The sequence below is a fragment of the Pseudomonas syringae pv. cilantro genome, from assembly GCF_001293775.1.
GTDB lineage: Bacteria > Pseudomonadota > Gammaproteobacteria > Pseudomonadales > Pseudomonadaceae > Aquipseudomonas > Aquipseudomonas syringae_P.
The window spans coordinates 2,410-117,752 of the sequence record NZ_LGLN01000029.1 but is presented as its reverse complement, the minus strand read 5'-3'; the positions used below and the strand labels follow the sequence as shown (position 1 = coordinate 117,752).

The window sequence follows — 115,343 nt, the reverse complement described above, 5'->3', positions numbered from 1 at the left end:
GAGCGGGCGATCAGTGAGCTTTGCCGCTAGCGCGTCGCAGCGATCAGTTGATCGAACCGCGCCAGATGCTGTTGCAGCAGACGCGTTTCACTCAAGCGACCGGCATAGACCATCTCGGCCATTTCCACGATGCCGGACGCATTGGGCAGTGGCAGGTCGTGCTCGAGGATGACCTTCATGCGCGGCAGAAAGATCCATTGCAGCCATTGCGCGAACTCCAGCGTATCGACACTGAACGGCTCCTGGCTGGACAACGCCGCTTCGCTGGGCTGTGTGATATCCCACCAGCCCAGCGCGCGCAACTCGCGCTCTATCAGCAACAACTGCTCGGCAATTTCAGGCAGGCGCTGGTCCATTAGCGAGCCTTCTGACGAGCCAGCGCAGCACCGGCCGCATCACCTTGTTTCTCGCGGGACTGCGCGATCAAACCCCAGAGGCTGGCTTGCAGACTGGCCCGGCCATTGGCGTAAGTCAGACCGCGACGGGCCAATTGCTCGGCCTGGGCTGCATCGCCTTGGGCCAGACGCACTTGTGCCAGACGATAAAGCACCTGCGGCTCGCGCGGGGCAACACGCTGCGCGCGCTCGAGACTGGAAGAGGCGCCATTCAGATCACCGCTGCTCTGCTGTTGCTGTGCGGTGGTCAGCAAGGCCAGAACCGGGCCATCCAGTTGCTCATCCTCGGACAGACCGCCACCGCTGGAAGGAATCCCGCTCGGTGCCGAGGTGGCCGGAATGCTGTAGCTGTTATTGCCAGCCGGAGCCGGACTGATCGGCGCCTGAGTGGCTGGAGCCGCATCGACAGGCGGCGTGTTGACGCTGAACGGGGCCTGGCTGGCCGGAGCAGAAAAACTCTGACCCGCGTCGCCACTACCGCCGCCGGGCACCATCACGACCACGCCCGAGTCTTGCGGTACGGCTTGCGGCTGCTGAGCCGGCGCAGTGCCAGGGCGATAAGCGCCCTTGTTCGTAGCTGCCACGCGCTCGCCATTGGACACTCTGGAGCTTGAGTCCTCAACCGGAATCGAGCCGCGCTCCACACTGGCGCAGCCATTCAGCAAAGCCAGAGCCGTTAAAGCTGGAATCCACCATTTATTCACGTCAAAACCTCGATTGCCTAGTTCAACCAACCCTTGACCCAGTCCATCACCTCAGTCGCAGGTGCTGGAGCGCCGCCGCATGTCGCGCCGGGCTGGGGCTCACTGCCGCGAATATACGGCATCTGCACTGCATTCGGGCAGTTGGCGTCCGAGCCCTGACCGGTCTGCGCATCGACCCACACCTGAACGACGTTGTCCGGCATCGCCATGTCCAGCGGCAGCGGATCGGCCTTGCGCATGAAGCTGGTCCAGACCTGCAAGGCCCCGGTTGCGCCGGTGAACGGAGTCTTGCCGTTATCGTCGCGGCCCATCCAGACCACCGCCAGCAGGTCCTGACTGAAACCGGCAAACCAGCTGTCGCGAGAGTCGTTACTGGTGCCGGTCTTGCCTGCCAGATTCAGCGAACTCGGCAACACGTTGTAAACAGATTTGCCCGTCCCTTCGCGCATGACACGCTGCATCGCATTCTGCACCAGATAAATCGCACCCGGATCGAAGCGCTGCTCGATCTTGAACGGATAGCGCTTGAGCGGTTCACCTTCAGCCGTCAGTACGCTGCGAATACCGCGCATCGGCGTATTGAACCCGCCGCTGGCGATCGTCTGATACAGGGTGGCGACTTCCATCGGACTCAAGCCGCCCGCCCCCAGCAACATCGATGGATACGCGGGCCACTCGCGAGTCACGCCCAGCCTGGCCAGGGTTTTGAACACGTTCGGAATACCCAGCTCAAGGCCCAGCTTGGCAGTCGACAAGTTGTAGGAATGCGCCAGCCCCTGATACAGAAAGATATTGCCGTGGGACTTGTGATCGTAGTTCTGCGGTTTCCAGATCTGACCGTCGGCACCCTTGACCTGGAACAGCTCGTCGGCGATCCAGCTGGTCAGCGTGTACTGGCTTGGGCGCTCCAGCGCGGTCAGATAAATGGCCGGTTTGACCAGCGAGCCAATCGGCCGCACCGCGTCGATCGCCCGATTGAAGCCCGAGAACCCGGCCTCGCGTCCGCCAATCAGCGCTTGCACCTCGCCGGTCTCCGGATTGGTGACGACCATCCCCACCTCCACTTCATCCACACCCTTGCGCCCGGCAAGCTTCTTGAACGTGTCGTCTATGGCCGCCTGGGACTTCATCTGCAGGATCGGGTCGAAGCTGGTGAAGATCCGCAGCCCCTCTTCGGTCAAATCTTCGTCACGATAGTCTTCGCGCAACTGACGTTTGACCAGATCGAGGAAAGCCGGAAAAGAACTGTCGGCGAGCGTGCCGGTTTTGGTCACGCCCAGTGGCATTTTCTTCGCAGCGGCAACCACTTCAGGTGTGGCCACGCCTTGCTGCTCGAACAGGTCGAGCACCAGATTACGACGCTCCAGCGCACGCTCGGGATTGCGACGCGGGTTATAGAAGGACGGCCCCTTGACCAGCCCGACCAGCATCGCCACTTGATGGATTTTCAGTTCGGACAACGGCTGACTGAAGAAATACTGACTGGCCAGACCGAAACCGTGGACGGCGCGCTGGCCATCCTGGCCGACAAAGACCTCGTTGAGATAAGCCTCAAGGATCTCCTGCTTGCTGTAATGAATCTCCAGCAAGACGGCCATCATGGCTTCGGTCAGTTTGCGAGTCAGGCTGCGCTCGTTGGTCAGGTAGAAGTTCTTGACCAGCTGCTGGGTCAGCGTGCTGCCGCCCTGGCGCATCTGCCCCTGGGACGTGTTGACCCACATGGCCCGGGCAATGGATTTGGGTGACACCCCGAAGTGATGGTAGAAATCCCGGTCTTCAACCGCGACCAGCCCATCGAGCAGGTACGGCGGAGCCTGATCGAGCTTGATCAGGATCCGGTCTTCGAGATTCTTCGGGTACAGGCCGCCGATCAGCAAGGGCTCGAGCCGTGCGACCGCGAGCTTGGCGCCATTGCCCGACGACAGGTCGGCGACATAATCACCGGAGAAGCGCACCCGCACCTGCTGTGCGGCATCGGTGCCTTCGTAAAACTGGAAGCCACGGGTATTGAGAGCGACCGTGTTGCCGTTCACGGCCGCAGCGCCCGGCCCGTTGGCCACGCTTTCACGGCGATAGCCCAGTGCATCGAGCTCGATGAGGAAGTCATCACGGCTGAGCTTCTGCCCGACGAACAGCTCCAGCGGCCGTGCATAGACCTTGGCCGGGATGGTCCAGCGCTTGCCGGAGAATTTCTCCTGAACAATCGCATCGAGATAAATCGCCAGGCCGCCCAGCAGAACCAGGCCGACGATACCAAGCTTCAACGCCCAGCCCAGCCACTTGTGCAGGCTGCGGGGAGGTTGCTTTTTAGGGGAACGAGAGGTGCGGGATCGAGTCATGGGCGCGGATTATACGCACTTTGCCAAGGATCGACAGACGCCTGAGCCAGCGGTTTGCAGCCTCGTGCCAAGCGGCCATAATGGCTGCATCGCACACTTATATTTCGAATACATTCCTGAAGGATCGTCCGTGAGCCAGTCTTTGATCGCAGCCCTGCAGAACCCTGCCCTTTTCCCTCATCCGGTGGAGCATTTCCAGGTCATCGAAACGCACATTTCGTGGGTTCTGCTGACCGGCCCTTATGCTTACAAAATCAAGAAACCGATGAATTTCGGCTTTCTGGATTTCACCACACTGGCCTTGCGCGAGCATTTCTGTCACGAAGAGCTGCGCCTGAACCAGCGCACCACTGACGATCTGTACCTTGAAGTGTTGCCGATCACCGGCTCGGCCGACGCGCCGCAACTGGGAGGCGACGGTGAAGTGATCGAATACGCACTCAAAATGCGCCAGTTTTCACAGGACGGTCTGTTGAGCACGCTGCAAGCCAATGGCGAGCTGACCACTGCCCACATCGACGCGCTGGCGCAGCAGATCGCCGGTTTCCATCTTGACTCGCCGCGTGTTACCAGCGAGAGCGAATGGGGGTCGCCTGACAGCGTCATGTCGCCGGTTGTACAGAATTTCGAGCAGATTCGCCCGCTGATCAGCGAAAAATCCGATCTGGCGCAACTCGATGCCCTACAGGCCTGGGCTGAATCGAGCTTTGCGCGACTCAAGCCTTTGCTGACGCAGCGCAAGGCCGACGGTTTCATCCGTGAATGCCATGGCGATATCCATCTGGGTAACGCCACCTTGATCGATGGCAAGGTCGTGCTGTTTGACTGCATCGAGTTCAACGAGCCGTTCCGCAAGACCGATGTCTATGCCGACATCGGCTTTCTGGCGATGGACCTCGAGGACCGTGGCCTGAAATCGCTTTCACGTCGGCTGGTCAGTCAGTACCTGGAAGTGACCGGCGATTATGCAGGCCTTGAGTTGCTGAACTTCTACAAAGCCTATCGCGCCATGGTTCGTGCCAAGGTAGCGTTGTTCAGCCAGGCCCCCGACGCTGATGGGTTACAGCGTGCGGCCACCCTGCGCCAGTACCGCAACTATGCCAATCTGGCCGAAAGTTACAGCGCCATCCCGTCACCGTTCCTGGCCATCACTCACGGTGTTTCAGCAGTAGGCAAAAGCCACGTGGCCATGCGTCTGGTCGAGTCGCTGGGCGCTGTGCGCCTGCGCTCCGATATCGAGCGCAAACGTCTGTTTCCCGGCCAGGGTGCAGCGCTGTACGGCGAACAGGCCAGTGTCGCAACGTATGCGCGCTTGCATGAACTGGCTGAAAAGTCCCTGCGTGCAGGCTTCTCGGTTGTGATCGACGCGACTTATCTCAAGCATGAACAGCGCGACGCGGCGGCACAAATAGCCGAAATCACGGGTGTGCCGTTCCTGATCATCGATTGCGAAGCGCCGCAGGCTGTCATCGCTGGCTGGCTCGCACAACGTCAGGCGCAGAACAACGACCCGTCCGACGCCACGCTGGAGGTGATCGAGGCCCAGCAAGCCAATCGCGAGCCGCTGAGCGCAGAAGAAATTCTGCGCAGCAAGAAGGTTGCGACCAACGTCAGCCGTGACATGGACAGTCTCATCGGCAACCTGCGCCAGCGCCTGCCAGGCCTGTAAAACCCACGCATGGCCGTTGAGCGGTTAACGCTTCACGGCCTCATAATGATGGCGATATACTGGCGCCATAATTCCAACGCAACGATGAGGCCGCCATGAGCCAGCCCAAACAGATCGACTCGCCACTTTATATGCTGCTGCGCAAAGATAATGTCGAAGGTTTCAATCAGGAAAAACCGCGAACCGGCACCATCGACATGGTCGGGGGCGATTTCCGCGGTCTGGACCTGCGCTTGCTGGACACCACCGGCATCGACTTCACTGACGCTTACTTCCGCTCCGCCGACCTGCGCGGGCTGGATCTGCGCAACACGCCAATGGAAGGTGCGAGCATCGCGCACGCACAGATCTCAGGTGTGTTCTTTCCGCCGGAGCTTTCCGCCGATGAGATCCTGATGTCCGTCAACTTCGGTACGCGACTGCGCTATCGCATTCGTTGAATCACTGAATACTTCGGCCCGCCTGCGCCCTGCATGTGGGGCCGGTTAAGTATTGCCTGTCGCCGTTTCGCTCATGACGCCGAAATCTGCGCGGCACTGCCGACTCCTGGCCTTGAGACGCCCGCCCTGAATCGCCAGCAAGCCACAAAAAGACAGGTTGACTTACAAATGAGAATCGTTATGATTATCACATCCAGTCGCGAGACTGGACGGTAACTGAAAGACCTTGGTTCGGACTTTCAGATTATCTCCTCATCAGGCTAATCACGGTTTTTGACCCGGCTTTTTGCCGGGTCTTTTTTTTTGCCCGGATAAACCCGGTCAACACCTCAGAACCCTTCACCCTCGCCCGCCACGTCTTGCAGGCCCAGGCGCCCCAGCAGGTCATCCAGCAGGCTTGAGCCGCCCAGGCGAACGCGTCCGGCATTGACCCACTGCGCGCCAAACCGTCCGCGAGCCAGCGCCAGGTAAAAACGCGCCTCATCAAACGTGCGAATGCCTCCGGCCACTTTGAAACCGACCTGCCCGCCGACATCGGCAATCGACGCCAGCATGATCCGCGCGGCCTGCGGCGTCACGTGGGTAGCAGCCTTGCCGGTACTGCTCTTGATAAAGCTGACCCCGGAAGCGATCGCATCGCAACACGCAGCGTGAATGGTCTGCGAGTCTCGCAGATCACCGGTTTCCAGGGTCACCGTAAGGGGCACTTGCCCGCCACATAACGCACTGCACGCTGATATCAGGTCGATACCGGTCTGCCGATCTCCGCCCAGCAGCGCTCGAAACGGGTAGACCACGTCGATTTCGTCAGCGCCGGCGATCAGCGAAGCGCGCACTTCAGAAGCCACCGAGCCGACATTGCTGCTGCCGTGAGGAAAGTTGACGACCGCGACCACCTTGATATCGCGCGCCAGCATCCGGTCAAGCGTGGTGCGTGCCAGGCATACGAAGCGCGGCTGAACACAGACCGCCGCAACAGGCCCGACGGGCGTCCAGGCACGCTGGCAGATACCGACAACGCGCTGCTCGGTGTCGTCGGTGTTAAGGGCGAAAAGCTCCAGTAACCTGATGGCCTGGCGCGCCTGCGCCTCGTCATCCGCAGTCATGGGTTTCATGATGTTCCCGGTTTGAAAGACATGGCAGGACGATATACGGCCTGAGAGACCAGCAGGCGCGGGCAAAGCGCTCTGAGACATGGACTACGTTGATATCGGAAAAGTATTACTTCACGCGTTCCGGGATGACGCCGTGGCGCACTTCAATGCGAGGGCCTGTGGAAGCTGTCAGACTGTGCGCAATGCAGCTCCTGTTCATTGCACGTCGCCTTTGGAGGCCCCTTGAGATTCCTTTGCACCTCCAGTCAACTGCCCGAGGCACATAGTCGAGGGTTTGCAGTCGGTGAACACGCATTGCTGGCAGTACGCTGTCAGGGAGAGGTGTTCGTCTACCGGAATCGCTGCCCGCATCGGGGCATTCGCCTGGAATGGCAGGCAGATCAATTCCTCGACAGCAGCGCCAGCCTGATCCAGTGCGCCACACATGGCGCACTGTTTCTGATCGAGAACGGCGAATGTGTCGCGGGACCGTGCGAAGGTCAGTCCTTGACCGCGATCAGTTGCCGCGAAGACGACCAAGGCATCTGGGTCGAACTGCCGCCTGATGAAGGCCATGGCTGAATCACGATCAGACAGCTGCGTCCAGCCATTGCACCCGCAAAGGTCGGTCGATGAAGATCTGCTCCGGCGTCAGTTGCACGCCATACGCCAGAACCTGCACCCCGGCATCGACCGCCTCGCGCAACGCAGACGCGTAAGCCGGGTCGATTTCCTTTGCCGGACGCACGGCGTCGATGCCGGTCAGATTGACGCAATACAACAACACCGCGCGCACGCCTTCACGCGCCAGCGTCGCCAGTTCCCGCAGGTGCCGCGCACCGCGCTGGGTGACGGCATCGGGAAACGCAGCCACTGCGGAGTCATCGAACCCCAGTGTGACGCTCTTCACTTCCAGGTAGAGATAGCCATCCGGGTACTCCAGACGAAAATCCACCCGGCTTTTTTCCTGTCCGTAGGCCACCTCGCGCTTGAGCACCGTAAAGCCATCGAGCTCACTGATGACCCCGGCGCGCAATGCCTCTTCCACCAGCGTATTCGCCCGCCCGGTGTTGATACAGGCAAGGCGGCCCTGCGGCGTTTCGCTGATTTCCCACGTGCCCGGCAGCTTGCGCTTGGGGTCATTCGAGCGACTGAACCACACTCGACCGCCCGGCATCATGCAATTGAGCATCGAACCGGTGTTGGGGCAATGAAGGGTCAGCAACTCGCCGCTGTCGGTTTCAATATCCGCCAGAAAGCGCTTGTAGCGCGTCAGCAGGCGGCCCTGCTCAAGCTCTGGAGTAAAGCGCATCAGGAGTTCCAGCTCCGCAGACCGCGAGCGATACGTTCGACTGCCTGTTCCAGACGCGGCAGGCTCTGCGTGTAGGCGAAGCGCACGTGATGCCCGGCTTGATGACGACCGAAATCCAGCCCGGGGGTGATGGCTACATGTTCGGTTTCCAGAAAGTGCCGGCAAAACGCGAAGGCGTCGCCGCCAAAGGCCGAGATGTCGGCGTACAGATAAAAAGCACCCTCCGGCTCGACAGCAATGCCAAAACCCAATTCCCGCAAGGCTGGCAGCAGAAAGTCTCGACGGCGACCGAATTCGGCACGACGCTGCTCGAGGATTGCCAGCGTCTGCGGCTCGAAACAGGCCAACGCGGCGTATTGCGCCATGCTCGGTGCGCTGATGTAGAGATTCTGGGCGAGCTTTTCCAGATCCGCCACTGCCTCGGGCGGCGCAACCAGCCAGCCCAGCCGCCATCCGGTCATGCCGAAATATTTTGAAAAACTATTCAGGACGAAAGCGTCGTCGTCCACCTCCAGAACACTGCTGGCCTCAACGCCATAGGTCAGGCCGTGGTAGATCTCGTCCACCACAAGATGCCCGTTGCGGGCTTTCAGCGCCAGGGACAAGGCTGCCAGCTCATCGCGATTCAGCAGCGTGCCGGTCGGATTGGCTGGCGATGCGACCAGAGCCCCGACGCTGTTCGGGTTCCAGTGTGCCGCCACCCGCTCGGGCGTCAGTTGATAACGCTCCTGCGGCCCGACCGGGACCAGTTGCGCTTCGCCTTCGACCAGGCGTAGAAAGTGCCGATTGCACGGATACCCCGGATCGGCCAGCAGCCAGTGTTTGCCTGGGTCGACCAGCAGGCTGCTGGCGAGCAACAACGCCCCCGAACCACCCGGCGTGACCAGAATCCGCTGCGGATCGATGTCGAGCTGATAGCGCGTGGCGTAGAACCCGGCAATCGCTTCGCGCAGTTGCGGCAGCCCGCGCGCGGCGGTATAGCGGGTTTTGCCGTCGGCCAGCGCTGCCTGCCCCGCCTTGATGATCGGCTCTGCGGTGGTGAAGTCGGGCTCGCCGATTTCGAGGTGGATGACATCATGCCCCGCTGCCTGCAATTCATTGGCCCGCGCCAGCAGCGCCATGACGTGAAAAGGTTCAATGGCGCGACTGCGTGCGCTGTAAGGCTGGGCCATGGGTCTTCCTTATAGTGAAGCGGGGAGCAAAAACATATTGGTCATGACAACGAGGCATGATTCTAACCGACCGCTCGGCCAGCGTGCTTTCAAAGGCCTGCAGATGCCGGTCGGCAGGCATCGGACAAAAGGTAATTATGACGGTGCCAGGCAGCTAGAGTTCATTTAAGCAAGGAGCTGTTTAGCAATGGCCATTTTTGTAGGGCCAATGCGCCATCATGCTCGACAACCGGGAGTAGCGCACTCCGATTTGATCTGGTAAGTTCGCCCGCTTGCAGTTGCAGGGCCGACCGGTGTCGGTGATGGAACAATCCTGCACAACGGATTAGAAGAGTGAGAGGCGGTCCATACATGCCCACCCAAGAGAATAAACAGAGCAAGCCCATCAGCGGCGTCGAACCCTACGTGGAAACGAAGGGCGAAGAGTACATGGGCAAGCCTATGCGCGAGCATTTCACCAAGATCCTGAACAAATGGAAGCAGGACTTGATGCAAGAGGTCGACCGTACGGTAGGCCACATGAAGGACGAAGCTGCCAACTTCCCTGATCCGGCCGACCGTGCCAGCCAGGAAGAAGAGTTCAGCCTTGAACTCCGTGCCCGTGATCGCGAGCGCAAGCTGATCAAGAAAATCGACAAGACGTTGCAGTTGATCAAGGATGAAGAGTATGGCTGGTGCGAGTCCTGCGGTATAGAGATCGGCCTCCGCCGTCTGGAAGCGCGCCCTACCGCAGACATGTGCATCGACTGCAAGAGCCTTGCAGAAATCAAGGAAAAACAGGTCGGTAAATGACTTGGGCTTGCCTTGAACTGAAAAAAGACGCTTCGGCGTCTTTTTTTGTGGCGGTCTGAATCGCGACTCTTGCTCCGGGTTACACACACGCCAAAGATGCCCTTAAGGCGGGAAGCGCCTTTGACTATCGTGCCGGCGCTCCGCGTCAGCATGCGGTTCGCGACGCTCTGCGTCACACAGTTCTGCGATTCAGTGAGATTTCGGTTCGACTTGAGGCACCTTTTCGCCCCTCGGCGAGTGACTCTGAAGGATCAAAGTAACCAAAATCCTGGCTCCGTTTCCGGCCCTCCTTCGTCGGGTTCCTTCGTCGTCAGTGCCATCGGGGTAGAAAAGCGCTTTCTTTTATGGGCAGTGACGGCGCACAAGGCATGACGTTGTGTTGCAGCATAACGTGGCGACCGGCCGCGTTTCGCTTGCCCGCCCAAGCCCGCCGCCCGTACCATCCCAGCCATGAAAAAACCGGCTTATATCGGGCGCTTTGCGCCGACTCCCAGTGGTTATCTGCATTTTGGCTCGCTGGTCGCAGCACTCGCGTCCTGTCTGGATGCCCGTGCGGTGGGCGGACAGTGGCTGTTGCGCATGGAGGATCTCGATCCGCCTCGGGAAATGGCGGGTGCGCAAAGCGCGATTCTCGAAACGCTGGAGCGTTACGGTTTCGAATGGGATGGCGCGATAGTCCGGCAGAGCGAGCGTCATGATGCGTACGCTGAAATCATCCAGCGTTGGTTCCAGCATGGTCTGGCCTACGCATGCACGTGCTCGCGCAAACAGCTCGAGCCGTTTCAGGGCATTTATCCGGGGTTGTGCCGCGATGCGGGACATGAGCCCGACAACGCGGCGATCCGCATTCGTGTGCCGGAACTGGAATACCGCTTCGAAGACCGGGTGCAGGGCACTTTTTGCATGCATCTGGGCCGTGAGAGCGGCGATTTCGTGATTCGCAGGCGTGACGGGCTTTACGCGTATCAGCTCGCGGTGGTCATCGATGACGCCTGGCAAGGCATCACCGACATCGTGCGCGGTGCGGACTTGCTGGACTCGACACCCCGCCATTTGTATCTGCAAGAGCTGCTCGGCCTCCCGCAGCCGCGCTACCTGCACGTACCGTTGATCACCCAGCCGGACGGCCACAAGCTCGGCAAATCCTATCGCTCCCCGCCGCTGCCGGCCGATCAGGCGACTCCGTTGTTGCTGCGTGCCCTGCGCGCGCTGGGCCAGCCGGTTGACGCGCACATGGCCGACGGCACCGCGCAGGAAGTGCTCGCCTGGGGCATCAGGCACTGGAACGCCGACTTGATCCCCAGGCTGCGCACGATTGAAGAAGCCCGGATAGACTGATCCAGAGCGGTCGCGGAAAACTGCGGTTCAAGGATACTTGCAGGTTGCCCGGCATCCGTTAACATGCCGCTCCTCATCTACCAGCGCAGGGAGACCAGATGTACATATACCGGTTGGTTTTGCTTCTGGTAGTAGGTATCTACCTGTTCTCCCCGGCCATCATGGACTGGTGGATTGATGCGACCGGCGCCTGGTACCGGCCGTACATGCTGTGGCTGATCCTGATCGTGGTGACGTTCATTCTTCAAAGCCAGCGAGATGCCGATGAGCTTTAGCCTGACGCAGATGCTGCTGGTCAGCGCCGCGTACCTGTTGCTGCTGTTCGCGGTAGCCTGGGTCAGCGAGCGCGGCCTGATTCCGCGCTGGATCATTCGTCATCCGCTGACCTACACGCTATCGCTCGGTGTCTACGCCAGTGCCTGGGCGTTCTACGGTACTGTGGGGCTGGCCTACAAATACGGCTATGGCTTTCTGTCCAGCTACCTCGGCGTTTCCGGGGCCTTCCTGTTGGCGCCGGTGCTGCTTTACCCGATCCTCAAGATCACCCGCACTTACCAGCTTTCATCGCTGGCCGACCTGTTCGCCTTTCGCTTTCGCAGCACCTGGGCGGGCGCGCTGACCACTATCTTCATGCTGATCGGCGTACTGCCATTACTGGCGTTGCAGATTCAGGCAGTGGCCGACTCGATCAGCATTCTGACCCGTGAACCGGTGCAGGACAGGGTCGCCGTTGCCTTTTGCGCGCTGATCACCCTGTTCACGATCTTCTTCGGCTCACGGCACATCGCGACCCGCGAGAAGCATGAAGGGCTGGTGTTCGCCATCGCGTTCGAGTCGCTGATCAAGCTGATCGCGCTGGGCGGCGTCGGGCTGTATGCCTTGTATGGCGTGTTCGACGGTCCGCAACAGCTGGAATTGTGGCTGCTGCAGAACCAGACCGCCCTCGCCTCACTGCACACCCCGTTGCAGGAAGGCCCTTGGCGTACGCTGCTGCTGGTGTTCTTCGCGTCGGCCATCGTCATGCCGCACATGTATCACATGACGTTCACGGAAAACCTCAACCCACGTTCGCTGGTCAGTGCCAGTTGGGGTCTGCCGCTGTTTCTGCTGTTGATCAGCCTCGCCGTGCCGCTGATTCTGTGGGCCGGGCTCAAGCTCGGCGCTACCACCAACCCGGAATATTTCACCCTCGGCATCGGCATCGCCGCCAACAGCAAATCGCTGGCCATGCTTGCCTATGTCGGCGGGCTGTCAGCCGCCAGCGGGCTGATTATCGTCACCACTCTGGCGCTGTCCGGCATGGCGCTCAACCATCTGGTGCTGCCGCTTTATCAGCCACCGGCCGAAGGCAATATCTATCGCTGGCTGAAGTGGACCCGGCGCGGGCTGATCGTGGCGATCATCGCGCTGGGCTACGCCTTCTACTTGATGCTGGGTGCCCAGCAGGATCTGGCCAACCTCGGCATTGTCGCCTTCGTTGCGACCCTGCAATTTCTGCCCGGCGTGCTGTCAGTGCTGTACTGGCCGACCGCCAACCGGCGCGGTTTCATCGCCGGTTTGCTGGCGGGCATCGCGGTCTGGGTGATCAGCATGCTGCTGCCGCTGATCGGCAACTTGCAGGGCTTCTACATTCCCTGGCTGAACATGATCTACGTGCTGGACGACACCAGCTGGCACATGGCGGCGATTGCCTCACTGGCCGCCAACGTGTTGCTGTTCACCCTGATTTCGCTGTTTACCAACGCCAGCCCGGAAGAAGTCAGTGCAGCCGAAGCCTGCGCCGTCGATAACGTGAGTCGCCCGCAACGCCGCGAACTGCATGCCGTGTCGCCTCAGGAGTTCGCCACGCAACTGGCCAAACCCCTGGGAGCGAAAGCCGCGCAGAAGGAAGTCGAACAGGCCCTGCGCGATCTTTATCTGCCCTTCGACGAGCGCCGCCCTTATGCACTGCGTCGTCTGCGCGACCGGATCGAAGCCAACCTGTCGGGGCTGATGGGCCCCAGCGTTGCGCAGGACATGGTGGAAACTTTCCTGCCCTATAAATCAGGCAGCGAGAAATACGTCACCGAAGATATCCACTTCATCGAAAGCCGGCTTGAGGATTACCACTCGCGCCTGACCGGGCTCGCCGCCGAACTCGACGCCCTGCGCCGCTACCACCGCCAGACGCTGCAGGAACTGCCGATGGGTGTGTGCTCTCTGGCCGAAGACCACGAGATTCTGATGTGGAACCGGGCCATGGAAGAGCTGACTGGAATCGTCGCGCAACGGGTCGTAGGCTCGCGTCTGGACACCATCGCCGAACCCTGGAAAAGCCTGTTGACCGGCTTCACCAGTGTGCCGGACGAGCATTTGCACAAGCAGAAACTCGGCCTTGACGGGCAGACCCGCTGGCTCAACCTGCACAAGGCGGCGATCAACGAACCACTGGCACCCGGCAACAGCGGCCTGGTGTTGCTGGTCGAAGACCTGACCGACACCCAGATGCTCGAAGACAAGCTGGTGCATTCCGAGCGTCTGGCCAGCATCGGCCGGCTGGCGGCAGGCGTGGCGCATGAGATCGGCAATCCGATCACCGGCATTGCCTGCCTTGCGCAGAACCTGCGTGAAGAGCGCGAAGAAGACAGCGAACTGAAGGAAATCAGCAGCCAGATCCTTGAGCAGACCAAGCGCGTGTCGCGGATCGTCCAGTCACTGATGAGTTTTGCCCATGCCGGCGCGCATCAGCATAGCGACGAAGCCGTCTGTCTGGCCGAAGTGGCTCAGGATGCTATCGGTCTGCTGGCGCTGAACCGGCGTAATTTCGAAGTACACTTCTACAACCTGTGCAACCCCGAACACTGGGCCATCGGTGATCCGCAACGTCTGGCGCAGGTCTTGATCAATCTGCTGTCCAACGCCCGTGACGCATCCCCGGCGGGCAGCGCAGTGCGGGTCAAAAGCGAAGTATTCGAGCACACCGTCGACCTCATCGTCGAAGACGAAGGCAGTGGAATTCCAAAGGCCATCATGGACCGTTTGTTCGAACCCTTCTTTACCACCAAAGATCCTGGCGAAGGAACCGGACTTGGCCTTGCGCTGGTCTATTCCATCGTTGAAGAGCATTATGGACAGATCACTATCGACAGCCCGGCCGATCCCGAGCAACAGCGTGGTACTCGTATTCGGGTGACCTTGCCACGCCATGTCGACGCGACGTCCACCGCGAACTGAGACCGTCGAGAGAACTGAATCAATGCCGCATATTTTGATCGTCGAAGACGAAACGATTATCCGCTCAGCCCTGCGTCGTCTGCTCGAACGCAATCAGTATGAGGTCAGTGAAGCGGGCTCCGTTCAGGAAGCTCAGGAACGTTTCAGCATCCCGTCATTTGATCTGATTGTCAGCGACTTGCGCCTGCCCGGCGCACCCGGCACCGAACTGATCAAACTGGGCGAAGGCAAACCGGTGCTGATCATGACCAGTTACGCCAGTCTGCGCTCGGCTGTCGATTCGATGAAGATGGGCGCGGTGGATTACATCGCCAAACCGTTCGATCACGACGAAATGCTTCAGGCCGTTTCGCGCATCCTGCGCGATCGTCAGACCGTGAAGAGCCTGCAGGCCGAACGCAGTGCCATCAGCAAGGTGAACGGTACCGAAAAAGCCACCTCGCAGAACGCCAGTGGCGAAATCGGCATCATTGGCTCCTGCCCGCCGATGCTCGATCTGTACAGCAAGATCCGCAAAGTCGCGCCGACCGATTCCAACGTACTGGTTCAGGGTGAGTCGGGTACCGGCAAGGAACTGGTCGCTCGCGCACTGCACAATCTTTCACGCCGGGCCAAGGCGCCGATGATTTCGGTCAACTGCGCGGCGATCCCTGAATCGCTGATCGAGTCCGAGCTGTTCGGCCATGAGAAAGGCGCATTCACTGGCGCCAGCGCCGGTCGTGCCGGTCTGGTCGAAGCGGCGGACGGCGGCACGTTATTTCTCGACGAGATCGGCGAGTTGCCGCTGGAAGCCCAGGCGCGACTGCTGCGCGTATTGCAGGAAGGCGAGATTCGTCGGGTCGGCTCGGTGCAATCCCAAAAGGTCGATGTGCGCCTGATTGCGGCGACCCACCGCGACCTCAAGACCCTGGCCAAGAACGGCGAATTCCGCGAAGACCTGTTCTACCGTCTGCACGTTATCGCCCTCAAACTGCCCGCGTTGCGCGAGCGCGGCAGCGACGTACTGGAAATTGCACAAGCGTTTCTGGTGCGCCAGAGCGCCAAGGCCGGTCGCGACGACTTGAAGTTTGCACCCGATGCCGAACAGGCCATCCGTCATTACAGCTGGCCGGGCAACGTGCGCGAGCTGGAAAACGCCGTGGAGCGCTCGGTGATTCTTTGCGAAAACCCGGACATCACCGCCGACCTGCTGGGTATCGACATTGAACTGGACGGTCTCGATGACGACGAGTACATGGGCATGGCGCCGCTGCCCGGCTCCTCGAACACCACCGGCAGCGAACCGAGCGAAGACCTCTCGCTGGAAGATTACTTTCAGCACTTCGTTCTGGAGCACCAGGACCACATGACCGAAACCGAACTGGCGCGCAAACTGGGCGTCAGTCGCAAGTGTCTGTGGGAGCGTCGCCAGCGCCTGGGCATTCCGCGTCGCAAAGGCGTAGCCAACGAAACCTGAAAACCTGTGCGAGGCTCTGGCACGCGGTGCACAGGGCTGAGCACAAACTGTTACCGCAAACACTCCACGTAACATAAGCCGGGTCTTACGGTAACGCAGGCCCGGCTTTTTTACGCCCAAGGAAAACCGCTGAACACCTCAAGGCCCCGATTTCCGGGGCTTCGCCAAAGTTGGCACAGCTTCTGCTATATGTTTGGTACAAGAAGAACAACAAGCCGTACGACACCCACAATAAAAACAATACGAATCGACTCACGCATAACAAGAACAACACGGCGGAGGCGCAGCTAACTGATTCTTTTGGAGAGGAGTTGTATTTGGGGCTTGCCCCGCAACCAGGCCGAGAACAACAAAAACTACCCTTAGGTAGCGCCTGAACTGGTTGGATCGAATGATCATTGCAACGCAGCGACCAAAGCAATCCGTTTGCTCTTGACTCCCGATTGGGAGGTTTCACAGACGAAAGTCTCGTGAATGGGCACTCAATAAAAACAAGAAGCCCGAACAGAAAACAACAATAAAGAGCACACACTTTGGGGGAGCTTCGGCTCCCCCGGTAGCTTCTCCGGCTGCAACCGAAACCGGCTCTTGAAACATGGCTCCGCGCCATAGTTTGTCCCTTCCGCGACAGCTTCCTACACCATCCCTCGACTAAATGCTAGAATCCCGACCCATCATGCGGTCATTCCCCGTTTTTGGCCGAATATTCCTTCAAACAGTGCATCCCATGCTGAAGAAGTTGTTCCAGTCATTTCGTTCCCCACTGCGCAAACCGCAGCAACATACGCGTACAACGCCTGAAGTGCTCAACAGCAGCCAGCACTCGCTGCAGCGCAGCCAATTCAGCCGCTATGCCGTCAATATCGTCGAGCGTTTGCAGAACGCCGGCTACCAGGCCTATCTGGTCGGTGGTTGCGTTCGCGACATGATGCTCAATATCACGCCCAAGGATTTCGACGTTGCCACCAGCGCCACGCCAGAACAGGTACGGGCCGAATTCCGCAATGCGCGGATCATCGGCCGCCGGTTCAAGCTGGTGCACATCCACTTCGGTCGCGAAATCATCGAAGTCGCGACGTTCCGCGCCAATCATCCTCAGGATGACGAAGAAGAGGACAGCAATCAGTCCTCGCGCAACGAAAGCGGGCGCATCCTGCGTGACAACGTTTACGGCACACTTGAAGAAGACGCCCAGCGTCGCGACTTCACGATCAACGCGCTGTATTACGATCCGGTCAGCGAGCGGGTTCTGGATTACGCCAACGGCGTGCACGACATCCGCAATCGCCTGATCCGTCTGATCGGCGATCCGGAACAGCGCTATAAAGAAGACCCGGTGCGCATGCTGCGCGCGGTGCGTTTCGCCGCCAAGCTGGATTTCGGCATCGAGAAACACAGCGCTCAGCCGATCCGCGCCCTGGCGCCGATGCTGCGTGATATTCCTTCGGCGCGACTGTTCGAAGAAGTGCTCAAACTGTTCCTCTCCGGCTACGCTGCGCCGACCTTTGAGATGCTGGTCGACCTGGAGCTGTTCGAACCGTTGTTTCCGGCCAGTTCCAAAGCGCTGGAATACAACCCGACGTACACCCACACCCTGATCAGCAACGCCTTGCTCAACACTGACCTGCGCATCAAGCAGAACAAACCGGTCACCCCGGCGTTTCTGTTTGCCGCCCTGCTCTGGCCTGCGCTGCCGGCCAAGGTGCTGCGTGCGCAGGAACGTGGCATGCCGCCGATTGCGGCCATGCAGGACGCTGCTCATGAGCTGATCATCGAGCAGTGCCAGCGCATCGCGATTCCCAAGCGCTTCACCCTGCCGATCCGCGAAATATGGGACATGCAGGAGCGTCTGCCGCGTCGATCAGGCAAACGTGCCGACCTGCTGCTGGACAACTCGCGCTTCCGTGCCGGTTACGACTTCCTGCTGCTGCGTGAAAGCGCCGGCGAGCAGACTGACGGTCTCGGCCAATGGTGGACCGATTATCAGGACTGCAACGACAGCGAGCGTCGCGACATGATCCGGGACCTGAGCAACAAGCCCGAGGCCGCAGGTGCTGCGCCGCGCAAACGGCGTCGCAACACCGGTGCCAAGCGCAAGCGCACCAGCGGCGAAGCGCAAAGCGGTGAGTAAACCGCTGGTGGCCCGCGAACGTGTGTACATCGGCCTGGGCAGCAACCTCGCTGACCCGGCCGAGCAGTTGCGCCAGGCGCTCAAGGCGCTGGCGCAATTGCCCGGCAGTGAGATGGCTGGCGTGTCGTCCTTTTTTGTCAGTGACTCGTTGCTGCCCGGTCAGCCGCGCTTCACCAACGCCGTAGCAGCGCTCGACACCTCTCTGTCGCCCTTGGCGCTGCTCGACGCGCTGCAAGCCATCGAACTGGATCAGGGCCGTGAACGTCACGAACGTTGGGGGCCACGCACGCTGGACCTCGATATTCTGCTCTTCGGCGATCGCGTCATCGACGAGCCGCGCCTCAAAGTGCCGCATTACCACATTCAGGCTCGAGCGTTCGTGCTGTACCCGCTGGCAGAGCTGGCTCCCGGACTGATTCTGGCGGATGGCCGCGAGCTGAATCAGTTGCTCGGCGAATGCCCGTTCGCCGGGCTGGAGCGCCTGCCTGGCGCCGCATAGCGTCAGTCTGTTACCTCAGTTGTGTAACCGATCCGGCACACAGGTAACACCTTCAATTGACTTCACGCCCCCTCCTCACGAAGATAGGCCTCCCGCCGCCAGACCACTGGCGAACGGGTGCGAAACAGGCCTTTGCAAAACACCGCGACACGACGGTGTGCCTGCTTTTCCAGAATGACTCTCACGCGCTGCATACCTGTCTTCACAGCGCCTGATGGAGGACTTTACATGCCGAACATAACCGTTACGTCGTTGCTGGCCATGAAGCAGAAAGGTGAAAAAATCACCATGCTGACCTGCTACGACGCAACTTTCGCGCACACAGCCTGCCAGGCTGGTGTCGAAGTGCTGCTGATAGGCGACTCGCTGGGCATGGTCCTGCAAGGTCATGACAGCACGCTGCCTGTCACCACGGCCGAAACGGCCTACCACGTTGCTTGTGTCAAACGCGGCAATGCAGGCGCGCTGATACTTGCCGACCTGCCGTTCATGGCCAACGCCACGCTGGAACAGACCTTCCTCAACAGCACCACACTGATGCAGGCCGGTGCGCACATGATCAAGGTCGAAGGCGCTGCCTGGCTCGGTGAATCCATTCGCCTGCTGGCCGAACGCGGGATTCCGGTCTGCGCCCACATGGGCCTGACGCCGCAGTCGGTCAACGTGCTGGGCGGCTACAAGGTTCAGGGCCGTCTGGAAGCTCAGGCACGGCAGATGCGCGCCGATGCCATCGCGCTGGAACAGGCTGGCGCAGCGATGATTCTGTTGGAATGCGTGCCCAGCGAACTGGCCGAGGAAATCACCCAGGCCGTGAGCGTCCCGGTGATCGGCATCGGCGCAGGCAGCGCCACGGACGGCCAGGTCCTGGTGCTGCACGACATGCTGGGCCTGTCCATCAGCGGACGTGTGCCCAAGTTCGTGAAGAACTTCATGATCGGCCAGCCAGACATCCAGTCCGCCATTCAGGCCTACGTGGCCGCCGTCAAAGACGTCAGCTTTCCGGCCATCGAACACGGATTCTCGGCATGAACACAGTTAAAACCGTCCAGGAACTGCGTGCAGTTATTGCGCGCGCCCGCGGCGAAGGCAAGCGCATCGCGTTGACGCCGACCATGGGCAACCTGCATAGCGGGCATGCCGCGCTGGTCGCCAAGGCCGCTCAGCGCGCCGATTTCGTGGTTGCGACCATTTTCGTTAATCCGTTGCAGTTCGGCCCCAAGGAAGACCTCGCGACCTACCCTCGCACCCTGGCGGCCGATCAGGAAAAACTGCTGCAGGCTGGCTGCAATCTGCTGTTCACGCCCAGCGTCGAAGAAATGTACCCGCATGGCACAGCCAGCCAGACCATCGTCAGCGTGCCACACCTGTCGCAAGGCTTGTGCGGTGCCAGCCGCCCCGGTCATTTCGAAGGCGTCGCCACCGTGGTCAGCAAGCTATTCAATATGGTGCAACCCGATCTGGCGATTTTCGGTGAGAAAGATTTCCAGCAACTGGCGGTCATCCGCGCCATGGTTCGTGATCTGAACATGCCGATCCAGATCATCGGCGAACCGACCGTGCGCGCCGACGACGGCCTGGCGCTGTCATCACGCAATGGATACCTGAGCGAAGCTCAACGCGCGACGGCTCCTGCGCTGTATCAGGCCATCCGCCAGACCGCCGACGCCCTGCGCGCCGGCGAGCAGGATCTGGCGACGTTGCTGAGCGGCAAAAAGCAGCAACTGGAAGCGGCCGGTTTCCGCATCGATTACCTGGAAATCTGCGAAGCCGGCAGCCTGCGTCCGGCAACGGCACAGGATCGTGATGTGGTGATTCTGGCCGCTGCGTTTCTGGGCACGACCCGACTGATCGACAATCTGCACCTGACCAGAAGCTGAAGGGATTCACCGGCCAATGAACTAAGCCGCACCTGAAATGCCATACCGGTACAGGTTGCCTGAACCACAATCGACCATATTCGAGTGAAACCCCCGGTTTCTTGCGTGCGAAAAAGTACCGGGGTCAAGTAGGACGAGGCGCAGACAAACAGGAACGTGAAGGGTAGTCTGCGACGTATAGCCAGTGAGAAAGCTTGCAACCTCGCTCTAAAAATATCCAGGACCGAACCCGTTAAAGGAAACCCGCAGCGATGGCGTACTACCGCAATCCTTCCGATGTGACCGCTCTGCCCGCCTGGCAAGCGTTGACCAGACACCGTCAGTCCATGCAGGACTTCAGCATGCGTGAGGCGTTCAAAGCCGATCCGCAGCGCTTCAGCCAGTTCACGCTCAGCAGCGCCGGTCTGTTTCTCGACTACTCCAAGAACCTGATCACCGCCGAGACTCGCGACCTGCTGGTCAGTCTGGCCGGTGAGGTGGGCCTCAAAGAAGCGATCAAAGCGCAGTACGACGGCGAACTGGTCAACTCATCCGAAGGTCGCCCGGCACTGCACACCGCACTGCGTCGTCCGGTAGGCGACAAACTGAAAGTCAACGGTGTCGACGTGATGCCGGACGTGCACCGCGTGCTCAACCAGATGACCGAGCTGGTCGGCCGCATCCACGACGGCCTGTGGCGCGGTTACACCGAGAAGCCGATCACCGACGTGGTGAACATCGGCATCGGCGGCTCGTTCCTCGGCCCGGAACTGGTTTCCGAAGCCCTGGTGGCCTACGCGCACAAAGGCGTGCGTTGTCACTACCTGGCGAACATCGATGGCAGCGAGTTCCATGAGCTGTCGATGAAGATTCGCGCCGAGACCACTTTGTTCATCGTCTCGTCGAAGTCTTTCAATACACTGGAAACGCTGAAAAACGCTCAGGCTGCCCGTGCCTGGTACCTGGCTCAAGGCGGTTCGGAGCAGGAACTGCATCGCCACTTCATCGCGGTTTCCAGCAACAATGCCGCCGCTGTGGCCTTCGGTATCCGCGAAGAAAACATCTTCCCGATGTGGGATTGGGTCGGCGGTCGCTACTCGCTGTGGTCGGCGATCGGTCTGCCTATCGCACTGGCCATCGGCATGTCCAACTTCAAGGAACTGCTGTCCGGTGCCTACACCATGGACCAGCATTTCCAGAGCGCGCCGTTCGAGCAGAACATGCCGGTATTGCTGGCGCTGCTGGGTGTCTGGTACGGCAACTTCTGGGGCGCGCAAAGCCACGCGATCCTGCCGTACGACCATTACCTGCGCAACATCACCAAACATTTGCAACAGCTGGACATGGAATCCAATGGCAAGAGCGTGCGCCAGGACGGCAGCCCTGCACTGACCGACACCGGGCCCGTGATATGGGGCGGCGTGGGTGCCAACGGTCAGCACGCTTACCATCAGCTGCTGCACCAGGGTACGCAGATGATTCCGGCCGACTTCATTGTGCCGATTGTCAGCTTCAACCCGGTTGCCGACCACCACCAGTGGCTGTACGCCAACTGCCTGTCGCAGAGCCAGGCCTTGATGATGGGCAAGAACCGCGCCGAAGCCGAAGCCGAGCTGCGTGACAAAGGCATGGACGAAAAAGAGGTGCAGAAACTGGCACCGCACAAGGTCATTCCCGGCAACCGCCCGAGCAACACGCTGGTAGTCGAGCGCATCAGCCCGCGCCGTCTTGGCGCGCTGGTGGCAATGTATGAACACAAGGTGTTCGTGCAGAGCGTGATCTGGGGCACCAACGCGTTTGACCAGTGGGGCGTCGAGCTGGGCAAGGAAATGGGCAAGGCGGTGTACCAGCGTCTGACTGGCGGAACCGAAGAGCCGGCTGACGATGCGTCGACTCAAGGGCTGATCAACTACTTCCGCGGCCGTCACCGCGGCTAAGCGCAATCGCCCCACACGCTCCGTGCTACAAACGTTCGCTCTTGATTCTGGCCGAAGGCCGTGAGGGCGGACCGGGCGACGCTTCGCTTGTCCGCGAAAGCTTTATTTCAGACGGTACATCTTTAGCGGAGGTAAGCTCTCCTTGTGGGAGCGGACTTGTCCGCGAAAGCTTTATTTCAGAAGGTACACCTTTAGCGGATGTATCGACCCTTTCGCGAACAAGTTCGCTCCCACAGGAGCGCGCGTACCTTCTCCTTGTGGGAGCGAAGCATCGCCCGATCCGTTACCGCAAAAGCTTCTCTGCCGTACTTCCCTTCCCGATGCACGAGCCCGACATGGAATTCATTCGTACCCGCATCGAAACTCAGGTCATCAGCCTCACCGGCCTCGCCCTCGGCCAGCTGGATCTGGAAAACCCCAAGGGCGATCCCGGTCTTTTTGGTCCGCAGGCGGTGTGCTGGGAGGTGCATAGTGATTTCTCCAGCATGCTGGTCGGTGGCATCAGCGCCTTGATGCTGCAAGCGCTGCATCCGCTGGCGCTGGCAGGTATCTGGGATCACTCCAGTTTTCGGCAGGACATGCTCGGTCGTCTGCGGCGTACCGGGCAGTTTCTGTCCGGCACCACCTACGGCTCCACACAGGACGCCAACTGGCTGATCGACAAGGTGCGCGCCATCCACCTGCAAGTCACCGGCACGGCGCTTGACGGTCGCCCTTACGCCGCCAGCGACCCGGACCTGCTGACCTGGGTGCACGTCGCCGAAGTCAGCAGTTTTCTCGCGGCGCATGTGCGTTATCACAACCCGGCGATGTCGCCGGTAGACCAGGATCGGTATTACGCCGAGACCGCTCTGGTCGCCGAACGGCTGGGCGCTCGTCACGTGCCGCGCTGCCGACAGGCTATCGCCGATTATCTGGCGAACATTCGCGGGCAACTGGTCTGCGATGACCGCAGTCGTGAGGTAGTGCGCCTGCTGCTGGATGCTCCGGCACCCAACTGGCTCGCAAAGCCCTTCGGCGTGCTGATGATGCGTGCCGGGATCGAGCTGCTGCCGGTTTGGGCCAGCGAGATGCTCGATGTCACGCAGAGCCCGTTGAAACGCGGCTTGATCCGCCTCGGCGTCAACACCACCGCGCCGATACTGCGCTGGGCGGTAAGGGACGGATCGGCACAACGCGCAAAGCGGCGCATGGGCCTTTGAAACCCGTTTGCAGGCCAGCTGCAAAACGTGACTGACCGGTTCGCAGTTGGAACCTGCCGAGCTATCTGTGCCACCATGCGCCCTCAATAACAATGAGGATCAGCACCATGCAAGACGTCGTTATCGTTGCCGCGACCCGCACCGCCGTGGGCAGTTTCCAGGGTTCACTGGCGGCCGTTCCAGCGGTCGACCTGGGCGCGGCGGTCATCCGCGAGCTGCTGGCCAGAACCGGCGTGGACGGCGCGCATGTCGACGAAGTCATCATGGGCCAGGTGCTCACCGCAGGTGCCGGGCAGAACCCTGCGCGACAGGCCGCCATCAAGGCCGGCCTGCCCTTTTCGGTCCCGGCCATGACCCTCAACAAAGTCTGCGGCTCAGGCCTCAAGGCGCTGCATCTGGCCGCTCAGGCGATTCGCTGCGGTGACGCCGAGATCATCATCGCTGGCGGACAGGAAAACATGAGCCTGTCCAATTACGTCATGCCCGGCGCACGAACCGGCCTGCGCATGGGCCACGCGACAATGGTCGACACGATGATCAGTGACGGCCTGTGGGATGCCTTCAACGATTACCACATGGGCATCACTGCAGAAAATCTGGCGCAAAAATACGACATCAGCCGCGAAGCACAGGATGCCTTCGCCGCGCTGTCGCAGCAAAAGGCGATTGCCGCCATCGAAGCCGGGCGCTTTGCCGACGAAATCACCCCGATCCTGATCCCGCAGCGCAAGGGTGACCCGCTGTCTTTCGCGGTCGACGAGCAGCCCCGCGCCGGCACTACCGCCGAGACACTGAGTAAACTCAAACCTGCGTTCAAAAAAGACGGCACCGTCACCGCCGGTAACGCCTCGTCGCTCAATGACGGCGCTGCCGCCGTGATGCTGATGAGCGCAGCCAGGGCCGAGCAGTTGGGCCTGCCGGTGCTGGCACGTGTCGCCGCGTATGCCAACGCAGGCGTAGACCCGGCAATCATGGGCATCGGCCCGGTCAGCGCCACCCGCCGCTGCCTGGACAAGGCCGGCTGGTCGCTGGACGAACTGGACCTGATCGAAGCCAACGAAGCGTTCGCCGCGCAGTCATTGTCGGTGGGCAAGGAATTAGGGCTGGACCCGCAGAAACTCAACGTCAATGGCGGAGCCATCGCCATCGGTCACCCGATTGGCGCGTCAGGCTGCCGCGTGTTGGTCACCCTGCTGCACGAAATGATCAGGCGTGATGCGAAAAAAGGCCTGGCCACGCTGTGCATCGGCGGTGGCCAGGGGGTTGCCCTCGCGCTGGCACGCTGAGGGCTTGCGTCAGAGACCGGGAGCGGATCAGGCGCTGGCGGGCGCCACTTCCATCTCGGCAGGCTCCGGGCGCTTGATCAGCGCGTACACCACGCCGGTCAGCAGACTACCGGCGACAATCGCCAACAGATAAAGCAGCGCATGGTTGATGGCGTTCGGGATCAGCATCACGAACAGGCCACCGTGGGGCGCCATCAGTTTGCAACCGAAGTACATCGACAAGGCGCCGGTCAGCGCGCCACCGACGACACTGGCCGGAATCACCCGCAACGGGTCCTTGGCAGCGAATGGAATCGCGCCTTCCGAAATGAAGCACAGCCCCAGCACGAAGGCAGCCTTGCCGGCCTCACGCTCGCTCTGGGCGAATTTGCGACGGGCCAGAATGGTGGCGATGCCCATACCGATGGGCGGCACCATGCCGGCAGCCATGGCAGTCGCCATCGGCGCGTAGCTCTGCGAAGCCAGCAGGCCGACCGAGAACGCATAAGACGCCTTGTTGATCGGCCCACCGAGGTCGACGCACATCATCGCGCCCAGCACCACGCCCAACAGAATCGCGTTGGTAGTGCCCATGCTGTCGAGGAAGTGGGTCAGCGCTTCAAGCATCCCGGCTACTGGCTTGCCGACCACGTAGATCATCACCAGACCGGTGAACAGACTCGACAGCAAGGGGATGATCAGAATCGGCTTGAGCGCTTCGACGCTGGCCGGCAGACGCGCATAGCGATTGATCGCGGCGGCGCTGTAACCGGCCAGAAACCCCGCGACGATACCGCCGATGAAACCGGCCCCCAGCGTGCTCGCCAGCAAACCACCGATCATCCCCGGCGCCAGCCCCGGACGGTCAGCGATGGAATAGGCGATGTAACCGGCCAGCAACGGCACCATCAGTTTGAATGCCGCTTCACCGCCAATCTGCATCAACGCCGCAGCCAGCGTGCCCGGCTCCTTGAATGCAGTAATGCCGAACACGAATGACAGCGCGATCAGCAAACCACCGGCAACCACCATCGGCAGCATGAACGACACGCCGGTCAGCAAATGCTTGTAGACCCCTGTTTTCTCATGGCGGGCGGGCGACTTGGCAGCGGTCGAGTCAGATTCGACCTGGCCCTCCGCCAGCGCCTTTTTCAAGGTGGCTTCGGATTGCTTCAGCGCAATCCCGGTGCCACAGCGGTAGATTTTCTTGCCGGCAAAGCGGTCTGTATTGACCTCGATGTCGGCAGCCAGCAGCACCACGTCAGCCTCGGCAATCGCCTGAGGGCTGAGCGGGTTGCGCGCGCCGACCGAGCCCTGGGTCTCGACCTGCAAATCGTAATTCAGGCGCTTGGCGGCCTGCTGAATCGCCTCGGCGGCCATGAACGTGTGCGCCACGCCGGTCGGACAGGCCGTGATCGCCACGATACGCGGTTGCGCGCCGGCACTGCTGACGGCTTGCGGTGCGACAGCCTGCGTGGCGACATGCACTTGTGCTTCTTTCGCAGCGCGCTGCAGAAAACCGTCGACGTCCTGCAGCGCATGCGCAGGCGAGTCCTGAAACAGGCGCTTGCCGACGAAGCGGCTGAGGTCCACCGGACCGGTATTGACCACCAGCACCAGATCAGCGGCCTGGATATCTTCAGGCGAGAGCTGCTGATCAGCCTTGTTGGGGTCGATGATTTCGACGCTGGTTTCCCAGCCCTGACGCAGTGCGGCCGCTTCGAGCAATCGTGCGCTGAGTACGCTGCTGACCTTGCCGCTCGGGCAGGCCGTGACTATGGCTAACTTCATGACGATCCTCTCTTATTGTTCTGTCAGGCTGCGTACCGTGACGCCGCCTTCAAGCCGTTTGAGTTGGGCGGCATCGGTGATGCCGAAACCGATCTGGGTCACGGCCATGGCCGCGATGGCCGTGGCGGTGCGCAGGGTTTTCTGTGGATCGTGACCGCCGATCAGGCCGTGGACCATGCCCGCCAGCAGCGAATCGCCTGCACCGACAGTGCTGGCAACCGTGACCTTGGGCGGCAGCGAATGCAGTGCCAGGTTCGGACTGAACCAGTGCACGCCTTCGGAACCCTGGGAGATCACCACATGCTCGATGCCCTGAGCGTGCAGACGCGTCGCCGCTTCGGCTTGTGCCGCGATGGAAATGATCGGCGCGTCGAGCGCGTCGGCCAGCTCTTCGGTGTTGGGTTTGATCAGCCACGGCCCGGCGGCCAGACCGGCGCGCAAGGCCAGACCGCTGCTGTCCAGCGCCACTTTCAGGCCGAGGTCCTTGAGCATCAGCAACAGCTTCTGCAACCACTCGGGTGTGACGCCACGCGGCAGACTGCCTGCCACCACCACCACATCGAAACCCGCGGCGATCTGCTGAACGCGCGCAAACAGGGCTTGCTGCGCCTCTTCACTGACCTGAGGGCCGGGGCCGTTGAGGTCGGTGATGCGGCCACTGCCTTCGGCCAGCTTGATGTTGCTGCGGGTTTCGCCCGGCACACGCACGAACTCGTCGACAAAGTTGCGCCGCTCGAACAACGCTTCGAACGCTTGCTGATTGTCGACGCCGAGAAAACCGGCAACCGTCAGGTCGTGGCCGAGGTCAGCCAGCACCTGCGCCACGTTGAGCCCTTTGCCTGCGGCGTGAGTCAGCATCGCATTGCTGCGGTTGACCTGCCCCAGCTCCATTTGCCCCAACTGCACCGTCAGGTCCAGCGCCGGGTTCATGGTCAGAGTAAGAATCTTCGCCATTACAAGGCCTCCACAAGGGCACGGACTTCGGCAGCGCTGCCCGCCGTCAGCGCGTTTTGCGCCAGTTGCTGAGCAGTGCTCAGGGTCAGTTCACGCACGCAGGCCTTGACCTCGCCAATGCTGCGCGCCGACACACTCAATTCATCCACGCCCAGCCCGACCAGAATCGGCACGGCCAGCGGATCAGCCGCCAGCTCGCCGCAGACGCCCACCCATTTGCCATTGGCATGCGCGGCACGCACGGTCATGTCGATCAACTGCAGCACCGAAGGGTGCAGCCCGTCCGCCTGCGCCGACAGCGTCGGATGGCCGCGGTCGATGGCCATCGTGTATTGGGTCAGGTCGTTGGTGCCGATGCTGAAGAAGTCCACTTCCCTGGCCAGTACCGGCGCAATCAGCGCGGCCGACGGCACCTCGATCATGATGCCCAGTTGCAGGTCGCTGACCGGGATTTCCTTGCGCAGCCGCTCGGTCATGTCGCGTGCCTGACGCCATTCTTCAAGGGTGCCAATCATCGGGAACATGATGCGCAACGGGCCGCTGTCAGCCGAACGCAACAGCGCGCGCAGCTGGCTTTCCATGACGTCCGGGCGTTGCAGCGTCAGACGGATGCCGCGAACCCCGAGAAACGGGTTTTCTTCCTTGTCGATCGGCCAGTACGGCAACGGCTTGTCACCGCCGACATCGAGCGTGCGCACCACCAGCGGACGCCCGCCGAGGTCAGTCAGGACGCGGCGATATTCGGCTTCCTGCGTCGCTTCATCGGGTGCCTGGGAATGCGCCATGAACAGCAATTCGGTGCGCAGCAGCCCAACGCCTTCAGCGCCCTGCTCTACAGCAGCCGGAGTGCCGGTGCTGTCGCCAATGTTAGCGAAGACTTCGACCGCGTGGCCGTCTCGTGTCACGGCGGGCTCCATGCGCGCGGCGGCTGCGGCTTTCAGGCGCTCCTCGCGAGCATCACGATCCTGAACCGCGCGCTGCAAGGTCGCTTCGTCAGGCGCAACGGTCAGGCGGCCGCGCTGGCTGTCGAGCAGCAGCACCGTGCCTGGTTTGAGCAGCAACACTTCGTCACCGGCACCGACCAGCGCCGGAATGCCCAGCGCACGGGCGACAATGGCGCTGTGCGCAGTCGCGCCGCCGCGAGCGGTCAGAATGCCGGCCACCTGGGCCGGATCAAGACGCGCGACGTCGGACGGACCGACTTCATCCATCACCAGAATGTAGGGTTCGTCCGGCGCAGCCACGGTTTCAACGCCGCAGATCTGCGCCAGCACACGGCGCCCCACGTCACGCAGGTCGGCCGCGCGCTCGGCCAGCAACGCATCTTTCAGTTGTTCCTGCTGAACGGCGGCCGCTTCGATGACAGCTGACCACGCCGCCGCGGCGCTTTCGTTGTCGTTCAGGCGCTGCTCGACCTCGCGGGTCAGTTCCGGGTCTTCGAGCATCTCCTGGTGGGTGATGAAGATTTCGCGGATGGCCTTGGATTTGCTGCGCTGAATCAGGTTCTCAATGTCACGGCGCACTTCGCCAATGGCGCTGTGCAGACGCTCACGCTCGGCCGCGACCGATTCGCCCTTTTGCGGGTAATCGAAGGCCTGCAACACTTGTACGTGCGCCGGGCCGACGGCGATGCCGGGCGATGCCGACACAGCCTGTAACACACTGCCTGACGCCGGCGCACTAAGCGGTTTGGCGACAGCGGCAGGCGTTGGCGCGGCCTGAGGTTCGGAAACCGCAGGCAAGGGTTCGACTTCTTCACCCAACCCCTGCTCCACCGCAGCAATCAGCGCAGGCAGCGCGTCGGCAGCAATCGTCGGTTCAGCGATGAATTCCAGCGTCTGGCCACGACGAGCGCCGAGGCTGAGCAGCTTGCTCAAGCTCTTGGCCGACACCGCAGCTTCGCCGGTCTCCAGCACACGCATGCGGATTTCGCCGTCGAACTCCTTGGCCAGTTGCGCCAGGATCTTGGCCGGGCGGGCATGCAGGCCGTGGGCATTGGCCAGTTGAATCTGGCGGGTCGGCCACTCGGCAGGCAATTCGCCGCCCAGCGCTTCCAGCACCGCACGGCTGTTGGTGGCGTGGCCCAGTTCATGGCCGCGACCTTCGATCAGCAGCAGGCACAGACGCTCGAGCAGCGCCTGGTGCGCTTCACCCAGGCTGGCCAGGCAGAACAGGCCGGTCAATGGCTGGCCCAGATAACGAATCGGTTTGTCCGGCGTGACGAACGCCAGACCGGGACGCTTCACGGTCTGTTCGCTGTGCAGCCACCACAGACCATCGCCCAGCGACAGCGCTTCAACCTGCTGCAGCACGGCGGCAAAACCATTGCTCACACAATCGGCCTTGCGCAACAGACGTGCGCCGCGCCACACCAGCTCTTCAAAATCGTCGGCCGAAACGCCGAGGCTGATCATCTGCGCGTCGAGCGCCAGTTCCTGCGGCGCGCCCTGCAGCAGTTGCAACAGGTCTTCGGCGGTTTTCGCCTCACGCAGCGCCGGGCCGAGATCTTCTTCACCCAGCGCGCGGGTCAGCAATTGCAGCAGGCGCAAATGCTCGTCGGATTTGGCCGCGATGCCGATCGCCAGGTAAACGATCTGGCCATTGCCCCAATCCACGCCCTCAGGGAATTGCATCAGGCGCACGCCAGTGGTGAACACCAGGTCGCGGGTTTCGGGTGTACCGTGGGGGATGGCGATGCCCTGACCGAGAAAGGTCGAGCCTTGCTGCTCACGGTTCATCAGTCCAGTGAGGTAGCCTTCTGCTACCAGACCATCGGCGACCAGGTGGTCGGCAAGCAGCTTAAGTGCGGCAGTCTTATCCACAGCCGACTGGGCCATGGATATTTGCTCCAGAGTAAGTTCGAGCATTGCCTTGACTCCTGTGCGGCGCCAAGGCGCCACCTGATTCTTGTTTTAATGACGACCATGAATGATCGACAGCTTGGGAAAATGAAGCGATACCTATCGGACATCGCTTTCGTCTGGATTGCAGCAGACAACAGGCGTGCTGAAACGTTTAATCTATAATTGCCCGGCACGTTACTCGATTCTGCGGATTCATTGAAGCCCAGCCGCACAATCGTTGTAGGAGACTTCCCAAAAAACTTGAAGCACTTAGGAATTTCCTACGGTCTGGTGTAAAGATCACCGTCACATCAACAATAATTCGATTTTCCTGATCCACGCACCTAACTAAAGGAAACTCCGGGGTGAAACTGAGCGATATTGCACGTCTGGCGGGTGTTTCCGTGACCACGGCCAGCTATGTGATCAACGGCAAGGCCGAACAACAGCGCATCAGCCCGGCAACGGTCGAGCGCGTCAAAGCAGTCGTCGAGCAGCACAACTTCCGACCCAACCCTCAAGCGGCGGGCCTGCGCAGCCGGCACAGTAAAACCCTGGGCTTCATCCTTCCGGATCTGGAAAACCCCAGCTACGCCCGCATCGCCAAACTGCTCGAGCAAGGCGCTCGCAGCCTGGGCTACCAATTGCTGATCGCCAGCTCCGACGATGACCCCGTCAGCGAACTGCAACTGTTGCAGCTTTTCCGCGCGCGCCGCTGTGATGCCCTGCTGGTTGCCAGTTGCCTGCCGCCCGGCGACGAGAGCTATCGTGACTTACAGCTCAAAGGCATGCCCATTATCGCCATCGACCGGGAGATGGACCCTGCGTTTTTCTGTTCGGTGGTCAGCGATGACCATGACGCCAGCCTGCAGCTTACCCGCAGCTTGTTACAGACCAGCCCACGGCATATCGCGCTGCTGGGGGCCCGCCCGGAACTGAGTATCAGCCGGGCACGGACTGCCGGTTTCGAGCACGCGCTGGAGGGTTTCACCGGCACCTCGAGCATCGAACATGGTGAAGCGTTCAGCCGCCAGTGCGGGCAACGCCTGATGAACGAGATGCTGCAACGCGACGGGCGTTTTCCCGACGCCCTGATCACCACCTCCTACGTGCTGCTGCAAGGCGTGTTCGATGTGTTGCAAAGTCAGGCGCTGAACTCAACCCAGCTGCATTTGGGCACGTTCGGTGACACGCAACTGCTGGACTTTCTACCGCTGCCGGTCAATGCCATGGCCCAGCAACATCAGTTGATCGCCGACAAGGCGTTGCAACTGGCGTTGGCCGCTATCGAGAAGGATGATTACCAGCCGGGCGTGCACGCCATCGTGCGGGCCTTCAAGCAACGCATACACGAGGCCTGACGTGACGCTGATCGACACCCACACCCATCTGGACTTTGCCGAGTTCGATGCCGACCGTGCGCAGGTCCTGCAACACAGTCAGGCACTCGGCGTGCAGCGCATAGTGGTGCTGGGGGTCTATCAGCGCAACTGGCAGCGGTTGTGGGACCTGACCGTCGCCAATCCTTCCCTGCATGCAGCGTTCGGGTTGCACCCGGTCTACATCGACGAGCACCGCGCCGAACACCTGGACGAGCTGGGCGACTGGCTGACACGCCTGAAAGGCCACCCGCAGTTATGTGCGGTGGGCGAGATCGGTCTCGATTACTACCTCGATCACCTCGACAAAGCGCGTCAGCAAGAGGTTTTCGAGGCGCAGTTGCAGCTGGCTGCCGACTTCGACCTGCCCGCTCTGCTGCACGTACGGCGCAGCCACGCCGACGTGATCGCCACCCTCAAGCGTCATAGACTCAAGCGCAACGGCATTATTCATGCGTTTGCGGGCAGTCGTGAAGAAGCGCGGGAATACATCAAACTGGGTTTCAGGCTTGGCCTGGGCGGTGCGGCGACCTGGCCACAAGCGCTGCGCATGCATCGGGTACTTGCCGAACTGCCACTGGACAGCGTGGTGCTGGAAACCGACTCGCCGGACATGGCGCCCGCCATGTACCCCAATCAGCGCAACACCCCGCAGCATTTGCCCGACATCTGCCAGGCGCTGGCAGGCTTGATGCGCATCAGCCCGGAACGGCTCGCCGAGGCCAGCACGCGCAACGCCTGCGAACTGTTCGGCTGGCCGCACACCGTCAGCGGCTGAAACACTTCAGATCAGCAGTGTCCACAGCGCGAAACCTGCGTACCAGACGATCGCCGCGCGAACCAGCAACTCCCAGAGCAAGTCCAGACTGGCAACGCCGTTCGGGCCCATCACCGGGGACGGCACTTCGCTGGCGGCGCATCCGGCGCGAGTGACCAACTGCGCGGCGCTGATGTTCCAGTTGAGCAATTCGTGCAGCATCACCCGACTGACCGCCACGAAATTACCGACCAGTGCGAAGCTTGCGGCCAGCAAACGGACCGGCACCCACTCGAACGCATGGCGCAACTGCCCGGCCCGCTCGACCAGCGCCGGGGTCTTGCCGTGTTCAGCGGCAAGCGCCAGCAAGCGATAGGCCAGTGCGGCTACCGGCCCAAGCACGAAATACCAGAAGATCACCGCGAAGAAACTCTGAAACGCCTGCCACAGCATGTAGCTCTGAACGCCTTGCAGCAGTTGCTCGCTGTCGTCAGCCTGCACGCCCATGTCGCGCTCGGCCACATGCACCGCCGCCTGCGCATCGCCGCGCCGACAGGCATCGCGAAACGGCCCGAGCACGGCGATAAGGTCAATCCGGCCGAGGCTGTAGATCAAAACCAGCAGATGAATCGGCAGGACCAGCCAGCCGTACGCCACCGAGCCGACGATGGTCAGCACCAATTGCAGCAGCAAGACCGGCACAAGCACCAGCAGCGCCAGCGTGAACCAGGGCCGTGCAGCGGTTCGCGGGCCGCTTTCAAGCTTTGCCAGCTCGTTCAGCCACGGACCATCACGCTGTACCCGCTGACGCAGTGCAGAAAACTTTTCTATGCAGACGGCCAGCAGTAGCACCAGAAAACTCATCGTTTATCCCCCAACATCAATCCAGCAAAGTCGCTCGAAACCTGGCCCAGTCAAAGCAGGGGCCCGGATCTGTCTTGCGCCCGGGCGCGATGTCACTGTGACCACAGATCCGCTCGGGCGTGATATCCGCAAAAGCCTGCCGCAACTGCCCCGTCAGCTCAATCAGTGCGTGATACTGGGCGTCGGTGAAAGGCTGCTCGTCCGTGCCTTCCAGCTCGATGCCGATGGAAAAGTCGTTGCAGCCCTCACGTCCGTGAAAACTGGACACCCCGGCATGCCACGCACGATCAAGACAGGAGACGAACTGAATGACGTCGCCATCACGTTCAATCAGAAAATGCGCCGAAACACGCAGCTCGGCAATGCCGGCAAAGTACGGATGCTCGGTGCTGTCCAGCTGATTCTGAAAGAAAGCCTGCACCTTGCCGGTCTTGAATTGCGCCGGTGGCAGGCTGATGTTGTGGATCACCAGTAGCGAGATCTCACCGTCGGGTCGCGCATTGAAGTTGGGCGAAGGGCAATGCTGCACGCCATCGCACCAACCGCTTGCGGGGTCCAGTTGCATGAGTGCTCCTTGAGCGGAGGAAATGGATGACACCGATTATGCCCGCGATAAACGCAGATGTGGGGGTTTAGACAAGGACCCGAGGCGTAGGAAATAGCCGATCACACACGTGCCATTTCCTACGCCACAGGCCTTTGGTCTTGCGAGGACTCAGGCGCCCTTGAGCTTGCGCAGGGTGCCTATCACCGATTCCAGCGCCCGATCGAACAGCAAGGCATCGTCGAGAACGCGCACTGCGCCGCGACGAAACTCGACGGCGAGGCCAACGCGAGTCTTTTCCAGAACCTTCATGCCAGTGCGATTGACGAACACATAGCGGCCGGTCGGCTCGACAATGGCGGTCAGCTTGCAGCGCAACTTGTGCTCTTCGTCTTCCTGAATCTCGACCCAGCAGCCCACCCGCAGGTTGTCGACCATCTGCAAACCGGCGTCATCGTCAGGCAACTGCACGACCGGTTCGTTGAGCAACCGCTCTTCGGGCGCGATCAGGACGATTTCCTCGACCACTGCCATCATCGGCGGACCTTCCGCAGTGCTAGCGCCGCACAGCGACGCGTCACCTGATCCAGCGTCGCCACTGGCTTCCTGCAAACGCGTGAAATGCTGGAACGCCTGCACATGCAGCGACTCCAGCTGGCTGAAGAACTCGCTGGTGGCGAACGGATCGAACGCCGCACTGGTCAGGCCATCGCGCAACGACTTGAGCAGCCCCGGCACCAGTTCCAGCAAACGCTGCAACGCCTGCGGATCGTCATGCAGCTCGACGCTCCAGATCAACTCGTCCATGGTGGTCAGGCCTGCTTGCCATTCGCCGGACGCTTCACCATGCTTGAGGCAGGTCAGCAGCAGCACTTTGCTCCAGGCCTCCTGCAACAGACGCACCACCACTTCCGGCAAGGTGCGCCCCAGCAGACGCTGGTTCAGTTGCTGCTGAACCAGTTGGCGAGCCAGTTCGGCGCGCGCCCGGCCTTCCTCGGCATCACGGGTGCGCTGCTCCAGCAACTCGCTGCGACGGCGTTCGTCACTGGTGAAGGCCAGAAAATCGGCAAGCAATTCGGAAAAGATCGACGGGTCATCGTCAAAGTCATTGAGCAGCCGCTGCACGATCTGCTCGACCCTTTGGTACAACGAGTCGCGCTGATAATCGTCACGCCCACCCCAGCCCAGCGCTGCGGTGGCAATTTCGTTGAGCAGGCGACGGGCCGGGTGACTGCCACGGCTGAAAAAGCTCTTGTCGAGTACCGCCACTTTGAGCATCGGAATCTGCAAACGTCCGATCAGCGCGCGCAGCGATGGCGGCAGGTTGCGGTCGTCGAGAATGAACTCGAAGAGCATGGCGATGAGGTTGATGACATCCTCATCGCCCACGCCCACGATCCGTGATTTACCGGTTTTCACGTTGACCCGCGTCAGCAGCTGTTCAAGCTGATTGCGCAAGTCGAAGTCGTCAGCGGTTTCCTGAGAGGGCACGTATTGCTGCAAATGAGAAAGCAGACGCATCAAGTCCCGACTGGAGATCGGCCGTACTTCGGCGTTGGGCTCATGCCGCGGCACAAGATTGCCGCGCACATGCAGCAACAACTCCTGCAACGCCGAAAACACCTCCTGCACACCTTTGTCGAGCTTGTCCGCCGCTTCGTTGAGCACAGGGTCGGACAGTTCGGCAGAACGAGCTCTGGGCGCCGCTCGATCAGATGAGCGGCGGGCGGGCAGGACTTTCATGTCCGGCAAGATGCCGGTGGCGATCAGTAACTGGTTGGCTTCACCGTACAGATGATCGGTGTTGGTCAGCACATACTTTTCGAACAGCTTGAGGATGATCAGCTTGACCTTGATCTCGACCCCCAGGTTGCGTCCAGCCTCAAGAAAGAACCGGCACAGCATCGCCGGGCCCAGCGGGTTGTTTTCGTCGGTGATGGGTTGCGGCACCAGAACGTTGAGGCGGGCGGTGAGCTGGCCGAGCGCAAGGCTGTCACGGCTCATGACCTTGGAGACCATCGCGTCGACCGCCACGGTCTTTTCCAGGTCATCGTTATGCACCAGCGCCAGCTTGTCGAACGACACGGCGGCGGGCAGCACGGGGTCCTGAATCTGATACTGACCCAGCGACAGGAAAGACTCATAGAACTTGTCGAGAAAGCCACGCTCTATGCTTTTGCGCTTGAGACGCAGGTCACGCATGGCTTCGAAAAAGATGTTTTGCTCGGTGTTGCTAAGGGCGCGGTCAGCCATCTCGAACAGCGTGTCGTCGGCGTTGTCGAACAGCACCTGCAAAGCGTCCTTGAGCTGCTGCGCCGCTTTGTCGCGAACCTGCAGCAACACCACCGGTAACCTGGCCAGTGGCACGCCGGCCCCCTGCGCGGGGAGCACTTTGCTTAACGGCACTACTTTTTCGTCGTTCGGCATTACACCCCCTGTCAGGAAAATACCCGGGCTCCATCACAAACGTGGCGTGCGACCCTCGCCTTGTGATCCAGCCCCCTTGGTTTCGCGCGACGTCAAACCTGTGACGTCAAATATTGGTCGAGTATCTTTCAAAAGTTGTCATTAACGCCAGTGAGACTTTTTTTACACACTCGTTTGGATGGCGCTCGTATATTCGTGTGCACGATAGACCGCAATACTTGCATTCCATCGCACGTGAATTCGCCAAACCGACCAACTGCACGTTGGCAAAGGCGTTCCAGAGCATGGCCGCAGGTGAGTTAGCAGGGTGCAGTGCCTTATACTCGGACGACTTTGTTAGTGGAGCCCGCTATGCCGAATTTACGACTTGCCGATCTGACCGCCGAGATCGAAGCCAATGTGCGCCGCGCATTGCTTGAGGATGTCGGCGGTGGCGATATCACCGCCCAGCTGATTCCGGCAGAACGGCTGGCCAAGGCCACGATCATTTCCCGTGACGCCGCGGTGATTGCCGGCACCGCGTGGGTCGATGCGGTGTTTCGTCAGCTCGACCCGCGTGTGGCCGTGCACTGGCAAGTGGTCGATGGCGACCGGGTCAGCCCGAATCAGGCGCTGTTTCATCTGGAAGGCCCCGCCCGCTCGCTGCTGACAGGCGAACGCAGCGCGCTCAATTTCCTGCAGATGCTCTCCGGCGTCGCAACCCGCGCGCAGTATTTCGCCGACCTGGTCGCGGGCACCGGGGTCAAACTGCTCGACACCCGCAAGACCCTGCCGGGCCTGCGTCTGGCGCAGAAATACGCAGTCACCTGCGGTGGCTGCCACAATCATCGCATTGGTCTGTATGACGCGTTCCTGATCAAGGAAAACCACATCGCAGCCTGCGGCGGCATCGCTCAGGCCGTGGACGCTGCGCGCAAGATAGCGCCGGGCAAGCCGGTTGAAGTCGAAGTCGAGAGCTTGGGTGAACTCAGTCAGGCGCTGCACGCCGGGGCCGACATCATCATGCTCGACGAGCTGAGCCTGGATGACATGCGCGAAGCCGTTCGTCTTACCGCAGGCCGTGCCAGACTCGAGGCCAGTGGCGGCATCACTGATGACACTCTGCGGGTGATTGCCGACACCGGCGTGGATTATATTTCCATCGGTGCGATGACCAAGGATGTGAAGGCCGTGGACCTGTCCATGCGCCTGAGTATCTGACGGTTTCACGCGCTGAAGACGACTTCGATTTGATCGGGAGCAGATGCCTTGGACCAATGGTTTGTCATGAACGCGGGCAAGCAACTCGGCCCGATGGAGGCAGCGGCAGCGCGATTGATTGCGCGCGAGTCACCTGGCGCCTGGTGCTGGAAACAGGGCATGCCGGACTGGCAGCCGATCTATCAGGTTCAGGACGTGCGCGCCATCAAAAAGGATGGCGTGACCCCCTTCCCGGCTCCAGCGCCGGAAATGATCCAGCCAAGGCCTTCGGGCCTACCTGCGCAGGCTTCTGCGCCACCCGCGCCCATCCCCGGTCCTGTGCCGGGCAAACGGCCGTCGTTCACGCCAGACCCGAACGCTTCGGGCGGCTTTGGCTTGTCGCAGACCACCGACGGCGTGGACTTCAAGCTGTACGGTTCGGAAACCCAGTTCGTCGAGCTGGAACTCGATCCCGGTGAAAGTGCGGTCGCTGAAGCCGGCGCGATGATGTACAAAACCTGCGATGTGCAAATGGAGACGATCTTCGGCGATGGCAGCAATCAATCGTCAGGTCTGCTGGGCTCGCTGTTCGGCGCAGGCAAACGCATGCTCACCGGCGAAAGCCTGTTCACCACGGTGTTTTCGCAGCAAGGGGCCGGCAAGGGCCGGGTTGCCTTTGCGGCGCCCTACCCCGGCACCATCCTGCCGCTGAACCTGCGCGATTTCGGTGGCAAGCTGATCTGCCAGAAAGACAGCTTCCTGGCCGGAGCCAAGGGTGTATCTATCGGCATTCAATTTCAGAAGAAAATCCTGACCGGGCTGTTCGGCGGTGAGGGCTTCATCCTGCAAAAGCTTGAAGGCGACGGCTGGGTTTTCGTGCACATGGGCGGCACGGTGCGCAAGATCGAACTGGCGGCAGGCGAAGGACTGGATGTCGACACCGGCTGCCTGGCGGCGATGACCCAGACTGTGGACTACGACATCCGCATGGTCGGCGGCGGCATCAAGTCGATGCTGTTCGGTGGCGAAGGCGTGTTTTTCGCCCGGCTGACCGGCCCCGGCACGGTGTGGCTGCAAAGTCTGCCATTCTCCCGTCTGGCCGGACGCATGCTGGCCGCCGGCCCTGCGGGTGCAGGCCGAAGTGAACGCTGATGCCAGTCATTTGACCGGGGCTCTCTGATGCCCCCATTGCCAAGGAAGAAACATGCTCATCGCTCAAGGCCAACGCATCCCGCTTTCCACACTGATTCAGGGCACTGATCTCACGCTGTCGATCTCCCTGAAATCGCCTCATGTGATCGACTACGTCTGCTTTGGCGTCGATGCCAACGGCAAGCTGTCAGACGACCGCTACATGATTTTCTTCAATCAGCCTGCCAGCCCCTGCAACGGTGTCAAACAGGTCAACGGCGGCGATTTTCAGCTCGCGCTGGGTCGCTTGCCGGCGTCCATAGACCGGCTGGTGTTCACCGCATCCATTGATGGTGCGGGAGCGATGAGCGACATCCAGGCCAGCCACTTCAGCATTCAGGACCAAGGCCGCGAGGTGGCCCGTGGCGAGTTCTCCGGGGCGACCTTTGCCGCCGAGAAAGCCATCATGGTGGTCGATGTCTATCGCAAGAACGGCGAATGGCGCATCGCTTCCAACCTGCAGGGCTATAACGCCGGGCTGGACGCGCTGGTGGTGCATTTCGGTGGTGAAGTGGCCGACGCACCGCCGCCCCCGCCTGCACGAATTTCTCTGGAGAAAAAGATTGCCGCCGCGGCTCCGCAGTTGATCAGCCTGGCGAAGAAGGCTCAAGTCAGCCTGGAAAAAGCCAGACTGACCGACACCAAGGCCCGAGTCGGGCTGGTGCTGGACGCGTCAGGCTCGATGAACGCGCAATACACGCGTGGTCATGTGCAAGAAGTGGTGGACCGCCTGATTCCGCTGGCCGTGCATTTCGACGATGACGGCGCACTGGACTGCTGGGCATTCGGTGCAAAGCCGCAGCAACTCAGCGCTGTCACGCTGGGCAACTTTCAGGACTTCATCAAGACCGATCATGGCGGCTGGAAAAACTGGGAGCTGGGTGCACGCATCAACGATGAGCCGAAGGCGATGCGCATGGTCATCGATTACTACAAGCAGTCAGGCGATAAGACACCGATCTACATCCTGTTCATCAGCGACGGCGGCGTGCATCAGGACCGCGAGATCACCAGGCTGATGACCGAAGCCGCCAAACTGCCGATCTTCTGGCAATTCGTGGGCCTGGGGGGTCACGGCTACGGGATTCTCGAAAAGCTCGACGATATGGGCGGACGTGTGGTCGACAACTGCAACTTCTTCGCCCTGGACCGCCTGGATGAAATCCCGGAAGAGAAACTGTACGACCTGCTGATGGAAGAGTTTCCCGACTGGCTGAAAGCGGCCAAGGGTGCCGGGATTTTGTAGAGCGTGAGCATGCGCAACGATGATCTCAACTACTGACTATGACTATCGTGCGACGCTCCGCTTCGCAGGGCTTTGTGGGAGCGGACTTGTCCGCGAATACGTTCAAAAACCCCAACAAAAAACCCCCGCCATCGCTGGCGGGGGTTTTTGTCGGGCGCTGATCGGGTTTAGCCGATTGCAACACCGTGGGCTTCTGCCAGCGGCTTCAGACCGCCTGCAAAGCCCTGGCCGATGGCCTTGAACTTGAACTCGTCGCCGTTGCGGTACAGCTCGCCGAAGATCATCGCGGTTTCGGTCGATGCTTCTTCCGACAGGTCGTAACGCGCGACTTCCTTGCCGTCAGCCTTGTTCACAACACGGATGTAAGCGTTCGAAACCTGACCGAAGTTCTGCTTGCGCTCGTCAGCCGAGTGGATGGTGACCGCAAATACCAGCTTCTTGACCGTAGCCGCCAGACCGGTGAGTTTGACGTTGACTTGCTCGTCGTCACCTTCGCCCGCACCTGAGCGGTTGTCGCCCAAGTGTTCAACCGAACCATCGGTCGACTTCTTGTTGTTGTAGAAAATGAAGCTGTTGTCGTCCAACACCTTGCCATTTTCGCCAACGATGAAGATCGACGCGTCGAGGTCGAACTCGGTGCCATCGGTCACCCGTGGATCCCAGCCCAGCCCAACGGTGATTTCTGTCAGGCCAGGAGCCTCTTTCGACAGGGAAACGTTACCGCCTTTACTCAGACTTACTGCCATGTTCGTAATCCTTTTCAGAAATAGGGTTAGGCGTGAATCAGAAATTCATGCCGAAAGAGTTGGCAACGGCTTTCAGGCCACCGGCATAACCTTGGCCAACCGCACGAAACTTCCACTCGCCAGCGTTGCGGTACAGCTCGGCAAACACCATGGCAGTTTCGGTCGAAGCATCTTCTGCCAGGTCATAACGAACAACTTCAGAGCCAGACTTTTCGTTCATAACGCGGATAAACGAGCCACCCACCTGACCGAAGTTCTGCTTGCGAGTGTCGGCATCGTGAATGGTCACGACAAAAACGATCTTGTCGACATCGACAGGCACATTGGTCAGATCGACCTTGAGCTTTTCGTCGTCGCCATCACCGGCACCGGTACGGTTGTCGCCGGTATGTTCGACGGAACCATCGGCGCTCTTGAGCTGGTTGTAGAAAATGAAGTCAGCCTCACTGCGGACCTTGCCATTGGTGCCCAGCAGGAATGCGCTGGCGTCCAGGTCAAAGTCCTGACCATCAGTGGCGCGCGGATCCCAGCCCAGACCGATGAGGACATTGGTCAGGGTCGGGTCGGTTTTCGACAGCGAAAGGTTGCCACCTTTTTGCAGAGTCAAAGCCATGATTCGTATATCTCCTTATCCAGTGTTTACGCTTTTTCTTCGGCCGGTTCTTCTTTGCCCGGGAAGAGCAGGCTGGCGACGATACCGATGATCAGCACGACAACCACAACCAGCAAGCTGGCGTTGGCGCTGATCTCGTAACCGTGATGGAACAAGTGGTTGGTCGCGTTAAGGCCCAACTTGACGGCGATGAAGAACAGCAACGCAATAACGGCCTTCTCCAGATGCACCAGGTAGCGTTTCAGGGCTTCAAGTACGAAATACAAGGTACGCAGGCCGAGAATTGCGAACAGCATGGCCGAGAACACGATCAGAGGCTCGCGGCTCACTGCAATGATTGCAGGCACGGAGTCGAACGCGAACAGCACGTCGGAGATCTCTGCCACAACCAGACACAGGAACAGCGGAGTTGCGAACAGCGCGCCTTTGGCAGCCAGCGTGATACCGGCGTTTTCAGGCTTCTTGATTTCTTCTTCCAGAACCGAGCGACGCACGAAGAAGTTGCTGCCGTGCAGTTTTGGCCAGACCGGGAACAATTTCTTGGCGAAGCGATAAGCCATGTGCTGCGAGTAGTCGACTTCTTCGTCGTCGTCATCACCGGCACGCAGCATCATGACCGCGGTCCAGGCCACGATGACCGCGAATACCACCTCGACCCACGGGCCCAGCGCCAGCAGGCCGGTACCGATAGCCACGAAGATGCCGCGGAAGACGATGGCACCGATGATGCCCCAGTACAGAACGCGGTGGCGCAGGCCGTCCGGAATCTTGAACCAGGCGAACAACGCCATGAACACGAACAGGTTATCGACGCTCAGCACTTTTTCCAGCGCATAACCGGTCACGAACAGGGTGGCGACTTCAGCGCCGTGCTGTACATACAGAAAACCGGCGAAAGCCAGCGAAATGGCGACCCAGAAAATCGACCACGCCGAGGCTTGCGCCAGGGTAATCGGCTTGTTGCCCCGGTGGGAGAACATGTCGATGGCCATGGCCGTAATGGCCAGACCGACGAAAACCGCCATCGTGAGTGGAGGGAAGCCTAGAGAGGTGCTTTCCATTTAACTGCGTTCCTTAGGGTAAAAATTACAGGTCAAAATCGGACGGGTTCAGGCCAAGCTCGCGACAGATCGTGCGGCAGACTTCCCGCTCTTTCTCGTCGAAGCTGCCATCAGCGCCACCGATTGCACAGCAGACGCGCACCAACAGACGGGAAGCATCTTCTTTCTTTTTGATCTTGCCGATGGTTTTCAATGCCTCGGCACGGCCAATTTCGTAATCGAACTCAAACTTGGAGCAGGCTTCCTGGAAGCCCTGAATGACGTCCTTCATGTCGAAAACTTTCAGTTCCTGAGAGTTCTGGATGAAGCCGGCCATTTTCTGCTTTTCACTGGCGCTGATATCGCCATCGGCGGCCGATACCAGCGCACAGCCGGAAACCACAGCGTCCATGAATTCGCGATTCTTGAACTTCGAAACTTCAGTAGCCAGCTTGTCGCGGGCCGCTGTTGCGTTTGTTTTCAACCAGTCCAGCATGTCTATCTCCCATGAGGCGGCACAGCCAGCCAGAAATACCACGGTGTTGTTTACTTGGAACCGGCAGCCCAGCGCATGCCCCAGCCGTAGGCTTTGTCCATGTTGCTGTGGCCGTTATGGAAATCCACACGGCGCGTCACCTTGACCGCTCCATTGTCATTTTCCAGCAAGGCAATCGCACACATGCCCTGACGGCCGCCCTCTTCATTGAGACGCACTTCAATGGGTGGCTGGCCCGGCGCATGGATGGTGACCACCCCGTCGGTTTCTTTCCAGTTCGGCGCACCTTCGTAGATGAATGCGTACACCAGAATGCGACGAATCTTGCCCCAATGCCCGCCATTGATGTGCAGCCACTCACCATCACTGATCGACCCGGTGCGGTCATCGCCCATCAGCTTGATGAACGGTTCGCTGTTGAGCGACCCGAACGAATTGCCCAGTGCCTGAACCGCCCCTTTGGAGCCGTCCTGCAATTCGAAAAGGCAGCCTACATCAAGGTCGATGGCATTGCTCTTCTTCATCGAGAAGAAGCCGCCGCCCTTGTTGTCACTGCGGCGATTCCAGTTCAGGTTGACCCTGATCTCGCCGAAACCGGCACTGGTTTTTTCCAGACTGACCGAGGCGCGAGTCTTGTCGAGCGTGATCTTGCTCAGACTGACCGTCGACTTGACCGCTGGTGCTGGAACAGGTGCAGGTGCAGGTGCAGGTGCAGGTGCAGGTGCAGGTGCAGGTGCAGGCTGATCCTGCGGCGCGGCGACTTCAACGCCGAAGTTTTTCGCCAGCGGCTCCAGGCCGCCTGCAAAACCCTGCGCAACGCAGCGGAATTTCCAGGCGCCCTGGCGCAGGTAGAACTCGCCCAGAATCAGCGCGGTTTCCTTCATGCCGCTGGTGGGGATGTCTGCTTCGATGCCGCCCGTTATGCTCAATGCCAGACGCGACACAGCGTCGAAGCTGGCCTTGTTCTCGTAGATAGTCGCCGTCAGGGCCACTTTCTCGATGACCGAATCCAGACGGCTCGGATCAAGGGTGAACACCGCACGGCCCGCCGACGCTTCTGTCTGCTGGACCGCACCATTGTTGACGCTTTTCTGGCCGTAGAAGCACATGTCCTGATCGCCACGAACCTTGCCCGAACCCGTCAGCAGGAATGCGGACACATCGATGTCGGCACCCGCCAGCGGGGCGTAGCTGATTTCGACCGTCAGAGGCCCGGTAGCGACCGGCGCGTTGGCGCCTGGTACAAGTTGGGTCATCCGCGTACAGCTCCGATGGCCAGTTCGACCAGATCATCCGCAGTGCGGCCGTTGGTGGCCTGACCGACAGCGGTGAAATCCCAGCCCGATGCGGTGCGCGACAGGTAAGACATCACTACGCCGGTGTGCTGACCTTTCTCGGACAGGTCGAAACGGCCCAGCTCGTTGCGGCTGCCCAGATCGACGATGCGGCAGTAGGCATTGGCGACTTTTTCGAAATTCTGCCCGGTGAACGAGTTGACGGTGAACACCAGGTATTTGACCGCGGCCGGCAATTTTTCCAGATCGACGCTGATGGTTTCGTCATCACCCGCGCCTTCGCCGGTACGATTGTCACCAGAGTGCAGAATGGCACCGTCGCGCGATTGCAACTGACGAAACCAGACCAGATCGAGGGGTTTTTTATCGGCGTCGAGCATGATGCAGGAAGCATCGAGGTCGATATCGCCGCCGCCACCGCCGAGCAATTTGCCGAAGAAACCGCTGGCCTTTTCAGGGTCCCATCCAAGGCCCATGCTGACTTTCTTGAGGCCTGTACCAGCGGTTTTCTCGAGTGAGATCGTCTGGTTTTTTGCCAAAGTGAGTGCCATTTTTCGCTCCATGTGACTACGGAATTCGGATAAAAGTGTTACAGCCTTACCGTGTTGGCCCGTCATTACCATCAGGATTGTGTAACTTCGCGTTAACGGGGCCTTTATAACGGCCTCGACGCCACGTCGGATGGAACAACCGCCAGTGCGCATCCTGGGCAGCGGCGAGCAATTCGTGATCACCTCGGGTGTCGCCCCAGGCACGAACCCGGAACTGCGAAAGCGGCCCGTAGACACTTTCCAGACGCGCGACCTTGGAGTCGCAGCGGCAATTACTGCCCTCGATCAGCCCGGTCAGCTTGCCGTCGATCACTTCCAGATTGGTGCCGATCAGCTCGACTTTCAAGCGGTCAGCGAAGGGTTGCAGGACCATAGCAGGCGATGCTGAACATAGCGTGACAATGGCGCCCTTCTCGATCTCGGCAGCAATGGATTCAAGTGCGGCGGGACGCATCAGGCGTTTCCAGTGCGACTGGCAGAAGGCTTCGGCCTTTTGCTGCAGCCATTGCACTTCGACGCCACTCAGAAACGCCTTGATCAGGCGGCCTTTGAGTTCGTCGCGGGTCATGCGTTTGGCCAGGTAACCAAGGCTCGGCAATACGAGCCGCGCCATGCGCACAGAAAAGGCACGTTGCCCGAAGGCGAATTTGAGAAACGGGACGAAGCTGTCATGGCGGGTAATGGTCCCGTCGAAATCGAACACTGCCAGCAGGCGCTGTTCCACTTCGATTTCAAGGTCGGGCCCTACCGGCTCAAGATCAGGTCCTGCGGTTTCAAGGTCAGGTTCTATCATCTAGCTAACTGCCTCAGCGAGTCGAATACTGGCATCCATGATCGAAGCGGGTGCGGGTAACACTCCATGCCATTTGGCGCGCTCCATGATGTGGGTTGCCCATTTGTAATGGGTCGCCGGTTCACACATAGCATCGTTGTACTTGAACACGGCGGGCGCCACAGAGTTCAAAATCATCCGGGCGGCGTTCATGTCTTCCAGACTGACGCGTAACGCATTCTGAATGATATTGACCTGCGAAGGGTGAATTGCCGTCTTGCCGACCAATCCATTGGTCATATCCAGCGCCAGTTCCAGTTCCAGAACGTCTGGCGTGGCCAGTTGTTCGAACACTGGCGCGGTCAGGGCAAACCCCTGCGCGCCCATGACTCCGGCCAGCATGGGAATGACGTAGCCCATCGGCGTCGAGTACAGCGTCATGGCCGGATTACGGCGCAGGCCCAGGCAGCCCATCAGGTCGTTGCCGCCAATGCGCAGCGCAATGATCCGTTCGTCGAGACTGGCCTTCAAAGCCTGCCCCAACTCGACCATCGCTCCGGGATTGAAGACTTCCGGTGTTTCCAGCGTCGGCATCAAGGCCAGCGCCGGATTGGTCACGGCCTGCTCCCAACTGATCAGATTGGTCAGCGAGAGCTTGGGGACAACGAACCCGTCGACATGGGCCATCAGCGGCCAGTCGTTGAGAATGCGCGCCATGGCAGCATCACGCGGCCGGACGAACAGCAGCGGCCCATTAGCGGGCCGTCCGCCACGATCCTGAATACGCGTAAGCACCTGACGCAGGTTGAGCAGCGCGGTGTCGACGTCGATTAACGCGACGGCATCTTCCAGACACACCACCAGCGACCGCAACTCGGGAATCTTGTCACCGAACACGACGTCGACGATGTCGTCACGGGTAGCGGGCATGTACAGCGTTGCCCCCAGCGCATAAGGCGAGAATAAGGCCATTAGCTGAGACTCCGTATGATGGTCACCGCCCGGTATGGGCCCAGGGCATCGCCGACTTCCTCAACGGGGATGCCCGCCTTTTCTGTCAGGTGCAGCAGCAGTTGCACGTCGCCGTCGGTCAGGTTGCGCACCAGCACGTGGTCCGGCACACGACGCATCACCGCCCTGGTCGCTTCGGCAATGCCCGGCTTGACGCGGTTGAGGTTATTCACCCCGAAGCGTTCGGCCAGGCTGTCGATCACCCGCGAGGCAGCGGTCTTGAGTTCGAGGCGCTGCGTCGGCGTCCAGGGGCTAAGCATCAGCGTCGAACACTTTCGACGACGCTGGCGTTCGATCTGTTCAATAAAAGAACGCGTGACGTCATGGTCCTGCAGATGCTCGTACACCACGCAGCCGTGCAGCCCGCCGTCTGCTGGCCAGATGGAACGCGACACCAGCCCGGAGACCGTTGCGCCGAGAATGCCGGACGGAATCACCCAGTCTTCCGCCGAGGCCGCCAGCCAGGCACTGCCGCACGGGTCGGCCAGCACCACCAGCCGTGGGTCTTCCGGAAAGCGCGCATCGCCCGCCAGGCTGCGGCGGATTTCCCCGGAGATCGCGCCTTTACCGGTCCAGCCATCGACAAACACAATATTTTGCGCGCCGTGGGCCTGAATGATGGCCTCGAGTGCCACCTTGTCGATGCCGCGATCGCGGACGATGCTGATGCCATAGTGATGAGCTTCGCGGCCCAGATCGATCAGGGCCCGACGCAACAACACGCCAAGCGGCAGACCGGCCCGCACGAACGACACCAGAACGATTTCAGACCCGGTGCATTGCCGATCCAGCGCCTGCGCCAATGCGTGTACATCGGTCGCCATGCGCGCGCCGTTCTGGCTGAGCGCACGCTCGTAAAGCGCCTTGTGGGCGTCGCTAGGCGCAGACTCCTCGCTGATCATCTCCGAGTAATGCTTTTGCCGTGTCTGGATCAGGCGTTCCTTCTCTTCGACACTGGTGGTCTGCATCTCGATACTGCGCAACAGAAAATGCACGTCGTCCTTGAGATAGCTTCCGCTACCCACTGTCTCCAGCCCGTGAACGGGATCACTCATGCGCAGCTCCGACAAACATTTTCGCCAACTGACTGCGGGCAGGCGTCGCCCACCAGTGGCATTCATCCATGAAGCCCAGGTCGGTAATGCTGTCGCCAAAACCCAGCACCGGGCGCTCGCCGTTGATCACCTTGTCGCGACGCAACCACTCTTGAACAGCGTAGCGCTTAGCCAGACCTTCAGGCAAAAAAGCCAGGTTGTTGCCGTTACCGTGAATATGCATGCCGTCGAGCAGACCGCGTGCCTGCACTTCGGCCAGCACGTGCGTGAGGATACTGTCATCACTCTCGTTGTGCTTGGTCACCACGTAATGGAACAACTGCGCCTCTTCGACCACCCAGCCGCGCAATGAAAAGCCCAGTTCCTGACCTATTGCCAGCGTCGCAGCACATAGTTCATGCAGACGCGACTGATAGCTGGCCAGGGTCTGTTTCATCTGCTCGTTCCAGTCATGGTCGAGTCGCCCCATGACATCGAGCATCACACCGCCATGGGAACAGATCGCGCCTGCGGTAAACGGCAGTTTGACCCGGCTATAGGCCTCGACGCTGCGCGCGGTCACCGGCACTACATCGGAATGCGCCAGCAACCAGTGCGCAAAGGACTTCTGCACATTGGTCATGTAACCGTTGGCATTGCCACTGATGTCGAGCGTGGCAACGTGTTTTTCAATGTCAGCCGGTGTTTTGCGGGCGGTCTGGAACAGTGTGTCGTCCAGATCGACAAAGATCAGCGGGCGGTCGTTACTCATCGCAGATGACCTCGGCGTTCAGTGCTTCGATCAGCTCGGCAGGCACGGCCTGCTTCGGAGTCTCGGTGCAGATCAGCACCCGGTCGAACTGACCCGGACGCACGTTATAAAGAAAGTTGGGAATGCCCAGCCCGTAGTTATCAGAGAACGACAGCGCGTGATCGATGGCATGACCCAGCGCAATCGGTGAACGGCTGGTGGAACTGAAGTGCACATCAGCCCCGGCTTTTTCCAGACGCTCGGCGAGTAGAAACGGACGCCAGACGAACTCACTGGTGCCGACCACCAACACCCGTTCGCCCTTGTTGACCGTCAGGCCCGGTGCCAGGGTATCGGCGACCGACAACACGCCCATGCGCCCCCAGTCATTGGCGGTGACCAATGGCCAGTCGCCCATCGCGACGGTGCCGACTTCCGGCATGTCCGGCAGTGGCGCGCTGACGTCTTCGTCGAAGGAATAAGAGCCCTGCAACAGCGACACTTGTTCGGCCAAAGCCCCCATCGACGTGCTGACCGCGCCCGCCGACCAGTCGGTCAGCACGCAGGTCACCACCCGCTCGATGTTGCTCAAACCGGCCGCGACCAGCGCTTGGTGGAGATTGATGAAGGTCTTGCCCGTGGAAGCCTCATCGTCGACCAGTACCAGCGAGCGGGCGTTAAGCATCATGTCGCGCAGCGCCGGGTCGGTGGGCAGATGAATCAGATGGGCGCTGGCGTGGCTGTGTTCTTCTTCGAAGCGGGCGAACAATTCGGTGCCGGTCGGGTGGCGGGTGCTGACCAGATACAGCGCATCGGGGCGCGTTGCGCTGTAGGCCCGGTGCACGCCAGCGCCGAGACCGACGGCCGTTTCGGCCATGCCGATGACCAGCACCGGGCCGGGCAGGTCTGCCGGAATCTTGTGGGCCAGGTCCTGGAAACTCTTGAGCATGACGCTCGGGCGCGCCGGGATATGGCGCCCCAGCACTCGCGAGACAAATAGAAACGCGCGCTTCGGGTTGCGCCGTTCAGCAAAGCCGAACAGTGAATCCGGGGCAATGGTGGACGAATCGACGCTGACATCGAGACGACCACGAAGCAGATCAGCACGAAGCTTTGTAGGATTGGAAAAAGCTGCGCTGCTGTCCATCGATAAATTCCTGATTAGCTGACACCTGCGCAAACGGCAGGAAGCCCGGCATCATTGACGTGAGGCTTCAACGAGCCATAACGATGACTGGGCGATGCGTGAGATTTCTGTCGTGGTGTACGACCTTTCCGGACGGGCGTGCGGCGCGTCGATGCGGCAGGCCTGTAGAAAGGACAACAATAATGCGGACTTGACCGCGAAATTCATGTTCTGCCCGTCCGGAACGGTGGACGTCACCATGCCGATCACCCCGCCACCGTTATCGAACAGCGGGCTGCCACTGGAGCCCGGCTGTATGGGCGCGGTGAACTGGAACAGGCTGGCGTCATTGTGCAGACCGAACAAGCCGGAAATCCCGCCTCGGGTAACCTGCAACCCGCCACCGGAAATCGATGCCAGCGGATAGCCCAGAACCGCCACGTTATCACCCGGCTCGCAGCCCTGCCCGTCCCGGAATGTAACCGGAGACAACAGCGGAGCGCCCTGCACGCGCAGCAACGCGATGTCGTTACGGCGGTCGATCACCACCGGCTCGGCCTTGTAGCGGCCGTCCAGCGAATTGATGTGGAACACGCTCATGTCTTCGATGACATGCGCGGGGCCGACCACAAACGCCGTGCCGGTGGCAGACTCGTGCCGTGGCCCGCCGCCCGAGCCGCCCGACGGACGGCGTGGGTGGCGATCGTCCACTTCCAGACCGATCTTGCGACCCAACGCCGAAAGCCCGTACGCCGAGCCTTCGCTCAATGCACGAAACTTCCACTGCTCGTTACGGTTATAGAACTCGCCGATGATGATCGCCGCTTCGCCGTTACTGCGCAGATCAAGGCGATGCTCGATATCGCTGTCCACTTGCAGATGCAGGCTGACAATCTCGCTAACCGGGCCGGTGGCTGCGAATACATACACCATCAGCAACACGCGGTCGCTGCCGGCAGGAAGCCGATCCAGTTTGAGCGTACAGCCCACGTTCTGCGGGCCGCCGCTCCATTCCATCCAGTTTTGCTCTTGATGCAACAGCGCCGGATCGCCCATCGGCAGGCGCTTTTCGTTGACCGGCAGCAACGCGACGGCGGCGTATTCACCAAAAACCGAAGACTTGCCGCTCTCCAGATTCCAGGTGCAGTGAGCATTCGTTAAAGCAGTGTTTGCACCTGGCGCCAGAAGCTTCATGCCCGATCCTCCTTGATGAGAGCGATTAGTGATAGCAAAAATCTATTATCCTGATCAAACCGTAGCCCGTACAGCGACGGTGATCGCCTTGATCCGGATATCTTCCAGCCAATGTGTTTCCGGTTCTTTCAGCCCAAGACGCCGCGCAGCGAAAATACCTGGCAGATTGACGCCAGCATGGCGCGTATAACCGATGCCGCCCGAGTAACGCGGGTTGATCTCCAGCAAACGCGGCTTGCCGTCAGCGTCGTCGCGGGTCTGTATATTGATCAGCCCGTCACAGGCAAAATGCTCGGCCGCGCGAACCGCCAGCTGCACCGCTTCGCTGTCGCACTCGAAGGTCTGGTTCAAGCCTTCCTTGCGTCGGCCGACGAACGCTACCGCCTTGCCGCCCTCGCACACCATGTCCACTGAACATTCACTGCCCGGCATGTAAGGCATCAGCAGCATCGCGGGCAGATCCTCGGCCTGGCGATAAGCATCAAAGTACGCCTTGAACGTCGTTTCGCGCTCATCCGGGTGGGCGAAACAGCGAAAGTCATCGATATCCGTCTTGAAGCGCCAAAACCCCTGGCCGTAAATCCCGACAACCGGCTTGATGCAGACCTCGCCAGACACCGACAATGTCTCGTAAGCCGCTTGCAGCTCTTCGGCATTGCACGCAGTGATCGCCGGTATGCACGCCAGCCCCGCCGCCTCGGCCGCCGCAGTGAAACGACTCTTGTTGTCGACATCCATGAAGGTTTGCAGGGACGTTCCACCCGTCACGAGGTCCAACCCCTCGGCACTGAACCGCGCACGCTGCGCTTCATAGAGACCGCCCACCCGCCCGGCAACAATGACCTTGACGCCCAGCGAGCGTGCGTTTTCCAGCACCCAGTCGATCCGTTCCTGGTTATCGAGCGGTTCTTGCAACGCCACATCAGCCAGACCGGTAATTTCAGAGCGCTGCTGACGATGAGAAGCGATAATGCGCACCGACTCAGGCAAGGCATCACGCGCACCGATAATCACGTCGCGCTGGCTGGCTTGCCCTTCAAGGAACCAAATCATGTCAATCTCCGGAAGACTGCGCCGCCCGAAACGGCCTTGTCGAATTTTGTAATAACTGTTTTGCTTTGAAATGTTCGGATTAGGGCAAAGTCACGCAATTTTAAACAGAGGACGCTGGTATGAAGTGGCTTAAAAGGTCGATTTGGCTTGTGGTATTCGTTGCACTGGGGATCGGCGCATTAAGCCTCTACTACGTTCTGCCGCGTCATGATGTCGTGATGATCACCGGTGTGGAAGTCAAAAGAATGGACGCCGACGGTGTTATCAACGCCGAAAACCCGGCAGACGGCCCAACCCGCGACGTGTATTTCATCAACACCGAAGACCCGGACACCAAGAAAGTCGTGGTTTACCGCAACGAAGACACCGGCTGGAGCTTCCCGTGGTACTTCAAATTCGACTCCGCCGACATCCAGGCCAAAGCCCAGGGCTATTCGCGCGATGCTCAGCAACTGGCGTTGATTCGCTATTACGGCTGGCGGATAACAATCCTGTCGATGTTTCCCAACGTGACGGAGATTGAAGCGGTCACCAGTCGTGATCAACCGTTCCCGGTGTTCAATGCGATCTTTTTTGTGGTGATCGGGTTACTGGTGGTTATGGTGGTGGTTGGGGTTAGGAGGAGGATTCGTAGACAGCCTCGGGTTGATGGGGTGGCGCGGTAACATTTGTACTTTAATTGCGAGAAAAGCCCGATCCGTGATCGGGCTAGATGTGGAGCTGCTTAAACTTGCGTGCTGCGGAGAACGCCCATGGCACACGAAAAGCCGCGCCGCCTTCGATCAATAAGGCCTGCTCGGTAATTGAAGGCCACCACCTGACCAGATTTTCTGCCTTGTTCCAGTAGGTCATTTGGCCCCACTGTTTGGCGAGGCAGAAAATAGGCATCCCACACTCCCGGAATGCCCTGCGCTCAGCGTCTCCCTTGGAAAACTTGTCCTGGGATACGACCGCCCAACCGCCTTCTTTTTTGAGATGAGTCACCCATTCAATATCAGCGGAGTTGGCAGGAAATCTTTCACGCAGTGACACCACTGAGTGACCTTCACATTTGGTCAACTCGTTAAGCGCTCTGGCAATAGCAGGCGGCAGATTGTTATTAATCAGAAAATTCAAGCCGCGATCCTGTGCTCAAAATTGACTGCGGCTTCCACTGCTGCAGGCGGAATCTCATAGAGTAGTGCCACGCGCTTCGCGCTCTGACCTTCAGCCAGATAGGAGTGGTAAATAGCGGCGGTGTCGATTCCGGTGATTGTCAGTACTGGTTTGCCGAAGTTTCTTGCAGGGTCCAATACCACCGCCTTGCTGCGCTTGACCGGATACCAACGTTTTGCCGACTCTTCGCCTGCGTAATCAATGCCCTCATACAGAGAGGGTGTGATGACCTGCTTGAAAGCGTATTGCCGCTTTACCAGATCCAATAGCGCCTCATCCCCGGTTTCATCCAGAACGGTCGCAAAAATATCCCGCCCGTCCGTTTGAAAGCGCTTGCACGTAAACGGATAGCGCTGACCGAACATCTCTCGGGCTTGTAACGAAGCACTGCGGATCGCTTGCAAGCTGACGCCGTGCTGGCGAAAAGCATGAACAAAACGAATTTCCAGCAGATCATGGAAACCAAGCAGTTTATCGTCCAGAAATGCGACCTCCGGAGTCCAGATGCCGGGATGATCAACCCCTGCCGCGCGATAGCCAAACATCCATCTACGGATGTCTTTTGCGGGAATGCCCGTGTATGAAGAGGCTTCCGACGCAGTGTAAAGCCCCACTCCGAGGAGGCGGCTGGGTGATGCAGTGGTGTTCATATGCCCCCTCCCTTTATGTGCGGGGTAATCAGTTCGCTGATTTTGGGCTTGATTCGAGTATCAATCAATGGACGTTTGGGTGATCCATGTGGATCGAGACCTAGCCTCAGGCAAAAGCTGAAACGTCCTACGATGCCAACGCAATAAAACTGCGTACTAAAAACAAAACGCCTCGGCGGAGCAATCCGCCGGGGCGTTTTCGTTCAACAGATTGAACCTGCCCTTGGACCTGGATGATTCAGTCCTTGCTGAACAACGCAGGCAAACCTTCAGTTTCAAGCACCGCTTTGACGGACGGGCGTGCTTCCACTCGGGCCATGAACGCTTTCAATGCAGGCAGCTCGTCCAACGAGATACCGAAGTTGACTGACCAGCGCGTAACAGCAAACAGGTAAGTGTCGGCAACGCTGAAGTTATTTCCCAGCAGGTAATCACGACCATCCGCCAGGAGGCCATTCAGGTAGGTCTGTCTGGCGATGACCGGGCGCTGGGCGTCGGTGGCATCGGCGCCCTTTGCCAGATAGAACAGCGGTGTCCAGGCCTTGTGATATTCGGCAGCCAGATAATTGAGTATCTCTTGCAGCCTTGCGCGCTCCAGGGTGCCGTTGGCTGGCACCAGCTCCGGTACGAAGTGGTCGCCCAGATATTGCAGAACGGCAGCGCCTTCAGTCAGAACCGCGCCGTCATCCAACTCAAGTGCAGGGACGGCACCTTTAGGATTGATCGCGTAGTAATCCTCGCCGGATTCAAGCGTGTGCTGCCGCAGATTGACCTTGACCAGCTCATGAGCAACACCAGCCTCATGCAACACAATATGGGCAGCCAGCGAGCAAGAACCAGGTGAATAGTAAAGCTTCATAAGGGATTGTTCCGGTGGTTGAGAATGACCCGATCCTAGCACCTCGATAACTTTTGTATAGCTGGTAACTTAAGGTTACTCTCATTCTCCGGTTACCTTTCTGTAACCAGGTTACGCGCCGGAAACCCGCGTCCCTAAAAAGGAACACCCCGCAATGCCCCTGAAAATGCGCAAGAGCAAAGTCGACAACCCTGTCCCCGAATGCGCAGTGGCCGCCTGCATGTGGTTGCTGGGCGGCGTGTGGACGCCAAACCTGCTGTGGAGTTTGAGTGGCGGGCCTCGACGGTTCGGCGAACTGCGCGTTGATATTCCCGGCATTTCCGCAAAGATGCTGTCGGTGCGGCTCAAGGAGATGGAGGAGAAAGGTGTGGTTGTCCGGACTGTGCTGGCGACTTCACCGCCTTCGGCTGAGTACAGTCTTTCTGAGTTGGGGCTGGAGTTGCTGCCTGCGATTGAGGTGATTGCGGAGATTGGGTATCGGTTGAAGGTGCAACGGGGGGAATAAGCATCATGAAGATGACGCAGTATTGCCACGTTTTCGTCTGCGGCTCTGGCTTTGTTCGATGCTGTTTCCAGCGCGCCACAGAACGCCACGCCCTTAACAGAGGTGCTGCTTGAACTTCCAGTGAAAGAAACCAAGATAGTCTTGCTTACTATGAAAACGGCCCGAACAATAATGAACGGGCCGTTTTTGCACTACCTCATCTGAAGACAAGCTAACAGATAGGCGAATAGAAAGTTTTTGTTAAACCCCAGTCCTGGATCTAGTGCAACCACCACCCGTAGCACCAATCCAAGTGATTTTGTTTGCGTCCGTTACGTTTGGTGTCCACGTAACCACACAACTCCCTACTGCCGGCTGGCCAGTTACCACGATGGCGGCAGTGGCCGGAGTAATGACGACGGACGCCAAGCTTGCTGTTGCCGTTGGCGGTGCAGCGTAGCCAGTGGTAGTAGTTAGCTCGCCGATAGTGTCACAGCTTGCTATTACGCTATTGCTAACCTGCAGACATTCAGCAATTGCAGCTTTTACAGGCGCGATAATTGTGTTGTTTTCAGCCCAACGTGCCCGGGTAACATAGTCTTGGTACTGAGGTATCGCGATAGCAGCCAGAATGCCGATGATTGCGACAACAATCATCAGCTCGATCAGTGTGAAACCTTTTTGTAGATTCATAACGTACTTCTCCCAGGCGTCAATTAGGTGGTGCCTTGGGTTGGCAGAAGCATACGTCGTGCCAACGTACCCATGGCTGCGTTCAACTGTCCAATCGGCCTCTAACCGCGGCATTGCTCAATCAGAAATTCGCAGAAACTGACAATTTTCGTCACATCTAGCCTTGCCATTTGGCAGCATCGTTCGACTGCGCTATAAACCTCACACTGTCTGTGTGTGGTGGTTCTATGACCGATGTCGTGCTCACGGGTTTGGCCAAGCAACTGGTTCTGGCCGAGCTTATCAACGAAAAAAATGCCCAACTGGCCTATCAGCAGGCGCGACGCGACAAGATTTCGCTCGTCACCTATCTGGTACAGAACAAGTTAGTCAAAAGCCTGACGCTTGCGGAGATGGCGTCTGACCAATTTGGCATTCCGTTCATGGACCTGTCGAACCTTGACAAGGAAAGTCAGCCTAAAGGGCTGGTAAGCGAAAAGCTCGTCCGGCAACACCATGCACTGCCCCTATGGCGACGGGGGAACAAGCTTTTTATCGGCATATCCGACCCTACTAATCATCAGGCAGTGACGGATATCCAGTTCAGCACCGGTTTAAATACCGAAGCGATACTTGTAGAGGACGACAAACTCAGTAATGCCATCGACAAGTTTTTTGAGACGGGCAATGGCTTGGGAGAGATGGAAGACGTCGATCTAGGCCTCGACATTGATCAGTCCGACAGCAAAGAGACCTCGCTTGCTGACCAAAGTGATGCTGACGACGCTCCGGTAGTACGTTTCGTCAATAAAATGTTGATGGACGCTATTCGACTCGGCTCTTCGGACCTGCATTTTGAACCCTATGAAAAGACCTTTCGCGTGCGCCTGCGTACAGACGGCATCCTGCATGAAGTCGCCAAGCCGCCGATCCATCTGGCGAACCGTATTGCCGCGCGTTTAAAAGTTATGGCTAGCCTCGATATCTCGGAACGACGTAAACCGCAGGATGGCCGGGTCAAGCTGCGAGTGTCCAAAAACAAGGCAATCGACTTTCGCATGAATACCTTACCTACGCTGTGGGGCGAGAAAATCGTGATGCGGATTCTCGATCCAACCAGCGCGCAGATGGGTATCGATGCACTGGGTTACGAGCCCGAGCAAAAGGCGCTGTATCTCGAAGCGTTGAAACAACCGCAAGGCATGATTCTGGTCACTGGCCCTACTGGGTCGGGCAAAACTGTTTCGCTGTATACCGGCCTGAACATTCTCAACACCGTGGATATCAATATTTCCACCGCCGAGGATCCAGTAGAGATCAATCTGGAAGGCATCAATCAGGTCAACGTCAATCCGCGTCAAGGTCTGGATTTTTCACAAGCACTGCGTGCTTTTCTGCGTCAGGATCCCGACGTAATCATGGTCGGTGAGATCCGTGATTTGGAAACCGCCGAAATCGCCATCAAGGCGTCGCAGACAGGCCATATGGTGCTGTCCACCTTGCACACCAACAGCGCCGCAGAAACGCTGACCCGCCTGCATCACATGGGCGTCGCAGCGTTCAATATTGCTACGGCGATCAATCTGATTATCGCGCAACGACTCGCACGCAAGTTATGCAGCCATTGCAAGAAAGAACTCGATATTCCTCGCGAGACACTGATTAAGGAAGGCTTTCCAGAGGCGAAGATTGGCACTTTCAAGATATATGGTCCAGTGGGCTGCGAGCATTGCAACGGCGGCTACAGGGGCAGGGTCGGTATTTACGAAGTGGTCAAAAAGACACCGGAGCTGGAACGTATCATTATGGAGGAAGGCAACTCGCTGGAGATATCCAGGCAGATGCGCAAGGACGGCTTTAATGACCTGCGTACCTCAGGCCTATCAAAGGCCATGCAGGGCATCACAAGCCTGGAAGAAGTCAACCGTGTGACCAAGGATTAAGCATGGCCAGCAAGGCAGTAAAAGTCAGCATTTATACTTGGGAAGGCCTGGACAAAAAGGGTGGAAAGCTCAGTGGAGAATTGAGCGGCCACAATCCAGCGCTGATAAAAGCCCAACTGCGCAAGCAGGGCGTCAACCCGACCAAAGTCCGTAAGAAGTCAATTTCGATCTTTGGAAAAGGTAAGAAAATCAAGCCTCTGGACATAGCTTTCTTCTCCCGGCAGATGGCCACCATGATGAAAGCCGGTGTACCTTTACTTCAATCGTTTGACATAATCAGCGAGGGTGCAGAAAACCCCAATATGCGAACGCTGGTGGTATCGCTAAAGCAAGAAGTCTCAGCGGGGAACAGCTTCGCGACCGCCTTGCGACAAAAACCTGAACATTTTGATGAGCTGTTCTGCAATCTCGTTGATGCAGGTGAACAGGCAGGCGCACTGGAAAGTCCTCTGGACAGGGTAGCGACGTACAAGGAAAAAACCGAAAAGCTCAAGGCCAAGATTAAAAAAGCCATGACCTACCCTACTGCTGTTCTCGTGGTGGCGGTTATAGTTTCAGGTATTTTGCTAATCAAAGTGGTACCGCAATTTCAGACCGTATTTTCAAGTTTCGGTGCAGATTTACCTCTGTTTACACTGATGGTGATTGCCCTTTCAGAGTTTGTGCAGCAGTGGTGGCTAGCTATTCTAGGACTGCTATTTGGAAGCTTTTTTCTGTTCAAACGGGCCTACAAACAATCTCAGAAATTTCGCGACGGCCTGGACAGGTTCTTGTTAAAAGTCCCGATTATAGGCCCGCTTATCTTCAAGTCGTCAGTAGCTCGCTATGCTCGCACTCTTGCCACGACTTTCGCTGCTGGCGTACCGCTGGTCGAGGCGCTGGACTCGGTGGCAGGAGCGACAGGGAATGTGGTGTTTCGAAATGCAGTCCATAAAGTAAAGCAGGATGTCTCCACCGGCATGCAATTGAATTTCTCGATGCGCTCCACAGGTGTATTCCCAAGCTTAGCGATCCAGATGACAGCCATTGGTGAGGAGTCAGGCGCTTTGGACACCATGCTGGACAAGGTCGCTAGCTACTACGAAGATGAAGTCGACAACATGGTTGATAGTCTAACCAGCCTTATGGAGCCAATGATAATGGCGGTGCTGGGCGTTATCGTCGGCGGCTTGGTCATTGCCATGTACCTTCCCATCTTCAAACTTGGAAGCGTCGTCTAACATGCCCCTCCTCGACCTCTTGGCCAGCTCGCCCCTGGCCTTCGTCACCACCTGCTGCCTACTCGGCCTAGTAATCGGAAGCTTCCTCAACGTAGTCGTCTACCGCCTCCCGATCATGATGGAGCGCGACTGGAAAGCCCAATCCCGAGAAATGCTCGGCCTCCTCGCCGAGCCGGACCAACCTGTATTCAACCTCACTCTCCCCAACTCCAGTTGCCCACACTGTGCGCACAAGATCCGCCCATGGGAAAACCTGCCGATCATCAGCTACGTGCTGCTGCGCGGAAAATGCTCGCACTGCAAAGCCCCGATCAGCAAACGCTACCCGCTGGTCGAGCTGACCTGTGCATTACTGTCGGCCTATATCGCCTGGCATTTCGGCTTTGGCTGGCAAGCGGCTGCGATGCTGGTGTTGAGCTGGGGCCTTTTGGCGATGAGTCTGATCGATGCCGATCACCAGCTGTTGCCTGACTCGCTCGTCCTGCCGCTGCTGTGGCTGGGCCTGATCGTCAATTCGTTCGGGCTGTTCACCTCGCTGAACGATGCGCTGTGGGGCGCGGTGGCGGGTTATCTGACGCTGTGGTCGGTGTATTGGCTGTTCAAGCTGGTCACCGGCAAGGAAGGCATGGGCCATGGCGATTTCAAGTTGCTGGCGATGCTTGGCGCCTGGGGTGGCTGGCAGATTTTGCCGCTGACCATCCTGCTGTCGTCGTTGGTGGGCGCGGTGTTGGGCGTGATCATGATGCGTATTCGCCGGGTTGAAAGCGGCACGCCGATCCCCTTTGGTCCTTATCTGGCGATTGCGGGGTGGATCGCTTTGCTCTGGGGTGGTCAAATAACCGACTCTTACATGCAGTTTGCCGGTTTCAGATGACTCACCCTGATCAAAAACCCTGGATTCTTGGCCTGACTGGCGGCATCGGTAGCGGTAAAAGTGCGGCAGCGCAGTGCTTTATCAACCTCGGCATCGACACCGTGGACGCCGACCACGCCGCCCGCTGGGTCGTCGAGCCCGGGCGCCCGGCGCTGGAGCAGATAGCAACGCACTTCGGCAATAGCGTGTTGCAGCCCAGCGGCGAGCTGGACCGTAGCGCGCTGCGCAAGCTGATCTTCGAAAATCCAGAGCAGCGACGCTGGCTGGAAGCGCTGTTGCATCCGCTGGTCAATCAGGAAATCGTCAGCTACCTGGCTAAAGCCAAATCGCCGTATGCCGTTCTGGTTTCGCCGCTGCTGATCGAATCCGGGCAATCGCGGATGGTGCAGCGCCTGCTGGTGATCGATGTGCCCCGGCAGGTGCAGGTAGAACGCACGATGCTGCGCGATGGTTCCAGCCAAGAGCAGGTCGAAGCCATCCTCAAGGTGCAGATCCAGCGCGACGAACGTCTGCGCCACGCCGACGATGTGCTGACAAACGACCGCGATCACGCCTGGCTGACCAGCGAAGTCGAGCGGCTGCACCACTTTTACCTTACTTTGCGTGGAGGCCAATCATGAGCCAACCAATGACCGTTCAATGCCCGACCTGCGATGCCCCGGTGGAATGGAGCGCCGCCAGCCCGAGCCGTCCATTTTGCTCCGAGCGTTGCAAACTGATTGATCTGGGGGCGTGGGCTTCTGAAGAGCATGCAATTCCGGTGAGCCCGGATGCTGAGGATGAGATGTTTTCGGGTGATCTGGAGGCTCCGCACAGGGGGCATTGATACATTCCAGGATGCATGCACACGTTCTGCGCTCATCGTTCTACTCAAATACAACTGACTCTCGTGCCACTCCGCGTTGGCAGGCATTTCGTGACGCTGCGCGTAACAAATCTGCGCCGCGCTGCACATTCCAAGGTTGAACGCAGAGCGTCCAGAAATGCATTCCCACGTGGAGCGGGAACGAAAATGATTGAGGTCAGAGTCCCGTTTTTCGGGCTCATTCCAGCACTCAGAAAACATCTCAGCGATGGAGAAAAATCGAAGGAAGCGATTTTTGGGTGCGGTGAAAAGACGTCACCGCACGGGCTACCCGTTTTTACTGAGTCTTTCCGGTAGCGCGAATGGAGTCCCACTCTGTAACAAAAGCAGCTTTCGATTTGCTATTGAAGAGGCAAAGCTCGGTACCTTGACGACCTTTCATATGCTTCTGCGGATACTGGCCTCGCATGAGGATAGCTGTATAGCCAACGCGGTCATCAAATTGAGCTGGAGTACCGACAGGTTTGGCATCTTTCAAACCACTGGATCTGATACAGCTTTCCAAGACGGCTTTGTCGTAAGCTACCCAAGCATCAGCGCTGGAAGCTTGAGCTTGAGTGGCAAGGGCAGTGAGGCAGAGAAAGGCAAGCGAGGCGGCTTTCATAGGGAGGGATTCTTTATCGATGGAATGAGCAGGGTTGGAGTTCGTCCCACAGAGTGTTCCAGCTCGGCGTAACAAAGCAAAGCTTTAGCCTGCTGAAAGGTTTTTCGCTTACTTTGGAGCCCTATGCAAAAACCCCCGAACTCAGCTCAGACTTTGTTTTTCACCTTCACATTTGAGCGGTAAGCTAGCGCCCTATGGATGACTCAGACTACCTGCGCCTGTTGACGATCCAGGCCGAACAAGCCAACGCCTTTCTGTCCAATGCGCGGAAGTGGGAGCGTGAGCGTTGGGTTTGTCAGAGGCTGTTGCAGGGGTTGAACATTGCGCATCGCAACGAGGACTTCACCCCGGCCAGTCAGGAGCCGCCCGACGTGCTGTTTCGTGACGGGCGCTTTGAGGTGTTTTTCGTGCTGGACGAGGGGCGGCGGCTCAATGATGAGTGGCGCGAGGAGTTGCAGCGACGACGAAGTGCTTTTTCGCTGAGCCAGCTGGTGCGTCGAGAGGCCAAGCCCAAGCGTATTCCGGCCTCTGAATTGCTGCACCGACTCGCCCCTACCCTGCACAAGAAATCCACCAATTATCGCGAACGCGGCATTGATCTGGGCCAGATGGACATCATTGCGTTCGCCAGTCTCAAGCGCGAAGTGCTCGATCTCAACAGTCATTTTCCGCCACCGACCGAGTATCTGCGGCAGGGCTGGCGTTCGTTGTCGCTGGTGGGGCCGACCTTCGCTCGGGTATTGTTCGCGCATCCGGGCGCTCCGGATTTTCTGCGGACCAATCTGGGCCGCAGTGTCGTTTTCGATGTGGGAATCAGTCTATGAGCCCGTTCCAGGAGTTGCTGGCCGATGTGCCGCAACAAGGCCGTGTGCGCTGGATCGGCGTGCGCCCGGAATCGCGCGCCGAGATGATCGAGCTGGACGCCGTGGAAGCGCGTCGCGAAGCGGGCCTGACCGGCGATCACTCGCGGCCCGGCCCGCGTAATGCGCGGCAGGTCACGCTGATTCAGTGGGAGCACCTGGCGGTGGTCAGTTCGTTACTGAGTCGACCTGCGGACAACCCTGTCGTGCCGCAGGATCTGCGCCGCAATCTGGTAGTCAGCGGCATCAACCTGTTCAGCCTCAAGAACCGGCGTTTCCGGATTGGTCAGGCCATTTTCGAAACCACTGGCTGGTGTCAGCCCTGCGCGAAACTCGAGCAGCGCCTTGGCCATGGAACGTTTCAGGCGGTGCGCGGGCATGGCGGAATCAACGCGCGAGTGCTACAAAGCGGCATCATCCGGCTAGACGATACCGTGCAGGTCGAGCCGCTCGACAGCAACGATCCCTGGCCTCCTGCCCGACAGCAGGCTTGAGGCGACGCATAAAGTGAGCAGACGCCTGAACCCGGAAGCGCAAAGGTGTGTCGAAGAGTACCTTCAGGCAACCTGGCCTCCAGTCGAGCGCGCCCCGCTCCTGAGCCAGGCGCTGATGATCAACCCGTTACCAAGCCGTCTGACGCTATGAGCTGCCTTGCGCTCGCGAAGATCGAGCTTCCCCCGAATTCCTTAAACCTTCCGAGTAATCCTTATGACGCATCGTATTGTTATCGTTGGCGGAGGCGCTGGCGGTCTGGAGCTGGCGACCAGTCTGGGTAAAACCCTGGGCAAGAAAGGTACGGCCAGCGTCACGCTGGTGGACGCCAACCTGACTCACATCTGGAAACCGCTGTTGCACGAAGTGGCTGCCGGTTCGCTCAACTCGTATGAGGACGAGCTGAACTACGTGGCGCAAGCCAAGTGGAACCACTTCCAGTTTCAGCTCGGGCGCATGACCGGGCTGGACCGTGCCGGTCGGCAGATCCATCTGGCGGCCACGCTGGACGAGAATGGCGAAGAACTGGTCCCGGCGCGCAGCCTGGGGTATGACTCGCTGGTGATCGCGGTGGGCAGCACCACCAATGATTTCGGCACCAAAGGGGCGGCGGAACATTGCCTGTTTCTCGACAGCCGCAAGCAGGCCGAGCGCCTCCACCAGCAGTTGCTCAATCACTACCTGCGTGCGCACGCAGGCCAGGCTGACAGCACGCAGGAAATCACCGTCGCCATCGTTGGCGCCGGTGCCACCGGTGTTGAGCTGGCAGCAGAACTGCACAACGCGGCGCACGAACTGGCGGCCTATGGGCTGGGTCAGATCAAGCCGGAAAACCTGCGGATCACGGTGATTGAAGCCGGCCCGCGGGTGCTGCCTGCGTTACCCGAGCGTATCGGCGCGCCCGTGCACAAGACCCTGGAAAAGCTGGGTGTGACCGTGCTGACCAATGCGGCGGTCAGTGAAGTGACGGCTGACGCTTTGATCACGGCTACCGGGCAGGTCATTCCGGCGAGCCTGAAAGTCTGGGCGGCGGGTATTCGTGCGCCGGTCTTTCTGCATGAGCTGGACGGGCTGGAGAGCAATCGCATCAATCAGTTGCAAGTGCTGCCGACGTTGCAGACCACTCGCGACGAAAATATCTTCGCCTTCGGTGACTGCGCCGCCTGCCCGCAGAAAGGCACCGACCGCAATGTGCCGCCTCGTGCTCAGGCGGCTCACCAGCAGGCGTCGTTGCTGGTCAAATCGCTGCGTCTGCGGATCGAAGGCAAGACGTTGCCGGAGTACACCTACAAGGATTACGGCTCGCTGATTTCGCTGTCGAGCTTCTCGGCGGTCGGCAATCTGATGGGTAACCTGATGGGCAGCGTGATGCTCGAAGGCTGGCTGGCGCGGATGTTTTATGTGTCGTTGTATCGCATGCACCAGATGGCGCTGTATGGCGCCTTCCGCACCCTGATGCTGATGCTGGGCAGCAAAATCGGCAAAGGCACCGAGCCGCGGATGAAGCTGCACTAAAGAGTCAGTCTCGTGCCAGCGCGCTGCGCTGGCACGTTTTTCAGGGCGCTGCGCAGCGTTACTGCCGACCTCTTCGCGAGCAATGTGGATCGTCGCCCCGGTCACTCCCGCAAGACCTGCGGGTGCTGACTTGCCGTGCCCGTAATACCAGCTACTTTTAATTGAATGCGCTTTCTTTCCACCCCGACCGGACGGAAGGCATTCCTCTGGCCATCAAGTTCGTCCCGATCACGCAGATAACCTTACAGTCGTTAACAGCAGTACTGTTCAAGGATCGAACCCATGACCTCGAGTCAATTCCGTACTACGCCCGCTCAAAGTCATCCGCGTTTCGCCTGGTTCCCGCTGATCCCTGTCATCCCCGCTGTCGCCTGGATACTCACCCAGTCGGGCACAACCTCGAACACTCTGATCGCCAGCGCTGTACTGATTGCCCTGGGCATCGGTGCCGGTGTGTGGGCAGCCCGTTCGCAAGGTCGCGAGGTGGATCTCGCTGTCGTCAAGGCGCTGGATCACCACCAGACGCACAATGCTCAAAACAGTGCGATGGCGGCCACCGCGCAGCTCAACGAGGTTTTTCTCGGGGCCATGCCGATCTGGGCGAAACAGGTTGAAAGCTCGCGCCAGCAGACCGAAACCGCCATCGTCGAGCTGACCAATCGTTTCACCGGTATTTCCGAACGTTTGCAGGACACCGTGCAGGCGTCGCAACACGCGGCCGGTGAACTGGATGGGCAGAATGCCGGCGGTGCGCTGAAAGTGCTGTCGCAGAGCGATAGCGAGCTGAGCCAGGTCATCGACTCGCTCAAGGCCACTCAGGCCAGTCGCGATCAGACGCTCTCTCAGGTGCGCAGCCTGACCGCCTACACAGGCGAATTGCGCACCATGGCTGCCGACGTTGCCGCGATTGCCGCACAGACCAACCTGCTGGCCCTCAACGCCGCCATCGAAGCTGCCCGCGCGGGCGAAGCAGGCCGCGGATTTGCCGTGGTGGCCGATGCCGTGCGCAGCCTGTCGAGCAAGTCCAGCGAGACCGGCCAGCAGATGTCGGCCAAGGTCGACATCATCAATAACGCAATTACCCAACTGGTCCAGGCCGCGTCCAGTGGCGCCGATCAGGACAGCCACTCGGTGACCGCTTCCGAACAGAGCATTCAGAACGTACTTGAGCGCTTTCAGAGCATTACCGGCCGCCTGGCCGAATCCGCCGACCTGCTCAAGCAGGAAAGCTACGGCATCCGCGACGAGATGACCGACGTGCTCGTCAGCCTGCAGTTTCAGGACCGGGTCAGTCAGATTCTGGTGCATGTACGCGACAACATCGACGCGCTGCATGCGCACCTGCTGCAAGCCAGCCAGTCGCCCGATCAGGCCGTCGCCATCGACGCCCGGCAATGGCTCGCGCGCATGGAGTCCACTTACGCGACAGATGAGCAACGCCGCACGCACCGTGGCGAATCGGCAGCGCAACAGCATTCACAGGAAATCACGTTCTTCTAGGAGTAGATCATGGCTAAGAGTGTATTGGTGGTCGACGATTCGAGCAGCGTCCGGCAGGTCGTCGGGATTGCTCTGAAAAGTGCCGGATACGATGTTATCGAAGCCAGCGACGGTAAGGATGCACTCGGCAAGCTGACAGGGCAGAAAGTGCACCTGATCATCAGCGATGTAAACATGCCAAACATGGATGGAATCACCTTCGTCAAAGAGGTGAAGAAGCTGGCCAGTTACAAGTTCACGCCCATCATCATGTTGACGACCGAGTCTCAGGAATCGAAAAAGGCTGAAGGTCAGGCAGCGGGCGCAAAAGCCTGGGTGGTCAAGCCATTCCAGCCCGCACAGATGCTGGCAGCGGTCTCCAAGCTGATCCTGCCCTGACAGGCGCTGCACCGAAAAGCAGCCCCGATGACAGGCCCAGGAGGTCAGCATGACGCTATCCGCCCAGACCACCGATGACCCTGCACGCGTGCAGATCGATGGCGAACTGACGATTTATACCGTGACCGAACTGGCCGCCCGAATACTGCCGCAGGTCGGCAGCGCCGCGCGCATGGAGGTCGACTTGTCGCAAGTCACCGAAATGGACGGTGCCGGCCTGCAACTGCTGGCGGTGATTCAGCGCGAAGCCGAAAAGGCCGGTACGGCGTTGCACATGACCGGCCAGAGCAAGGCGGTGACGGAAACCTTCGAATTATGTAATCCGGGTGTCGTGCTGTAGCGCGTCGATTGGCTGCATCGTTGAGTGATCGGACATAGGAAGTCATTGTGAGCATTAACCTCGATCAGGCTCAGCAGACGTTTATCGTCGAAGCACGTGAGCTGTTGCAGGCCATGGAGGAATCCCTCCTGCAACTTGAAAGCGAACCGGGCGATGTAGACGCGATTGGCGCCGTCTTCCGCGCGGCACATACCATCAAGGGCTCAGCCGGGTTGTTCGGGCTGACGCCGATCGTGAGCTTCACCCACATAGTCGAAGACGTGCTGGATCGTCTGCGCGAAGGCAGTGTGTCGGTGGACGCCGGGCTGATCGCAGTGCTGCTCAAATCCGGCGATCACATGCTCGAACTGATCGATGTGGTTGCCAGCCGTGGCAAACCGCTCCAGCCGCCAGCACTGGAGCGCGAAGCGGCGTTGCGTCAAGCCTTGCAGGTTTACCAGGCACCCGGCAACGCTCCGCTGGTTGAAGCCGTGCACTCGCCGGATGCGGCCGATGCCGAGCATGCCGAAGTCTTGTGGCACATCTCGTTACGCTTCGGCGTCGAGGTGTTTCGCAACGGCATGGACCCGCTTTCGTTCCTGCGTTACCTCAATACGCTGGGGACGATGACTCAGGTCAACACCGTGACCGACAACATTCCGCCGCTGGAATCATGGGACCCGGAATCCTGTCACCTGGGCTTCGAGATCGATTTCCTTTCTTCTGCCGGGCATGCCGCGATCAACGAAGTGTTCGATTTCGTGCGTGAAGACTGCGTCGTTGAAATCACCGCTGCCGATCACGCGACCGGCATCTCGACAGACAGCATCGAGCCTGTCGGCACTGAACTGGTCGCGCAGCCCGAGCACAGCAGCGTGGTAGCCAGCGGCGAATTGCTGGGCGACCAGCGTGCGGTGCCGCGCGAGCCTGGCGTGGCGACAGCGCTGGATCGGCCCTCGGCAGGCGGTGATCAGAAAAACAAGGACGGCCGTTATGTGCGCGTCAACGCCGACAAACTCGACGAGCTGATCAACCTGGTCGGTGAACTGGTCATCGCCAGCGCCGGAGCCAGCCTGCTCGCCAAGTCGTGCGACAACGACCCGCTGCAGGAAGCCAGCTCGACCGTGTCGGGGCTGGTGGAGCAGATTCTTGACGGCGCGCTGCACCTGCGCATGATCCCCATCGGCGACACGTTCAACCGTTTCCGCCGCGTGGTGCGTGATGTCAGTCAGGAACTGGGCAAAGACATCGACCTGATCATCAGTGGCGCGGAAACCGAACTGGACAAGACCGTTGTCGAAAAAATCGGCGATCCGCTCATGCACCTGCTGCGCAATTCCATGGACCACGGCATCGAAAGCGCCGAAGCCCGGCGTGCGGCAGGCAAGCCGGCCAAGGGCCATTTGAGCCTCAATGCTTACCACGACTCGGGCAGCATCGTGATCGAGATTGCCGATGACGGTGCCGGGCTGAATCGCGAGCGTATTCTCGCCAAGGCCCAGCAACGCGGGCTGATCGCCGCCGGCGCGAGCCTGACCGATCAGGAAATCTACAACCTGATCTTCGAGCCGGGGTTTTCCACCGCCGAAGCAGTCACCAACCTGTCCGGGCGCGGCGTCGGCATGGACGTGGTCAAGCGCAACATTACCTTGCTGCGCGGCACGGTCGACCTCGACAGCCAGCCCGGTCAGGGCACCATCGTGCGCATTCGTCTGCCGCTGACGCTGGCGATCATCAACGGGTTTCTGGTCGGTTTCGATCAGTCGACCTACGTGATCCCGCTGGACATGGTGCAGGAATGCATCGAGCTGGATGAACAGGATCGTCAGGCCAGCCGGGACAACGGTTATCTGGACCTGCGCGGGGAAGTGTTGCCGCTGGTTTACCTGCGCGAGCACTTCAATCACGAAGGTCCGGCCGCGCGTCGCCAGAACGTGGTGGTGGTGCGCTACGCCGAACACAAGGCCGGGCTGGTGGTGGACGACCTGCTCGGCGAATTCCAGACCGTAATCAAGCCTCTGGGCAAGCTGTTTGGCGCACTGCGCGGCATCAGCGGCTCGACGATTCTGGGCAGCGGCGCGGTGGCGTTGATTCTCGACGTACCGGCACTGCTCAACCAGATCGTACAAATGGACGCACGCGCAGCACAGCCCCCTCATTCGCTCTCGCCCGCTTCTCGCTGACGGATTTGCAATTCCAAGGAGTAACCCCCGATGAAATGGTTTTACGATCTGAAGATTTCCACCAAATTGATAACCTCGTTTCTGGTGGTTCTGGCGTTGACCGCAGGCATGGGAGCCTTTGCGATTATCCAGCTCGGCCAGGTCAATCATGCCGCTCAGGACATCAAGGAAAACTGGATGCCATCCATGCGCGCGGCTGCGGGCATGCGCTTCTACGCGGCCAGTTACAGATTGAAGGAGAACCGCCATATTGCCTCCGACGCCGCTGCGGAGAAGGCCCAGATGGAGCAAGAAGCCGCAGAGGCGCGCAAACAATTCGAAACGCGCCTGGCCATTTACGACAAACTGGTTGTCAGCGATGACGATCGTCAATTGTTCAACAGCCTCAGCGCATCATGGGCCGCCTATCTGAAGGTCAGCAACGATCTGTTCGATCAGTCCCGACAGAACCTGGAAGCTCAGGCGCGTGGGTTGCTCAGGGGCGAATCGAAAACGCACTTCGATGAAGTGACCACTCAGTTGCAAAAGATGGTCGAGCTGAACGATGCAGGCGCGACTGCCGCTGGAGAAAAAGGCTCGCAGCTGTATGAAACCGCTCGTGTCTCGATCGTCGTGGTCCTGATTGCTGCGTTGCTGATCGGGCTGGGTCTGGCGCTGTTCATCGCGCGGATCATTTCCCGCCCGCTCAAGGAAGCCGCGACGGCCGCCGAACAGTTGGCAGAAGGCAATCTCAACGCCTACATCGGGCACGGCTCCAAAGACGAAACAGGCATGGTGCTTAACGCCATGCGGAACATGGTCGGCAAACTGGCGCACATCATCGGCGAAGTGCGCAACGCCGCCGACAACCTCGCCAGCGCGTCGGAGGAAGTCAGCGCCACCGCGCAGTCGATGAGCCAGGCCACCAGCGAACAGGCTGCCAGCGTTGAAGAGACCAGCGCATCGGTCGAGCAGATGAGCGCCAGCATCAACCAGAACACGGAAAACGCCAAGGTCACCGACGGCATGGCCAGCAAAGCTGCCAAGGAAGCGACCGATGGTGGCGAATCGGTACAACAGACCGTGGTGGCGATGAAGAAGATCGCTCAGCGCATCAGCATCATTGACGACATCGCTTACCAGACCAACCTGCTCGCGCTCAACGCCGCTATCGAGGCGGCCCGCGCCGGTGAACACGGCAAAGGCTTCGCGGTCGTGGCTGCCGAGGTGCGCAAGCTGGCTGAACGCAGTCAGGTGGCCGCTCAGGAAATTGGCGAGCTGTCTTCGAGCAGTGTGGAAATGGCCGAGAAAGCCGGCAAGCTGCTGGACGAAATGGTGCCGTCGATCAACAAGACTTCCGATCTGGTGCAGGAAATCAGCGCGGCGTCCGAAGAGCAGGCGGCCGGTGTCGCGCAGATCAACACCGCCATGACGCAACTCAATCAGGTCACCCAGCAGAACGCATCGAGCAGCGAAGAACTGGCCGCCACAGCGGAAGAAATGAGCAGTCAGGCCGAGCAATTGCAGCAATCCATGAGTTTCTTCACCCTCGACGCGTCGTCAAGGGCGATGGCGCAAAACAGCCCTGCCGACAGCCACAGCAGCCCGCCCCGTCAGCCGCCACGCCACGTGCAGCACGCGCCGCGCAAAGCCTTCGCGCACAGCATGGCCAGCGCGCCGGACGAGTCGGAATTCACGCGTTTCTGATCACCGGCTTCGATACCGATTCACAGGGAGAACGACATGGGCTCATTGGTCACGACTCGGCAGACCGCAACAGCGGTCGAAGAAGAGGCGCAGTACCTGACTTTCATGCTCAATGGCGAGATGTTTGCCATCGGCATTCTGGGCATCAAGGAAATCATCGAATACGGCAGTCTGACCGTCGTGCCGATGATGCCCGCCTTCGTGCGCGGCGTGATCAACCTGCGCGGTGCGGTGGTGCCGGTGGTCGATCTCTCGGCGCGCTTCGGGCGCCAGAACTCGGACATCACCCGTCGTTCTTGCGTGATCATCATCGAGGCCAGCACCGAGGACGGCCAGCCGCAGGACATCGGGCTGCTGGTCGATAACGTGTCGGCCGTGCTGGAAATACCGGCCTCGCAGATCGAACCACCGCCCAATTTCGGCGCGCGGATCCGCGCGGACTTCATCAGCGGCATGGCCAAGGTCGATGGCAAGTTTGTGATCGTGCTGGAGGTCGAGAAGGTGCTGTCCATTGATGAGATGTCCAGCCTGGCTGAAGCCGGTCAGGCACCGGCGCTCGACCTCGACGCGCATTGAGGCCCGGACATGCCTGACACAGCGTCGCTCAATGACCGCGAATTCGGCCAGTTCCAGTCCTGGCTGTACCGCGCTGCGGGCATCAAACTGACTCCGGCCAAGAAAGCACTGGTCGCAGGCCGCCTGTTCAAACGCCTCAAGCATTACGAGCTGGAAAGCTACGGCGAGTATTTCAAGCTGATCATGACCGACCAGCGCCATGGCGAGCTGCAAATTGCCCTGGACCTGCTGACCACCAACGAGACTTACTTCTTCCGCGAACCCAAGCACTTTGATTTTCTGCGCCAGCAGGTGCTGCCACATGTTTCGCCGGGCAAACTGTTCAGGGTCTGGAGCGCTGCCAGTTCCTCTGGCGAAGAACCCTACAGCCTGGCGATGACCCTCGCCGAGCACTTGGGCAGCGCCCCGTGGGAAGTCATCGGTTCCGACATCAGCACCCGCGTGTTGAGCAAGGCGCGCAGCGGTCACTACCCCATGGAGCGTACCGAGACGCTGCCGCAACCTTTGCTGTTCAAATATTGTCTGAAAGGCACGGGTCGCCAGGACGGTACCTTTCTGATCGACAAATCGTTGCGCAGCCGGGTCAGCTTCGTGCAGGTCAATCTCAATGAAACGCTGCCTGATCTGGGCGAGTTCGACGTGATTTTCCTGCGCAACGTGATGATTTATTTCGATCAGGAGACCAAGAGCAAAGTGGTAGCGCGGCTATTACCGCGTCTCAAATCCGGTGGCTATTTCATTATCAGCCACTCGGAAAGCCTGAACGGTGTGAACGACATGCTGAAAATGATCTCACCTTCGATTTACCGCAAACCATGAACACGCTCGTCGGCGTAGCCGAGAGAGTATTGGCGCCCGGTGACGTGGTCTTCGAGACCCGACCTGCGCGCCTGCGCACGTTGCTGGGTTCATGTGTGGCGATCACGTTCTGGCACCCTTACAGGCACATTGGCGGCATGTGCCATTTCATGCTGCCGGGGCGCATTCGCAAGCATCAGCCCCTGGACGGCAGGTACGCTGACGAGGCGATGGAAATACTGATCCGTCATGCGCTGGCCAACGGCACCCTGCCCGCGGAATATCAGATCAAACTGTTCGGCGGCGGCGAGATGTTCCCCGCGCAGCGTCTGGATCAACAGATGCACAATGTCGCCGACCGCAATATTCATGCGGCACTGGCACTGGCCGAGCAACACCACCTGCAACTGATTGCTCAAGACATGGGCAGCACCGGACATCGCACTATCATCTTCGACCTGTGGGACGGAAACGTATGGGTCAGGCACCAACCAATGGAAGCAATTGAAAAAGATGCCAAACAAAAAAATCAGCGTACTGCTGGTCGATGATTCGGCGGTAGTTCGTCAGGTACTCGTGGCGATTCTCAACGACACACCCGATATGCATGTCATGGGCGCGGCGTCAGACCCGATCTTCGCCATGAGCAAGCTGGCCCAGGAATGGCCCGACGTCATCGTGCTGGACATCGAGATGCCGCGTATGGACGGCATTACTTTCCTGAAAAAAATCATGAGCGAGCGCCCGACGCCGGTGGTCATCTGCTCGTCGCTGACCCAGAAAGGCGCGGAAACCTCGTTGCAGGCACTGTCTGCCGGGGCGGTGGAAATCATCACCAAACCCACCACCGGCCTGAAAAACTTCCTGATCGAATCGGCCGCCGAACTGGTGAGCGCGATTCGCGCGGCGGCCAACTCCAATGTCAAAAACCTTGGCAAGCGCACCGCTGCCCCGGTACTGAACCCCGCCAGCAAACTCACCGCTGACGCCATCCTGCCCGCCGCCAGCGGTCACGCCATGGCGCACACCACCGAACGCATCGTCGCCATCGGCACGTCTACCGGCGGTACTCAGGCGCTGGAAGCGGTGCTGACCGCCCTGCCCCGCGTCTGTCCCGGCATGGTCATCGTCCAGCACATGCCGGAAAAATTCACCGCCTCGTTCGCCGAACGCCTCAACAGCCTGAGCCAGATCGAAGTACGCGAAGCTAAAAACAACGACCGCATCCTGCCCGGCCTGGCCCTGATCGCGCCGGGCGGCAAACACATGATGGTGACCCGCAGCGGCGCCTACTATCACGTCCAGGTCATCGACGGCCCGCTGGTCAATCGGCACCGCCCGTCCGTCGACGTGCTGTTTCGCTCGGTCGCCAAGTTCGCCGGCAAGAACGCCACCGGCATCATCATGACCGGCATGGGCGACGACGGCGCACGCGGGCTCAAGGAAATGCTTGATGCTGGCGGCTCGACCGTCGCCCAGGACGAGGCCAGCTGCGTGGTGTTCGGCATGCCCAAGGAAGCGATCAAACTGAATGCTGCACAGCGGATTATTCCGTTGCAGGAGATTCATCAGGTGATCTTGCACCGATAACGTTCGAAGGCTTCCCGATCAGATCAAGACACGTCAGCGTTCGCCATAAGCAAGCCGCCCGCTGACTGCAAAACCTTGCTCGAGCATCACGATTTTTTCCGGCTGAAAGTAATGCCCTGGATTGAGCAGAATTTCCTGCTCACCCGCCTCGCTGATGCTCATATCCGGATTGTGAGCATCCTGAATGGCATCCACGTGGATACCCGCAACGTGGTCGGCCTTGAAGCGGAAAAAGATCGACGATGCATCAACGCGATTGCTCTGCAGATCACGCAGCGTTTGACGACGCAACACTTCAGATGAAAGGTCACCGCTTGAAAGGTCCACCGTATACCTGGCTATGCCCAACCCTCGCTCATCCGACACACTGGAGAATTCTACTGCCGCGTCCGCGCTGGATGTCGTACTGAGAAAACCGTTGAACCGCAACGCTTTGCCCGAGAGCAGAGCTTGCAGCGCAGACTCGCCATTGAGCTGAGTCGTGAACAGATCGTCATGCCCTGTCGCACCTTTCAACAGAGAGACACCTGAAATACGCGGAGCGGCATGAATAAACTGTCGTAAAAGAGCCGTTTGTGGCGCCAACTGTGTTTCGATGTGGGTTTTGTGAATTTCAAACTCCTCGGCGTTCAGTTCGCCCGCCTCGTAATGTCGAGCAAAATCACGGACAAAATTATTCACCTCGGCTTCGTTGTGGTATTTAGGGTCGAGGGATTGCAAGTAGTGGCTCAGTGAGTGATAGCCCATCGCGCTGATATTCATCAGGTAGTTATCGCCATAATCCTGCTGATAGATATGCAATGCATCAACGACTTGCCTGCCCTGCGAGGGTGAATAGCGGCTAAAGTGCTGCAGACTGTTATGTGCAATCCTGCTTTTTTCTGTCGGGAAATTATTCAGCTGATTGTTGAGAATATGCTGTTTTTCAAGCTCTGCCGCGTGCGCCAGTCGGTGGCGCTGATTTAAAACCTGATGGGCAGAGGCAGGCGCTATGCCTCTTTGCCCCAATTGCGTGGTGTGCGCTGTGTGGCGGGTTGCAAAGGCAGACGCAAACCCTGTCCGGTTAACGGCGGTTAACGGAACAGAATACCCCCCGATGACAGCCGTCGTATTTCCAGGTCTGGCAACACGGTGAACGCCTTGTAAGCTTTGCTGCGCGCGAGACGTGGATGCCTGGTGATGGGAAGGCTGATTGTAGAGGTAAGCCTGATTGGCAGAGTATTGAGACACTGGATGTGGCATGGAATATTTCCTGTAAAGCGCGTCGTTGTGCGACGGCGTTCGTTCTATTTTTTAAGACGTGCTTTGTAAACACGCTCAGGTAGTGCATGGGGTAATCACACTCTTTGGAGAAACCCGTCATGGGCTTTAACGGAAGTCGCTATGGGTGATGGTCACAGCCAGACTTGTTCAGCGAGTCCAGGGCGGTGGCATCAGCGAACGGCTTGACGCGCCTGATTTCACGGGCGAAGCAGCCACGTCGGGAAATGAAACCAATTGGAAAAACGGCTCCTTTTCCAATTCATTGGCCTGGCTGGAGGATCCCGTTCTTTCGCTTCTGTGTTCATTGCGATAAGACGCATACGCCCAGTGCCCGGGCGCTACATCCGATGCAGGGCGATTATTGCTTTGCTGTACGCCGGCTGCGTGCAACTCACGCTCGATACTGCTGATCATGCCCCGCATTTTCCCCATGTATTCGGGGCTGTAAGTGTTGTCCGCGCGATCAGGTTTGGCGTACAGCGTGAATTGAGCCCCCTGCGTAACACGCGCATGTTGAGGCGGCGAGTAGGTATGTACGCAACTCATGTCGGTCACTTTCCACCTGTCGACCGGGCTGTCGTCGGCTTGCAGTAGCTTGCCTATCGCATCAAATGCGCTGGCAACATGTCGGGGCGCCACACTGAGGTGAAACTTGTCACCGACAAAGTCGCCCTTGCTCCTGGGCTCTCTGCGGTCCATATGGATAAACATGTCGGTGCCCGTCATTTTGAATTGATTGACAGCCGTCCAGCCACCATGATTTTCACCCAGCGCGCGCTGTGCGACCTCGTAAGTGGGTGCACGGTGATTCAAGGCAAAACGAGTCTGAGTGTTGGCAAGTACCTCCCCCTTATTCATGCGACCCAGTCCAGCCCCCGTGTCTTTTTTGACAGGTGGTGAAGTCAACTGGGTGTTCAGCCTCAAACTGAGCATGGGTTTGCTTACGGGCATAACGTTGTTTTCCTGCTTTCTATCGAGATATTGAAATGCAGGGGTGGCGACGCCGTTGAATCTCGTCGCCCCCCTTTTTTATTCAGGAGCCTGAATTGATCGACAGCGACTTTGCGGGTAACCCCGGCGACGGTCTGTTGTTCAGCGTTACCAGACTTCCATAAACACTGTCAAGTGAATTGATCGTCTTTCGAGAAGCCGACATCGTGTTTGATCTTGCCGTCCCTGAACTGGTCCATCCACGGCAGAACATCGGCGCCAGCGGCTTTCAGCGCGTCCATGTTGTCCTTCACGGCCTGGTTGGCCCCGTCGCGCTGCTCGAAGTTGCCGCCCCCGGTCCAGTTGGCGTTGCCGACTTCACCGATCTGAGGTTTGAAGCCCGCGCCCTTCAGTGCCTTGATCTCCGACGACAGACGCGAAGACGCGTCAGCACCGCTGGCGTATTCATGGATGCTGCCGATCAGGCCGGGGTTGTTACTGCCGTTGGCGGCTTTCAATTGATCAGCGTATTTGACCAGTCCGCTTTCCCCGCCGGCTGTCAGACCGCCACCCCAATTGCTGTCCTCCACCACGATTTCGCCTTTGTAACCGGCATCGCGTGCAGACTTGATCAAGGTGCTCTGCATGTCTGCCCAGCCCTGGGTGGCGCTCCTGCCACCCTCATTGAACGTGTTGAGTACAAAGCTTGGGTGTTTTCCAAGTGCAGAAACTACGTTTTTGACATCGTCAGCGGCCTGTTTGAGTTTATCGCCGGACAAGACGTTGCCACCGCCGCCATTTGCGTTGTCACGAAACGTGAACTGAATCTTGACCCCCTGCTTGTCACCGGCGTCGACCATCGCTTTGAGCTTGGCCATCTGCGCCGGGTCATTGATCTGGTCGTGAGTCATCTGGATACGGAGCGTTCCACCTCCGGAATTTTTCACGTCTTCGACCATTTTTTGCGCCGCTTCTGGAGAAGCAATCCGGTCAGGGACAGTATTCGCGCCACCATGAGCACCCAGGCCAACGTTATTGAGCGGGCGGGCATCATCAGACTGTCCAGACACGTTTGAATTCGGGGTCTGACTGGCAGCATTACCGGAAGAAGCGGCAGCCCGACCTGGCCTGGACGGGGCAGAGGATCGGTTCTCGGAAGGGTCACTTGCAGAGGAATGACCCAGCAAACTTTTTAGTACCGCATAAATGAGCGTCATCAACGCATCGATAACGTCACTTTGATCTGTTTCACCGGCTCGCCCATTCTCTGTAGTGGCGGTTTTCGGTTTGCAATTGCCCCAACTGACCGCGTTCGGCGAATGGCCGGTCCTTTCTGCTGGAAGAAAATGCACGGCATTGCTCGACGATTTCCCGGGATAGTCCGGGCTCGGAGCGTGATTGCCCGAAGAGACAGGTAACCACACCGGGCTATTGTTGCTTACAGGGGTGTTCATACTCATTTCATTACTCCTTACCTGTGGAGGTAACGCGTTTGGGTGAACTGGTTTTTTTTGCGGGGTTTCCAGAATCCTCTTTATCGTCTGTCAGCGCTCAAGCAGATGAAATTCATTTAAAAGGGTTCCTTAGGCGAGCCAGTACCGCGTCTCGCAAGATGGCAGTGTCCACCGCGCTGGACAGCAGTTTTTCGGCCTCTGTAATTTTTGCCAGCTTGACGCTTTGAGATTCAAAGCCCATATCGGACGGCGTTCCATCTACGCGCTTGGCAAGGTAATAACGAGTCCGTGATGTCGTTCGGTCGTAATCACCAATAAAACCGTGGAATTCAACTTTAAGCCCCGTCTCTTCGTAGACTTCCTTGAGCGCATTGGTCCTCAAATTCAGACCGGCTTCCTGCTTTCCCTTCGGAAAAGCGTGCGTTGCGCCGAACGGGTGGTTAGTCGGCTCGGTGACCCATATCCTGCCGTCAGGCTCAAAAATTATCGCTCCACTGGCGGGAGCAAGATGATTGGAAAACTTGAATTCGGGCTCTTTGAAGTCGACAGCACGGGTTTTAACCCGACGCCAGCCCTCCAGTGTATTGGGGGGCGTCCATGATCTGAACGGTATGTTGCTCAGGCTGCCACGGACAGGACAGTGGGGTACAAAAACGGCTGTTGCAAATGAGTCACCCCAGGCACGCACATCGCTGGGTGACGTGGGTTTTTTAACAGTGACGACATGGCCTTCCTCGTTCTTTTTACGATGAATATGAGGAAGCGTCTGTTTCATATCGACAAGCCACTTCTTCCGGCTGATCAGTCTTTTACCGAGTTCAATGCGTTCGCTGTGATTGCCAGGGCCGTGTGCTGCGCAGAATGCGGCAATACGCGCATCCGGTATTTTTTCTATCGCGGCAATCCCGATTCGGATTTCATCGAGTTCGATTTTCCTAAAGGCACGACTGGACGTGTTTTCTTCACGAGACAGCATCGTGACCAGCTCCATTGGTGTGGTACCGAACTGATTACCCTTGTGTCCCCCTTGGGCGCGAAAGACCAGCGCGCCGCCAAGGTCGATGCGCACAGGTTTGTTACGGTGATTGAAGATGACATTATCCCCCGTCAGACCGATGACATCCCAGTTCGCCAACCAGGCATCCACAGCAAAGCCGCACCTCAACTGGCTACTTTTTTCTATCGTACCGAGGTCTTTTTGATTCCCGCCTATCAGTTTGGAAATCAATGCCGGTTTACCGTTGCGGGACGCCAGTTCTATGTCAGGAACATCAATTCCTGCGGCACGGTACAGTTTGGCGGCCAGCACCTCGTTGCGAAGCCTATTGGTTGAAGGGTTCGTTTTCACATACCATTTAACGCCGTCGGGAGCTTGAAACAACCCACCTGGATTAGAGCCCTTGGCGCCAGAGAGTTGTTTCCACTTGTCAGTCTCGATGACGGCGAGTTCGCCTCCCCTTTTGGACCGCCCTAAAACAGTCATGTTGACGACAATGAACTCACCGCTTCGGCGAGCATGCGTAATTTCGTACCGGTTGGTGATGTCCAGAATAACTTCATGCTCACTTTTGCTGGCCACCGATAACGGCAACCGGCTCTGACTGAGTGTCACACCCTTTGCACCACTGTGATTGAGCGCGGGAACGGCGGGCATCGCGTCACGGCTCGGAGCCCTGCGCTGACGGCTCGTCAAGCACAGGGCCATCGTAAGCAATGCGACCATTGGCAAGCGCCACGACCCGACCCGCCGCACGTATGGTTTCCGGTCGGTGGGCGACAATGATCCGGGTGATGTTCAACGCCTGAAGCGCCTGATTGACCGCCGCTTCGCGAGCGATGTCCAGATGGCTGGTCGCTTCATCGAGAAACAGCAACTGCGGTTTTTTATACAGCGCGCGGGCCAGCAATACGCGCTGTTTCTGGCCGCCGGACAATACCGTGCCCATATCGCCCACCAGCGTGTTGTAGCCCATCGGCATCTGCGCAATGTCATCGTGGACGGCAGCCAGCCGTGCACACTGCTCGATCCATTGCTGATCGGCGCCGGTCTCGAAAAAGCTGATGTTGTCGCCAATCGACCCGGCGAACAGCACGTCATCCTGCAGTACCGTGCCGGTCAGGCGCCGCAGCCTGCTGACATGCTCAGGTCCGACCGGCAGGCCATCCAGCAGAACACTGCCCGCGCCAGGTGCCAGAATGCCGAGCATGACGTTGAGCAGGGTGCTCTTGCCGCCGCCCGACGGGCCGACGATGGCGACCGACTCGCCTGCGCGGACATGGATCGACACACCGTCCAGCACGTAAGGCTCATGCTCGGAATAGCGAAAGCGCAAATCACGCACTTCAAGGCTGGGCACTTTCCCACTGCTGAATTCATCGAACGCATCCAGGCCAGAAACCGGCTCGGCATCCTGCAGCACAATGTCGGCCAGGCGCTCGCCATGCAGGCGCAGCATGATCACGTCGACGATCTTATCGATCAGCCCGGCGACGCGGCCGTTGAATTGTTCTTTGTACGAATTGAATGCAATCAGCATCCCGGCGCTGAACTGCCCCTCCAGCACCAGCCTGGCGCCCAGCCAGATGACAATGATCGTCACCAGCCCGAACAGCACGCCATTGAAGGTGCGATAGGCCAGTTGCAGTTTCTGGGGGTGCAGGCCGGCGTTGATTTCCTCCACCAGCAAAGCGCTCCAGGCGCTGCAACGCTGCTCATGACGATTGAACAATTTGATGGTGCGCACGCCGCGCACGCTTTCCAGAAAGTGCGATTGTTGACGCGCTGCATGGACCAGCTGATTCTCGCTGGCACGCCGCAACGGCCCGAACCAGACCCAGCGCGCCAAGGCATAAATCACCATCGCCACCACGGCCACGAGCGCCAGCTTCGGGCTGTAGGCAATCATCAGTCCCAGGGTAATGACCGTCATCAGACCGTCGAGTATGGCTTCGATGAACGACGTGGTGACCGTCTGCTGGATCGACTTCAGAGAGCCGAAGCGCGAGACGATATCGCCCAGATGGCGGCGCTCGAAAAACGCCACCGGCAAACGCAGCAGATGAGTGAAGACATTAATCTGCCACTGCGAGCCGAGCATCGTGCCCAGGTACATCAGCGCCCACCCACGGGCCAGCGCAACGGTGTGCTGAATGATCAGCAGAATGCCGAACCCGATGGCCAGCACCGCCAGCAGGTCCAGATCGGCACTGACCAGCACCTTGTCGATCACGGTCTGCATGAAGAACGGGCTGAGAATGGTGCACAGCTCCAGCGCCAGCGCCAACAGCAGCACGTGGGTGAGCACCCGGCCAAACCCTTGCACTCGCCCCAGCAGCTTGCGCAACGGAATCGGCGGCCGGGCGGCGGCCGGCTGGAAGTCACTCTCGGGCCACACCTCCAGCGCCACGCCGGTAAAGGCCGCCGACACCTCATCCAGCGACAGTTTGCACAGGCCACGCGCTGGATCATGCACCACTACGCCCTGCGCAGTGACTTCCTTGAGCACCACAAAATGGTTGAAGTTCCAGTGCAGCACACAAGGCAGTTGCAGTTGACCCAGCGCACTCAGTTCGACGCGCAATGCCCGGCTGCCCAGCCCGAGTTGCGCGGCCATGCGGGTCAGTTGCTTGAGGTTGACGCCTTTCATCGATGGCGAAAGACGTTCACGCAGGGAAAACAGGTCGCTGTGTTGTCCGTGGTAACCGGCAATCATGGCCATGCACGCCAGGCCACACTCCGTGGCTTCGGCCTGCAGTACCACCGGCAGTTTTCTTCCGACCCCGAAAGTGAACGCATTTTTCAGGTTCAAAGTCGCTTTCCTATTCCGCGCAGAGGCTCGAGCAGCCACTCATAGAGCGGCAGCTTTTCCTGCATGATGTCGGCGTCCAGCTGCATGCCGGAGCGCAAACGGTCGCGCTTGCCCTGCCCCTCGATGGTTTGAGACGCCAGCGCGACCGTGACCCGATAGAAAGGCCCCTGCTCGCGCATCTGTTCGGAGACATTGCCCAGCGTCATGACTTCGTCGGCTGGCAATGCGGTACGTGAAATCGACGAAACCGTGCCCGGTTGCAGGCCGAAGCGCTGATAGGGATAGGCCTGGTAACGCAACATCACGGTATCGCCCGCACGCACAAAGCCCACCGAGCGGCTGGGCAGGTACAACTCCGCGTGCAGCTTTGCATCGGCGGGCACAATGCTCAGCAGCGGCCGCGCACTGTCGACCCGTGAACCATTGGAGACCGAGAGAGCGGTTGCCTCACCGGCCGTTGGCGCAGTGATCAGGATCTCCCGTTTGGTTTCACTTTCAACCAGTTGGTCCTGATTCTCGGCCAGCCTGCGTTGCAGGTCGGCCAGTTGCTTGCTCTGGTTGAACGGCAGCTCGACCAGCTCCGCGCGCAGCCGGGTGCTTTCAGCGCGCACGGTCAGCAGCGAGCGATTCAGTTCTTCACCGCGCAAGCGCATGTCCAGCACGGCGTCTTCCTTTTCCTGAAGCTGATCACGCGACACGTAATCCTGGCGTTGCAGGTTGGCGTAGCGTTCGGCAATCCCTTTGGTCAACGCCAGCCGCTGACGCGCCAGGTCGATTTGCGCAAGTATTTTCTGCTGCTCGGTTTCCAGCGCTTCGACCTGACGCTTTTTGCCCTCCAGCTCCTGCTGATGCAGGGCCAGGGTCTTGTCTATCTCCTGAATCAGGCTCTCCTGGCGGCGTTTGATCGACAGGCTGATGGCCCGCTGCGCACCGCCCGTTTCGCCGTTTTGCGTATCGCTGGACAACGCCATCAACACAGCGTCGGCATTTACCGGCTGCCCCTCGGTGATGCCCAGGTTGTTGACCACGCCGGCTTGCGGCGCATAGATCCTGATCAAGCCTGCTTCAGGCAGCAGCACACCGCTCGCCGCAGTGCGTTTGGTGTAGGTCGCGAAGGTCAGAAACAGGCCCATGCACATGCAGAACAGCAGCGCGACGGCGGCGGCCAGGCGCATCGATACCGGGCTGACCAACAAGACCGTACCCAACGTACTGCGCTTTTGTGCGGCGAGCGCTTCAGGCCGAAAGAGCATGGACATGCGTCGCGTCAATCATCAGGAATGCGCCATAAAAACCATGGAGGCTCGACAGTGGTTCAGTAACAGCGGGCAAATAGAGGCCTGATACGTTCATGCAGCCGTTACGTTAATAACGGACAAAACATGCGCGGGCCTACCGACATGTACAGTGTTTAAAGCGCGGGTATTAAAGCGTTAGCGAACGACCACCTCAATAGCACACATGAACTAGTAGCCAAAAGACACACGCACAGATAGCTCATGTGTACTATTGCGACTCGGTTCAGGGGGTGATTTTAATAAGGCCGTCTGTCGTAGATCGCTGCTACGAAGACTTAACTTATCAATGACCCGTTCAGAGGAAACGACGCCATGACTCAAGCAATTAGCCCACAGAAAGCAAACGACGCGCTGCATGCCGGCCAGGAAGTCCGACTGTTGAATGAGGCGGAGCTGGATCAGGTGGGTGGCGGTATTGAGTTCAGTGCTTTTGGTTATACCTTCGCGGGCGGTGAGTCATTTGCCCCCGGCCATAACTACGCATCTATCACCAACTCGCGCGGTATTCCGATTTATTACACCACCTGGCAGAGCTGATAAAGCTATTACACGCAGGCTACAGGACCCGGACTCACTCCGGGTTCCGTACTCACGAACATCACAAGCCCGCTGAAATTCTTGAGCCCCTCCTCTTATCCAGATCACTGTACCGCCCTCGACGCGCTGAACACCTGATGTACCTCTCAGCCGTACTGGAATGACCAGGAAAACCTGATGTCGATGCTCTCCCGATACAGAGACCTGGAAATGATCCAGGCCCTGTTGCGCATGGCCGTTATTGCCACATCTGCGTTGTACGCATTGATCATGCATGCACTGGACGACATGTCCAGCGGCCGAATGTGGGTCATTCTCGGCTATTGCCTGGGCTTCGCCGTCGTCGGTATCGGTCTGATCTGGCGTATTGCAGTACGGCCCGGCGTGTCTACCCGGCGCAGAATGTTCGCGCTGGTCGTCGACAACATGGCCGGGATAGTTACCATCACCGTGGGTGGCGAACCGATGCTGCCGGTTTATTCGGTGATGCTCAGCATGACGGTGGGTTATGGCATGCGCTACGGGCGCAATTACCTGTTGCTGGCGACCGGCCTTGCCTTGGCGTCGTTATGCCTGATCATCCAGCTCACGCCCTTCTTGCAGGAGCATCCCGCCGTTGCGATGATGATGATCCTGACCATGCTGGTGCTGCCGTCGTTCGTTTACTTCCTGCTCTCGCGGCTGCACATCGCGCTGAATGAAACCCAGGCGGCCAATGAGGCGAAATCACGGTTTCTCGCCCAGGCGAGCCATGACCTGCGGCAACCCATTCACTCCATCAGCCTCTTCACCGCTTGCCTGCGTGATGCTTCACTGGGCACAGACGAGCGCCGCCTGGTCGAAAATATTGATCGGGCACTCAGTGCGGTAGAACAGCTTTTCCGCTCGTTGCTGGATATCTACACCCTCAATCAGGGAGAAGTGAATCCACGCTTAGAGACGATTGATGTAGACGCATTAATCAATGGCCTGGTCAGCCAGAACAGTGAGGCGGCCAACTGGTCCGGCGTTGAAATTCGCGTGCGCCCGTGTCGGCAACATATACGCAGCGACCCCGCACTGCTGCGCACCCTGCTGCAAAACCTGATCTCCAACGCCTTCAAATACGCCCCCGGCAAACCCTTGCTTATTGCCGGCAGACGCCGCAACGGGGCATTGGACATCGGCGTTTACGACATGGGTCGCGGCATTTCGGAAAAGCATCTTCCTCATCTGTGCAACGAGTTTTATCGCGTCCGTGAAGAGCGTGATCAAGACATCGAGGGCGTAGGGCTTGGGCTCAGTATCGTCAAGCGCATCGCCGGCCTGCTGAAGCTGCACATCAGGATTGGTTCACGCCTGGATAAAGGCACTGCGGTGGTTATCAGCGGGCTACCAATCGTGGCGGCACGGCCAATTGCGCCCGTCCCGGACATCGACTGGAACAAGCGCCTGCTGGGAGGCTTACGTGTTCTGCTGATCGAGGACAATTACAACGTTCTGCAAGCCACCGCGATGCTGCTGCGTAAATGGGGTTGTGACGTGCAGACCGCGTCCGCCATCCCTCAGGCGAGTGTCGATTGCGACCTGGTGGTGACCGACTTCGACCTTGACCGAAGCGCCACCGGCGCCGACTACATCAGCTACCTGAGCGAATTGCATGGCCGCCGGATACCTGCAATCGTCATCACCGGCCACGAGCTTCAGCACGTTCAGCAATCCCTGAATGACCCACAGATACCGGTGTTGTCCAAACCCGTGCGGCCTGCAGAACTGCGTTCACTGCTCATGAGTTTCAAGATGGACTTGATGCAAACGACGAGTCGTGGAACGGCGTCCCTTACCGGGTCTTGAGTGCGATAATCAGCTAATGGCAAGTGCGTTAGTGTGACTAAAATGGCGTTAATTACCTTACTAGCACACCTGTACTATGGTGAATACTTACGCCATTAGCCTAAGCTAAGAAACAAACAACATCAGCATCTATAGACGTTGCAAAGCCTGCCACCAGCAGGCTTTGTCGCACGTTTCTGTCTGTCTATAAAAAACCTTCAATAACTGACTTACCTTCAGGGGCACTCGGCATGGGCAATTATTATTCACTGGCACGGCTAAAAGTTTTAGCAGTAGCGATAACGGTCATGGCCACTTTGACAGCCTGCTCGACGGGAGGCAGTAATCCTCTTGGTGGGCTGGAATCACTGACGGGTGAGCCCAAGTTTGAGCCTGACTATATAAAAGCCAATATCATTCCTAAAAAATCGACCAAATCTCAAATCCGCGCGAAATTTGGTGCTCCGAATTCGGCGGAAGATGATGTAGGCGACAACTCCGCAGCGTGGTGGTACGAGCGCGGCGAATCAGGCGTGGCGATGCTAAAGAAAATGGCCTACAAGTACAGTTACAAGTACGGCAGCGGAGCGGCGGGGTCAGCATTGGGGCAGGCAGATAACCACTTGGGAGATGCCGAAGACGTGATGGATGACGTCAGTACCGTCACAGGAACGAAGAGTACGGGTATGAAGAAAGTGATCAAAAAGATAGTCATACACTTCAACGGCGAGACGGTCGACCGGTTCTACACGTACTGACCGCTCAGCAATGAGTTTGAAGCCGGTAATGCTGCGATTACCGGCGCCCAACGGTTACTTTTGAAGCGTAAACTCAGCCTTGTCAAAAGACAGCCAGCAGGAATCATTGTCGGTCCATTTCGACTCGGTGGTGCCGAGAACACCCTTCATCACAATCTTGTCGCCTTTCTTCAAACCGCTGATCTTCTTTTTGTTCACCAGCAGATCATCGCGGGTCAGCCCCTGGCCGGTGCATTTGGGGTTCTTCGGGTCAGTGAAGATGATCGCAATCTGATTCTGACCGATGACCGTTCCGGTTTTGGTAATACGCTGCACAACACCAGGGATGATCAATGTTTGAGCGTCCCATTTTTCCTTGGCGGTCACCTCATTGGTTTCCCAGTCGTTCCAGATTTCCGTCAATGTCGTTTGCTTGGCGGCTGTCAGCCCACGAAGATCCCCACTCAGCAAATCTCCGGTCTGGTCAAAGACCCCGTTTGTCACCGACATGGCCTGATCAAGCCCCGCGCATCCTGACAAGGCCAGAACTAACGGAAACAAGGCTGCACTTTTCATTCACACACTCCGCCGACTGATCGATGCAGGATTTACCCACGCATCAATTATTTAAGTAAACACTACACACACATCGCACGCGACTGTATCCACGACCTGAGGGCGTATCAATAGTACAGATGCGCTATACGGCGTACTGTTTTTGATCACAGAAGCAAGCCATCAAATTTTTATGTCACCCACGCAAAAACCTGGACCTTCCTCGAGCCTGTCCAGGCTAACTGACAGGCATTAGAACAACGCCCGGAAAATTTAACCGGGCATTATGAGGGTGTCTTTCAGGATCAGAATCTATACGTCGCCCCAATACCGTACAAACTCGCATGGCTTTTGTACGTCGCACTGTAACTGCCCAGTGCATTGGCGCGACTGACATCGACACTTTCTTCCTGAAGATACGAGTAGGCGACATCCAGGCTGAGTTGTGGCGTGACGTCATAACCCGCCCCTACGCTGAAGACCTCGCGATCCCCGGTCGGCGTACGGGGTGAACGCCCGGTATTACCGGTCGGCGACTGATCGAGCATCACGCCTGCACGCAACACCCACTGCGGATCCAGCCTGTACGCAGTGCCGATCGCGTAAGCCCATGTATCGTGCCAGTTCAGGCCTTCCTGAATGGAGCCGGTCAGTGCCGAAGCCAGCGTGCCGCCTTGCGCGGCCGAGACCGGCTGATTGCGCAGGCTCAAGTCCTGCATGCTGCTCCAGCCTGTCCAGGTCGCACTGGCGTAAAGTGTCCATGCGTCACTCAGCGCCTGAGTCACTGAAAAATCGTAAGACTCCGGCGTGGCCACTTTCAACGTGCAGTCGTAACGGTTGCTCGCAAGCAACTGCGGTGGCGTTCCTGCGCCGGTCGAAACTTGCGTGTGACAGCCCAGCTTGTAATCGACCTTGGAATGGTAGGTCAGGCCTACGCGGGTGGAGTCGGTTGCATTGAATAACACGCCGATATTGAAGCCCACAGCAGTGTCGTCACCTGAAACTTTGACGCGGGTGTCAGCAATGGCCGGATTGAGCGTGATGTCTGATTCAAGCGTCCCGGCAATTCGATTGAACGTCGGGCCGAAGCCAATCGACAGCCTGTCATTGAAGGCGTAGCTGATGGTGGGCTGCAGCGTCACCACCTTGATCTCGCTTTTGCTGGCGAACATGCGCCCCTGAAAACCGTTTTCATAATCGGTGGATAACCCGAAGGGTGCATAGAGCCCCAGGCCGAACGCCCAGTGCTCATCGATTTTCCGGGTGAAAAAACCAAACGGCACCGAGCTGAAGGGCACCATATCGCCGTCATTGCTGCCCCGTGAACGACCGGCTGCATGGCTGATATCAGTGGATGCGTCCACGAACGTGGCACCCATGGTGATCTGGCTGTCGTCCAATCGCGCCATACCCGCCGGGTTGCCGTACACCGTGCCGGCGTCCTCGGCCATTGACGCGCGACCGGCCTGGCCACTGCCCATGCCGGCGATGCTTTGCTCGGTACGGGCAAAACCGCCAGCAAGAAGATGAGAGGATGCCAATACCGCGGCGAGGCCAAGTGTAGTCTTCAACAGGGTCATTTTTATCTACTGCAATCGTGATGTTCAATTTGCCGACGAAAGATCATCGGCAAACGCCTGATTGAAAGAGCACGAAGGAACGCGCCACTCCAGGCAACCACCCGCAGTCTGTCAAAAACAGGGCTGCGCATCGTCCAATTAGCATCGCATTACACTGAACTAATCTTACCCGTGAGCGCCTGCATTTTTCATCGAGCCCATTCGGTAAGTGTGGGAACTTTATGCTGAATGCGCTCAAGTCGCTGGTACTTTTTGCGAGCAGATAAACGCACCCGCATGAGAGTAGTGACTGCCACCGCAGACTTCTATAGTACAGATGAGCTATTGAACTACGGCATGCGTGGAGAACTGATTAGTTGTGGCGAAATTGGCGGCCCGCTAGTACATGCGTGCTATATCCATTACTACTCCCTCTCCCGATACTCCCGACGTTGGCAACCTGCCGAACGGAAAACGCCTAAGCCCTCAGGGCTGGCAGCCACCCTTGTGGTCTTTATGGAGTATCTGGAGTCGCTATGAACCCCTTATTTAGAATATCCCCCCTTGCTTTTGCGATTACTCTTGCGCTGCTCCCGGAGGCCCATGCAGTTGACTATGTGCTCACTAACGGCCAGGAAACCTTTAACAGCGACCGCGTAATCGATGGCGCGATCGACGTCCGGTCAACTGACGGTAATACCTCCAGCCTTACGATCAACAATGGCGCAACGGTAACCAGCGAAGGCGGCCGTATCGTGGGTCAAGCCAGCCGTACGGGCGTCAACCAGGCCCAGGCCAGCGTTATAGTCGAAGGGGCTGGGTCGCGCTGGATCGTGCCCCGCACCTCATTCGTGCTCGGTAACACGATCCGTATCGGTGATATAGGACAGGGGAGCATGACCGTCCGCAACGGGGGCCAGGTATCAGTGCGGGATCTGCGGCTTAGTGACAGTGGCAACAGTGCCAACCAGTTTTCAAACGCAGAGTTGCTGGTGAGTGGCCAGAACTCGCTGGTCGACGCGGTCAACATCGACGCCAATAGCGCAGGTTTTGTCTACAAGTCGAGCATCACGCTCAATGACGGCGGCAAAATCAACAGCCAGCAGGTAGACATCGAATCCACCACCCGACTTTCCGGCGCAGGAACACGCTGGGACAACAGTGGCTCCTTCTTGAACAGAAACGACCTGACCCTTGAGAGCGGCGCAGTGCTGACGAGCGACTCTATGCGGCTGGGTTCGGCAGTTATCAACCGCAGCAATCAGGTCAATGTGACCGGACAGGGCACCCGTCTCGACGTGCAAAGTATGACGCTGGGCACCAACGAAACCCGCACCTACCTGACACTGGCCGACGGTGCCGAACTGAGCGCTACCAACGGTATCCTTATCAGCACTGTGAACGACATCAACAATGCGACAAGGGGAACGCTCATTGTGGGCGGTCCGCTCGTGGTCGACCCTAACCGTACTGATATCGATTTCGTGAGTGCCGGAACACCTCAGGCGGCCGGCCGACTGGCCCCGCAAACCGCTATTACCTTCGGCACCGGCAACGGACACTTGGCATTCAACCATACCGACACCGATCTGCAGTTCGCCAATACGCTGAACGGAACGGGTCGAGTGTATGCGTTCAACGGCAATACCACGCTGAGCGGCGACACTTCGGGGTTGGCCGGTGGCGTCGTGGTGCGCGGTGGTCGACTGGTGTTGTCGGGGAACGTCGACCAGGTCAATCAGCGCGGCAACACGGCCACCACCCAAAGCGTTTCGCAGTTTAACGTAGGCAACGGCACCCTGGTGGTCAACGGCATTGCGGGCCGCACTGAGTTCGGGACCTACACCAACAGCGCTCAGGTACTGGACGGAGGTATTCTGGCTGGCGTCGGTCAGGTGGGCACCACCCAGGTCGCTGCCGGCGGTACGCTGTCGCCCGGCGAAAACGCCATCGGCGCACTGGCCATACAAGGCGACCTGGACATGGCCGCCGGCTCACGCTACGCCGCAGACATCGCCGGCGACGGCAGGGCCGACAAGATCAACGTGAGCGGCACCGCCACCCTGCGCGGTACGCAGGTCAACGTGACCGCGCTGGATCCCGCGCAGAGCTATCAGAGCGGCAGAACCTACACGCTGCTCTCCGCTCAGGGCGGTCTGGTCGACGGCGCCGCCGCAGGCACTGCCTATGCCCAGGCACTGACCAACTCGGCGTTCCTGAATGTCGGGCTGCAACGCACGGCCAATGATCTGAACCTCACCATTGAGCAGAAAAGCGTAGAGCCGACTCCAACGCCGACGCCTACTCCTACTCCAACTCCAACTCCAACTCCAACTCCAACTCCAACTCCAGAACCGACTCCGACCCCGGAGCCTACACCTACACCTACACCTACACCGGAACCGACTCCGGAACCGACGCCAACACCAACACCAACCCCGACGCCGACGCCGACACCGACACCTGTGCCAGCTCCAGCTCCAGGCATTTTCCAGTCCGTCATGCTGACCCAAAACCAGTTCAATACCGCTGGCGCGCTGAGCGTACTGCAACAAAGCGGCGAACCCCTGCGCCTCTACAACAACCTGCTGATTCTGGATGCCGCAAGCGCGCGCAACGCTGCCGATCAACTGTCCGGCGATTACCACAGCAGCACGTCGACCGCACTGATCGCCAACAGCCAGGTGGTGTCCGGTGTACTGGGAACCCGTGTGCGTAATCTGCTCGACAGCGGAACACTGCGCATGCCGGCCATGGCACTCAACCTGATGCCAAGCACGCCCGCCGCCGAAAACGGTGCGTGGGTGCAGCCATTCGGCAACTGGACCAAGGTCGACGGCAACAACGGTGCCGGCGGTCTGAGCCAGAGCACCGGCGGCCTGCTGTTCGGTGCCGACGGCAGCTTCACTCCTGACTGGCGTGGCGGCGTCTACGCCGGCTACAGCCGTTCGAAGTTCGACGCCGACGACCGAGATGCCGAAGGCCACAGCGATAACTACCACCTGGGTCTCTACACCGGTGGCCAGATCGACGCCCTGCGCCTCAGCGCCGACGTCGGTTACACCTGGCACCGTCTGGAGAGCGAGCGGAACGTGGCGTTTGCAGGGTTCAGTGATCACCTGACCGGCAAACGCAACGCCCAATCGCTGCAGGCCAGCGGTGAAGCGGCCTACCAGATCCCGCTAGGCAGCGTGGCTCTGGAACCTTTCGCCGGTCTTTCCTACGTGCGTTACGACGCCAAGGATCTGCACGAAAAAGGCGGACCAGCCGCTCTGGACGTGTCCAGCGACAAGCAAGATACCGTCTTCTCGACGCTCGGCCTGCGCGCATCGACCAACACCCGTATCGCGAACCTCGACACTCAGGTCTACGGCTCGCTGGGATGGAGACGTGCCTTCGGTGATCTGGATCCGCGCAACGACCAGAGCTTTGCCGGTGGTCCAAACTTCGAAGTGCAAGGCGTAGCTCAAACCCGCAACACGGCGTTGACTGAAGTAGGCGCGAAACTGCGCTTGAATCGTCAGACCGACCTGGGCCTTTCCTATCAAGGGCAGTTCGGTACCGACACGCGCTTCCATTCGGTAAACGCAGGAGTAACGGTCCGCTTCTGACCGTCGTTGCAACGTCGGGCTGGATGACCATTCGGGCAGGTTTGCCTTGGGTGGTGTCCGGCCCGAACTTTTTGGACAGCCTTTCGATATAGGGTTTCTGGCAAGCATCGAAAGCGCAGCGGCGCTTAGCTCGTTGGTTCCCGTAAGTAACGTTCCCTCCTCCAGCTGAAAACCGCACCCCGTCAGCTTCATCTCCCGCCGCACACTTGAGCCGATCAAAAAAGCCTGAAACAAGGTCGCCTGTCACTTCTACGTCATAAACGAAAGGTATTTTCTAGCAAAATTAGAACGTTCTAATTTTAAAAATCAGTGGACTCGTCCTACTTGGTTTTCAGCAGAGAAACGCTAACGGAATTAACCCGATGACGAACGTCGACATGCTCCGCCGCACCTTTTTGCTGCAAACCACTGCCCTGACTGCCGGTGCGGCATTTGCCTCGTCCCCGGCGTCGACCCTTCTCGCACTGCCTCAGGACAAGAGTGAGAAGCCCTATGACGTCGATCGTAAATTCTATGAGGACGGCAAAGCCCGGCCATTTGCCGGGAACACGATCATCAGTCAGATCCCGTTACGCACCCCGGCAAACGACGCGCTTACCTTGGTCAGAAATACATTGGCCACTCATGAGTTCAGTCAGTGCCTGAGCCTGTTACCGCCCTCCAGTTATCACATGACCGTCTTCGAGGGGGTGATCGACGAGCAGCGCAAAGCCCCCTTTTGGCCCGCCGAAGTGCCCCGCGACGCTAAGGTTCAGGTGTGCACGCACCATTTCACTGAGCGCCTGATGAATTTCGCGCTTGAAGAAAACTTTCGGTTACAGATGCGGTTCGACGAATTCAACGTCTACCGGGACAGCGGCGCCACCCTACGGCTGGTGCCGGTCAACCTGCAGGAACGCGGCAAGCTTCGTGACCTGCGTGATCGTTTGGCGCAGTGTCTGGGCATACGCTCACCCGACCATGACAACTATGGGTTTCACATCACGCTCGGCTATCTGGTGCGATGGATGACCGCTGAGCAAACGCGCGACTACGCGAGTATCCAGCGGGATTGCCTGGGTTATCTGCGTCAAACATTCGACTCGATAGAGCTGGATGCTCCCCGGTTCTGCACCTTTAACGACATGCTGGCGTTCGATGACAAATTCGCCATCGGACAGCGACCGCAGTGCCTCACCCATTTACCACGCAGCCAAGACCACCCTCCATCAGCGGGGTGATCACAGAAACACCCTCACGCCACGCCAGCCCAGCACCCAGCCAGCCCTCTTCTGCCTGAAAGGACATGAGTGACATGAACATCAAACCGATGCTGAACCGGCAACGGCTACCGGCCGCTTGCCTGAAAATGGCCCTGGCCCTGCCAGTACTGCTCTTGGGTCAAGCCAGGGCGGATGACCAGGCCAATGCTCCGCAAGAGCCCGACGCCACATCGACGACCCTGGGTACAGTCTCGGTCATCGGCCAGGGTGAAACCCGGCAGGTTCAGCGCGTGACGGAACAGGATACAAAAGCCTATACGGCCGGCAGCAACCCGATGAAAGTCCTGCAACGCCTGCCGGGGGTCAACTTTCAGTCAAGCGACCCTCTTGGCCGCGAATTGGGTAGCCAGCGCATCAGCTTGCGCGGTTTCGATATGCACCATCTCGGTTACACACTGGACGGCGTGACCTTAGGCGACATGAGCTTTGGCAACTTCAATGGGCTGACTATCAACCGCGCAATCATCCCTGAAAACATCGCCAGTACCGAGGTGGCCGAAGGCACGGGAGCGTTAGGCACGGCGTCCACCAGCGACCTGGGCGGCACCCTTCAGTTCACCAGCGCAAACCCGGATAAAGAGCCGGGCCTGCGCTTGTCGCAAACGCTGGGCAGCTATGAAACAACGCGTACCTTTCTGCGCGCCGACTCGGGTCAGTACGAAGGCCTGGCGGCTTACGTTGCCGCCGAGAACTACGACGCCGACGCCTGGAAGGGAGACAGCCCACAACGCTCGCACGCATTTAACGCCAAGATCACTTATGATTTCGGCGAACACCGCGTGAGTTTCTATCACAGTCAATCGGAAACCAAAGAGTCGACTATTCCTTCACTTTCACGTAGCCAGATAGACCGGCTCGGCTACAAGTGGACTAACTATGCACCCGATTGGCAGCGGGCCGTCAATGCTGCGAACGGCATTTTCAGCGGTGGCGTGACCAGCGTAAGCGATGCCGTCTACAACTCGAGCAACTTGCGTAACGACGAACTCGACATCCTCAGTGGCTCGTTTGCGCTGAGCGACGCGCTGTTGCTTGATACCACTGTGTATCACCATCACAACTCCGGTGCTGGCAACTCCTACTATCCGTTTGTTTACAACAGCGGCGCCACCTCCGTCCCCAGCAACTCGATTCGCAGCACCTTTTATGGCATCGACCGCACAGGCTTTCAGAGCGTGCTATCCTACTACGTAGGGGACCATGAATTACAGGCCGGAATGTGGGTACAGTCCAACAAGAACTCTGCTGATCGTTACCTGTTTGACACCACAGGGACTGCCCCACAAAGCGGTATTGTCGAGGTATCGGGCCTGCCCCGCGTCGCAACGATTCAGGCCCAGGACTATAACGATCTGACGCGCCAGTTCTATGTACGCGATACCTGGACGCTTCTGGACGACCATTTGAAGCTCGAATACGGTGCCAAGCACGTTGTCACCACCTCAACCGCAAAGGGCAAGGGGAGTTCGGCGAGCGGTTCACTTGAAGCCCGTGACAACTTTCTTCCGCAAATCGGCGCCACCTACAAGCTCGATGAACAAACTGAAGTATTCGCCTCCTACGCAGAAAACCTGGCAGCGTTTCCCAGTGGCACCTCCAGCCCATTGTTCACCAGCCAGACCACGCTGAATGCGCTGAACGGCTTCAGGGATCTGAAACCTGAAACCTCAAAAACCGTCGAATCGGGCCTGCGCCATACGACACAGGCCTACACCGCGTCTCTGGCCTTTTATGGCACACGCTTCGACAACCGCTTGCTGGCCATCGCCAACTGCACCGGCATCGTGATTTGCCAGAACGGCGTTGCCAACGTGGGAGCCGTCAGCAGCCGTGGTGCCGAACTCTCGCTGGCATTCACCCCGGATCCGCATTGGCGCTGGTCTAACACCATGACTTACAACCGTAGCGTGTATGAAGACAACTACAGCAGTAACGGTACCGTAGTCGCAGTCAAGGGCAAGGATGTGATCGACGCTCCGCGCTGGATGCTGTCCAGTAGCCTGGACTGGCAACTGGACCATTGGAGGGCCGGGTTACAAACCAATTACATGGACAAGCGCTATTACACGTATACCAATGACTCGAATGTGGATGCCAACTGGGTGACCAACGCCAACATGGGGTATGACTTCGGAAAGTTTGGCGATTTGAAAGACACCACACTGTCACTCAATCTGGTCAACCTGTTCGACCGTCGCTATATCTCGACCATCAACACCGACTCCAGTGCAGCCACTGACCCCGCGGGTAACTTGCAGATTCTGAAGGTGGGCTCCCCGCGCAGCGCGTTCGTCACGCTGAGTACCCGCCTGTGACCTGATGCCTTGGCACGGCGTGTTGCACACACGGTAAACCCCAGCCAGAATCGTGCCCCGTGCCCTCACCTGGCGGGTGAGCGTGCACTCCGCACGCTGGGGTTTATCAGGGGCAGTCATGCAAAGTAACGTAAAAAGAATCACCATTCGGGATGTCGCCGATGCCGCCGGGGTAAGTTTCCAGACCGTGTCGCTGGTCATTAACCATCCTGAGAAAGTCGCCAGGAAGACTCTGGCCAGAGTCCAGGAAGTGATTCGCGAACTGAATTTCGTCCCTAGCGTGGCTGCGCGCGCATTGCGCAACATCCCCACGAAAACCGTCGCCTGTCTCTTCTTTGGCGAACGCAGTGCTTATGACGATCGTTCGCCACAGATTCAAGACACTTACTGGAACAACGTTGTCCAGGCGCTTGGCCTGGCTGCGGACGATGCGGGTTATTCACTCCTGCAACGCAAGCCCTCCGCACGCCAGGCACCGGCAGTTGAGGAGATACTCGATCTCTACCGTTCCGGGAGCATCGTTGGCATCGTTGCAGTGGTCGAGCAGCCTGATCATCCCGTGTTGGTCGAACTCAGCCAACATAATGTCCCGATCATTCTGTTTGGGACCATGGACCCAAACTTTGCCTATGTGGCCCAAACCAACCGCCTCGCGACTGCGCAGATCGTTGATGAGCTTTACAACGGCGGCTGCCGTCATATCGCGTTCATCGCAGGAGAAAGAAACGGGCACACCAATCAAGACATCCAGGAGCGCTATCTCGGTTATCTCGAGGGTCTGAGCAAGTACGGTTTATCTGCGGATAATAGCTGGAACATTGCTGGCGACTGGTCCATGGCCAGTGGTCTGCAAGTGGCGCAACGCTTGAGCTCACTTGATCGACGTCCCGATGCGATGATTTTTTCCAGCGATCGAATGGCGTTGGGAGCCCTGAAGGGTTTGTACGATCTGGGACTGCACGTCCCCGACGATATCTGTGTGGTCGGTTTCGACAATATGCAATATGACGACTTCAGCATTCCGACGCTGACCAGCGTCGAATCGCCGCTGTTTGATATGGCGACTGCGGCGATAGAACTTCTGCTTGAAAAACTTGCAGGAACATCGGGTCATGAACCTGCGCAGGTGATTTTCCCAACAAAACTCATCACCCGAAACAGCACACGACGTCACCGTACGTGAGCAGAACTCACGAAGTGCGTACTAACTGATTTTGAAAAGCTTGTGGCCTATCCACTGACAGCCCTCGCTACATCCGCGTAATACGAGAACTCGCAACAATACGACGGCGGCTGACCTCAGCCAGCGCCGCCAACGGCAACCTTCAGCTCAGGCAGGTGCCTGACTCAAGCCTGCTCGTCTTCCTTGTCATCATCGTCGTGCTTGAGTGCCGGCTTCATGCCTGGCTGGGGCGCGTGCTCGGCATTGGGGGCGATTTCTTCGCCGTGGTTCTTTTTCTCTTGCTGAACTTTTTTGTCGTGGGCGACATTACGTGGATCGGTCATGGGAATTCCTTGAGTGGGCAGATGATTCAATCACCCATCGACGCGATACGTTGATGTTGAGCGCCGGGGCAAGATTTGGAGTCAGGTCGGGCGCAGGCGTTCAGTGCATTTCAACCTGCGCTCTGGTGCTGCAAAAGCCGGTAACTCTGCTCTGCGGGCGCAGGTGTATGTCGTCCAGAGCCTAGAACCAGGTTTCCATCTGGATTCCGAATTGCCATACGCCACCGGCGCTGAAGTCGCTTTTGCCGAAGTTGCCGGTCGTGCTGTAGCGGTCCAGGTCCGAAGACCAGTTCATGAGGCTTGCGAACACTCGCAATTCGGGACGCGTGAGCAGGTCCCCCATGTCCGGCTTGAACGTCGGCGCAACCGTAAACTTCCAGAAGTTACCGTCCACTGCGTTGCGTTGCAGGTAGCCTTTGGGGTCCAGGTCCATGGTTTGCCAACTCAGCTCGTAGGCCATTTCGAAGTTACTGTTGATCTCGTTGGCCAGGCGCATGTTCAGCGTGAGCCAGCGGTAATCGTCGCCTTTGACGTATCGGTCTTTGCTCTGCTCGGCCAGCAGGCTGGGGCCGATGCGCCATCCCGGCGCGATAGGCGTCTCGCCGTACATGGCCAGACGCACCGCGCGGGCGTCGTCGAGCAGTTCACCGTCCGAGCCGATGTCCTTGACCTGCGCACCCAGACCTTGCCCATAGAGCAAGGCCGTCTTGAAGAACCCTTCTCTGCCGAAAAAATCTTTCTGGTGATTAGCCAACATGGTGTGCAGGCCCGAGTCTGCGGGCGCAAAACCGGCTTGATTGGTGCGCGTACCGACGTCGTTTTTCTTGGCGCCAATGGCGTTGAACATCCACTGCCACTGACCATTGTCGAAGAATTGGTTGGAGGTCAGGATGTAGCTTTCCACATCGGCATCGACGCCGCCCTCACTGAAATCTCCGTAGTTACGTCCGATCAAGGAATAGTTCGAGCGCCAGTCCTTGGTCATCTGCACATCGTAGATACCGCCACCGGTGCCAGCCAGAAAGACCACGTCCGAGTCCAGCCAGTGAATATCGAAATTGTCCCTGTCGAATCGCTTGCCAGCCCACAGGGTGGCGTTCTCGAATACCGGGTTACCCTTGAACGCGGCGATATGGTCAAGCTCGGTGAATACCTGACGCACGTTCAGGTTGCTTTCGGTGGCCGTCCAGTCGTTATAGCTTTCAACGCCATCGGCGATTGAGACAGTGAACTTGGAACGCGTGCCGTTCTGCGCATAGATTTCTTTCGACAGATCGAAGCGCATGTAGGTGTCGTCTTCGTTACCCAGTCGCCCGACCGCACCGCCGACTGAACCCGCCGGGGTCGTATAAGGCCCGCCGCGGCCGCCACCCAAACCGTCATTGATCAACAAGCCGGAACGGGCATAGCCCTTGAAGCTGAAGCCGTCGGTGAGGTGTGCGGCACCGCTGGGCTTCTCCATGCTCAATTGGCGGGCTTCGAGTTTTGCCACGCGCTCATCCAGGGCAGGCGCCGGGCTGGCCGCCACAGTGGGTGCCACAGCAGGCGCCGCAGGCTGCAAAGCAGGGTTGGCGAGTTTGAGTTGCTGAAGCTCCCGGGCGAGCGCCTGGGTTTGCTGTTCGGCTGCGGCTGCACGTTTTTCCGCAGCGCTGGCTCGGGCTTCAAATGCGGCCATCCGCTCTTCCAGAGTCGCGGCCTGAACGACGGTTGTCGAGGTGCCGAGTACCCCTGCGAGTAGCCATCTTGATGCGTTCTGCATGTGGACTTCCTGTTTTGTTTTTATTGTTTTTGTGACGTTGGCCAAGCCTTTTTCCTTCAGCGCAAAATTGTGCGAATCGAAGAAAAAAGGGTGCCACATCGAAAATACGCTGTTACATTGACGATGTTAACGTTAACTTTTATAAAAACAAAAATAAAGAGGGCTCTATGAAACAGCTGAAATCTCTTCTTCCTGTGGCGCTGCTCACCCTGTCTGCGGGGTTCTCTGCGCTGTCGAACGCAGCCAGTCTGACGATCTCGTGCGGGGCCGTCGGAGCGGAATTGCAACTGTGCAAAGAGGCGGTTGATACCTGGTCGAAACAGACCGGCAACGACGTTCAGGTGGTGTCCACGCCTAACTCGGCAACCGAGCGCCTGTCGTTCTACCAGCAAATCCTCAGTGCCAAGTCCACTGACATCGACATCATTCAAATCGACATGGTGTGGCCCGGCATGCTCGCCAAACACCTGACGGATCTGCGCGAGCTACTTCCAGCGGATGCGACACAGGGCTATTTCCAGGCTCAGGTGGACAACGCCACCGTTGACGGCCGACTGGTGACGATGCCCTGGTTCACCGACTCGGGGTTGCTGTACTACCGCAAGGATTTGCTCGATAAGTACCAAAAGCCGGTTCCCCAGACCTGGGAGGACATGACGGCCACCGCCAGGCACGTGCAACAGGCCGAACGCGAGGCAGGGAATGCCAATATGTGGGGTTATGTCTTTCAGGGGCGCGCTTATGAGGGCTTGACGTGCAATGCCCTGGAATGGATCAGCAGCCAGCCGGAAGGCGGGCTGATCAACCCGAAAGGGGACATCGTGGTGAAAAGTACCGCCTCGAAAACTGCGCTGACCCTGGCCAAAAGCTGGGTCGGCGACATTTCCCCGCGCGGCGTACTCAACTACACCGAGGAAGAGGGGCGCGGCGTATTCCAGTCGGGAAATGCACTGTTCATGCGCAACTGGCCTTATGTCTGGGCGTTGGTGCAAAGCCCGGACAGCGCGGTAAAAGACAAGGTCGGCATCGCGCCCCTGCCCCGCGGCGGAACCAACGGCACCCACGCCTCCACACTCGGAGGCTGGGGCCTGGCAGTTTCGCGCTACAGCGCCAACCCCAAGCTGGCGGCAGAGCTGGTGGCCTACCTGACCAGTGCCCGAGAGCAAAAGCATCGTGCCCTGGCAGGCGCTTACAACCCGGTGATCGAGTCGCTTTATAACGATCCCGAATTGCTCGCGGCCATGCCTTACTACAACCAGTTGCACAGCATTCTCGCCAATGGGGTGATGCGCCCCGCCGCCATCACCGCCAGCGGCTACCCACGCGTATCCAACGCGTTCTTTGACCGAGTGCATAGCGTGCTGGCGGGCGATTTGCCGGTCGATCAGGCACTGCTTGAACTGGAAACCGAACTGACGCGCATCAAACGCCGCAACTGGTAAGCCACACGCAAGGAAATCACCATGCCTTCTTCTACCGACTTCCCCCGTGACGACATTCTCATTACCCGGGAAACGCCTGTACAACGTCGCAGGGTGCGCGCAGCGTGGCTGTTTCTGACGCCGATGCTGGTGTGTCTGACGCTAGTGGCCGCCTGGCCGTTACTGCGCACATTCTGGTTCAGCCTGACCGACGCCGATCTGTCGGATACCGAAGGCAGCTCATTCGTCGGCCTGAGCAATTATCTGTTATACGACGGTGCCATCTGGTCAGGCGTGCTGGTCGATTCGCAGTGGTGGAACGCGGTGCGCAACACCTTGCATTTCACCGTGGTGTCGGTAGGTCTGGAAATGGTCCTGGGGCTGTTGATCGCGTTGCTGCTGAACGTCAAGTTCACCGGCCGCGCGCTGGTCCGTGCGCTGATTCTGATCCCTTGGGCAATTCCGACCATTGTCTCGGCGAAGATCTGGTCGTGGATGCTCAATGACCAGTTCGGCATCATCAACCACTTGATGCTGGGCCTTGGCTTGATTGACGCGCCTCTGGCCTGGACGGCAGATGCAGACCTGTCGATGTGGGCCGTCATCATCGTCGACGTCTGGAAGACCGTGCCCTTCGTCACCCTGCTGATGCTGGCGGCCCTGCAGATGCTGCCGAGCGATTGCTACGAAGCCGCCAGGGTCGATGGCATTCATCCGTTGCGGGTGTTCTGGCGTGTCACCTTGCCGCTGCTGATGCCGGCCTTACTGGTTGCGGCGATCTTTCGCATTCTCGACTCACTGCGGGTATTCGACGTCATCTATGTCCTGACCTCCAACTCTTCGAGCACCATGAGCATGTCGGTCTATGCCCGCCAGCATCTGGTGGAGTTTCAGGACGTGGGTTATGGCAGCGCAGCCTCTACCTTGCTGTTTCTGGTTGTGGCCGTGATTGCCCTGCTTTATCTGTACCTCGGACGTCGCCAACTGGAGGTGCGCTCATGAACCTGCGCCAACTGAAAAAAGCACTGCTGCGCCTGGGCTTCTGGTGCCTTGTCGGGATCTTGCTGTTCTACGCGATCTTCCCGTTCTACTACGCCATCGTGACGTCACTGAAGCCGTCCAGCGCCTTGTTCGAGGCGAGCTACTGGATCACCAAACCCGACTTCTCCAACTACGCGGCGGTCCTCAGCCAGGCTTCATTTCTGCAGGCTATTGCAAACTCGCTGGTGGTTTCGCTGTGTGTGGTGATGCTCGCGCTGTTTCTCGGGCTGACGGCGTCCTATGCCTTGGGCAGGGTCAAGTTCCGTGGGCGCGGCACGGTCCTGATGATGGTGCTCGGCGTGTCCATGTTTCCCCAGGTCGCGGTACTGTCGGGGCTGTTTGAAGTGATCCGCGCACTGGGGCTCTATAACACTTCGTGGGCACTGATCCTGAGCTACACGATTTTCACCCTGCCCTTCACCGTCTGGGTGCTGACCACCTTCATGGGTCAACTGCCGCATGAACTGGAAGAAGCAGCCATCATGGATGGCGCCTCGCCCTGGGTCACGCTGACCCGCGTGCTGTTGCCGCTGTTGTGGCCTGCGCTGGTCACCACCGGCCTGCTGGCTTTTATTGCCGCGTGGAACGAATTCCTGTTTGCCCTGACCTTCACCCTGACAGACGCCCAACGCACGGTGCCGGTCGCCATCGCCCTGATTTCGGGCGGCAGCTCCCACGAATTGCCCTGGGGCCTGTTGATGGCGGCGTCGGTACTGGTGACCGTCCCGCTGGTGATTCTGGTGCTGATCTTCCAGCGCCGCATCGTTTCCGGCCTCACTGCCGGCGCTTTAAAGGGTTGATGCACAACCATGACAAGGAACAGCATCATGATGAAATTGAAGCTAGCCAACATCAACAAGCAATTGGGCGGTACGCGCATTCTGCGCGACGTCAGCCTGGAGATCGCTGCGGGTGAGTTCGTTGTGTTCGTCGGCCCGTCTGGCTGCGGAAAGTCGACGCTGCTGCGCCTGATCGCCGGGCTGGACTCGATCTGCGACGGCGACCTGCTGATCGACGGACGACGGGTCAATGACCTGGAACCGCGCGAGCGTGGTGTCGGCATGGTCTTTCAGTCCTACGCGCTGTACCCGCACATGAGCGTTTACGACAACATCAGTTTTGGTCTCAAGCTGGCCAAGACAGAAAAAAGCAGCCTGCGCGAACGCGTGCTGAAAACCGCACAGATCCTGCAACTGGACAAACTGTTGCAGCGCAAACCCAAGGAACTGTCCGGTGGACAGCGTCAGCGGGTAGCAATGGGCAGAGCCATGGCGCGGGAACCGGACATTTTGCTGTTCGACGAACCGCTCTCCAACCTCGATGCCTCGTTGCGGGTGCAGATGCGCAACGAAATCGCGCGGCTGCATAAGCGGCTGGGCTCGACCATGATCTATGTCACCCACGATCAGGTAGAGGCGATGACCCTGGCGGACAAGATTGTCGTGCTCAACGGCGGTCAGGTCGAACAGGTTGGCTCACCACGCGAACTCTATGAGCGCCCCGCCAGCCGCTTTGTCGCAGGTTTTCTGGGCTCGCCGAGAATGAATTTTCTGCCAGTACGCTTGCAGGCACCAGGCCGCGACAGCCTGATCGATATCCCGGCACTGGGCATGACATCCCTGCCCTTCGACAGCTCGAATCTGGCCAACGGTGCGCAATTGACCCTGGGTGTTCGTCCGGAACACATCTCCCTGACTGCGGCGAACAACGGCGTTGGCGTCACGGTGACCGGTGTCGAATACTTGGGCAGCGAGGTCTACGTGCACCTGGCTACCGGCGAGAGCGAACCCTTGATTTGTCGCTGCGATGCCAAGGCTGGTTGGCGGGCAGGCGATCAGGTCGCGCTGCAATTCGATGACAGCAACCTGCACGTGTTCGACGCCGATGGCCTGGCCCTGAAGCGTCATGCCGACGCCGGTCAGCAGCTGACACCCGGCACCACGCCGCACCTCGTACAAGCAGGCACCCTATGAGTTTTTCTGTAAATGCCATGAGCAACCCGATGTCGCCCGCCCTCGAGCGCGCGCACCATGCGCTTGAGGAGGGCCTGTCGCAGGTCATCCGCGATTATCGACCCGGTTACCACCTGGCCCCGCCTGCGGGCTGGATGAACGACCCGAACGGCGTGGTGTACTTTCGCGGCGAATACCACGTGTTCTATCAGCACCACCCCTTTGACGCGAAATGGGGCCCGATGTACTGGGGCCATGCCAAGAGTGCTGATCTGGTCCATTGGCAGCAACTGCCAATTGCGTTGGCACCGGGCGATGACTTCGATCGGGACGGCTGCTTTTCCGGCAGCGCCGTGGTGTGCGGCGATACCCTGGCGCTGATCTACACCGGGCACACCTGGCTGGGAGAGGTGGGCGACGAGCGTTTTATCCGTCAGGTGCAGTGCCTGGCCACCAGTGTCGACGGCATCCACTTCGTCAAACACGGCGCCGTCATTGACAGCCCTCCGCAAGACACAATCATTCATTTCCGTGACCCGAAGGTGTGGCATCAGGATGACCACTGGTACCTGATTGCCGGCGCGCGCCTGGGTGACCAGCCACTGCTGCCGCTGTATCGGTCTGCGGACCTGCACACGTGGGAATTCGTGAGCTATGTGTCCAGTGGCAACGAAGGCGACGGTTATATGTGGGAATGCCCTGACCTGTTTCGCCTTGATGGGCGCGATGTGCTGCTTTACTCCCCGCAAGGCATGCCGGCCCAGGGCTACGAGCGACTGAACAAGTTCCACACCGGCTACCGAGTGGGCCAGGTCGACAGCCAATGGCAGTTCAGCGGCGGGCCTTTTATCGAGCTGGACAACGGTCACGACTTCTACGCAGCGCAGACCCTTGTGGCGGCCGATGGCAGACGCCTGGTGTGGGCATGGCTGGATATGTGGGAAAGCCCGACACCTACCACGGCGCATCACTGGCGCGGAATGCTCGCCCTGCCACGCGAACTTGAACTGCGCGACGAGCGCCTTTGCGTGCACCCTGCACGCGAACTGACGGGGTTACGCGAAGCGTTATTGCCAGGCACCCCGTGGTGGAGTGAAACGGGCACCCGGTGGGTGACCGAGGTGCGAGGCGACTTGCTCGAAATCGAGGTGCACCTGGACCTGCTCGATTGCCTGGAAGGCCACTTGGGAGTGGCACTGCGTTGCAGCGCAGATGGCAAGGAGCAGACGCTGCTTTATTACGATGCATCGCTAAAGCGTTTGGTACTGGACCGTGACGCGTCAGGCACCCACGTCAGCGGTCAACGCAGCGTGGCAATAGACCCCCGACAGGGCCGACTGGAACTGCGCGTGTTCCTTGATCGCTCATCCATCGAAGTATTTGAAAAAAACGGCAGCTTTTCCTTGAGCAGCCGCCTTTATCCGCAGACCGATAGCCTGGGGGTGAAGCTGATTGCCGACGGAACCGGAGGCCGAGTCTGTATTGCCAACGCCTGGACGCTCTCCTCGGGCTACCTGTAGGTCACATTATTGAAGTCGCGAAAATAATCAGGCCTCTGTAGCATGATAATCATCAGTCAACCTGACAGGCCCTGCCTCGCATGACCTCAGTTAAAGACGTTGCACGATTGGCCGGTGTGTCCCTGATGACGGTGTCTCGTGCGCTCAATAATCCGGAAAAACTGAGCCCCGAGACGTATCAGCGCGTCCGTAGCGCGATTGACGAGCTGCAATTCGTACCCAGCCTGTCAGCGCGCAGGATTCGCGGTGACAACTTGCAGACACGGACTATCGGAGTGTTTGCCCTGGACACTGCGACGACACCGTTCGCGGTCGAGCTGCTGCTGTCAATCGAGCAGACCGCGCAGCAAGCGGGCTGGAACGTGTTTATCCTCAACCTGCTGAGCAACCCGCCCACCGACCAGAACATCGACCTGATGCTGTCGCACCGGCCCGACGGGTTGATCTTCAGCGCCATGGGCTTGCGTGAAGTGAATATTCCCCAGCGCCTGAAGAGCAAGCCGCTGGTGCTCGCCAATTGCGTCGCCGATGACAGCAGCCTTGTCAGTTATGTGCCGGATGACGAAACGGGTCAGTACCGCGCCTTGCACCACGCGTTCAGCCAGGGTTATCGACGCCCACTGTTTATCAACCTGCCAAAACAGAGCCTGGCCTGGGAAATCCGGCAAACGGGTATGCAGCGTGCCTGCCTGGCATTCGGCCTGGCTCCGGACGAACGCATGCAGTACAACCTGTCTGAACATGACGCCTATTGGGAAACCGCCGCCATCCTCGAACGGCACATGGTCGATGGTCGGCCGCAGTTCGACATTCTGGTCTGTGGCAATGACCGCATTGCCTTCTGCGCGTACCAGTTGTTGCTGGGTCAAGGCCTGAAAATCCCCGCAGATGTCGCCGTACTGGGTTATGACAACATGATAGGCATCGCCGAACTGTTTATTCCTGCGCTGACCACGGTGCAGTTGCCGTATTACGAGATCGGTCGCAATGCCGCCCGGCACTTGATAGAAGGCCTCGACGTATCGGGAACTCAGCCAGTGGATTGCCCGCTGGTGGTCAGGGAATCGTTATAAACGACTTGCAGGGGATCGCTGCGCGCTCACAGCGTATATAGCGGGCGTTGAACCACAAAAACAAGAAAGCGACCTTCAGGCCGCTTTCTGTGTTTTGCCAGGGAGAAGCGCAATTACCTCTACATACTATCGAGTTCGCCCCACGCCATATCACGCACGGCGTCGCTGAAGCTGCGCTCACCTTCGAGAGCAGCGCGGTTCGCCTGATCCAGGCGCCTGGCGGTCGTCTCCATGGCCTGCCGCTCGCCGAGCAAGTCGGCGCGCAGTCGCTGCAGCACCGAGGTGGTCAGTTGAAGTTCCATTTCCAGCTCTTCGCTATCCAGACCGCCCTCCTGAACACCGCTTTCACGTTGCTTCAGCAACGCGTCCCGGCGAACGACCAGACCATTCACTTGCGTTGAGACCTTGTTAAGTTCAAGTCCTGTGGCCACGCCCGCTTCCACCCCTCTGCCAGCCAGTGTTTCCAGGGCATGCCCGAGCGAACGCCGACGTTTTTCAACAGAGAGCAGTTGGGCCAGAGCCGGGTTTTGCTCCTGAGTCGTCTGCTTGCCAGGTATCGTGTACACCTTTTCGCTGGCCTGCTGCATGGCACTTATTGCGTCATCCAGCGCCTGAGGATGTCGCTGGAGCGACGCAAATGTACCCCGCACACCGCCTCCATCGGCATCGCGGTCATCAATTTCAGGCAATGGCAATTCAGGAATGCGCAAAAGCAGCCTGTCCAGATGCGCGGACGCCATCCCGTAAGCCTGCTGGAACGAACTGATCGCATTCGTCTCACGCTCATGCGCGGTATTCATACGCTGGACTTTAACGTCGAGTTGTCGCGCTATGTCATTGGTTGTCAGCGCAGCAGCATCCTCTGCGGTGCGCAACGGCGGCTCTTTGCGCGGCGAAGGGGGGCCATACGCAACTTCCCCGGCCTGGGTTCTCTGCCCCAAGGCCTGAATACCGGATTGCTGTAATGCCCGTAACGGCGACTGCAATGCCCTGTTTCCGGCCTCCAGCAATTCAACCCCTTGCAGACCGTCATACAGACCGTAGCGGAACTGGATTTCCGCTTCGAACAACTGATGCGACGTCGCGCCTGTGGCCGACACATTCAGCAGCGGCAGGCCTATTCTTGAGGTCACGGGGTTTTCATCGGTGTTATGGACGGCGATCGCCGCCAGCCGATAAAGGTCAGGCGTGGCTTTGATCTTGTCCAGAACGCCGCGCCAATTCAATTCACTTCCCGAGGCCCCCGGCAAACCGAGCGCACGTGCCGATGCCTGCTGTTCGCGCGCCAGTAGCGCGTCATTGATGGCGAACCTCGCCTGGGGGCGCATCTCGAAAACGTAGCGCACCTGATTGACCTTGGGCAACGACTGGAAACACAGCATGACCTGATCGAGCCCCGGCACCTTGCGACGCAGCTCCGCCAGGTCGTTCAGTTTGCTGCCAAGCCCCAGATGGCCGATGGCGTGAAACACCACCGTTTCCAGCGATTCACGACCGAACAGGTTGAATTCCACACGCGCACCGGGAATGGCCCGGGCGTGATTCTGGACGGCGCTTTGTTCCTGCTGACGCAACTGATGCAGCATCTCCACGATCGAGGCGCGCTCGATTTCAGAGCTCGCCCGCCATACGCTGTTGCCAGCGTTCGCCATTTCTCTCGCCGCATCGAGACGCTGACGGCGCAATGCCTTTCCATCCATGGCACCGATGGCTTCCACGCTGCGCGCCTTCGGGCCTTGTATGCGGTCAATCACCTGTTTGATGGTCGCGATACGCTCGCCAGGCCTGGTCGGGTAGTCGAGCGCGCCCAACTCTGCGATATTGTCAGGAAACGCTTTGGCAAGGCGCTGGCGCATCTGGCTCCACTCGCCGGCCGTAACAGGCTTGGCAACTTCGGTATCAAAAGTGCGTTTGTAGCTGGCCGTCGACAGGAAGGGGCCGCGGCGTGTGTCGTCCACCGCAGCATCGGTCGGCAACTGCACATCGCTTGACGCAACGCGGATGCCGGCGAGCTGCAGATTACCGTTCCCGGTGGACGCATTTATCAACTTCTGAGGGTTATTGCCCAGCGCGGAAGACAGCGCGCCCCCCAAGTTCAGGCTGCTATTGAATTCAAGGTTGAAATCCGTGCGGCCCTGAAATTCCAGACCGATGATATCGGCCCAGGCGTGATCCAGATGCAGCTCCATTTGCCCCCAGTGCGCGCCAGCCTGAGCCGTCCCACCGACCGACAACGCCCCTGACGCGGTGCTGCGCCGATTGTCTGCGCCAGAGACGGCAGCCCCTGCCGTCGGCTTCTGTGGCCCATATTTCTGGCTCAGGCTGAATGGCGATACGCTGACGTTCACTCCCACAGAGGCATTCAGATTGGTTTCGAACAGATCCAGGCCAATCGAACCACCGTTCACACCGGTGCGCAGGATTTGGGTGCTGTCAGGGTGATTGACATCGAACAGCAGCCGCACGAAGTCGGAGATCGTCGAAGGCGCGATGATTACGGCGGCGCCCTGACCATGCTGGTACGCACCGGAGATACCCAGGTTGCCGGAGCCTCCCCAGGTCGAATTCATCGAGCGACCCGGCCGCGAATCGAGAACACGTCCGCCGCTGCCAGGGCCTGGCTTGAAGTCGATTCCGACCCCTGACGTCGCCGAAACGGAGGCTTTGGCATGGCGCACAAAAAACGCGACCAGCCCGGCGTCGCCGTCCTTGCCATCGCCGATGCGCTCCACGCCAAGCACCTGAAGCGCCTCGCCCGTCACGCCGACGCTAAACGCATTGAGGTGTTTCCAGTCAGCCGATCCCAACGCGCCGCGCAATTCGAGACCACGCGATTGCGTCGAGAAGAAGGTGCTCCTGTTGAACAGATCCAGGAGTAAGTCGGACATGCGCGCCGCCATTTCGTCCGGCGCGGCCTCGGGCGGCAAGCCAAGATTTTTGAGCAACTGGGTGCGGCGTGCCGAGCCCGGCAACATTATCTGTTCGCGAAACGTCGTCACCACATCATCGAAGGCCGCTAATTGACCCCACGAAGACAGACCGAGTTTGCACAATGCCGCAAGCCTGGCTTCTTGCTGAAGCCTCTCCGTCATTTCCAGCGCCTGCGCGTCAGTGCTGCCCAACAGCGCATCATAGTCCACCAGACCTGCAACCAATCCGGCTGTTCGCAAGCCGTATGACGCCTGGCTGTGGGCGCTGTCAGCGCTTCCATCATCCGCCGGCAGGCGTACGCCCGCGCGCATCATTTTTTCGCTGACCTCGTGCAGAACGCTCAACAGCTCAGCCTCACGTTCGCTCATACGATCCGCATGCAGCGCCGCGCCGCCAGCCAACGCTTTAATACTCCGGTTCAGGTTCGGCAAAATGTCTTCCGACTTGGACAATCCTGCAGAAGACAGCGCCTTATCCACTCGCGAATGCTGTCGTCGCCATAGCTCGGCCAGCTTGAACGTGGGTGTCGATGTCGTCGAAACAAGACCGTCCGCGCTGTCGCTGTCCCCCATATCGCCCATGATCACGCCTTCATGAAAGCCGATCTTGCGCAAGTCGCGTAACAACGCTTCCAGCTTTTCTTCTCGTAGCGTCAACAAGCGTTGCGTTTGCTGATGTGACAGCCCGAACTTTTCTCCGTCGGACGGCCCTACGGCTGAAGCGACGCGCACTTGCGCGAGCGTCGGTAGCTGCTCAAACAGTATTTTTCCTGATGCATATGCCTGTTTCGCCTCATTATGGAATGTGGCCAGGCGCTTCTCCTGAGGCGTAGGCGGCAGCACGACACCCAACGTGTGCGCCATGGAACGCATCGCGCTATTCGCCACGGAGCCCAACACATCCCTTGTCAACGCACCCACCTGAGCGCGGGTCGTATCAACCACTGCCTTTACGCTCGACGCCATCGTCAACGGGTTGTTGGCTGTTGTCCCCGCCAGCGTCGTAACCACCGATGCGTCATGATGCGGTGTGCTGAGACGACTGGCTTGCTGTTGATTGGCGAGGGCGTTGCTACCCGCAAGGAAGTTCTCCGTCGGCGCCTCATCCCTCTCCGGCTCAGGCTTGACGCGTGCCGGCAGGGATCGATTGTCGTGCGACGTCATTGACGGCAGCAACGTGTGCCAGTTGTCTCCCAGCTGTAATTGTATTTGCCCTGTTCGAGTAGCGCGAAGACTTGAAGGATGAACACTACCCGGCAGAATTATCGGCACCGACTCCCAGCTATCTTTCGCGGTCAGCCGTTTCAACTGGGGGCGGTGGCTATGGGGGTGATGCAGCACGAGCAACTGATCGTTGAGCCCTACAGCGATGGCAATGGGGCGCTGCAACGCGGGAAGTCGCCGGGTTCGGCTATCCGCATCGGCAGCCATCAATCGCCCCGATTCCGTCAGCGCGACGACCCGGCGGTTACCGTGAACCGCCAGCGCCTGTACGGGCTCGTCAAACTGCGCGACAAGGCTGGTGCGTAACGCGACCGTATCCGGTATCACCGCCAAAGGCCCGCCCGCAGGATGACGCGGAAGTTCGGCATCGCTCGGCAACCAGGAGGTACGCCCGTCGAGTTTGAGTTCGACGACCTGCCGGGCATCCCCCAGTAAAGCGAAAACCGGTTTCCTGTCAATAAATCCCAACGGGCTTGAGTAGAGAGCGGTCACACCCGTCAGCGGTTCGCCGCCCGACTGCTTTAGCCGTTCCCAAGGCTGATCGGGAGCCGCTTTATAATGCAGCACGCCATCGATATGCCCCAGCTGGGCATGACCATCAAGCTGAACGTGCGACTGCACTGCTGCCTCCGACGGAATATGCAGCCCTTCGGTGTAGAGCAGCAGCAACGGACGATCCAGCAGATACGCAGGGCGAAACAGCGCCTCGCCTGGCGCTCGTTGCAAGCTCATGCGCCGCCCGTTCTGATCCTGCAGCATCAGATGAACCGCGTCGTCTCTGGACAGTCCCATAGCGGTCACGGCCCAACCTTTCCCCTGCGCAAAATCGCCGGGTAATTTCAGTCGATGGGCTTCAACAGGTCCTGTGCCTTTCAGATCGGCCTGATAGACACGTCCTTTATCATCAAGGATCAGCGCAGCGGTGCCACCCGGCAACGGCAGCAGGTCAACGGGGCGCGCCGGACTCTGCTCGACCCCCAGGTCGTCGGCGCCGGACCGCCAAAGCTCGACTGGACGGGAAATGCCATTTGAATGCACCGAGCCGTTATGCAGCCCGTGCGCCTGGCCACCCGCGCCAATGCGCACCGCCGCGCCTTCAGGAAGCCGTTCAGTGGTTATGGACTCGGCAGACGTGTCGGTTGCGCGCCAGAGTTGTTTGCCGGTGTGTAGATAAACCTCGCCATCCGCCTGCAAACCAATCATTCGCAGGGGCTCTCGGGGATTCATGCCTGGCAGCGTCAACGGCGTCCAGCGCTCTTCCATATTGGCGGTATGAACCACACCGCCGCGCTCCAGATAGGCTCGATCATGGGAGGACTGCCAGACCCCGGTCAATAACCCTATGGGAGGCTCAGCAAGTCGGGCAGCCACAGCATCGGCGGTGATTTCCCCGCTGATGCCATTTTCCATCTCGGGATGGACCGTCAACACGGCCATCAACATACCCGGCACAGAGGTGAAAAATGCCTCATTGCGCGGCGCCAGCGGTTCCGCCTTCACAGCGGTGTAACGCACCAGCTTGCCATCGTTATCAAGACTGGTCTCGCTTTGAACCGACGGTCGCTTTGCCAGCCAGGCATTAATGACACGCTCTCCATCCGTATGACTTGCGACCCGAACATGCCTTCCGCGTTGTGATGGCACGGCTTGCAGTCCGAGCGTCTGACTATTCAAACTGGCATGAGTCCGGTTTCGCATGCCACCCTTGCGGGACGACTCGCTGTCAGCAGCGGGGGGTGAGGGCTCTGGCGATGGAGGGGGATTGGCCGCGGGCGCGGCACTTTCGGTATGTTGAAGCGCTGGAATGGCAGTCAATCCGGAAGAGGTAACCTTTACCATAGTTATTATTAAACTCCTGTATATTAATTTTATATCCCGTTTATTACCCACGAAGTACCAACGGCATCATGCCGAAGAGAACGCGGTCTACATCTCCGTTACAATCTAGTGACCCGGAACACTATGAGTTCTGCCGATTAGAGCGTTCTCCGTTGCGGTAATAAACGACAGTAAATTGAGTGGCCAGGCAGCCGGATCGGTTCCCATGATTGTCATAAAATCATCACAAACCCGCCCAGCCGGGCCTGAGCCATAGACATGTTTTTTGCACAAAAGACGCTCAATCGTGCGGGGGTTGCAGGGTTCGGATCGGACTTGCGTCGGTACGAGGTGACCTTGAGGTCGGGGGAACGGTGTCCGTTTAAAAGTACGCGAACACACCAGGCCTTATTACTCAGCGGCATTTCGACCTGTCGCTCTCGGGAAGGTAATACCAGCCTTCGATCGGCGAGGCGTTCAGATACGTGTGTTCATTTCTGAAATATAGAGGTCAGGATGGTGTTGGGCTGGGGAAGCGACCTTACCGCTGTTCAGCCTGATGGTTTGGGTGACTCTGGGTTACGGCATGCGCTTCGGCTCACGCCATCTGGCCACTGCAGCCGTCATGGCGCTGCTGTCGATACTGATTACTTATCTATGATTTGGGCACCGCCGCCAATCGAGTGGACTGCATTGATCAAATAAGGGCAGCACGTGGCAGAGATATTCCCGCCATGATAATCACCGGCGTGATGTCGGATTCGTTGCAGAGCAACTCCAAAGGCGCAATGTTCTGCTGCTGGCAAAGCCGTTGAGGCCCTCCGAGTTGCGACTCAGCTTGCTGTCGATGCGCGTGACAGCAACGGATGACTCTGAGTGATGCTCAGGCCCGCGCAGGACAATCCGTAATCCCGCTGACAGCACCAACAAAAAAGGCGCCCCGAAGGGCGCCTTTTCTGTTGGGCTCAAAACAACTGTTCTTGAGTCTTGATTTTCTACCCTGATACAGACGGGCGAAAATGGTCGGGGTAAGACTTAAACGCTACGAAGCAACCCAACGTTTGGAAACCAGTCACCCTCAAAAAATGAGCGCATGGAACCAACTGAGTAGTCATGACCACTCAGACGACTAAAGTTATAGGGGTGGCTCATGAAAAATTCGTTCGACCGTTTAATCGATGGGCTTGTAAAGGACTACGGCGCACCTGGTTTTCCTGAGAAAAAACACGAGCGTGAAATTTATTGCTTTGAATTTGAGAATGGCGTTTCAATAAAAATTTATCAAGATGAATTTCGCTGGGTATACTTTATCGCAAACGTTGGTGAGCTCGGCGAGACCAATTCTGATGCATTGATGAAAATGCTTTACATCAATAGCTTTAGCTTTAGAAAACCTTTCCTGACGCTAGGTTTAAATAATGAAAAAACTGGAGAGCTGCATGCGCGTATACCCTTATTAGAAGTTGATAATGTGCAAATGCGAAGAATATTTGAGAGCATGCTAAGCATCGCGAACGAGATCAAAAAAACGTTTCATTTCAAGTGAGAGGTTATTATGGGTAACATTTGTGGTACGTCCGGTTCTCATCATGTGTACAACCCGTCAGTTAGTACTCAACATGTCTCTGGTTCATCCACGCAGACCTACAGTGCAGGTGGTCAGGCCCTAACGTCGGTGTACCAGCTTTCCGCCGAGGCAAGGGAAGATTTTCTTAATCATCATGACCCAATGATAAAGCTGGGCCTAGACCCAGACACGCAGCTTTATAGAACGATGGATAAAAAATATGTGCGTGGAGGAATGGTTGCAGGTTATTCAGAGTCCTGCGCACGTATTGCATTACACGAAGAGCTTGCTCCTAATCCCACCGCCCAGTACTACGGTTTCGCTGAGGGAGACGCACGGGCCTATGTGCCAAGGCAAATAAGAGCTTCGGATTTGAAGGATCCATCGCGGAATGTAATGGTGGGTACTCAAGCGCGAGATGCCATCCGCACCTACGAGGATGAAAACCATGTAACCGTCAAAATGAGACTGGGTGACTTCCTTAAAAGAGGAGGAAAAGTTTATTCAGATGTTTCCTCTTTAGCCAGCAATGAGGACACTGCCAGCGCACTAATTGTGACATTGCCGAAGGGTAAAAAAGTGCCAGCAACGATAGTAAATGACTGATAGCAGGTTACTGTCCGCTAATCAGGCTGATGGGCTCTTCAGTTACACTCTGCCCCCCAGCTTTGGAGGGGTTAGCGTGAGTGTTTTGGATATGTCGTCTGGATGCGAAAAACTTTTAGATCTTGACAAGTACAGCCACTCGGATTTGAAAGTCGTTAAATTTAAAGTGAGAGGTTATTATGGGTAATATTTGTGGTACTTCCGGCTCCCATCATGTGTATAAGCCGTCCGCTGCTCCTCAACATGCATCTGGCTCATCCACACCTGCACCCAGGGCAGGTGGACAAACCATAACCTCGGTGTACCAGTTGTCCACTGAGGCGCGAAACAATTTCCTTAGGGATCATGATCCAATGATAAGGTTGGGTCTAGACTCGGAGACGGAGCTTTACAGAACAATGGATAAAAAGTATGTGTGTGGGGGAATGGTTGAAGGCTATTCAGGGTCCTGCGCACGTATCGCATTACACGAAGAGCTTGTACCTAATCGCTATGCTCAGCATCACCGTATCCCTGAAGGAGACTCACGCGCATACGTACCCAGAAAAATAAACGCATCAGATTTGAGAGACCCTTCGCGGAATGTGATGGTAGGTCCCGAAGCACGAAATGCAGTTCGCCCCTATGAGAATGAAAATCACGTAACCGTAAAAATGAGATTAGGTGATTTTCTTAAACAAGGGGGCAAGGTCTATTCTGACGTCTCCTCAGTATACGATGATGAGGACACTGCTAGTGCGTTGATTGTGACGTTGCCGAAAGGACGCAAGGTGCCAGCAACGGTAATAAATGACTGATACTGGTGCGTGCTCACGAAAGGGCTTTCCAGAACTTTCAGTTGTATTTTCAGTGTCATCCCGGCTTTTGGAAAGCTTACCGCGAGAGTTCTGGATATCACACTTCGCCACCAGCGAGGGCACCGACGAGCACACACAATTTTACTGACTGCCGAAGGCAGAACACAAGGCACATTGTACGTTGAACGGGGTTGACCGGCCCAAGTGATCGCTCCTTGGTGCCGACTATTTCAGGCACGTCGAGTGGACAGATCGGTCGACGTGCCTGGGCGCGGACGAAAGTCGTTTTTTCTATCGAAACGGTTCGGCGTGTCTTGGAATGATTAGTTTATTTTGGAATCTGAAATGCTTAACATAAACAATTTAAATGGTGCTATTTTATTCCTAAGGCGGAAGAAGAAAAGCAAACTCATGATAACACCGCTGGCACATCAAGGCTCGTCATTGGACCTCCTCCGTCAGAAGAATCAGAAGTTATGGCCCATAACAACTGTTCTTTCGTTGGCTCAAGACCAGCTTTTTATGCAAGCCAGACGATGGTCGAAGCTATTCCGCGAACAAACATTCCTCCCTCACCACCCAAACAGTACCAAGGCTTTAATCGTATTTGCCAGTCATTACGCCATATAGCAACTTCGATAAACTGGGGCATGATAGGCCTTAAGTCATTGAGACCCATCGAAGTCCAAGCATCTGTTATAAATGGGAAGCTTCATATCTCTTCAAACTTTCACAGTGAGCACATTCAGGAATCATTGCATTTTGCCTTGACCAGAGACACAGAACGTTCAATCCCTTACCCGGGGAATAGAAGATCTAAAGCATTGGTTGAAGAAAGCAGAAATAGGCGCCATATCGTAAAACTTAAAGAAAACTTCCTTAACCAAGATAGATTTGACATATTGAAACAGACTACCGTTGCCGAGATAGCTAAAGGTTTGGGTTGCCCAGCAGAAAATAACCTCTCACGTCAGGAGCTTTCTGAGCAAGCTATTGCTGCGCTGCATATTTTGCATAAGGTAATCCAGGCTGCCTCACAGTCGAATCCGTCATTCGAAAATTTGGTTATTCATCGACCCTTCAAAGATGCGAGTCTCGATGGCATGCTGCCTGATGGGATTAATCAAACCATGCATGCAGAGCAGAACATTCAGAGGGCCTTGGCAGACGATAAAGACTGCCAGTATCAAGAAATAATAGCGAAACTTGGCCTGCAAGAGGGCAAACATATCATTGTCCCTATTGCTGGAAAATATGTACCCTGCGCGGCATGCGCTGAAGTTGAGCACGAGACAAAGGGCCCGGATGGCTTATTTGATCCGGACGGTAAAAAATTCATACTGCATAGATCAAGTGGACGCATCGGGATGGCGTTTTGGAATGAAGTCCAACATATTGCCGTCGAAGGCCTCAATTCCAATAAAGAAAAAGCTCTTACCAAAGGTATTGCTATAAGAGATCGCTTTTATACCAAGCCTGAAACGTTACAGGCTGCGCATCAGGAAATGGTGGAGGATTACTCGTTCGATACGGATAGTGCCTGCTCCGACGACGATCCCACACCATAACCTCGTGCACTTTTCAGCTAATCGAGAATTCTGATTTTTTTATAAAATACAGCGTCGGCTGTAGGCCAGCATGAACATGGGTGAAACGCCTCTAGCCAGCTAGCCCAAGAAAATTAGCTGGCAGAGCGCCTGATCTCAACCGCCGGGACGCCTGATGAAGCAGATCACCTATCGCCGACGCCGAGTACGCTGGCAAACCCGTAAAGACCGTTTGAGTAAACCTATGTCATTGGTGGTGCCGGTTACACCGTGACGGAGGTAGCTTCAAGTTTTCTACACATCATCAATTTTTGCCAAAAAACGCCCCGTACACAAGCTTTCGCTCGGTAGGGCCGCTCCAATTTTACACCCCAGCTTGCTGGTGCCATATTTCACGTCAGGCGACTGCTTTACGCGGTCTCAACCGAAAATGACCCCAAACAAAAAAGGCGCCCCGAAGGACGCCTTTTTTGCTGGGCTCAAAACAACTGTTCTTGAGTCCTGATTTTCTACCCTGATACAGCCGGGCGAAAATGGTCGGGGTAA

Annotated in this window: 98 protein-coding genes and 1 pseudogene (1 of these 99 running past the window's edge); 58 read left to right on the top strand and 41 right to left on the bottom strand. The window is 58.5% G+C overall.

Annotated features, from left to right (window positions below):
- Nucleotides 1-30, top strand: partial view of a DUF4124 domain-containing protein gene (locus ABJ99_RS05435; protein ID WP_054084931.1) — the 3' end only. It extends 387 nt beyond the left edge of the window; the window shows 30 of its 417 coding nt (coding positions 388-417); its start codon lies off the left edge, out of view; it ends in the stop codon at nucleotides 28-30.
- Here the strand turns inward: ABJ99_RS05435 and ABJ99_RS05430 are convergent.
- From ABJ99_RS05430 to mrcB, 3 genes are read right to left on the bottom strand one after another with little or no spacing between them, the layout of a single operon-like run.
- Entirely contained in the window at nucleotides 27-356 is a 330-nt protein-coding gene (locus tag ABJ99_RS05430) for a YqcC family protein (protein ID WP_054084930.1), read from the bottom strand. The genes ABJ99_RS05435 and ABJ99_RS05430 overlap by 4 nt on opposite strands.
- Entirely contained in the window at nucleotides 356-1,099 is a 744-nt protein-coding gene (locus ABJ99_RS05425; protein ID WP_054084929.1) for a hypothetical protein, read from the bottom strand. The genes ABJ99_RS05430 and ABJ99_RS05425 overlap by 1 nt, the downstream gene beginning before the upstream one ends.
- 17 nt (nucleotides 1,100-1,116) lie before the next feature.
- On the bottom strand, nucleotides 1,117-3,438 hold the full coding sequence (mrcB, locus tag ABJ99_RS05420; protein WP_054084928.1) for a penicillin-binding protein 1B: 2,322 nt from the start codon (nucleotides 3,436-3,438) through the stop codon (nucleotides 1,117-1,119).
- Between the two features lie 130 nt (nucleotides 3,439-3,568).
- Between mrcB and ABJ99_RS05415 the strand changes: the two genes are divergently transcribed.
- Entirely contained in the window at nucleotides 3,569-5,107 is a 1,539-nt protein-coding gene (locus tag ABJ99_RS05415) for a bifunctional aminoglycoside phosphotransferase/ATP-binding protein (RefSeq protein ID WP_054084927.1), read from the top strand.
- A 95-nt stretch (nucleotides 5,108-5,202) separates the two neighbouring features.
- Nucleotides 5,203-5,547: a pentapeptide repeat-containing protein gene (locus ABJ99_RS05410; RefSeq protein ID WP_054084926.1), complete on the top strand. Its 345-nt coding sequence runs from the start codon at nucleotides 5,203-5,205 to the stop codon at nucleotides 5,545-5,547.
- Nucleotides 5,548-5,876: 329 nt separating this feature from the next.
- Here the strand turns inward: ABJ99_RS05410 and deoC are convergent, their stop codons facing one another.
- Complete coding sequence (gene deoC / locus ABJ99_RS05405; protein WP_054084925.1) at nucleotides 5,877-6,662, bottom strand: deoxyribose-phosphate aldolase; 786 nt, start codon at nucleotides 6,660-6,662, stop codon at nucleotides 5,877-5,879.
- A 222-nt stretch (nucleotides 6,663-6,884) separates the two neighbouring features.
- On the opposite strand from deoC, the gene ABJ99_RS05400 reads away from it, so the two are divergent.
- Entirely contained in the window at nucleotides 6,885-7,223 is a 339-nt protein-coding gene (locus tag ABJ99_RS05400) for a Rieske (2Fe-2S) protein (RefSeq protein ID WP_080378022.1), read from the top strand.
- A gap of 7 nt (nucleotides 7,224-7,230) precedes the next feature.
- Here the strand turns inward: ABJ99_RS05400 and sfsA are convergent, their stop codons facing one another.
- Nucleotides 7,231-7,953 carry a DNA/RNA nuclease SfsA gene (sfsA, locus tag ABJ99_RS05395; RefSeq protein ID WP_054084924.1) on the bottom strand — a complete coding sequence of 241 codons (723 nt, stop codon included), beginning with the start codon at nucleotides 7,951-7,953 and terminating at the stop codon, nucleotides 7,231-7,233.
- Complete coding sequence (locus tag ABJ99_RS05390; RefSeq protein ID WP_054084923.1) at nucleotides 7,953-9,125, bottom strand: pyridoxal phosphate-dependent aminotransferase; 1,173 nt, start codon at nucleotides 9,123-9,125, stop codon at nucleotides 7,953-7,955. Before ABJ99_RS05390 ends, sfsA begins: the two co-directional genes overlap by 1 nt.
- A gap of 351 nt (nucleotides 9,126-9,476) precedes the next feature.
- Here ABJ99_RS05390 and dksA point away from each other — a divergent pair, with 351 nt between their 5' ends.
- The 12 genes from dksA (at nucleotide 9,477) to ABJ99_RS05330 (ending at nucleotide 24,835) form a co-directional block, all read left to right on the top strand.
- Nucleotides 9,477-9,917: an RNA polymerase-binding protein DksA gene (gene dksA, locus ABJ99_RS05385; RefSeq protein ID WP_054084922.1), complete on the top strand. Its 441-nt coding sequence runs from the start codon at nucleotides 9,477-9,479 to the stop codon at nucleotides 9,915-9,917.
- Nucleotides 9,918-10,367: 450 nt separating this feature from the next.
- A complete protein-coding gene (gluQRS, locus tag ABJ99_RS05380; RefSeq protein WP_054084921.1) occupies nucleotides 10,368-11,255 on the top strand; it encodes a tRNA glutamyl-Q(34) synthetase GluQRS in 888 nt (295 codons plus the stop codon).
- Between the two features lie 98 nt (nucleotides 11,256-11,353).
- Nucleotides 11,354-11,530: a hypothetical protein gene (locus ABJ99_RS05375; protein WP_002552060.1), complete on the top strand. Its 177-nt coding sequence runs from the start codon at nucleotides 11,354-11,356 to the stop codon at nucleotides 11,528-11,530.
- Nucleotides 11,514-14,468: a sensor histidine kinase gene (locus ABJ99_RS05370; RefSeq protein WP_122234896.1), complete on the top strand. Its 2,955-nt coding sequence runs from the start codon at nucleotides 11,514-11,516 to the stop codon at nucleotides 14,466-14,468. The genes ABJ99_RS05375 and ABJ99_RS05370 overlap by 17 nt, the downstream gene beginning before the upstream one ends.
- Nucleotides 14,469-14,490: 22 nt before the next feature.
- The gene (locus tag ABJ99_RS05365; protein ID WP_054084919.1) at nucleotides 14,491-15,924 is read left to right on the top strand and encodes a sigma-54-dependent transcriptional regulator; all 1,434 of its coding nucleotides are present in this window, start codon (nucleotides 14,491-14,493) and stop codon (nucleotides 15,922-15,924) included.
- Nucleotides 15,925-16,651: 727 nt separating this feature from the next.
- A complete protein-coding gene (locus ABJ99_RS05360) occupies nucleotides 16,652-18,055 on the top strand; it encodes a polynucleotide adenylyltransferase PcnB (protein WP_054084918.1) in 1,404 nt (467 codons plus the stop codon).
- Nucleotides 18,048-18,554, top strand: coding sequence for a 2-amino-4-hydroxy-6-hydroxymethyldihydropteridine diphosphokinase (gene folK / locus ABJ99_RS05355; protein ID WP_054084917.1), 507 nt, complete (start codon nucleotides 18,048-18,050; stop codon nucleotides 18,552-18,554). Before ABJ99_RS05360 ends, folK begins: the two co-directional genes overlap by 8 nt.
- A 228-nt stretch (nucleotides 18,555-18,782) precedes the next feature.
- The gene (gene panB, locus ABJ99_RS05350; protein ID WP_054084916.1) at nucleotides 18,783-19,583 is read left to right on the top strand and encodes a 3-methyl-2-oxobutanoate hydroxymethyltransferase; all 801 of its coding nucleotides are present in this window, start codon (nucleotides 18,783-18,785) and stop codon (nucleotides 19,581-19,583) included.
- Entirely contained in the window at nucleotides 19,580-20,431 is an 852-nt protein-coding gene (panC, locus tag ABJ99_RS05345) for a pantoate--beta-alanine ligase (protein WP_054084915.1), read from the top strand. The genes panB and panC overlap by 4 nt, the downstream gene beginning before the upstream one ends.
- Before the next feature lie 251 nt (nucleotides 20,432-20,682).
- Entirely contained in the window at nucleotides 20,683-22,347 is a 1,665-nt protein-coding gene (pgi, locus tag ABJ99_RS05340; protein ID WP_054084914.1) for a glucose-6-phosphate isomerase, read from the top strand.
- A 335-nt stretch (nucleotides 22,348-22,682) separates the two neighbouring features.
- Complete coding sequence (locus ABJ99_RS05335) at nucleotides 22,683-23,549, top strand: oxygenase MpaB family protein (protein WP_054084913.1); 867 nt, start codon at nucleotides 22,683-22,685, stop codon at nucleotides 23,547-23,549.
- Nucleotides 23,550-23,656: 107 nt separating this feature from the next.
- Complete coding sequence (locus ABJ99_RS05330; RefSeq protein WP_054084912.1) at nucleotides 23,657-24,835, top strand: acetyl-CoA C-acetyltransferase; 1,179 nt, start codon at nucleotides 23,657-23,659, stop codon at nucleotides 24,833-24,835.
- Nucleotides 24,836-24,862: 27 nt separating this feature from the next.
- On the opposite strand, the gene ABJ99_RS05325 is transcribed toward ABJ99_RS05330, so the two are convergent.
- The 3 genes from ABJ99_RS05325 to ptsP are packed head-to-tail and all read right to left on the bottom strand — an operon-like array spanning nucleotide 24,863 to nucleotide 30,426.
- The gene (locus ABJ99_RS05325) at nucleotides 24,863-26,605 is read right to left on the bottom strand and encodes a PTS fructose-like transporter subunit IIB (RefSeq protein WP_054084911.1); all 1,743 of its coding nucleotides are present in this window, start codon (nucleotides 26,603-26,605) and stop codon (nucleotides 24,863-24,865) included.
- Between the two features lie 12 nt (nucleotides 26,606-26,617).
- A complete protein-coding gene (gene pfkB, locus ABJ99_RS05320) occupies nucleotides 26,618-27,559 on the bottom strand; it encodes a 1-phosphofructokinase (protein WP_054084910.1) in 942 nt (313 codons plus the stop codon).
- The gene (ptsP, locus tag ABJ99_RS05315) at nucleotides 27,559-30,426 is read right to left on the bottom strand and encodes a phosphoenolpyruvate--protein phosphotransferase (protein ID WP_054084909.1); all 2,868 of its coding nucleotides are present in this window, start codon (nucleotides 30,424-30,426) and stop codon (nucleotides 27,559-27,561) included. Before ptsP ends, pfkB begins: the two co-directional genes overlap by 1 nt.
- 341 nt (nucleotides 30,427-30,767) lie before the next feature.
- Here ptsP and cra point away from each other — a divergent pair, with 341 nt between their 5' ends.
- A complete protein-coding gene (gene cra, locus ABJ99_RS05310; RefSeq protein WP_054084908.1) occupies nucleotides 30,768-31,763 on the top strand; it encodes a catabolite repressor/activator in 996 nt (331 codons plus the stop codon).
- Nucleotide 31,764: 1 nt separating this feature from the next.
- The gene (locus tag ABJ99_RS05305; protein ID WP_054084907.1) at nucleotides 31,765-32,559 is read left to right on the top strand and encodes a TatD family hydrolase; all 795 of its coding nucleotides are present in this window, start codon (nucleotides 31,765-31,767) and stop codon (nucleotides 32,557-32,559) included.
- Nucleotides 32,560-32,565: 6 nt separating this feature from the next.
- On the opposite strand, the gene ampE is transcribed toward ABJ99_RS05305, so the two are convergent.
- From ampE to ABJ99_RS05290, 3 genes are all read right to left on the bottom strand, one after another.
- Entirely contained in the window at nucleotides 32,566-33,402 is an 837-nt protein-coding gene (gene ampE, locus ABJ99_RS05300; protein ID WP_054084906.1) for a regulatory signaling modulator protein AmpE, read from the bottom strand.
- 16 nt (nucleotides 33,403-33,418) lie between these two features.
- Nucleotides 33,419-33,967, bottom strand: a complete 549-nt coding sequence (gene ampD, locus ABJ99_RS05295) for a 1,6-anhydro-N-acetylmuramyl-L-alanine amidase AmpD (RefSeq protein ID WP_054084905.1) — start codon at nucleotides 33,965-33,967, stop codon at nucleotides 33,419-33,421.
- A 150-nt stretch (nucleotides 33,968-34,117) separates the two neighbouring features.
- Nucleotides 34,118-36,373: a DUF1631 domain-containing protein gene (locus ABJ99_RS05290; protein ID WP_054084904.1), complete on the bottom strand. Its 2,256-nt coding sequence runs from the start codon at nucleotides 36,371-36,373 to the stop codon at nucleotides 34,118-34,120.
- 351 nt (nucleotides 36,374-36,724) lie between these two features.
- On the opposite strand from ABJ99_RS05290, the gene nadC reads away from it, so the two are divergent.
- From nadC to ABJ99_RS05275, 3 genes are read left to right on the top strand one after another with little or no spacing between them, the layout of a single operon-like run.
- Nucleotides 36,725-37,573 (top strand): carboxylating nicotinate-nucleotide diphosphorylase, encoded by an 849-nt coding sequence (gene nadC / locus ABJ99_RS05285; protein ID WP_054084903.1) that lies wholly within the window; start codon nucleotides 36,725-36,727, stop codon nucleotides 37,571-37,573.
- A 48-nt stretch (nucleotides 37,574-37,621) separates the two neighbouring features.
- Complete coding sequence (locus tag ABJ99_RS05280; protein ID WP_054084902.1) at nucleotides 37,622-38,704, top strand: TIGR00266 family protein; 1,083 nt, start codon at nucleotides 37,622-37,624, stop codon at nucleotides 38,702-38,704.
- Nucleotides 38,705-38,756: 52 nt separating this feature from the next.
- Nucleotides 38,757-39,989, top strand: a complete 1,233-nt coding sequence (locus tag ABJ99_RS05275; protein ID WP_054084901.1) for a VWA domain-containing protein — start codon at nucleotides 38,757-38,759, stop codon at nucleotides 39,987-39,989.
- A 167-nt stretch (nucleotides 39,990-40,156) separates the two neighbouring features.
- Here the strand turns inward: ABJ99_RS05275 and ABJ99_RS05270 are convergent, their stop codons facing one another.
- Genes ABJ99_RS05270 through ABJ99_RS05210 form a run of 13 tightly spaced genes read right to left on the bottom strand, consistent with a single transcriptional unit; the run spans nucleotide 40,157 to nucleotide 51,671 of the window.
- Nucleotides 40,157-40,735, bottom strand: coding sequence for a TerD family protein (locus ABJ99_RS05270; RefSeq protein ID WP_054084900.1), 579 nt, complete (start codon nucleotides 40,733-40,735; stop codon nucleotides 40,157-40,159).
- A 37-nt stretch (nucleotides 40,736-40,772) separates the two neighbouring features.
- Entirely contained in the window at nucleotides 40,773-41,348 is a 576-nt protein-coding gene (locus ABJ99_RS05265; protein ID WP_054084899.1) for a TerD family protein, read from the bottom strand.
- 26 nt (nucleotides 41,349-41,374) lie between these two features.
- On the bottom strand, nucleotides 41,375-42,409 hold the full coding sequence (locus ABJ99_RS05260) for a TerC/Alx family metal homeostasis membrane protein (RefSeq protein WP_054084898.1): 1,035 nt from the start codon (nucleotides 42,407-42,409) through the stop codon (nucleotides 41,375-41,377).
- 25 nt (nucleotides 42,410-42,434) lie between these two features.
- On the bottom strand, nucleotides 42,435-42,884 hold the full coding sequence (locus ABJ99_RS05255) for a tellurite resistance TerB family protein (protein ID WP_007251676.1): 450 nt from the start codon (nucleotides 42,882-42,884) through the stop codon (nucleotides 42,435-42,437).
- Nucleotides 42,885-42,934: 50 nt separating this feature from the next.
- Nucleotides 42,935-44,140 (bottom strand): TerD family protein, encoded by a 1,206-nt coding sequence (locus ABJ99_RS05250; protein ID WP_054084897.1) that lies wholly within the window; start codon nucleotides 44,138-44,140, stop codon nucleotides 42,935-42,937.
- A complete protein-coding gene (locus ABJ99_RS05245; RefSeq protein ID WP_054084896.1) occupies nucleotides 44,137-44,730 on the bottom strand; it encodes a TerD family protein in 594 nt (197 codons plus the stop codon). Before ABJ99_RS05245 ends, ABJ99_RS05250 begins: the two co-directional genes overlap by 4 nt.
- A gap of 46 nt (nucleotides 44,731-44,776) precedes the next feature.
- The gene (locus ABJ99_RS05240; RefSeq protein ID WP_007251673.1) at nucleotides 44,777-45,523 is read right to left on the bottom strand and encodes an HAD family hydrolase; all 747 of its coding nucleotides are present in this window, start codon (nucleotides 45,521-45,523) and stop codon (nucleotides 44,777-44,779) included.
- Nucleotides 45,524-46,474, bottom strand: coding sequence for an HpcH/HpaI aldolase/citrate lyase family protein (locus ABJ99_RS05235; protein ID WP_054084895.1), 951 nt, complete (start codon nucleotides 46,472-46,474; stop codon nucleotides 45,524-45,526).
- Complete coding sequence (locus ABJ99_RS05230; protein WP_054084894.1) at nucleotides 46,474-47,568, bottom strand: cysteine protease StiP family protein; 1,095 nt, start codon at nucleotides 47,566-47,568, stop codon at nucleotides 46,474-46,476. The genes ABJ99_RS05235 and ABJ99_RS05230 overlap by 1 nt, the downstream gene beginning before the upstream one ends.
- Nucleotides 47,561-48,319 (bottom strand): HAD family hydrolase, encoded by a 759-nt coding sequence (locus ABJ99_RS05225; RefSeq protein WP_054084893.1) that lies wholly within the window; start codon nucleotides 48,317-48,319, stop codon nucleotides 47,561-47,563. The genes ABJ99_RS05230 and ABJ99_RS05225 overlap by 8 nt, the downstream gene beginning before the upstream one ends.
- Complete coding sequence (locus ABJ99_RS05220) at nucleotides 48,312-49,445, bottom strand: phosphoribosyltransferase domain-containing protein (protein ID WP_054084892.1); 1,134 nt, start codon at nucleotides 49,443-49,445, stop codon at nucleotides 48,312-48,314. Before ABJ99_RS05220 ends, ABJ99_RS05225 begins: the two co-directional genes overlap by 8 nt.
- Nucleotides 49,446-49,496: 51 nt before the next feature.
- A complete protein-coding gene (locus tag ABJ99_RS05215; RefSeq protein ID WP_054084891.1) occupies nucleotides 49,497-50,618 on the bottom strand; it encodes a trypsin-like peptidase domain-containing protein in 1,122 nt (373 codons plus the stop codon).
- 54 nt (nucleotides 50,619-50,672) lie between these two features.
- Nucleotides 50,673-51,671 carry an ATP-grasp domain-containing protein gene (locus tag ABJ99_RS05210; RefSeq protein WP_054084890.1) on the bottom strand — a complete coding sequence of 333 codons (999 nt, stop codon included), beginning with the start codon at nucleotides 51,669-51,671 and terminating at the stop codon, nucleotides 50,673-50,675.
- Between the two features lie 119 nt (nucleotides 51,672-51,790).
- Between ABJ99_RS05210 and ABJ99_RS05205 the strand changes: the two genes are divergently transcribed.
- A complete protein-coding gene (locus ABJ99_RS05205) occupies nucleotides 51,791-52,336 on the top strand; it encodes a DUF1523 family protein (RefSeq protein WP_054084889.1) in 546 nt (181 codons plus the stop codon).
- 43 nt (nucleotides 52,337-52,379) lie between these two features.
- Here the strand turns inward: ABJ99_RS05205 and ABJ99_RS05200 are convergent, their stop codons facing one another.
- The 3 genes from ABJ99_RS05200 to gstA all read right to left on the bottom strand — a co-directional run bounded on the left by ABJ99_RS05200 (nucleotide 52,380) and on the right by gstA (nucleotide 54,335).
- Entirely contained in the window at nucleotides 52,380-52,787 is a 408-nt protein-coding gene (locus ABJ99_RS05200; protein WP_054084888.1) for a PIN-like domain-containing protein, read from the bottom strand.
- Entirely contained in the window at nucleotides 52,784-53,476 is a 693-nt protein-coding gene (locus tag ABJ99_RS05195; protein ID WP_054084887.1) for a DUF433 domain-containing protein, read from the bottom strand. Before ABJ99_RS05195 ends, ABJ99_RS05200 begins: the two co-directional genes overlap by 4 nt.
- A 238-nt stretch (nucleotides 53,477-53,714) precedes the next feature.
- Nucleotides 53,715-54,335 carry a glutathione transferase GstA gene (gene gstA / locus ABJ99_RS05190; RefSeq protein ID WP_054084886.1) on the bottom strand — a complete coding sequence of 207 codons (621 nt, stop codon included), beginning with the start codon at nucleotides 54,333-54,335 and terminating at the stop codon, nucleotides 53,715-53,717.
- A gap of 154 nt (nucleotides 54,336-54,489) precedes the next feature.
- Between gstA and ABJ99_RS05185 the strand changes: the two genes are divergently transcribed.
- Entirely contained in the window at nucleotides 54,490-54,840 is a 351-nt protein-coding gene (locus ABJ99_RS05185; protein WP_054084885.1) for a winged helix-turn-helix transcriptional regulator, read from the top strand.
- A gap of 240 nt (nucleotides 54,841-55,080) precedes the next feature.
- Here the strand turns inward: ABJ99_RS05185 and ABJ99_RS05180 are convergent, their stop codons facing one another.
- A complete protein-coding gene (locus ABJ99_RS05180; RefSeq protein ID WP_054084938.1) occupies nucleotides 55,081-55,512 on the bottom strand; it encodes a pilin in 432 nt (143 codons plus the stop codon).
- Between the two features lie 227 nt (nucleotides 55,513-55,739).
- On the opposite strand from ABJ99_RS05180, the gene pilB reads away from it, so the two are divergent.
- The 5 genes from pilB to yacG are packed head-to-tail and all read left to right on the top strand — an operon-like array spanning nucleotide 55,740 to nucleotide 60,354.
- Nucleotides 55,740-57,434 (top strand): type IV-A pilus assembly ATPase PilB, encoded by a 1,695-nt coding sequence (gene pilB, locus ABJ99_RS05175; RefSeq protein WP_054084884.1) that lies wholly within the window; start codon nucleotides 55,740-55,742, stop codon nucleotides 57,432-57,434.
- Nucleotides 57,435-57,436: 2 nt separating this feature from the next.
- Nucleotides 57,437-58,654, top strand: coding sequence for a type II secretion system F family protein (locus ABJ99_RS05170; protein ID WP_054084883.1), 1,218 nt, complete (start codon nucleotides 57,437-57,439; stop codon nucleotides 58,652-58,654).
- Nucleotide 58,655: 1 nt separating this feature from the next.
- On the top strand, nucleotides 58,656-59,528 hold the full coding sequence (locus ABJ99_RS05165) for a prepilin peptidase (RefSeq protein ID WP_054084882.1): 873 nt from the start codon (nucleotides 58,656-58,658) through the stop codon (nucleotides 59,526-59,528).
- Entirely contained in the window at nucleotides 59,525-60,148 is a 624-nt protein-coding gene (gene coaE / locus ABJ99_RS05160) for a dephospho-CoA kinase (protein ID WP_054084881.1), read from the top strand. Before ABJ99_RS05165 ends, coaE begins: the two co-directional genes overlap by 4 nt.
- Nucleotides 60,145-60,354 (top strand): DNA gyrase inhibitor YacG, encoded by a 210-nt coding sequence (gene yacG, locus ABJ99_RS05155; protein ID WP_007251656.1) that lies wholly within the window; start codon nucleotides 60,145-60,147, stop codon nucleotides 60,352-60,354. Before coaE ends, yacG begins: the two co-directional genes overlap by 4 nt.
- Nucleotides 60,355-60,670: 316 nt before the next feature.
- Here the strand turns inward: yacG and ABJ99_RS05150 are convergent, their stop codons facing one another.
- Nucleotides 60,671-60,997, bottom strand: coding sequence for a hypothetical protein (locus tag ABJ99_RS05150; RefSeq protein WP_054084880.1), 327 nt, complete (start codon nucleotides 60,995-60,997; stop codon nucleotides 60,671-60,673).
- Between the two features lie 194 nt (nucleotides 60,998-61,191).
- Between ABJ99_RS05150 and ABJ99_RS05145 the strand changes: the two genes are divergently transcribed.
- From ABJ99_RS05145 to ABJ99_RS05090, 12 genes are all read left to right on the top strand, one after another.
- Entirely contained in the window at nucleotides 61,192-61,821 is a 630-nt protein-coding gene (locus ABJ99_RS05145; protein WP_054084879.1) for a DUF1780 domain-containing protein, read from the top strand.
- Entirely contained in the window at nucleotides 61,818-62,351 is a 534-nt protein-coding gene (locus ABJ99_RS05140) for an MOSC domain-containing protein (protein WP_054084878.1), read from the top strand. The genes ABJ99_RS05145 and ABJ99_RS05140 overlap by 4 nt, the downstream gene beginning before the upstream one ends.
- Before the next feature lie 214 nt (nucleotides 62,352-62,565).
- Nucleotides 62,566-63,864, top strand: coding sequence for an NAD(P)/FAD-dependent oxidoreductase (locus tag ABJ99_RS05135; protein WP_054084877.1), 1,299 nt, complete (start codon nucleotides 62,566-62,568; stop codon nucleotides 63,862-63,864).
- Between the two features lie 282 nt (nucleotides 63,865-64,146).
- Nucleotides 64,147-65,364, top strand: coding sequence for a methyl-accepting chemotaxis protein (locus tag ABJ99_RS05130; protein WP_054084876.1), 1,218 nt, complete (start codon nucleotides 64,147-64,149; stop codon nucleotides 65,362-65,364).
- 9 nt (nucleotides 65,365-65,373) lie between these two features.
- Nucleotides 65,374-65,742: a response regulator gene (locus ABJ99_RS05125; protein WP_005895634.1), complete on the top strand. Its 369-nt coding sequence runs from the start codon at nucleotides 65,374-65,376 to the stop codon at nucleotides 65,740-65,742.
- A gap of 49 nt (nucleotides 65,743-65,791) precedes the next feature.
- Nucleotides 65,792-66,082, top strand: a complete 291-nt coding sequence (locus tag ABJ99_RS05120) for an STAS domain-containing protein (RefSeq protein ID WP_054084875.1) — start codon at nucleotides 65,792-65,794, stop codon at nucleotides 66,080-66,082.
- Between the two features lie 47 nt (nucleotides 66,083-66,129).
- Entirely contained in the window at nucleotides 66,130-68,244 is a 2,115-nt protein-coding gene (locus ABJ99_RS05115; RefSeq protein ID WP_054084874.1) for a chemotaxis protein CheA, read from the top strand.
- A gap of 30 nt (nucleotides 68,245-68,274) precedes the next feature.
- Nucleotides 68,275-69,930 carry a methyl-accepting chemotaxis protein gene (locus ABJ99_RS05110; protein ID WP_054084873.1) on the top strand — a complete coding sequence of 552 codons (1,656 nt, stop codon included), beginning with the start codon at nucleotides 68,275-68,277 and terminating at the stop codon, nucleotides 69,928-69,930.
- Nucleotides 69,931-69,966: 36 nt separating this feature from the next.
- Entirely contained in the window at nucleotides 69,967-70,506 is a 540-nt protein-coding gene (locus tag ABJ99_RS05105) for a chemotaxis protein CheW (RefSeq protein WP_007251638.1), read from the top strand.
- A gap of 9 nt (nucleotides 70,507-70,515) precedes the next feature.
- The gene (locus ABJ99_RS05100) at nucleotides 70,516-71,325 is read left to right on the top strand and encodes a CheR family methyltransferase (protein ID WP_054084872.1); all 810 of its coding nucleotides are present in this window, start codon (nucleotides 70,516-70,518) and stop codon (nucleotides 71,323-71,325) included.
- Complete coding sequence (gene cheD / locus ABJ99_RS05095) at nucleotides 71,322-71,855, top strand: chemoreceptor glutamine deamidase CheD (RefSeq protein ID WP_054084871.1); 534 nt, start codon at nucleotides 71,322-71,324, stop codon at nucleotides 71,853-71,855. The genes ABJ99_RS05100 and cheD overlap by 4 nt, the downstream gene beginning before the upstream one ends.
- Nucleotides 71,818-72,894, top strand: coding sequence for a protein-glutamate methylesterase/protein-glutamine glutaminase (locus tag ABJ99_RS05090; RefSeq protein ID WP_054084870.1), 1,077 nt, complete (start codon nucleotides 71,818-71,820; stop codon nucleotides 72,892-72,894). The genes cheD and ABJ99_RS05090 overlap by 38 nt, the downstream gene beginning before the upstream one ends.
- A 33-nt stretch (nucleotides 72,895-72,927) precedes the next feature.
- On the opposite strand, the gene ABJ99_RS28990 is transcribed toward ABJ99_RS05090, so the two are convergent.
- From ABJ99_RS28990 to ABJ99_RS05060, 6 genes are all read right to left on the bottom strand, one after another.
- Nucleotides 72,928-74,136: a hypothetical protein gene (locus tag ABJ99_RS28990; protein ID WP_080378020.1), complete on the bottom strand. Its 1,209-nt coding sequence runs from the start codon at nucleotides 74,134-74,136 to the stop codon at nucleotides 72,928-72,930.
- Nucleotides 74,137-74,304: 168 nt separating this feature from the next.
- Entirely contained in the window at nucleotides 74,305-75,108 is an 804-nt protein-coding gene (locus ABJ99_RS05080; protein ID WP_054084868.1) for a type III secretion system effector phosphothreonine lyase, read from the bottom strand.
- 170 nt (nucleotides 75,109-75,278) lie between these two features.
- On the bottom strand, nucleotides 75,279-76,073 hold the full coding sequence (locus tag ABJ99_RS26645; protein WP_259469589.1) for a cellulase family glycosylhydrolase: 795 nt from the start codon (nucleotides 76,071-76,073) through the stop codon (nucleotides 75,279-75,281).
- Between the two features lie 580 nt (nucleotides 76,074-76,653).
- A complete protein-coding gene (locus tag ABJ99_RS05070) occupies nucleotides 76,654-78,246 on the bottom strand; it encodes an NUDIX domain-containing protein (protein ID WP_230080985.1) in 1,593 nt (530 codons plus the stop codon).
- Nucleotides 78,200-80,350, bottom strand: a complete 2,151-nt coding sequence (locus tag ABJ99_RS05065; protein ID WP_054084866.1) for a peptidase domain-containing ABC transporter — start codon at nucleotides 80,348-80,350, stop codon at nucleotides 78,200-78,202. The genes ABJ99_RS05070 and ABJ99_RS05065 overlap by 47 nt, the downstream gene beginning before the upstream one ends.
- Complete coding sequence (locus ABJ99_RS05060; protein ID WP_054084937.1) at nucleotides 80,347-81,603, bottom strand: HlyD family secretion protein; 1,257 nt, start codon at nucleotides 81,601-81,603, stop codon at nucleotides 80,347-80,349. Before ABJ99_RS05060 ends, ABJ99_RS05065 begins: the two co-directional genes overlap by 4 nt.
- 357 nt (nucleotides 81,604-81,960) lie before the next feature.
- Between ABJ99_RS05060 and ABJ99_RS05055 the strand changes: the two genes are divergently transcribed.
- From ABJ99_RS05055 to ABJ99_RS05045, 3 genes are all read left to right on the top strand, one after another.
- A complete protein-coding gene (locus ABJ99_RS05055) occupies nucleotides 81,961-82,185 on the top strand; it encodes a hypothetical protein (protein WP_054084865.1) in 225 nt (74 codons plus the stop codon).
- 210 nt (nucleotides 82,186-82,395) lie between these two features.
- Nucleotides 82,396-84,018: an ATP-binding response regulator gene (locus ABJ99_RS05050; RefSeq protein WP_162491555.1), complete on the top strand. Its 1,623-nt coding sequence runs from the start codon at nucleotides 82,396-82,398 to the stop codon at nucleotides 84,016-84,018.
- Between the two features lie 230 nt (nucleotides 84,019-84,248).
- Nucleotides 84,249-84,755, top strand: coding sequence for a hypothetical protein (locus ABJ99_RS05045; protein WP_054084863.1), 507 nt, complete (start codon nucleotides 84,249-84,251; stop codon nucleotides 84,753-84,755).
- Between the two features lie 54 nt (nucleotides 84,756-84,809).
- Here ABJ99_RS05045 and ABJ99_RS05040 read toward each other — a convergent pair whose 3' ends face one another.
- Together ABJ99_RS05040 and ABJ99_RS05035 are read right to left on the bottom strand one after the other, a co-directional pair.
- Nucleotides 84,810-85,310, bottom strand: a complete 501-nt coding sequence (locus tag ABJ99_RS05040; protein WP_042913797.1) for a lipoprotein — start codon at nucleotides 85,308-85,310, stop codon at nucleotides 84,810-84,812.
- 284 nt (nucleotides 85,311-85,594) lie between these two features.
- Nucleotides 85,595-86,863 (bottom strand): OmpP1/FadL family transporter, encoded by a 1,269-nt coding sequence (locus tag ABJ99_RS05035; protein ID WP_054084936.1) that lies wholly within the window; start codon nucleotides 86,861-86,863, stop codon nucleotides 85,595-85,597.
- 602 nt (nucleotides 86,864-87,465) lie between these two features.
- On the opposite strand from ABJ99_RS05035, the gene ABJ99_RS05030 reads away from it, so the two are divergent.
- The 4 genes from ABJ99_RS05030 to ABJ99_RS05015 all read left to right on the top strand — a co-directional run bounded on the left by ABJ99_RS05030 (nucleotide 87,466) and on the right by ABJ99_RS05015 (nucleotide 95,219).
- The gene (locus ABJ99_RS05030) at nucleotides 87,466-90,459 is read left to right on the top strand and encodes an autotransporter domain-containing protein (protein WP_054084862.1); all 2,994 of its coding nucleotides are present in this window, start codon (nucleotides 87,466-87,468) and stop codon (nucleotides 90,457-90,459) included.
- A 362-nt stretch (nucleotides 90,460-90,821) separates the two neighbouring features.
- Complete coding sequence (locus tag ABJ99_RS05025; RefSeq protein ID WP_054084861.1) at nucleotides 90,822-91,679, top strand: DUF1868 domain-containing protein; 858 nt, start codon at nucleotides 90,822-90,824, stop codon at nucleotides 91,677-91,679.
- A 74-nt stretch (nucleotides 91,680-91,753) separates the two neighbouring features.
- Nucleotides 91,754-94,036, top strand: a complete 2,283-nt coding sequence (locus ABJ99_RS05020; RefSeq protein WP_054084860.1) for a TonB-dependent receptor family protein — start codon at nucleotides 91,754-91,756, stop codon at nucleotides 94,034-94,036.
- 118 nt (nucleotides 94,037-94,154) lie between these two features.
- Nucleotides 94,155-95,219 (top strand): LacI family DNA-binding transcriptional regulator, encoded by a 1,065-nt coding sequence (locus tag ABJ99_RS05015; protein ID WP_054084859.1) that lies wholly within the window; start codon nucleotides 94,155-94,157, stop codon nucleotides 95,217-95,219.
- A 164-nt stretch (nucleotides 95,220-95,383) separates the two neighbouring features.
- On the opposite strand, the gene ABJ99_RS26640 is transcribed toward ABJ99_RS05015, so the two are convergent.
- Nucleotides 95,384-95,542, bottom strand: coding sequence for a hypothetical protein (locus ABJ99_RS26640; RefSeq protein ID WP_007251615.1), 159 nt, complete (start codon nucleotides 95,540-95,542; stop codon nucleotides 95,384-95,386).
- A gap of 181 nt (nucleotides 95,543-95,723) precedes the next feature.
- Nucleotides 95,724-97,301: a carbohydrate porin gene (locus tag ABJ99_RS05010; protein ID WP_054084935.1), complete on the bottom strand. Its 1,578-nt coding sequence runs from the start codon at nucleotides 97,299-97,301 to the stop codon at nucleotides 95,724-95,726.
- Nucleotides 97,302-97,468: 167 nt separating this feature from the next.
- On the opposite strand from ABJ99_RS05010, the gene ABJ99_RS05005 reads away from it, so the two are divergent.
- The 6 genes from ABJ99_RS05005 to ABJ99_RS04980 all read left to right on the top strand — a co-directional run bounded on the left by ABJ99_RS05005 (nucleotide 97,469) and on the right by ABJ99_RS04980 (nucleotide 104,308).
- Complete coding sequence (locus ABJ99_RS05005; protein WP_054084858.1) at nucleotides 97,469-98,743, top strand: ABC transporter substrate-binding protein; 1,275 nt, start codon at nucleotides 97,469-97,471, stop codon at nucleotides 98,741-98,743.
- A gap of 21 nt (nucleotides 98,744-98,764) precedes the next feature.
- The gene (locus ABJ99_RS05000; protein ID WP_054084857.1) at nucleotides 98,765-99,724 is read left to right on the top strand and encodes a carbohydrate ABC transporter permease; all 960 of its coding nucleotides are present in this window, start codon (nucleotides 98,765-98,767) and stop codon (nucleotides 99,722-99,724) included.
- Nucleotides 99,721-100,563, top strand: coding sequence for a carbohydrate ABC transporter permease (locus tag ABJ99_RS04995; RefSeq protein ID WP_054084856.1), 843 nt, complete (start codon nucleotides 99,721-99,723; stop codon nucleotides 100,561-100,563). The genes ABJ99_RS05000 and ABJ99_RS04995 overlap by 4 nt, the downstream gene beginning before the upstream one ends.
- Nucleotides 100,564-100,590: 27 nt before the next feature.
- Complete coding sequence (locus tag ABJ99_RS04990; protein WP_054084855.1) at nucleotides 100,591-101,736, top strand: ABC transporter ATP-binding protein; 1,146 nt, start codon at nucleotides 100,591-100,593, stop codon at nucleotides 101,734-101,736.
- Nucleotides 101,733-103,235: a glycoside hydrolase family 32 protein gene (locus tag ABJ99_RS04985; RefSeq protein ID WP_054084854.1), complete on the top strand. Its 1,503-nt coding sequence runs from the start codon at nucleotides 101,733-101,735 to the stop codon at nucleotides 103,233-103,235. The genes ABJ99_RS04990 and ABJ99_RS04985 overlap by 4 nt, the downstream gene beginning before the upstream one ends.
- Nucleotides 103,236-103,315: 80 nt before the next feature.
- Nucleotides 103,316-104,308 carry a LacI family DNA-binding transcriptional regulator gene (locus ABJ99_RS04980; protein WP_054084853.1) on the top strand — a complete coding sequence of 331 codons (993 nt, stop codon included), beginning with the start codon at nucleotides 103,316-103,318 and terminating at the stop codon, nucleotides 104,306-104,308.
- Between the two features lie 119 nt (nucleotides 104,309-104,427).
- On the opposite strand, the gene ABJ99_RS04975 is transcribed toward ABJ99_RS04980, so the two are convergent.
- Nucleotides 104,428-110,160 (bottom strand): hypothetical protein, encoded by a 5,733-nt coding sequence (locus ABJ99_RS04975; protein ID WP_054084852.1) that lies wholly within the window; start codon nucleotides 110,158-110,160, stop codon nucleotides 104,428-104,430.
- A gap of 776 nt (nucleotides 110,161-110,936) precedes the next feature.
- On the opposite strand from ABJ99_RS04975, the pseudogene ABJ99_RS29585 reads away from it, so the two are divergent.
- The 5 genes and pseudogenes from ABJ99_RS29585 to ABJ99_RS28985 all read left to right on the top strand — a co-directional run.
- A pseudogene (locus ABJ99_RS29585) lies at nucleotides 110,937-111,160 on the top strand (hybrid sensor histidine kinase/response regulator); the annotation flags it as partial.
- Between the two features lie 270 nt (nucleotides 111,161-111,430).
- Nucleotides 111,431-111,826 carry a CesT family type III secretion system chaperone gene (locus ABJ99_RS04970; RefSeq protein ID WP_054084851.1) on the top strand — a complete coding sequence of 132 codons (396 nt, stop codon included), beginning with the start codon at nucleotides 111,431-111,433 and terminating at the stop codon, nucleotides 111,824-111,826.
- Nucleotides 111,827-111,835: 9 nt separating this feature from the next.
- Nucleotides 111,836-112,453 (top strand): AvrPphF family type III effector, encoded by a 618-nt coding sequence (locus tag ABJ99_RS04965; RefSeq protein ID WP_054084850.1) that lies wholly within the window; start codon nucleotides 111,836-111,838, stop codon nucleotides 112,451-112,453.
- Between the two features lie 179 nt (nucleotides 112,454-112,632).
- Nucleotides 112,633-113,250 carry an AvrPphF family type III effector gene (locus tag ABJ99_RS26630; RefSeq protein WP_080378016.1) on the top strand — a complete coding sequence of 206 codons (618 nt, stop codon included), beginning with the start codon at nucleotides 112,633-112,635 and terminating at the stop codon, nucleotides 113,248-113,250.
- A gap of 476 nt (nucleotides 113,251-113,726) precedes the next feature.
- Nucleotides 113,727-114,818: a hypothetical protein gene (locus ABJ99_RS28985; RefSeq protein ID WP_230080984.1), complete on the top strand. Its 1,092-nt coding sequence runs from the start codon at nucleotides 113,727-113,729 to the stop codon at nucleotides 114,816-114,818.
- Nucleotides 114,819-115,343: the final 525 nt, after the last annotated feature.

Bases quoted from the DNA above. Each gene is read 5' to 3' on its own strand.
- ABJ99_RS05430 (WP_054084930.1), bottom strand. From the start codon at position 356: ATGGACCAGCGCCTGCCTGAAATTGCCGAGCAGTTGTTGCTGATAGAG.
- mrcB (WP_054084928.1), bottom strand. From the start codon at position 3,438: ATGACTCGATCCCGCACCTCTCGTTCCCCTAAAAAGCAACCTCCCCGC.
- ABJ99_RS05410 (WP_054084926.1), top strand. From the start codon at position 5,203: ATGAGCCAGCCCAAACAGATCGACTCGCCACTTTATATGCTGCTGCGC.
- deoC (WP_054084925.1), bottom strand. From the start codon at position 6,662: ATGAAACCCATGACTGCGGATGACGAGGCGCAGGCGCGCCAGGCCATC.
- sfsA (WP_054084924.1), bottom strand. From the start codon at position 7,953: ATGCGCTTTACTCCAGAGCTTGAGCAGGGCCGCCTGCTGACGCGCTAC.
- ABJ99_RS05390 (WP_054084923.1), bottom strand. From the start codon at position 9,125: ATGGCCCAGCCTTACAGCGCACGCAGTCGCGCCATTGAACCTTTTCAC.
- dksA (WP_054084922.1), top strand. From the start codon at position 9,477: ATGCCCACCCAAGAGAATAAACAGAGCAAGCCCATCAGCGGCGTCGAA.
- gluQRS (WP_054084921.1), top strand. From the start codon at position 10,368: ATGAAAAAACCGGCTTATATCGGGCGCTTTGCGCCGACTCCCAGTGGT.
- ABJ99_RS05375 (WP_002552060.1), top strand. From the start codon at position 11,354: ATGTACATATACCGGTTGGTTTTGCTTCTGGTAGTAGGTATCTACCTG.
- ABJ99_RS05370 (WP_122234896.1), top strand. From the start codon at position 11,514: ATGCCGATGAGCTTTAGCCTGACGCAGATGCTGCTGGTCAGCGCCGCG.
- ABJ99_RS05365 (WP_054084919.1), top strand. From the start codon at position 14,491: ATGCCGCATATTTTGATCGTCGAAGACGAAACGATTATCCGCTCAGCC.
- ABJ99_RS05360 (WP_054084918.1), top strand. From the start codon at position 16,652: ATGCTGAAGAAGTTGTTCCAGTCATTTCGTTCCCCACTGCGCAAACCG.
- panB (WP_054084916.1), top strand. From the start codon at position 18,783: ATGCCGAACATAACCGTTACGTCGTTGCTGGCCATGAAGCAGAAAGGT.
- panC (WP_054084915.1), top strand. From the start codon at position 19,580: ATGAACACAGTTAAAACCGTCCAGGAACTGCGTGCAGTTATTGCGCGC.
- pgi (WP_054084914.1), top strand. From the start codon at position 20,683: ATGGCGTACTACCGCAATCCTTCCGATGTGACCGCTCTGCCCGCCTGG.
- ABJ99_RS05335 (WP_054084913.1), top strand. From the start codon at position 22,683: ATGGAATTCATTCGTACCCGCATCGAAACTCAGGTCATCAGCCTCACC.
- ABJ99_RS05330 (WP_054084912.1), top strand. From the start codon at position 23,657: ATGCAAGACGTCGTTATCGTTGCCGCGACCCGCACCGCCGTGGGCAGT.
- ABJ99_RS05325 (WP_054084911.1), bottom strand. From the start codon at position 26,605: ATGAAGTTAGCCATAGTCACGGCCTGCCCGAGCGGCAAGGTCAGCAGC.
- pfkB (WP_054084910.1), bottom strand. From the start codon at position 27,559: ATGGCGAAGATTCTTACTCTGACCATGAACCCGGCGCTGGACCTGACG.
- ptsP (WP_054084909.1), bottom strand. From the start codon at position 30,426: ATGCTCGAACTTACTCTGGAGCAAATATCCATGGCCCAGTCGGCTGTG.
- ampE (WP_054084906.1), bottom strand. From the start codon at position 33,402: ATGAGTTTTCTGGTGCTACTGCTGGCCGTCTGCATAGAAAAGTTTTCT.
- ampD (WP_054084905.1), bottom strand. From the start codon at position 33,967: ATGCAACTGGACCCCGCAAGCGGTTGGTGCGATGGCGTGCAGCATTGC.
- ABJ99_RS05290 (WP_054084904.1), bottom strand. From the start codon at position 36,373: ATGCCGAACGACGAAAAAGTAGTGCCGTTAAGCAAAGTGCTCCCCGCG.
- nadC (WP_054084903.1), top strand. From the start codon at position 36,725: ATGCCGAATTTACGACTTGCCGATCTGACCGCCGAGATCGAAGCCAAT.
- ABJ99_RS05275 (WP_054084901.1), top strand. From the start codon at position 38,757: ATGCTCATCGCTCAAGGCCAACGCATCCCGCTTTCCACACTGATTCAG.
- ABJ99_RS05270 (WP_054084900.1), bottom strand. From the start codon at position 40,735: ATGGCAGTAAGTCTGAGTAAAGGCGGTAACGTTTCCCTGTCGAAAGAG.
- ABJ99_RS05265 (WP_054084899.1), bottom strand. From the start codon at position 41,348: ATGGCTTTGACTCTGCAAAAAGGTGGCAACCTTTCGCTGTCGAAAACC.
- ABJ99_RS05260 (WP_054084898.1), bottom strand. From the start codon at position 42,409: ATGGAAAGCACCTCTCTAGGCTTCCCTCCACTCACGATGGCGGTTTTC.
- ABJ99_RS05255 (WP_007251676.1), bottom strand. From the start codon at position 42,884: ATGCTGGACTGGTTGAAAACAAACGCAACAGCGGCCCGCGACAAGCTG.
- ABJ99_RS05250 (WP_054084897.1), bottom strand. From the start codon at position 44,140: ATGACCCAACTTGTACCAGGCGCCAACGCGCCGGTCGCTACCGGGCCT.
- ABJ99_RS05245 (WP_054084896.1), bottom strand. From the start codon at position 44,730: ATGGCACTCACTTTGGCAAAAAACCAGACGATCTCACTCGAGAAAACC.
- ABJ99_RS05240 (WP_007251673.1), bottom strand. From the start codon at position 45,523: ATGATAGAACCTGACCTTGAAACCGCAGGACCTGATCTTGAGCCGGTA.
- ABJ99_RS05235 (WP_054084895.1), bottom strand. From the start codon at position 46,474: ATGGCCTTATTCTCGCCTTATGCGCTGGGGGCAACGCTGTACATGCCC.
- ABJ99_RS05230 (WP_054084894.1), bottom strand. From the start codon at position 47,568: ATGAGTGATCCCGTTCACGGGCTGGAGACAGTGGGTAGCGGAAGCTAT.
- ABJ99_RS05225 (WP_054084893.1), bottom strand. From the start codon at position 48,319: ATGAGTAACGACCGCCCGCTGATCTTTGTCGATCTGGACGACACACTG.
- ABJ99_RS05220 (WP_054084892.1), bottom strand. From the start codon at position 49,445: ATGGACAGCAGCGCAGCTTTTTCCAATCCTACAAAGCTTCGTGCTGAT.
- ABJ99_RS05215 (WP_054084891.1), bottom strand. From the start codon at position 50,618: ATGAAGCTTCTGGCGCCAGGTGCAAACACTGCTTTAACGAATGCTCAC.
- ABJ99_RS05210 (WP_054084890.1), bottom strand. From the start codon at position 51,671: ATGATTTGGTTCCTTGAAGGGCAAGCCAGCCAGCGCGACGTGATTATC.
- ABJ99_RS05205 (WP_054084889.1), top strand. From the start codon at position 51,791: ATGAAGTGGCTTAAAAGGTCGATTTGGCTTGTGGTATTCGTTGCACTG.
- ABJ99_RS05195 (WP_054084887.1), bottom strand. From the start codon at position 53,476: ATGAACACCACTGCATCACCCAGCCGCCTCCTCGGAGTGGGGCTTTAC.
- gstA (WP_054084886.1), bottom strand. From the start codon at position 54,335: ATGAAGCTTTACTATTCACCTGGTTCTTGCTCGCTGGCTGCCCATATT.
- ABJ99_RS05185 (WP_054084885.1), top strand. From the start codon at position 54,490: ATGCCCCTGAAAATGCGCAAGAGCAAAGTCGACAACCCTGTCCCCGAA.
- ABJ99_RS05180 (WP_054084938.1), bottom strand. From the start codon at position 55,512: ATGAATCTACAAAAAGGTTTCACACTGATCGAGCTGATGATTGTTGTC.
- pilB (WP_054084884.1), top strand. From the start codon at position 55,740: ATGACCGATGTCGTGCTCACGGGTTTGGCCAAGCAACTGGTTCTGGCC.
- ABJ99_RS05170 (WP_054084883.1), top strand. From the start codon at position 57,437: ATGGCCAGCAAGGCAGTAAAAGTCAGCATTTATACTTGGGAAGGCCTG.
- ABJ99_RS05165 (WP_054084882.1), top strand. From the start codon at position 58,656: ATGCCCCTCCTCGACCTCTTGGCCAGCTCGCCCCTGGCCTTCGTCACC.
- coaE (WP_054084881.1), top strand. From the start codon at position 59,525: ATGACTCACCCTGATCAAAAACCCTGGATTCTTGGCCTGACTGGCGGC.
- yacG (WP_007251656.1), top strand. From the start codon at position 60,145: ATGAGCCAACCAATGACCGTTCAATGCCCGACCTGCGATGCCCCGGTG.
- ABJ99_RS05150 (WP_054084880.1), bottom strand. From the start codon at position 60,997: ATGAAAGCCGCCTCGCTTGCCTTTCTCTGCCTCACTGCCCTTGCCACT.
- ABJ99_RS05145 (WP_054084879.1), top strand. From the start codon at position 61,192: ATGGATGACTCAGACTACCTGCGCCTGTTGACGATCCAGGCCGAACAA.
- ABJ99_RS05140 (WP_054084878.1), top strand. From the start codon at position 61,818: ATGAGCCCGTTCCAGGAGTTGCTGGCCGATGTGCCGCAACAAGGCCGT.
- ABJ99_RS05135 (WP_054084877.1), top strand. From the start codon at position 62,566: ATGACGCATCGTATTGTTATCGTTGGCGGAGGCGCTGGCGGTCTGGAG.
- ABJ99_RS05130 (WP_054084876.1), top strand. From the start codon at position 64,147: ATGACCTCGAGTCAATTCCGTACTACGCCCGCTCAAAGTCATCCGCGT.
- ABJ99_RS05125 (WP_005895634.1), top strand. From the start codon at position 65,374: ATGGCTAAGAGTGTATTGGTGGTCGACGATTCGAGCAGCGTCCGGCAG.
- ABJ99_RS05120 (WP_054084875.1), top strand. From the start codon at position 65,792: ATGACGCTATCCGCCCAGACCACCGATGACCCTGCACGCGTGCAGATC.
- ABJ99_RS05110 (WP_054084873.1), top strand. From the start codon at position 68,275: ATGAAATGGTTTTACGATCTGAAGATTTCCACCAAATTGATAACCTCG.
- ABJ99_RS05105 (WP_007251638.1), top strand. From the start codon at position 69,967: ATGGGCTCATTGGTCACGACTCGGCAGACCGCAACAGCGGTCGAAGAA.
- ABJ99_RS05100 (WP_054084872.1), top strand. From the start codon at position 70,516: ATGCCTGACACAGCGTCGCTCAATGACCGCGAATTCGGCCAGTTCCAG.
- cheD (WP_054084871.1), top strand. From the start codon at position 71,322: ATGAACACGCTCGTCGGCGTAGCCGAGAGAGTATTGGCGCCCGGTGAC.
- ABJ99_RS05090 (WP_054084870.1), top strand. From the start codon at position 71,818: ATGCCAAACAAAAAAATCAGCGTACTGCTGGTCGATGATTCGGCGGTA.
- ABJ99_RS28990 (WP_080378020.1), bottom strand. From the start codon at position 74,136: ATGCCACATCCAGTGTCTCAATACTCTGCCAATCAGGCTTACCTCTAC.
- ABJ99_RS05080 (WP_054084868.1), bottom strand. From the start codon at position 75,108: ATGCCCGTAAGCAAACCCATGCTCAGTTTGAGGCTGAACACCCAGTTG.
- ABJ99_RS05070 (WP_230080985.1), bottom strand. From the start codon at position 78,246: ATGGCCCTGTGCTTGACGAGCCGTCAGCGCAGGGCTCCGAGCCGTGAC.
- ABJ99_RS05060 (WP_054084937.1), bottom strand. From the start codon at position 81,603: ATGCTCTTTCGGCCTGAAGCGCTCGCCGCACAAAAGCGCAGTACGTTG.
- ABJ99_RS05055 (WP_054084865.1), top strand. From the start codon at position 81,961: ATGACTCAAGCAATTAGCCCACAGAAAGCAAACGACGCGCTGCATGCC.
- ABJ99_RS05050 (WP_162491555.1), top strand. From the start codon at position 82,396: ATGATCCAGGCCCTGTTGCGCATGGCCGTTATTGCCACATCTGCGTTG.
- ABJ99_RS05045 (WP_054084863.1), top strand. From the start codon at position 84,249: ATGGGCAATTATTATTCACTGGCACGGCTAAAAGTTTTAGCAGTAGCG.
- ABJ99_RS05040 (WP_042913797.1), bottom strand. From the start codon at position 85,310: ATGAAAAGTGCAGCCTTGTTTCCGTTAGTTCTGGCCTTGTCAGGATGC.
- ABJ99_RS05025 (WP_054084861.1), top strand. From the start codon at position 90,822: ATGACGAACGTCGACATGCTCCGCCGCACCTTTTTGCTGCAAACCACT.
- ABJ99_RS05020 (WP_054084860.1), top strand. From the start codon at position 91,754: ATGAACATCAAACCGATGCTGAACCGGCAACGGCTACCGGCCGCTTGC.
- ABJ99_RS05015 (WP_054084859.1), top strand. From the start codon at position 94,155: ATGCAAAGTAACGTAAAAAGAATCACCATTCGGGATGTCGCCGATGCC.
- ABJ99_RS26640 (WP_007251615.1), bottom strand. From the start codon at position 95,542: ATGACCGATCCACGTAATGTCGCCCACGACAAAAAAGTTCAGCAAGAG.
- ABJ99_RS05010 (WP_054084935.1), bottom strand. From the start codon at position 97,301: ATGCAGAACGCATCAAGATGGCTACTCGCAGGGGTACTCGGCACCTCG.
- ABJ99_RS05005 (WP_054084858.1), top strand. From the start codon at position 97,469: ATGAAACAGCTGAAATCTCTTCTTCCTGTGGCGCTGCTCACCCTGTCT.
- ABJ99_RS05000 (WP_054084857.1), top strand. From the start codon at position 98,765: ATGCCTTCTTCTACCGACTTCCCCCGTGACGACATTCTCATTACCCGG.
- ABJ99_RS04995 (WP_054084856.1), top strand. From the start codon at position 99,721: ATGAACCTGCGCCAACTGAAAAAAGCACTGCTGCGCCTGGGCTTCTGG.
- ABJ99_RS04990 (WP_054084855.1), top strand. From the start codon at position 100,591: ATGATGAAATTGAAGCTAGCCAACATCAACAAGCAATTGGGCGGTACG.
- ABJ99_RS04985 (WP_054084854.1), top strand. From the start codon at position 101,733: ATGAGTTTTTCTGTAAATGCCATGAGCAACCCGATGTCGCCCGCCCTC.
- ABJ99_RS04980 (WP_054084853.1), top strand. From the start codon at position 103,316: ATGACCTCAGTTAAAGACGTTGCACGATTGGCCGGTGTGTCCCTGATG.
- ABJ99_RS04975 (WP_054084852.1), bottom strand. From the start codon at position 110,160: ATGCGAAACCGGACTCATGCCAGTTTGAATAGTCAGACGCTCGGACTG.
- ABJ99_RS04970 (WP_054084851.1), top strand. From the start codon at position 111,431: ATGAAAAATTCGTTCGACCGTTTAATCGATGGGCTTGTAAAGGACTAC.
- ABJ99_RS04965 (WP_054084850.1), top strand. From the start codon at position 111,836: ATGGGTAACATTTGTGGTACGTCCGGTTCTCATCATGTGTACAACCCG.
- ABJ99_RS26630 (WP_080378016.1), top strand. From the start codon at position 112,633: ATGGGTAATATTTGTGGTACTTCCGGCTCCCATCATGTGTATAAGCCG.
- ABJ99_RS28985 (WP_230080984.1), top strand. From the start codon at position 113,727: ATGGCCCATAACAACTGTTCTTTCGTTGGCTCAAGACCAGCTTTTTAT.